Below are 115,343 nucleotides of genomic sequence, written 5' to 3' on the forward strand. Positions count from 1 at the left end.
TGGTGTCCGCACCCTCGGTGGACGAGCTCGACACCTCCGACGGCGGGTTCTTCTACACGCTGTCCTACGAGGAGCTGGACAAGCTCGAGTCGGACTTCCTCATCGCCTACACGTACACCGAGGAGGAGGCCGAGACCTTCGGTGAGGGTGAGGAGCTCCAGGCGATCCCGGCCGTGGCCGCGGGCAACGTCGTCAAGGTCGTGGGCAACGTCGCCGTGTCCTCCGTCTCCCCGCCGACGGCCCTGTCCTACGACTGGCCCGACGGCGTCCCGGCGATCGTCGACCAGCTCGCGGAGATCTACGGCTGACCCCACCGACGCACGGCGCTACGGGGTCGGGGGGGTGGCGTCGACGGCGCCTCCGTAGCGGCGGTCGCGGCGGGCGTACTCCTCCACCGCGCGCCACAGGTGCCGCCGGTCGACGTCGGGCCACGGCTCCGGCAGGAACACCAGCTCCGCGTACGCGGCCTGCCAGATCATGAAGTTGCTCGTGCGCTGCTCGCCGGACGACCGCAGGAACAGGTCGACGTCCGGCAGGTCCGGCTCGTCGAGGTACTTCTGCACCGTCCTCTCGCTGACCCGGTCCGGGTTGAGCCGGCCCGCGGCCGCCTCGCGCGCGATCGCCGCCGCCGCGTCGGCGATCTCCGCCCGGCCGCCGTAGTTGACGCACATCGTCAACGTGCAGCGGTCGTTGGCGCGCGTCATCTCCTCGGCGACCTGCAGCTCCTTGATCACCGACCCCCACAGCTTCGGCCGGCGCCCGGCCCACCGGATCCGCACTCCCCACGACGACATCTCGTCCCGCCGTCGGCGGATGACGTCGCGGTTGAAGTTCATCAGGAAGCGCACCTCGTCCGGCGACCGCTTCCAGTTCTCCGTGCTGAACGCATACGCCGAGACGTGCTTGACGCCGATCTGCACCGCGCCGGCGACGACGTCGAGCAGCGACTTCTCGCCCTGCTTGTGCCCCTCCACGCGCGGCAGGCCGCGTGCGTTGGCCCACCGCCCGTTGCCGTCCATGACCACCGCGACGTGGTTCGGCACGAACTCGGCCGGGATCGCCGGCGGCGTCGCACCGGACGGGTGGGGGTACGGCTCGGCGTACTGCTGCGGGGCGCGGGGCATCAGGCCTCTCTCTCGATCATGCGCAGCGAGCGCAGGGTGCGCTCGAGGTAGAACTGCGAGTAGGCGGCCACCAGACCGGCCGCCTCGGTGCGGTGCCGCCGATCGGCGACGTCGGCGACGTCCCAGTCGCCCGCCAGCAGGGCGGCCAGGAGCGTGAAGGTCTCGGGTGCGGGCGCCGTCGAGCCCGGCGGGCGGCAGCGGGTGCAGACCGCGCCGCCCTGGGCCACGGCGAACGCGTGGTGCGGCCCCGGCTCGCCGCACCGGGCGCAGTCGGTGAACGACGGCGCCCAGCCGGCCACGGACAGCGCCCGGAGCAGGTAGGAGTCCAGCACCAGGCCGGGTGCGTGGGCGTGGGCGGCGAGTGCGCGCAACGCGCCTGCGAGCAGCCAGTACTGCTGGACCGCGGGCTCACGCTCCGCAGACACGAGACGGTCCGCCACCTCGAGCATCGCCGCGCCCGCGGTGTACAGACCGTAGTCGGCACTGATCTGGCTGGCGTACGCCCCGACCGTCTCGACCTGTGTGACCGAGTCCAGGTTGCGACCCGTGTGCAGCTGGACGTCCACCACCATGAACGGCTCCAGGCGTGCCCCGAAGCGCGACGAGGTGCGGCGCACCCCGCGACCGACGGCGCGGACCTTGCCGTGCTCGCGCGTCAGCAACGTGATGATGCGGTCGGCCTCGCCCAGCTTGTGGGTGCGCAGAACGATCGCGTCGTCTCGGTACAGGGGCACTCGGCCATTGTCCCAGGTACACCCGACACGACGTGTCAGGGCGGGCGCGGGAGGATCCGCGCGCCCGCCCCGACGACCGACCCGCTGTCAGCGACGTTCGGCGCGGTTCACGGCCGAGACGATCGCCTCGAGCGACGCCGTGGTGATCGACGGGTCCACGCCGACCCCCCACAGAACGTCGTCGCCGACGGCGCACTCGACGTACGCAGCGGCCGAGGCGTCCCCGCCCTCCGACAGTGCGTGCTCGGCGTAGTCGAGCACGCGGACGTCCAGCCCGACGTGCGCGATGGCGTCGACGAACGCCGCGAGGGGCCCGTTCCCGGTCCCCGTCAGCGTGTGCTCCTCGCCCCGGTCGACCACGTCGACCTCGAGCTGCGTCGCCCCGTCCTCGCCCGACGACGTCCGCGTGCGCCGCAGCCGCAGCCGACCCCACGGCTCCAGCCCGGAGGACGGGTCGACCGGCAGGTACTCGTCGGAGAAGATCCGCCAGATGTCCGCGCCCGTGACCTCCTTGCCCGCCGTGTCGGTGTGTCGCTGCACAGCGGCGGAGAACTCGATCTGCAGCCGGCGCGGCAGCTCCAGGTGGTGCTCGGTCTTGAGCAGGTAGGCGACGCCACCCTTGCCGGACTGGCTGTTGACGCGGATGACCGCCTCGTAGGAGCGGCCGAGGTCCTTGGGGTCGATCGGCAGGTAGGGCACGCCCCACGTCAGGTCGTCGACCGCCTTGCCCTCGGCCTGAGCACGGGCTGCCATGTGGTCGAAGCCCTTGTTGATCGCGTCCTGGTGCGAGCCCGAGAACGCCGTGAAGACCAGGTCGCCCACGTAGGGGTGACGCTCGTGGACGGGCAGCTGGTTGCAGTACTCGACCGTCCGGCGGATGGCGTCGATGCCGCCACCCACCGTGAAGTCGATCTGCGGGTCGATTCCCTGCCCGAACAGGTTCATGCCGAGCGTGACCAGGTCGACGTTGCCCGTGCGCTCACCGTTGCCGAACAGGCAGCCCTCGATGCGGTCGGCGCCGGCCTGGTAGCCCAGCTCGGCGGCGGCGACGGCGCTGCCGCGGTCGTTGTGCGGGTGCAGGGAGAGCACGACGTTCTCGCGGTACTTCAGGTGACGGCTCATCCACTCGATCGAGTCCGCGTAGACGTTCGGAGTGGCCATCTCGACCGTGGCAGGCAGGTTCACGATGACGGGACGTTCCGCCGTCGGCTCCAGCACGTCCAGGACCTCGTTGCAGATCCGCGCCGCGAACTCGAGCTCGGTGCCCGTGTAGGACTCCGGCGAGTACTCGTAGTAGACCGTGGTCTCCGGCACGGTCTCCTCGAGCTTGCGGCAGATCTTGGCGCCCTGCAGGGCGATGTCGACGATGCCGTCCATGTCGGTGCGGAAGACGACCTCGCGCTGCAGGATCGACGTCGAGTTGTACAGGTGCACGATCGCCTGCTTCGCGCCGCGGATCGCGTCGTAGGTGCGCTCGATGAGGTGGTCGCGGCACTGGGTCAGCACCTGGATCACCACGTCGTCGGGGATCCGGCCCGACTCGATGAGCATGCGCACGAAGTCGAAGTCGGTCTGCGACGCCGAGGGGAAGCCGACCTCGATCTCCTTGTAGCCCATCTGCACGAGCAGCTCGAACATCCGCAGCTTGCGCTCGGCGTCCATCGGCTCGATGAGGGCCTGGTTGCCGTCCCGCAGGTCGACGGCGCACCAGCGGGGCGCCTTCTCGATCCGGCGGTCGGGCCACGTCCGGTCGGGCAGCTCGACGGTGATCTGCTCGTGGAACGGCACGTAGCGGTGGTACGGCATCCCGGAGGGGCGCTGCGGGTTGACGGCGGCGATCCCGGTGGGTTCAGCGGTCTGCATCAGAGGTGTCCTTCGGTGGGGGCTCATGTTTCGGCCGGCGCACCAGAATCCACCGCGGCGAGGTTCCGGCCTCTAGTAGGCCCCGCCGCGGCACGGAAGGAGGAGGCTCACCACGTGCTGCACAGTGACACCGTACACCGTGCGTGCGGTACGTCACGTGGGCGTCCGACGACGTCGGTCCGGTCACCGACGCGTGCGCAGCGCGGCGTCCACGGCCGGGTCGCCCAGGGCGCCCAGCCAGTCGAGCAGCGCCGGGTACGTCGACGGGTTCGCCGCGACGTGGGGGCGCAGGTGCGGCGCCTCCTGGACGATCTGGGCAAGGTCCGCCAGCGGCGTCGTCGGGTCGAGAGCCTGCTCCGGCGACCAGCGCGATCCCGGGACGTCCGCCACGGGCGGCAGCACCTGCGTCTGGTGCGGCTGCTGAGGGGGCGGCTGGTCGACGGCCGACGACGGCGAGGTCGCGGACCGGCCCTGGGCCGCGCGTCCCTGCGCGACCTCGACGGGGGCCATCTGCTGGGTCGCGTCGGTGCCAGCCGCCCAGGTGCCACGCCAGCGAGAGCCGGCCTCGGCGGGCGACGCGGCGACCGGCTCGTGGACGGCCGTGTCCTGGGTGGCGGCGGGCTGGTCCGACGGTGCCACCTCACCCAGGGGCGCCCCGGCCGCCGTCGGGCTACCGCCCGCCGAACCCTCGCCGTAGGACGTCGCGCTGCCGGTCGCGGCAAGGTCGTCGAGCTGCGTGTCCTGCGAGGCGACGAGGGCACGCACCGAGGGAGGGACGAGCAGCGCCCCGAGCACGATGGCGGGCAGCGCCAGCGCCAGCAGCAGCTCCTCGACGTGCGACCGGGTCCCGACGCCCGCCCGGGCCACCAGGATCACGAGTCCCAGCACGACGACCACGCAGGCGGCGCCGACGGCGGTGGCGTGCGCCGAGCGCGGGTCCCTCTGGAGCGCACGTCGTGCGAGCAGCGCGACGACCACGACCAGCACACCGACGATCAGCCGGAGCACCGGCTCGGCGCCGAGACGGACGCCCTCGACCCCTGCGCCGACGGCGGCGAGGCGCACGATCGCGACGATCGCCACGAAGGCGGCCACGACCATCATCAGCTCGAAGGCTCGCACCGCGACCCGGACCCACCGTGCAGCGCTGACCTCGGCCGCCTCTCCCTGCGACGCCGCGACCCGACCCACGACGGACGGCACGGCGAGGGCGGCGACCACGGGCAGCAGGAGCAGGCCGTAGCGGTTCGCGTGCAGCGACTCCACCCAGGAGTGCTGGGCGCCGCCGCCGAGCAGCGCGAGCTCGAGCGCGACCGCGCCCCCGATGGCGACGAGCACGATGCCCGCGGCGTCGTCCCCGTGCAGGAACGACCACACCGTCAACCACAGCACCCCGAGCACGAGGACCGCGGACAGGACGGCACCGAGGACGTCCGGCCACAGCGCCCCGTCGACCACGGACGTCAAGGGGTTGGCGACCGCCGTCACGGCCAGCACGACCGCTGCGACGAGGACGCCGCGCGTGGACGGCAGCGCCGCCGCCACCGCTGTCGCGGTCAGCCCCATCGCCAGACCTGCGCCGATCCCGCCGGCGCCCACCGCGAACACGTCGAGCACGGCGTGCAGCAGGGCCACCAGGACGAACGGTGCGAGCCCGACCAGGCGGGACCGCGGCTCGCTGACCCGCGCCCACCCTGCCGGCAGGATCCCGACACGCTGGGCGTACGGAGCGGCGACGGCCAGGATCGCCAGCACCGTGGTCAGCACGACCCACAGCAGGTCGCTGCCCCGGTGCACGGCGTCCCAGGGCAACGGGAGCGCCACGAGGAACGCGACGACGGCCACGACGTCGCGGACGACCTCGCGGGTCGGGACACCTGCGAACGGTGACCGGGGTAGAACGGCGTCGGACATGAGTGCGGACTCCCTGCATGGGTGATTGACCGAAGGACCGGTCGAGGTCGTTTCTACCCGACGCGACCCCCTCGCGTCAGGTCGTGGGCCGCGGCGCGTCAGATCCCGAGCTGGTACACGCCCCAGTAGGCCAGCGTGAGCAGCAGCGACACCGATCCGACGACGACGCACCACAGCACGACGTGCGCCGGTGCGTAGCGGACCACCCTCGCATCACCGACCGACCGACGCGCCGAGCGGACGTCGGCGACGCGCTGCAGGAGGATCGCAGCCGCGACGGCGGTGGCGACCCCCAGCAGCCGGACGGTGACCCAGCCGCCCTGGACGACCAGGTCGTTGCGCTGGTAGTCGAACGCCAGCCGCGCCACGGACAGCAGGTACACCGCCAGGGCGCCGGTCGTGGCGACGGCGCCGAACCCGAGGGCCACGAGCGCCGGCCCGACGCCCGGCGCGAAGGGTGGCACCGACCCGTCGTCACGCCGTCGGACCACCGGCCCGACGACCGCCACGGCGCCCCACGCACCGAGGGCCAGCACGACCAGACCCGTGCCGCCGAGGACGGCGGCGACGACCACGTCTCCGTTGCCCCACCAGAGCGGCTGCGGCACCGGAGCCGCCAGGAAGAGCTGCTCCGGTGTCGCACCCGCGACCTGCGGCGCCGCGTCCGCCGTCCCTGGCAAGCCCTGGACCCACGCGGCGAGGTCGCGTGCGAAGTCGGCGTGCAGCGGGTACTCGCTGCCCTCGGCAGCCTCGTCGCGCACCCGGATCCCGTGGTCGGCGTTCTCGTAGTAGCGGACGGTCACCGGGGCCGGGCCCGGTCCGACGGCCGTGTCGGCGAGGATCAGCCGCGCACCCTGCTCGATCGGCATCGAGGCGTCGGCGGTGCCGTAGACCACCAGCACGGGCGCCGTCTGCCTCTCCAGCCACGGGCGCACGTCGAAGTCGGCGTACGTGAAACCTCCCCCGGGAAGTTGCATCCCGACGGCGCGAGGGATCGCGCGGAACACCTGGTCGGGTACGCCCGTGTTCCGCAGGTAGCTGTCGACGGCGAAGGCCGCCTGCTCCCGCGGCGGCACGACCGGAGCGGACGCGAGGATCGTGAACGCGATCGAGGGGTCGTCGACCTGGAGCACCGGGGCGATCCAGGCGCCCTCCGACTCGCCGTACACCCCCACGCGGGCGGGGTCCACGCCGTCGACGTCGCGCAACAGGTCGACCGACCGCGCGTAGTCGAGCGCCATGGCCTCGTAGTCCCGCTCCCGCAGGGAGTAGGTGTCCAACCGCTTGTCGGGCACGAGCGTGACCACACCGGCGCTGGTCAGTGCCGTCGCCGTCGCGGTGAACGCCTGGGTGGAGAGCCCGGTCCCGGCGCCGTGGACGAAGACGACACCCGGCCGGCTGGTCAGCAGGCTGCCGTCGGCGTCCAGCGGGCGACGCAGCAGGCCCCCCACCGTGGTGCCGTCCAGCTCGATCGTCACCGGCTCGGTGCGCACCTCGTGATCGCCCACCGCGCCGATGTCGCCGTCGGCCACGGCGGCCGGGTCGACCCCTCCGATCGTCGTGTCGGAAGTCGCCGGGGACACGTGCTCCGTGACGGGTTGAGGGTCCCACTGCGGCCCCGCGACGGCGCCGACCACGGCCAGGCCGACCAGCAGGGCCGCACTCGTCGCGATCGTCCGGAACACCACTCGACGGATGCTACTCGCCGGAGGGGCATCGCGATCGCTCGACGGCGGATGCCGGGATCAGAATCCGAGTCGCTGGAGCTGCTTCGGGTCCCGCTGCCAGTCCTTGGCGACCTTGACGTGCAGGTCGAGAAAGACGCGCGCGCCGAGCAGCTTCTCGATCCCCTCACGCGCCACGGTGCCGACCTCGCGCAGACGAGAACCGCCGCGACCGATGATGATGCCCTTCTGGCTCTGACGCTCCACGAAGAGCGTGACGCGCACGTCGAGCAGCGCCCGCCGGCCCGTCTCCTCGTCCGCGGATCCATCACGCTCGACGATCTCCTCGACCGAGACGGCCAGCGAGTGCGGCAGCTCGTCACGCACCCCCTCCAGGGCCGCCTCACGGACGAGCTCGGCGATCATGACCTCCTCCGGCTCGTCGGTGAGTTCACCACCCGGGTAGAGGTCCGGCCCCTCCGGCAGGTGGGCCACCAGGACGTCGGTGAGCTCGGCGACCTGGAACCCGCCCTGGGCGGAGACCGGCACGATCGCCGACCAGTCGAGATCCATCGACCGGGCGAGCTGGTCGACCGCCATCAGGTGCTCGGCCAGGCGCCCACGGTCGACCAGGTCGGACTTGGTGACGACGGCGACCACCGGCACCGGCCGACGTCCCTGCATGAGGGGAGCGAGCTTGCTCGCGATGTACTTGTCGCCGGGCCCGATCTTCTGGTCCGCGGGCAGGCAGAACGCGACGACGTCGACCTCGCTGAGGGTGTCCTGGACCAGGGCGTTGAGCCGCTCGCCGAGCAGCGTGCGCGGACGGTGCAGCCCGGGGGTGTCGACCAGGACGAGCTGGGCGTCCTCGCGGTGCACGATCCCGCGGATGGTGTGACGCGTCGTCTGCGGCCGCGCCGACATGATCGCGACCTTCTCCCCGACCAGGGCGTTGGTGAGGGTCGACTTGCCGACGTTGGGGCGGCCGACCAGGCAGGCGAAGCCTGACCGGTGGGGGATCTCGTGCGTCATGCGGGGACGTCCTTCTGATCGTGCGGTACGACGGCGTCGTCCGCTGCTTCGGGTGCGCTCCTGCGCACCAGGATGCTGGCGAGCTGCTTGCGGCGCCCCTCGACGCGCTCCGCCTCGAGACGCAGCGCACCGACGTCGGCGCCTGCGCCGGGCAGCGGCACCTTGCCGAGCGCCTTGGCGAGCAGGCCCCCTGCGGTGTCGACGTCGTCGTCGTCGAGGCGCAGGCCGAACAGGTCGCCGAGCTCGTGGACGGGCAGCCTGGCCGGCACGCGCCAGACGCCGTCGCCGAGATCCTCCGGCTCGGGTTCCGGCGCGGTGTCGTGCTCGTCGGTGAGCTCGCCCACGAGCTCCTCGATGATGTCCTCCACCGTGACGAGGCCGGCCACTCCCCCGTACTCGTCGACCACGATCGCGATGTGCGAGCGCCGCGCCTGCATGTCTCGCAGCAGGTCGTCCGCCGGCTTGGACTCCGGGACGAACACCGGGCCACGGACATGATCGATCACCGGGCGGTCCTCGGCGGTCGGGTCGGCGTCGAGCAGCCGTGCCACGTCCTTGAGGTACACCACGCCGACGAGGTCGTCCACGGTCCGGCCCACCACGGGCACGCGGGAGAAGCCGGACCTCAGGAACAACCGCATCGCCTTGCGCAACGGAGTGTGCGCGGCCACCGTCACCATGTCGGTGCGCGGCACCATCACCTCCCGGGCCAGCGTGCCGCCCAGCTCGAGCGCGGAGCGGAGCAGCTCGCGCTCCTCGGCCTCGATGGACTCGTTCTCGCGGACCCGGTCGGCCATGTCACGCAGCTCGTCGGTCTCGGGAGGGGCCGCCTCTCCGGGCGTACGGCGGCGAGGGACCCACGCCACCGTACGGTGGACGACACCGAGCGGACCCGCCAGCGCGACCAGAGCACGCGCGGGGTGGTGGTGTGCCCACGTCCGTGGGCTGAACCGCAGGAGCAGCACACCGCCCACCAGGCCGGCGATGGCGACGCCGAGCAGTGCCTCCCACCACCCGTCGAACCAGTCGGCCAGCAGCAGCGTGAGGGCACCGACCGCGACGGACTCCGCGAAGACCCGGACGAGCGCCATCGACACGGGCACCGCGGGTTCGGCCGCCAGGTACTGGGCGCGTCGGATCCGGCGGATGCGGGCCGGTGAGACGGCCGAGCCGTCGTCGTCGCCGGCGAGCGCCTCGGCGAGCGCGGCCGCGAGCGACGCCTTGGTCACCCGCTGCACCGCCGTCTGGCCCGCGCTGAGCATCGCGGAGACCGCCAGCGCCACGGCGAGGATCAGCCACAGCACGACGTCGGGTGCGTCCACCGCGCTCGTCACCGCCCGGCGAGGAACGTGAGCAGGAGCCGGCGCTGCAGCGCGAACATCTCCTTCTCCTCCTCGGGCTCGGCATGGTCGTACCCGAGCAGGTGCAAGATGCCGTGGGTGGTGAGCAGCAGCAGCTCCTCGACCGTCGAGTGGCCCGCCGCCTGCGCCTGCCGCGCCGCCACGTCCGGGCACAGCACGATGTCACCGAGCGTGCCGGGCGGGGTCTCCTCGCCCTCCCGGCCCGGACGGAGCTCGTCCATCGGGAAGGAGAGCACGTCGGTGGGGCCAGGCTCGTCCATCCACTGCACGTGCAGGTCGGTCATCGTGGCCGTGTCGACGAAGAGGATCGACAGCTCGCTGGACGGGTGCACGTGCAGGCTGTCGAGGGCGAAGCGGGCGAGCGCCGCGAACTCCGCCTCGTCGACCTCGTGGCCCGACTCGTTGTTGACCTCGATGCTCACCGGCGTCCCCCTCGGTCGTGATGGCTGCCCCGACGAGGGCCGTCGCCGGCCGGCCGCGACGTGTCCCACCGCGCATAGGCGTCGATGATGTCGCTGACGAGACGGTGGCGCACCACGTCGGAGCTCGTCAGGCGGCAGAACTCGACGTCGTCGACCCCGGTGAGGATGTCCTCCACCACCCGGAGCCCGGACGTCGTGCCGCCCGGCAGGTCGACCTGCGTCGCGTCGCCGGTGATGACCATCGTCGAGCCGAACCCGAGCCGGGTGAGGAACATCTTCATCTGCTCGGCCGAGGTGTTCTGCGCCTCGTCGAGGATGATGAACGAGTCGTTCAGCGAACGGCCCCGCATGTACGCGAGCGGAGCGACCTCGATCGTCGAGGACTCGATGAGCTTGGGGATGGAGTCGGGGTCGACCATGTCGTGCAGCGCGTCGTACAGCGGACGCAGGTACGGGTCGATCTTCTCGCTGAGCGAGCCCGGCAGGTAGCCGAGCTTCTCGCCGGCCTCGACGGCGGGCCGGGTGAGGATGATCCGGTTGACCTGCTTGGCCTGCAGCGCCTGGACCGCCTTGGCCATCGCCAGGTACGTCTTCCCGGTGCCGGCCGGTCCGATGCCGAACGTGATGGTGTTCGCGTCGATGGCCTCGACGTAGTGCTTCTGCCCGACCGTCTTGGGCCGGATCGTGCGGCCCCGGCTGGACAGGATGTCGAAGGTCAGGACCTCGGCCGGGCGCTGGGCCGGTGTACCGGCGAGCATCGCCACGGACCGCGAGACGACCTCCGGGGTGAGCGGCGTCCCGGACTCCACCACCTCGACGAGCTCGTCGAGGAGGCGGGAGACGATCACGACCTCCGGGGCGGGTCCGCGCACGGAGATCTCGTTGCCTCGCGCGTGCACGTCGACGCCGGGGAACCCGTCCTCGACCGCGCGCAGCACGGAGTCCCGGCTGCCCAGCAGGGCGACCATCGGCACGTGGGCAGGGACGACGACGCGGTGCTCGGCGGTGTGCGTGCTCACGGGCTGGTCGGAGGCGGCAGAGGTCGACATGCTCAGGCTGGGCTCCATCCGAGCTGGGTACCGGCGATGACGTGCCCGTGGACGTGGAAGACGCTCTGCCCCGCCCGCGGGCCCGAGTTGAAGATGAACCGGTATTGGCCGTCGGCGAGGTCATGCGCGACGGAGTCGGCCACCTCGACCACCTCGGCCAGCAGTCCCGGGTCGGCCGCCGCGAGCACGGAGACGTCACCGTGGTGCTCCTTGGGCACGACCAGCACGTGCAGGGGCGCCTGCGGTTCGATGTCCCTGAAGGCGATCACGCGCTCGGTGGTCTCCACGACGTCGGCGGGCAGCTCCCCGGCGACGATCCGGCAGAAGAGGCAGTCGGCCTCGGCGGTGTCGTTCATGCGCTCCACGCTACCGCCACCGGCCCAGACGTTCGCTCAGGAGCGCCACGGCGACCGGTCCGGCTGTGGAGGTGCGCAGCACGTGCGGCCCGAGCCGCGCGGTGGTCGCACCCGCACCGGTGAGAGACGCGAGCTCGTCCGTCCCGATCCCGCCCTCCGGTCCCACGATCACGAGCAGCTCCGGCGCGACGCTGCCCGTCGCCGGCTCACCGGCGACGGGCAGCGTGACGTCGGCCAGCGCCGTGGTCGCCTCCTCGTGCAGGACGACGACGGCGCCCCCGGCGGCGAGGACGTCCCGCGTCCGCGCGACGAGCTGCTTGGTCGTGACGTGCTCGGACACCGCCGGCAGCCAGGCACGGCGAGCCTGCTTCACGGCGGCGCGTGCGGTCGACTCCCACCTCGCCCGGGACTTGGCCGCCCGCGGCCCCCGCCACACGACGACGGACCGCTCGGCCTGCCAGGGAACGACGGCGTCGACGCCGACCTCGACGGCAGCCTCGACCGCGAGGTGGTCGCGGTCCCCCTTGGCGAGGGCCTGCACGAGCGTGAGCACCACGGTGGGCGCGGGCTCGTCGGCACGCTCCTCGACCAGCAGGTGCACGTCGGTCCCGTCGACCGACTCCACGACGCACCGCAGCCGGGTCCCGGCGCCGTCGACGACGTCGAGGGCTTCGCCCGGTCCCCGTCGCTGCACGACGCCGGCGTGGCGGCCCTCGTCGCCACCCAGCACGTAGACCGCGCCGGGCCGCACCTGGCTCAGGTCGTCCGTGGCGAGGAAGACCGGGGCGCTCACGTCAGCGGCCGCTCAGCTTGTCCTTGAGGCGTGAGAAGACGCCCGGGTGCGCGGCGACGAGCCGCGGCTCGGGGCGTTCCTCACCACGCAACCCGGCGAGCTGTTGCAGCAGCGCGGACTGCTCGTCGTCCAGGCCGGTGGGCACCTGGACCTCGACGTGGATGTTCAGGTCGCCCCGGCCGTTGCCGTGCAGGTGCCCGACGCCGAGCCCCTTGAGCGTGATGATCTGGCCGGGCTGGGTGCCGGGGCGCAGGTCGATCTCCTCCGCACCGTCGAGCGTGTCCAGCTCGAGGACGGTGCCGAGCGCCGCCGCCGTCATGGGGACCGGGAGCGTGCAGTGCAGGTCGTCGCCGCGACGCACGAAGACGTCGTGCGCCTTCTCGCGGATCTCCACGTAGAGGTCGCCGGCGGGACCGCCGCCGGGCCCCACCTCACCCTGGGCGGACAGCTTGATGCGGGTGCCGGTGTCGACGCCCGCCGGGACGTTGACGGTCAGGCTGCGGCGCGAACGCACGCGGCCGTCGCCCGAGCACTCGGCGCACGGCTCGGGGATGACCGTGCCGAAGCCCTGACAGGCGGCGCACGGCGCCGTGGTCATGACCTGACCGAGGAACGAACGCGCGACGCGCTGCACGTTGCCGCGCCCGTGGCAGACGTCGCAGGTCCGCACGTCGGTACCGGGCCGGCAGCCCTTGCCGCCGCAGGTGCCGCAGACCACGGCGGTGTCGACCTGGAGCTCACGCTTGGCGCCGAACGTGGCCTCGACGAGGTCGATGTCCATCCGGACCAGCGCGTCCTGGCCGCGCCGGGCGCGCGGCACCGGGCCGGAGGCCTGACCGCCGCCGAAGAACGTCTCGAAGATGTCCTGGAACCCGAAGCCCTGGCCGAAGCCGCCCCCGGCGCCTCCTCCCGGCGCGCTCGGGTCGACACCCATGTCGTACTGCTCGCGCTTCTCGCGGTTCGACAGCACCTCGTAGGCGCGGGCGACGTCCTTGAACCTCTCCTCGCCGGAGGCACCGGCGACGTCCGGGTGCAGCTCACGTGCAAGCTTGCGGTAGGCCTTCTTGATCTGCTCGGCGGAGGCGTCACGCGCGACGCCCAGGATCTCGTAGTAGTCGGTCACAGTTCTCTCTTCGGTGACGTACGCAGTCTGGTCAGGGATTCCGCGCGCTCAGCTGGGCAGGACGCGGGAGAGGTAGCGGGCGACGGCGTGCACGGAGGCGATCGTGGCGGGGTAGTCCATGCGGGTCGGGCCGATCGAACCCAGGGTCGCCACGGGGTCGCCGCCCGTCCCGTAGTCCGAGACGACGACGGAGGCCTCCGTGAGCCCGTCGAGCCGGTTCTCGTGCCCGATCCGCACACCGACGCCGTCGCTGGACATCTCGGTGAGCAGCCCGAGCAGGATCACCTGCTCCTCGAGCGCCTCGAGCACCGGGCTGAGCCCCTGCTCGAAGGTGGACTCGGAGCGGGCGAGGTTCGCCGTGCCCGCGAGCACGATCCGCTCCTCGTTCTCCTGGCCGAGGGTGTCCACGACCAGGTCCGCCACCGCCCCGGCCACGCCGGCCAGCGCGGGGCCGACGGCCTCCACCACGGCGGCGAACGCCACCGGCAGGTCCACGAGGCGCTTGCCGGCCGCCGCGGCGTTGAACCGGGCGCGCAGCTCGGCGAGGGTCACCACGTCCAGTGCGCTCCCGCCGTCGGACGCCGTGGGCACCTCGCAGAAGCGCTGCTCGACACGGCCCGTGTCGGTGATGACGACGACGAGCAGGCGGTCCTCGCCCACCGGGACCATCTCGAGGTGGCGCAACCCGGACCGCCGCAGCGACGGGTACTGCACCACGGCCACCTGACCGGTGAGCTGAGCGATCAGCCGCCCGGCCCGGACCAGCACGTCATCAAGATCGACGGCCTCGGACAGGAACGTCTCGATGGCCCGCTTCTGCGGGATCGTCAGGGGCCGCACCTCGGCGAGGCGGTCGACGAACAGCCGGTAGCCGGCGTCGGTGGGCACCCGCCCGGCCGACGTGTGCGGCTGGGTGATGTAGCCCTCCTCCTCGAGCACCGCCATGTCGTTGCGGATCGTGGCGGGCGAGACCCCCAGGCGGTGCCGCTCGGTGAGCACGCGCGAGCCCACGGGCTCCCGCGTCGTGACGTAGTCCTCCACGATGGCGCGCAGCACCTCGAGCCGACGTTCCTCGCTCACTCCTGCGCCTCCCTCCGCCGAGCACCCGGCCGTAGCGCTCTCGGTCCCTGCTCGATCACTTAGCACTCTCGATCGTTGAGTGCCATCCTACGCGTCCTCGGTGACAGCACCGCGGCACGTGCCCACCACCGAGCCGTGAGGTACCTCAGGCGACCGGGCTGCCCCACGCCGCCTGCCGAACCGACCACCTGCCCGATCCGCCCGGCTACCTCAGACGCCGACAGTGGTCGTGGCGGGCCGCCCCGGCCAGCCACGACCCGCGCGGAGGCAACCATGCATCTCGACCATCTCACCGAGCACCGGGTGCGCGAGGCCGAGCTGGTCCGGCGCGTCGAACAGGCGCGCCAGGACCGTGAACGCCTCGCGGCACGCACCGACGTCGAGGCCCCGGAGCACGGCTCCCGCCGGCGCCGTCCGGCACCACGGACGTGGCTCGCTGCCCGGCACCGTCCGGCATGACCACCGTCACGCGGCCCGACCCCGTCGTGAGGGGCACCACCTGGCACGATGGCGGCATGCCTCAGGGACGCACGCCGCTCGTCGGCCGCACCGCGGAGATCGCGACGCTCCGCGCGGCGCTGGCCGGCGCGCTCCGGGGTACCGGCGAGGTCGTCGTCGTCGCGGGCGAGGCAGGCATCGGCAAGACCCGGCTGGTGACCGAGCTGCTGAGCTTCGTCCCGCCGGAGGTGCTCGTCGCCCGGGGCCAGTGCGCGGACTCCGGGTCCGGGCCGGTGCCGTACGCCGGGCTCGACGGCGTCCTGCGCGACGTCGTGGCCGCTCTGGGCCCGACCGGGACCCTCGACGCGGCCGGTCCCGCCGCCGACGCGCTGGGCGCGATCCAGCCCGGCCTGGTCGCGGTGCGTCCCGGCGTCGACGGGGGTCGCGCGCCGGAGGTGCTCGCCGACCTGCTCGCCGGTGTCGCGGACGGACGTCCCGTCGTCGTCGTCGTGGAGGATCTGCACTGGTCCGACGACGTCACGCGTACCGCGCTGGTGCGTCTCGCCCGCGCGGCACGCGCAGCCCCAGGGCGGCGCCTGCTGCTGGTGGCGACCTACCGCAGCGACGACGTCACCCGACGGCATCCGCTGCGCACCACGCTCGCCGAGATCGACCGCGCCCGCCTGGCCAGCCGCATCGACGTCCCCCGCCTGGCACGTGACGAGATCGCCGAGCTCGCGCGGGCGGTGCTGGACGACGGCGGACGCCGCCCGGCCGGGGACGGGCTGGACGATCTCGTCGAGCGCTCCGAGGGCGTGCCGTTCTACGTCGAGGAGCTCGCGAGCTGTCTCGGCACAGCCATGCCGACCACGCTGCGCGACGTGCTGCTGCTGCGCTACTCCCAGCTCTCGCCGTCCGCCCAGGAGTTCTGCCGTACGGTGGCGGCGGCCGGCCAGCGAGCCGACCACGAGGTGCTCGCCGCGGTGCTCGGCGACGCCGCCCTGGCCGCCTGCGAACCCGCCGCCCGCGAGGCCGTGGAAGCACTCGTGCTGCAGGCCGAGACCGACGGCTACCGGTTCCGGCACGCACTGATGCAGGAGGCGGTCGACGCCGAGCTCCTGCCCACCGAGCGCCGGCGGCTGCACTCGGCGTACGCCGAGGCGCTCGAGGCCGGGCCCGCGACGGTGCCCCGGCTGGCGGAGGTCGCCGACCACTGGTGGCGCGCCCGGGTGCCGGACCGCGCGCTCGCCGCGTCGGTGGCGGGCCAGGACGCCGCGGGCCACGACAAGGCCACCTCCACCTCGGTCGCCCTCGGCGAGCGTGCGCTGGAGCTGTGGGACCTCGTCCCGCACGCAGAGGAGGTCACCGGGACCACCCACCACGAGCTCCTGCTGCGGGTCGCCGACGCGCAGAAGGACGCGACACGGCTGGACCGGGCGGTGGCCCTGGCCCGGCAGGCGCACGCGGAGTGGCCGCCCGACGACGCCGGTGGCCGCGCGAGGGCACTCGGCCTCGCGGCGGTGCACACCTTGCGCACCGGAGACCCGTCAGGCCTGGACCTCCTGCACGAGGCCATCGAGACCGCACCCGACGACCCCGCCACCCGTGCGCCGCTGCTCCGCATGAAGGCCCGCACGGCGATGCTCGCCGGCCGGGACGACGAGGCGGTGCGCACGGCCGACGCCGGGATCGAGGCCGCGACAGCAGTCGGTGACCGTGCCACGCTCTCCGCCCTGGTCAACGCGCGCGCCCTGGCCAGGATCGGCGCCGGGGACCTGGGTGCCATCGACGACCTCGAGGAGTCCCGTCGCCTCGCCGGGGACGACTGGTCCGCTCTCTCGCGCTACTTCACCAACGCCTCGGACACCCGGATCAAGCTCGGGCGTTTCGGCGAGGCCCGGCGCATCGCCCAGGAGGGTGCCGACAAGGCGCGCTCGCGCGGAGCCGGACGGGTCAGCTTCGCGATGCTCGAGGGCAACGTCACCGAGGCCGACATCGGCCTCGGTCGCTGGGACGCGGCCGACGCCTGGTACGAACGGGCGACGACGCTGGTCGAACCCAGCGCCTACGCGGTCTACCTCGCCGAACGCTGGACCTGGCTGACGCTGTGGCGCGGGAAGGTCGACACCGCGCAGACGATGGCGCGCCGCCACCGTGCGGTGTGGCTGCGCCACGAACGTCTCGAGATGCAGGTGCGGTCACGGGTCCGAGGGACGCTCGCCGAGCTGGCGCTCGCCCGTGACGACCTCGACGACGCCCTGGGGCTCGTGACCCCGGCGACCGATCCTGAGCTGCTGCACGGCCCGTACGCGCTGTCCGTCCTGGCCGTCGCGGCCCGAGCGCTGGCACTGGCAGGCGCCCGCGGCAGCGCCGTGGACGTCACGCCCTACCGGGAGGCGCTCGACGCCGCGGCCTTCTGGCCCACCCACCCGGTGTGGAGCGCCGTGTTCGACGCCGAGCTCGGCGGCGGACCATGGTCCGCCGTCGCCGCCCTCGGGCACGACGACGGCGCTCCGGCCCACCTGCGGCCCTACGCCCTGTGGCGGGACGGGCAGGCACGCCTGGCGGACGGCGACAGGTCAACAGCCCGGGACCTGCTGACCTCTGCCGTGGACGCGGCACGGACGATCGGGGCCGGCTACGTCGTCGACCGTGCCGGCGCCCTGCTCGCCGACGCCGGACTGTCTGAGGGGAGAACCGCGACGCGGGCCGGAGCGCGGACCGGGGTGCCGCCGTCGGGCATGGCCAGCCTCACCGACCGCGAGCGCCAGGTCCTCGACCTGGTGGCCGGAGGACTGACCAACGGGCAGATCGCCGAGCGTCTGTTCATCTCGCGCAAGACGGCGTCCGTGCACGTCTCGGCGATCCTGCGCAAGCTCGGCGTCGCCTCGCGCACCGAGGCAGCCGTCCGCGCGCGGCCGGGGACGACGCCGGCGAGGTAGCACCGCCCGGCCGCGGCGCGTGTCGGTCACCGCCACCGACGTCGCCGCTCTCTAGGCTCTCCTGCGTGCACGACCGCTACGGATCCGACGTCCTCGCCTCCACCTCGAGCCGCGCTCCCGGCACCCCCGACGGCTCCGCCCACCACCGCCGCCGGCCCACGTCACGGCCGCAGCCGGCCGAGCCCGGGCTGGTCGTCGAAGAGGTGCAGACCGGCTGGGTGGGCGCGGTGGTCCACGTCGAGAAGTCGGGGGGCATGCACCTGGTGGTGCTCGAGGACCGGCGAGGCCGGACCCGCTCCTTCCCGCTCGGTCCAGGGTTCTGGGTCGACGGGCAGCCCGTCGAGCTCACCGCTCCGGTGACGTCGCGGGCACCGGCCCGTCCGACGCGCACGGCCTCCGGATCGGTCGCCGTGCACGGCACGCGGGCCCGGGTCGCCCGGGGGTCACGCATCTGGGTCGAGGGAAAGCACGACGCCGAGCTCGTGGAGAAGGTGTGGGGCGACGACCTGCGCGTCGAGGGCGTGGTCGTCGAGATGCTCGACGGCGTCGACAACCTCGCCGACGCGCTGGCGGAGTTCGTCCCGAGCGCCGAGCGCCGGGTCGGGGTGCTCGTCGACCACCTCGTGCCAGGTTCCAAGGAGCAACGGATCACGACGCAGGCGCTGCGCACGGTGACGGCGGGCACCGTGCTCGTGCTGGGTCACCCCTACGTCGACGTCTGGCAGGCCGTCCGGCCTGCGCGCGTCGGGCTCGAGCGCTGGCCGACGATCGACCGCGGCACCGAGTGGAAGATCGGCATCCTGCAAGAGCTCGGCTGGCCGGCGTCAGGCCCCGCGGACGTGGGCCGGGCGTGGCAGCGGATCCTCGCCTCGGTCCGGGACTTCAGAGACCTCGACCCGGCCCTGCTGGGCCGGGTCGAGGAGCTCATCGACTTCGTGACGGCGTGATCACACGATCCCGTCACGCCGGGCGTAGTGGTTGACCTTCTCGGAGATGGACACCACCGCCAGGTAGAACTCCAGCGTGATCCGGGCGATCGCGAGGTAGACCAGGGCGATGATCCAGCCGAAGAGCAGGAACCCGATGCCGGCCCAGACGCTGTTGGCGAACGCTGCGACGAGGGCGACCAGCCAGCCGAGGGCGACGAGGACCGTCACGATCACGTAGACGATCTTGACGACCTTGGGCGTCACGTAGTTCATGAACGAGTAGTCGAACAGCGCGCCGAAGAAGCCCTTGGTGTCGTTGCGCGCCACGTTCGCGGCCGATGACGCCGCGCCCGCGTAGAACGGCTGATCCCCGGCGGGCTGTTCACCGACGGGCCGCTCGCCGATGGGCTGCTCGTACGGCAGGGGCGGCTGTTGCTGGTGGGGCTGCTGCGGCGGTCCAGGGCTCGGCGGCTGCTGGCCGTACGGGTCGTCCGGCTGCCCCGGCGACCTCGGCGTGTTCTCGCTCATCGTTCCTCCTCGGTGGTGGAAGGGCCGAGACCACTGTCGGTCCGCCGGTGGCCGTGCGCCACCCGACGCCCGATTCGTCCGACAAGGCGCACCAGCCTCTGCCAAGATGGAGACATGACCCAGACCCCGACGCCTCCGGACCAGCCGTACGGGCCTCGCCCGCTGTCGCAGTCCGACGAGCGCACCTGGGCGATCTTCGCCCACATCGGCCCGCTGATCGTGGCGGCGCTCAGCGCGGGGACCCTCGGATTCCTGGCCCCGCTGATCATCTGGCTCCTGCTGCGCGACCGCAGCGCGTTCGTCGCCGACCAGGCCAAGGAGGCGCTCAACTTCCAGATCACGCTGCTCATCGGCGTCGTCATCGGGTGGGTCACCGTCGCGATCCTCATCGGTTGGCTGATCATCGCCGCCGTGTGGGTCACCGGCCTGGTCCTGGCGATCATCGCGGCCATCACCGTGAACCGCTACGAGCTCTACCGCTACCCCATCATCCTGCGCATGGTGCGGTGACCGGGTGAAATCTCCCGGCGGCCGTCAGGCCATCCACCACCCGGCCCTCCCCACCGGTAGGTTCACCCGGTGTGTGCCCGGCGACCGGGACGCACCGCCCGACGAAGGAGAGACAGCAGATGACTGACGCGACACCCGAGCCGAACACCGGTCAGCAGCCCGATCAGCCGCAGCAGCCCGCGCAGCAGCCCGGCCAGCCGCAACAGCCCTCCGGCCAGCAGACCCCGCCCCAGCAGCCCTACGGCCAGCAGCCGGCCGGGCAGTACCCGCCCGCCCCTGTCTCGCCGTCGGACGAGCGGACCTGGTCGATCCTGGCGCACGCCGGTGGCATCGTGCTGGGCTTCGTCGCACCTCTGATCGTCTGGCTGATCTACAAGGACCGCAGCCAGCGCCTCAACGACCAGGGCAAGGAAGCACTGAACTTCCAGCTCACCCTGCTGCTGGCGTACGTGGTCGGCTCCGTGCTGCTCGCGATCCTCGTCGGCGGGCTGATCATGCTCGCCGCCTGGGTCTGCGCGATCGTGTTCGGCATCCTCGGCGCCATGGCCGCCTCGCGCGACGAGTGGTACCGGTACCCGTTCAAGATCACGTTCATCAAGTGACGCGTCCCCGGCGCCGGAGAGCAGCCCGCTGCCGGCGCCGGGGTCACGCGGTCAGCTCACGCACCACGGCGTCGGCCAGGAGCCGTCCGCGACGCGTGAGCACGGCACGGCCGCGGACGGCGGCCGTGCCGTCGAGCAGACCGGAGGCCACCAGGCCCGCGACCGCGCGGCGCCCGGCCGGGTCCAGCAGCGCGAGATCAAGCCCTTCCGCCAGCCGCACCCCGAGCATGACGCGCTCCAGGTGGGCCTCGGCCGCCGTGAGCAGCTCTCGGCCTGCGCCCGGCGAGCCGCCGGCCTCGAGCTGCGCGGCGTAGCGCCGCGGATGCTTGACGTTCCACCAGCGCACACCGACGTGCTCCGCGGCCGCCGCGCCGCCGTCGAGCCCGGACCGGGCACCGACGTAGGAGTGCGCCCCCGGGCCGATGCCCCACCAGTCGTCGCCGCGCCAGTAGGCGAGGTTGTGCCGGCAGGCGTGCTCGGCACCGCGTGACCAGTTGCTCACCTCGTACCAGTCGAGCCCGGCGGCGGTGAGCAGGTCGTCCGCGATCTCGTACTTGGCGGCCTGGTCGTCCTCGTCCGGCAGCCGCACCTCGCCGCGCCGCACCTGGGCCGCCATCTTGGTGCCCGGCTCCACGACGAGCGCATACGCCGAGACATGGTCCACCCCGGTGGACAGCGCGGCCTCCACCGAGACCCGCCAGTCGTCCGCGGACTCCCCCGGGGTGCCGTAGATGAGGTCGAGCGAGACGTCGAGGCCCGCCTCCCGGGCCCAGCGCACGACGTCGGGGATCCGCGCGGGATCGTGCGTGCGCTCCAGCGTGGCCAGGACGTGCGGCACCGCGGACTGCATCCCGAAGGACACCCGGGTGAACCCGGCCTCGGCGAGCACGGACAGGGACTCGGGTGACACCGAGTCGGGGTTGGCCTCCGTGCTGACCTCGGCGTCCGGCGCCAGCCCCCAGGCGCCCCGCACGCCGGCGAGGATCCGGGCGAGGTCCGCGGCGGGCAGCATCGTGGGGGTGCCACCCCCGAAGAACACCGTCGAGACCGGTCGGTCCCCCAGACCCGCGTCGGCAAGAACCCGGGCGGCGAGATCTACCTCGCGGAGCGCCGTCGTCGCGTACGCCATCTGCGAGGCACCGCCGCCCAGCTCGGCGGCGGTGTAGGTGTTGAAGTCGCAGTAGCCGCAACGGACCGAGCAGAACGGCACGTGCACGTACACGCCGAAGCCTGGCCGGGACGCGGCGCCCTGCGCGTGACCGGGCGCGCCGACGTCGGACACGAAGCCGGGCAGCGCGCCGTCCGCCGGGACGGGATCGCCGTCGGGGAGGGCGGGCACGCTACTTCTTCTTGTCCTTGGTCTCCTTGCCACCCGCGCCCTCGGAAGACAGCGCGGCGATGAAGGCGTCCTTCGGGACCTCGACCGACCCGATGTTCTTCATGCGCTTCTTGCCCTCCTTCTGCTTCTCGAGCAGCTTGCGCTTGCGGGAGATGTCACCGCCGTAGCACTTGGCGAGCACGTCCTTGCGGATCGCACGCACCGTCTCGCGAGCGATGACACGGGCACCGACGGCCGCCTGGATGGGCACCTCGAACTGCTGGCGCGGGATGATCTCCTTGAGCTTGGCGGTCATCCGCACGCCGTACTCGTACGCCGCGTCCCGGTGCACGATGGCGCTGAAGGCGTCCACCTGGTCGCCCTGCAGCAGGATGTCCACCTTGACGAGGTCGGCTGCCTGGTCGCCGACAGGTTCGTAGTCCAGGGAGGCGTAGCCGCGCGTGCGGGACTTCAGAGCGTCGAAGAAGTCGAACACGATCTCGGCGAGCGGCAGGGTGTACCGCAGCTCGACCCGGTCCTCGGACAGGTAGTCCATGCCCTGCATGGTGCCGCGGCGGTCGGTGCACAGACCCATCACCGTGCCCACGAACTCGCTGGGCGCCAGGACCGTGGCCTTGACGACGGGCTCGCGGACCTCCTTGATCTTGCCGCCCGGGAACTCCGAGGGGTTGGTCACCTTGACCTCAGTGCCGTCCTCCATCGTCACGTCGTAGACGACGTTCGGAGCGGTCGAGATCAGGTCGAGGTCGAACTCACGCTCCAGGCGCTCGCGCACGATCTCCAGGTGCAGCAGCCCGAGGAAACCCACGCGGAACCCGAAGCCGAGGGCCACGGACGTCTCCGGCTCGTAGTTCAGTGCCGCGTCGTTGAGCTTCAGCTTGTCCAGGGCGTCGCGCAGCGTCGGGTAGTCGGAGCCGTCGACCGGGTACAGGCCGGAGAACACCATCGGCCGCGGCTCGTCATAGCCGCCGAGCGCCTCGGTGGCCGGCTTGCTCGCGGTCGTGACCGTGTCGCCCACCTTCGACTGCCGCACGTCCTTCACCCCGGTGATGAGATAGCCCACCTCACCGACGCCGAGCCCGTTGGTCTTGATCGGCTCAGGAGAGATGACGCCGATCTCGAGCAGCTCGTGCGTGGCCCGGGTCGACATCATCTGGATGCGCTCGCGCGGGTTGAGGTCGCCGTCGATCGCGCGGACGTACGTCACCACACCGCGGTAGGTGTCGTAGACGGAGTCGAAGATCATCGCGCGGGCCGGGGCGTCCGGGTCGCCCACCGGCGCCGGGACGCGCTCGACGATGCGATCCAGCAGGACCTCGACGCCCTCGCCCGTCTTGCCGGAGACCTTGAGCACGTCCGCGGGGTCACCACCGACGAGGTTGGCGAGCTCCTCGGCGTACTTCTCCGGCTGCGCGGCCGGCAGGTCGATCTTGTTCAGGACCGGGACGATCTCCAGCTCGTTCTCCATCGCCAGGTACAGGTTGGCGAGCGTCTGCGCCTCGATGCCCTGCGCGGCGTCGACCAAGAGCACCGCCCCCTCGCAGGCAGCGAGCGAGCGGGAGACCTCGTAGGTGAAGTCGACGTGCCCTGGGGTGTCGATCATGTTCAGCGCGTACGGGGTCAGCCCGCCGTCGACCGCCGCGTCGTCGGCTCCGCTGTCTTGGACCGCCCAGGGCATGCGGACGGCCTGGGACTTGATCGTGATGCCGCGCTCGCGCTCGATGTCCATCCTGTCGAGGTACTGCGCGCGTGCATCGCGGGGCTGCACCACACCGGTGAGCTGCAGCATGCGGTCCGCCAGCGTCGACTTGCCGTGGTCGATGTGCGCGATGATGCAGAAATTGCGGATCAGCTCGGGCGCTGTGGCGTTGGGCTGGATGCGCTCGCTCAGCGCGGGGGACGGGATGGGCAACGCGTCTCGCTCCGTCGGGTCGGGGCCGGTCAGGATGGGCGTCGTCATTCTCCCACGCCCCGGTGCACGGTTTGGCAGGACCTCGACGATGCCTGGCCGAGCGGGCCCTTCAGCCTCGACACGACCCCGTCTAGCGTGGCGCCATGACCGTGCCCGCGCCCTTCGTCGACCCGGCTTCCGGGGTTCGTGCCGACGGCCGCACCGACGCCGGGACGGACCTCGACCGTCTCGCCGCGCTGGTCCGGCTCCAGGCGGACTTCGTCGCCGGGATCGACGGCGCCGACCCGAACGCCCCGGTCCCTGCGTGCGGACGATGGCGGGTCCGGAACCTCGTCACACACCTCGGGCGCATCCACCACTGGGCCGCCGGCCAGGCACGCCGGCGGCAGGAGAACCCGCTCGGCCGCGGACCGTTCGACCTCGCGCCCTTCTACGCGACGCAGGCGGCCGAGATCCGCGACACGCTGGCCGCACTGGGGCCGGACGCCTCGTCGTGGACGCTGCTCGGCAACGGCCCGGCGTCGTTCTGGCGGCGCCGGCAGACGCACGAGACGCTCGTCCACCTGCACGACCTGCGCGCCGCCCGGCTCGGTTCGGGTACGGCGGTCGCCCACGAGGCGCCGATCGACGTGCCACCACAGCTCTGGGCCGACGCCGTGGACGAGGTCGTGCGGATGTTCGCGCCGCGTCAGGTCCGGCTCGGCCGCATGGAGCCGCTGACCAACGCCGTCGGCCTCGAGGCCCAGGACGTCGGATGGTCGTGGACGCTCGGCGCGCCCGACCACGGCGCGGGCCGACCCGCATCCGGCCCGACGGTCACCCTGCGAGCCCCCGCCCGCGAGCTGGCGCTGGTCCTCTGGCGGCGACTGGCGCCCGGCGAGGCCGAGGTCGAGATCGACGGGGACCGCGCCGCACTCGACGCCGCCCTGGCTGCACCGATCGTCCCCTGAGCGCCGCGGCCGCTCGCCGTGGGTCCGCGCCGCTGCTTGACTGACAGACCGACCCGGTCCGTCCGCTCAGCGAGGAGCCCCCGTGCCGCACACCGTCATCGTCGAGCGCCACGGCGCCGTCGCACTCGTCACCCTGCACCGCCCCGAGGCGCGCAACGCCCTCGACCTGGCGCTCAAGGAGGAACTCCTGGCCGCGCTCGGCAAGGTCGGCTCCGACCCCGGGGTGCGTGCTGTCGTCCTCACCGGCGCCGGACCTGCCTTCTGCGTGGGGCAGGACCTGCGCGAGCACGTCGAGTCGCTCGAGTCGGGTGCGTGGGCGACCCAGCGCACCGTGGAGCGGCACTACGGTCCCATCGCGCAGGCACTGACGACGATGCCCAAACCCGTCGTCGCGGCCGTGCACGGTGCCTGCGTCGGGGCCGGCCTGGGGATCGCTCTGGCCTGCGACCTGCGGGTGCTCGCCGACGACGCCGTGCTCGGCACGGCGTTCGGCGGCGTCGGCCTGACCTTCGACACCGGGCTGTCCGCCACCTTGACCTGGGCGGTGGGCGCGGCGCGCGCCCGCGAGCTCGTCCTCCTCGGTGACACCTTCGACGCAGCGAGCGCCGTCGCGTGGGGCATCGCGGGACGCGTGGTGCCGGCCGACGACGTGCTGCCGACGGCGCTGGAGATCGCCGCCCGGCTTGCCGCAGGCCCGCCGCTCGCTCACGCGGCATCCAAGCGGCTCGTCGCCGCCGCAACAGCCCGACCGTTGGCGGCCTCGCTGGCGGCCGAGGCCGAGGAGCAGGACCGGCTCGGCCGCACGGCCGACCACCGCGAGGCCGTCGACGCGTTCCTGGCCCACCGGCAGCCGTCGTTCGACGGACGGTGAGCCGGAGAGATCCCAGGACGCCTAGGGTGGTCCCGTGAGCACGCCCCGCTGGACAGCACTGCTGCGCGCCGCCTCGCGAGCGCTCCGATCGGCGACCCGTCACCGCCGCTTCGACACCCGAGGACCTCGGGGCGGCACCAGCGCCGACCGCTCGGCTCGCCCTCCCCGCTCGTCGGACGGCTATCCGGGTGACTTCGCCGGGCGCGTGCGCGCCACCTACTCCCCCCGGGCCGACGGCGCGCCCGACCCTGGCGAGATCGTGTGGACGTGGGTGCCGTACGAGGAGGACCACTCGCGGGGCAAAGACCGACCGGTCCTGCTGGTGGGCCGCGACGGGCCGTGGCTGCTGGGGCTGCAGCTCACCAGCCAGGACCACGACCGCGACGCGGTGCAGGAGGCCCGCCACGGCAGGTCGTGGATGGACATCGGCAGCGGCCCCTGGGACGCGCGGCGCCGACCCAGCGAGGTCCGGCTCGACCGCGTGCTCCGGGTGGACCCGGGCACCGTGCGGCGCGAGGGTGCGGTGCTCGATCGTGGCACCTTCGAGCGTGTGGCCGACGCGATGGCGCGGGGAGCACGCGACTGGTAGTCTGGTGCGCTGCGTGTCCGCCCAGGTCGGCGGACACAGCCACAGCTCCTCTCCACGGGTTCCCCACCCCAGTCCCGGAGCTGCGGCCGCCCTCTACGACCTATCCGCTCGCCGTCAGGCGAACACACCAGGAAGTACACCAGTGGCAAACATCAAGTCCCAGATCAAGCGCATCAAGACGAACGAGAAGGCTCGTCTGCGCAACAAGACCGTCAAGTCGGAGCTCAAGACGCACGTCCGCAAGGTGCGTGCCGCCGTCGACGCCGGTGACAAGGAGGCCGCCACGGCCGCCCTGCAGACCGCGACGCGCAAGCTCGACAAGGCCGTCTCGAAGGGTGTCATCCACACCAACCAGGCGGCGAACCGCAAGTCGGCCCTCGCGAAGGCCGTCGACGCGCTCTGAGCTGACAGCCGAACGCTGACGAGAGGGCGCCCTTCCCGGTCGGGAAGGGCGCCCTCTGTGTGCCCGAGCGTGCCCAGGCTCAGCGCATGTCACGAGCGCGGGCGATGGTCAGCACCGCCTTCTCGACGGCGTAGACGGGGTCGCGTCCGCCGCCCTTGACCTCCGCGTCGGCATGCGCCACCGCACTGATCGCCGCGGCCAGCCCCTCAGGCGTCCAGCGGGCGAGGTCACGGTTGGCGTTGCGCACCTGCCACTCCTGGAGCCCTTGCTCCCGCGCCGTCGTCGCGCCTCCCCGGATCGCCGCCACGCGCGCGAGGGTGCGCAGCCGCAGCGCGAGCGCCGCCACGACCGGCACCGGGTCGGCACCGGTGTCCAGGGCGTGCCGCAAGAGCGCCACCGCGGCACCGGCGTCCCCGGCGACGGCGGCGTCCGCCACCTTGAAGCCCGTCGCCTCCACGCGCCCGCCGTAGTAGCGGTCGACGGTCGCTTCCCCGATCGTGCCCGAGGTGTCGGCCACGAGCTGGGCACAGGCCGAGGCGAGCTCGCGCAGGTCGTTGCCCAACGCGTCGACCAGCGCGCGCACGGCCGCCGGTTCCGCACGGCGACGCGCGGCGCGGAGCTCACCCGAGACGAACGAGACCTTGTCGGCGTCGCGGCTGATCGCATCGCACTGCAGGACGGGCGCACCCGACGCGAGGATGGCGTCCAGCATGCGCTTGCCCCGGTTGCCGCCGCCATGGACCACGACCACCACGCCGTCGGGGTCCGGAGCGGCGACGTAGTCGACGACGTCCGCGACGAGGTCTTCCGTGCAGGCTTCCGCCCCTCGGACCACGACGACCTTGGCCTCCCCGAACAACGACGGGCTCGCGGCCACCGTGAGCTGGCCACCGACGTAGGCGGCGGCCTCGAGCTCGACCTTCTCGACCTCCGGGTCGCGCGACCGGGCCAGCTCGACGACGCCGTCGACCGCCCGTTCTGCCAGCAACCCCTCAGGACCACGCACGAGGACGACCGGTGCGAGCGTCGGGTCGTCCCAGGGCCGGGTGTTCGCCGCAGTCTTCGGACGGCGCGCGGCGCGGGGACGAGAAGGGGTCGGTGGCACGGGACCAGCCTGCCAGACCGGTCCGACATCGCGTCGGACCGGCCCGGCGGGCCAGGTCACGGGTCAGCTCGTCGCGCAGCGCACCCCGTCGAGGAAGAACGTCTCGGGCTGGCTCCCGTCGGCGCCGCTGCTGAGGAAGCCGAAGGTCGTGGACGACCGCTGCTTCCCCTTGCCCGGACCGTCCGGAGCCGCCAGCGAGGCGTTCCAGGCCAGGTTCGCGGCCGTCACCGACGAGCCCTCCTGGGTGACGTCGGCACTCCACGCCCGGGTCACCGTCTCCGTCCCCGCGAAGGTCCAGGAGAGCTCCCAGCCGTCGATCGCACCCGGTCCGAGGTTCGTGAGCCACACCTGGGTGTTGGCGCCGCCACCGGGCCACGTGCCGTGCTGGGTGTAGGACACCTCGCAGGTCGCGGTCGGCGGTACCCAACCGGGCGCACCGTCGCCCATGTCGGCCGCCCACGAGGCGTACCAGGAAAGAGCAGCGTTCCAGTTGATGGTCGTCTCGTTCGTCGACCACGAGTCCACGTGGTCGACGTAGCACGCCTGCGGCGCGCACCCCTGCAGCCGCGACTGCGCGACCGGGTCCTGGATGCCCGAGTTGGGACCGCCGGCGACCTTGCCGTCGGGGAACGGCGGCAGCCGGTCCGCCGAGGCGTACCACCGGCTGTGCATGTTCTGGGAGAAGTACGACCCGTAGCCGGTGACGTAGGAGTTGTTGATCGCGTTGCGACCGAGCACGTAGTCGATCGACTCCAGCGCCGCGTCGCGGTACCGGTCCTCCCCCGTGAGGTCGTACGCCGTGGCGATCACCACGGCGTTGTTGATCACCTGGTGCGTCGAGCCCCAGTCGTAGGCGCCCGGGTTGTAGGGGTGGCCGAACGGCTCGCCCTGCTGGACGTCGACGTACCGGTCGGCGCCCTCGAGGACGGAGGCGATGACGTCACCGCGACCCGGCAGGTTGTTCGGCACCGTGGCCAGGTCCAGCCGGCCGGCAGCCGCCGTGGAGCCCCAGTCGAATCCCGTGGGTGACCAGATGTCCTCCTGGTCGCCGCCGACGTGGTGCTCCGAGTCGAGCACCGCGTCGGCGAACCCCTCGTCACCGGTGGTGAGGAACAGCTGGACGGCCGCCCAGTACCGCTCGTCGGAGACGGTGTCGTCGTCGTACGGACCGCCGCCCGGGTTCGGGTCCAGGTCGTTGGTGTTCGGCGCGAGGATCTCCGGGTGGGCGGACGCCGCCTCCCAGGCCCGCAGGGCGGCGTCGAGAAGCTCCTGCGCGTACGCCTCGTCGTGGTCCGCGTAGAGCCGGGCGCCCTGGGCCGCGGCGGCCGCAAGGTTGAGCGTGGCCGCCGTCGAGGGCCGGTGCACGTACCGCGGCATCGGGTCCTCGTGCGGCAGCGTGTTCAGCCCGGTCCAGGCGATGTCGTGCAGCTTGTGGTGCGCCAACCCACCGGCGTCGACCACCTCACCGTCGATCGTCATCTCGGTGCCGTCGACGACCTGCATGGCCAGCATCCAGTCGAGGTTCCACCGCACCTCGTCGAGGAGGTCAGGCACACCGTTGTCCCGCTCCGGGATGATCAGCGAGGAGTCACCCAGCGCACCGTCGGCCACGACTCCGGCGTGCAGCGACCGCTCGTACGTCGAGAGGAGCTGGTAGACGGTGATGCCGGAGTTCACGACGTACTTGCCGTGGTCGCCGGCGTCGTACCAGCCGCCCGAGGCATCGATCGTGTACCCGTCGGGGCAGGCCCAACCTTCGGCACCGTAGTGGGCGTCCGCGCCGCGCTGGGGCGAACCCTGATGGTCGACCGCGCCGGTGGGCGGCAGGCACGGTACGTCGACGTCACCCTGGTTGACGTCGCCACCGCCGAAGGCGGACACGTGGCCGGCCGGGCGGACGTACTCCGTCTTCTTGAGCTCGCCGTCGACCTCGACCGGCTCGATCTCGATGCCCGAGCGTTGCGTGTAGTAGATGTTCAGGGCGTCGGTGCGGAGCCGCTCGTACAGCGACGCCGTGATCTCGAACGGGTACGACTCCTCGCCGTCGGCGGCCAGGCGGAACCCGGTCCCGCTCGCCGAGACGTCGCTGAAGTCGATGGTGTGCACGTCCAGGCCGGCGGACTCGTCGTAGCCTGCCGGCGTCGACTCACCGGAGGCGACGACGGCGTCGTCGGCGTCGAGCAGCTCCCACGCGACCGCCGTGGTCGCGTCGGTCACGAGCGTGGCGTTCTTGGGTCCGTCCGGCAGGTAGCCGAGCTGGTTGACCCGCACGCGCGGGCCCGTCTCGTGCTCGAACTCGGCGACCTCACCACCGGTCGTGAGCGACACCAGGTCCAGGCACAGCTCGAACGCCTGGGCGTTGCCGCCGAGCTGGAGCTGGACCTGCGACTCGGCGTCCGCCTCGACCTGGAAGGACTCGCTGAAGGTCTGTCCGTCGGCGCGCAGGGTGATGTCTGCGAAGTACAGGGGCGGCCATTCGGTCTCGGGATCGGGGACCAGGAGGCGGGCAGCAGCCTCAGGCTCGGCGCTCGCCGTGACCGTGACGGTGTACGTGCGCCCGGCCTCGAACGTGATGCCGCTCTGGCCGAGGATGACGTCCCACTGGTTGCCGCCGCCGGGGACGGTGCCGCACATCCGGCCCTCGGTCTGCGCCAGGGTGACCTCGCCCGCGGTCCACCACGGATCCAGCCCGTCGAAGGTGGGGTTCGTCAGCAGCTCGGTGACCGGCATGACGTAGACCGACGACACGCACAGCGTGCTGGCCGGTTGCGCTCCGGAGAGCTCGAACTGCAGCCGCTGGGCGTCGCCCGAGGCGGTGAACGACCAGGCGAGCTCCTCGGCGCCGGGCGTGACCGCGAAGTCCTCCTGCAGGTCGTAGGTGACGTCGCCCGCGGCCCCGTCGGACTGCACGCTGACCTGCAACCCGTCACTGCCCGGATCACCGTGGGCCGTGAACCCGGCCACGTAGGACTCGCCGGCGACGAGGTCGAGGTCGACGAAGTTGCCGAACCGTTCCACCTCGGGCACGTCGAGGCAGAGCTCGCCGTCGCTGACCTGGCTGTCGTCGATCCCCCACCACTGGCCTGCGACCCCCGGCTCGAAGGAGCCGTTCGCGACGAGGTTCGGAGCTCGGTCGTCGTCGGCCTGCGCCGCGGTCGGCGCGACGGCGCCCGCGAGGGCGATCACCGTCACGGCGGCGACCACGGGACGGCGTCGTTGCTGTCTGGGTCTCACGCTGACTCCTTTGTGAGAGCGCTTCCATCATTGGACGATCCCGAGCCTAGCGCGTGAGGCACGTCACGTGAACCCCTCGTCGAATGGATTCGAGGTCACCGTCCCTCCCCGACGCGACCCTCGCCCGCTAGCCTGGTCCGGTGCCCCGGACCCTCGTCGTCACCAACGACTTCCCGCCTCGCCAGGGCGGCATCGAGACGTTCGTCCACGCGATGACGTCCCGGTTCGACCCCGCCGAGGTGGTCGTCCACACGTCGTCCGCACCGGGACAGGACGCCTTCGACCGCACCCTGCCCTACCCGGTGGTGCGGGCCGACACGCGCATGCTGCTGCCCACCCCGGCCCGCACCCGCGAGGTCGTGCGGCTCGTCGAGGAGCACGGGTGCGACAGCGTGTGGTTCGGCGCCGCGGCCCCGCTGGGCCTCATGGCGACCTCGCTGCGCCGACGGACCTCGGTGCGCAGCATGGTCGCCAGCACCCACGGGCACGAGCTGTGGTGGGCCCGGGTGCCAGGAACCCGGGCGGCGCTGCAGCGCATCGGCCGGGAGGTGGACCACCTCACCTATCTCTCGGACCGCACCGTGAGCACGCTGGCAGCCGCCGTCGGACCTGAAGCGGCCGCGCGGGCCGTCCGCCTCTCCCCCGGCGTCGACCCCGAGACGTTCGCCGACGCCGACCCGGTCGGCGGCCGGCAGGTACGCGCCCGGTACGGCATCCCGCCCGACGCGCCGGTCGTGCTGTGCGCGGCCCGGCTCGTCGAGCGCAAAGGGCAGGACACGCTCGTGCGCGCACTGCCGACGGTGCTGCGCGACGTCCCCGACGCGCGACTGCTGATCGTCGGGGACGGCCCCGACGCCGACCGACTGCGGCGACTCGTCCACGACCGCGACCTGGCCGACCGCGTGGTGCTCGCCGGCGGGCACCCGCACACGGCCATGCCCGCCTTCTACGCGGCTTCCGACGTCTTCGCCATGCCGTCGCGCAGCCGGCGCGGCGGCCTGGAGGTCGAAGGGCTCGGGATCGTCTACCTCGAGGCCCAGGCGGCGGGGCTCCCGGTCCTGGTGGGCCGCTCCGGCGGCGCCCCCGACGCGGTGCGGGAGGGCGGGACGGGGTTCGTGGTCGACGGCACCGACCCGGACGACGTCGCGGGCAGGCTCGTCGAGCTCCTCGCCGACCCCGCGCTCCGCCGCCGCATGGGGGCCGACGGGCCGGACTGGGTCCGCGGGGCCTGGACCTGGGACCAGCGGTTCGACACCCTCCACGGCCTGCTCACGGGTTGAGCCACTGCGCAACCCCTTGCTGGAGAAAGCGCGCGGTCTTCGCAGCCCATCCGCCCGTCGGGCTGGCGGGCGTCGGCACAGCCGACGCCACCGGTGTCTCCCCCTCCTCGTCACCGCGTGCAGGTGAGCACCAGACCTCCCTCACGCAGCGCCAGTGCCGACGTACCGCACTCGTCCGTGCGCACGATGCGCGAGCCGATGTCCTCGTACAGCTCGAGTGCCGCGTCCGACGGGTGCCCGTAGCTGTTCTCGCCGACAGGCACGAGCGTGACTCCCGGGGCGAGCAGCCTCGCCAGGTCGGCCGACTGCGACGCCGACCCGTGGTGGGCCATCTTGAGCACCTCGACGGTGCCGCCAGGAAATCCCGCCGACTCCAGCCGGCGCAGCAGGTGCTCCTGGCCCTGGAGCTCCAGGTCACCGAGTGCGACGACGTCGATCCCGCTCTCCGTCCGCAGCGCCAGGGCCACGCTCGCGTCATTGGCTCCGCCGCCGAACGGGTGCGCGGCGAGCACCTGCCATGCCGCCGTACCAGCGACACCCTGCTGGCCGGGGCTCCCGACGACGACCGGCACGGCGGCGTCGGCCAGGGTCTGTCGTGCACGTCGCGCCGGTGCCACCGGGTCGTCGAGCGGGGAGACGATGGCGGCACGCACGGTGCGCCCGGCCAGCACGTCGTCCAGGCCACCGACGTGGTCGGTGTGGAAGTGGCTCAGGACGAGCAGGTCGATCCGGTCCACACCGAGCTGGCCCAGGCACTTCGCTGCCGCCTCGCCGGGTGGGCCGACGTCGACGACGACGGCGGCGCGATCCCCGCTGCGCACCACCAGCGCGTCCCCCTGCCCGACGTCGCAGGCCACCACCTGCCAGTCGTCCGGGACCGCCCGTGAGGACGGCGGGAGGAGCCTTGTGCCGAGCAGGCCGACCAGGGCGACCGTCGTCGCGATCGCCAGCACGCACAGCGCACCGAGCAGCCGGCCGGCAGACCGTGGTCCTCCGCGGCCGGGTCCGCGCACGGCACGGCGGAGAGCCTCGTTCAGCAGCTCGCCGGGCGCACGCCGCCATCCTCGCCCAGGCGGCCTGCGCAGCACCGCCCACAGCACCACCGCGGTGGCGGCCGCGAGGAGCACCGCCCCACCCGCACCGCCGGGCCACGGCAGGCTCGCCCCCGGCAGCCCGGCGAAGAACCGGGCGACGGCCGCGATCCACGCCGTCGCGACCCCGGCCACAGCGGCGACCAGGCCGGCCACCGCCGGTGCCCAGGGGGCGAGGAGCGTCGCCAGGAGGCCGAGCACCGTCGCCGGCACGAGCGCCGGAGCGGCCAGCAGGTTCGCGGGCACCGCGGTCGCCGGCAGAGCCGGGTCAAGGAGGATCAGCACCGGCCCGCACGCAGCCTGCGCCGCGAGCGGCACCGCCACGGCGAACGCCGCGGCCCGTCCGCACCACGGGGCCAGCCGCCGGGCGATCGGACCGGTGAACAGCACGATCCCGGCGGTCGCGGCGCAGGACAGGGCGAAGCCGAAGGACCGCGACATCCAGGGGTCGACGACGAGCAGGACCGTCGAGGCCACCACGAGCGCCGGCGGCCCGGCAGCGGGACGGCCGAGAGCCAGCGCGAGGAGTGCGACGGCGCAGGTCCATGCCGCCCGCAGCACGCTGGGTTCGGGCCGCACCAGCAGCACGAACCCGACCGCGCCGAGGGCGAGCAGGACGACGCGCACCCCGCGGGGTATCCGCAGCAGCACGCTGAGGGCGGTGAGCGCGGCGACCACGATCGCGAAGTGGCTGCCGGAGACGGCGGTGACATGGGTCAGCCCGGTGGTCTTCATGGCCTTGTCGAGATCGTCGGGCAACCGGGTGGTGTCACCGATGGTGGCGCCCGGCACGAGGCCACGTGCCTGCGGCGACAGGTCGTGGGTGACCTCCAGCAGCGCCTCGCGCAGGCGGGTGGTCGTCCGCAGGACCGCACCGGGCGCCGTGACGGTCTCCACCGACGTCGCTGTCGCCGACGCGACCGTCCCGGCACCGAAGCCGCGCGGGCCGAGGCGCGCGTCGGCGACGATCGCGGCACCGTAGCCCGGCGCCGGGCCCGGCGCGGTCACCTCGACGTGGCCGCGCGCCGTCGATCCGGTGCCGCGCGCCCACACCTCGGAGACCGAGACCACCCATCGCTCGGCGTCTCCGAAGGTCGCCGGCCTGGGCTCGGAGACGATCTTGCCGTGCAGCGTGACGACGGCCTCGTCGCGGGCCAGCTCCGGCAGTGCCGCGCGAGCGGCAGCCTGGACGTGCACCGACACCGCGAGCGAGAGCAGGCACACAGCGCCCAGCAGCAGCTGCGCGAGGAGGGCACGGTGGATCACCCGGACGGCGGCGAGGCACCCGACGGCGACGACGGCGGCGACCAGCGCGACGACCAGCACGGTGCGGTCTCCTCCGGCGTGGGCGCCGTGCTCTGCGGCACCGGTGAGCGACCAGGCTGCGACCCATCCGACGACCACCGTCGGGGCGAGCCGCAGGTCCCGGGTCACAGGGTGACGAGGTCGCGCACGTTGTCGAGCATGGCAGGACCGACCCCCGCGACCTCCGTGAGCTCCTCGATGCGCGTGAAGGGTCCGTGCTCGTCGCGCCACGCGACGATCCGCTCAGCGATCACCGGGCCCACCCCCGGCAGCGTGATCAGAGCCTCCGTGCCGGCGGTGTTCAACGGGACGGGGCCGCTTCCTCCGCCGTCCGTGGTGCCGGTGCTTCCTGGAGCCTCCGGAGCAACAGCGGGCAGCTCCTCCCCGGGCTCCGGGACGTAGACCTGCTCGCCGTCGACGACAGGCCGGGCGAGGTTGAGCGCGCCGATGTCGGCCTTCTGCGTCGCTCCTCCCGCGGCCTCGACGGCGTCGGCCACCCGTGCACCGGCCGGCAGAGTCACGAGTCCGGCGTCGGCGACCTGCCCGACGACGTGCACCACGACGTCGGCGACGATCTCCGACGAGTGCGCCGCGACGGCTTCCGACGCGTCGGAGAGCGCGACGTCCTCGACGACGACCTCGTCCAGCGGTCTGTCGTCGACCATCGTTCCCAGTCCTTCGGTCCGGCCACCGGACCAGAGGGTGATGGCGGCGACGGCCAGTGCCAGGGTCAGGAGGACCCCGCAGGCCGCGACCGCGACCGGGCCGGACAGCGCCCACCGGCTGCGTACCGCACCGTCGTCGGCCGTGGTCGGGTGACCGTGCGCGGCGCTGTAGGCGGCGGCGACGTGCCCGGCGGAGCGCCTGTCCCGCAGGCGAGCGACGAGCTCGGGGTCCGGTTCCTCGGCCCTGCTGCCGCCCGGCCGCAGCGTCGTCTCGGGTGCGGAGGGCTCCGGGTCGGCGCCGTCGAGAGCGGCACGCAGGGCCTCGAGGCGAGCGGATGCGGCGTCGGGGGCGAGAGGCGTCTCGGAGGTGGTCACGGCGCGACGCTAGGGTCCTCGCCTCCGCCCGGCCGCTGCCGGGCACCGGCCTGTGGACACCTGCCGACAGGGGTGGCCTCGAGCGCCCGTGCTACCAGGGGCCGCCCGGCTCGAGGTCGTGGACGTGGACGCCGCGATCGACGACCATCACCGCCAGGGCACCCGGACCGACGTGGGCTCCCAGGACCGCGCTGACCGGAGTGACCACCGGGCGCACGCCGATCCGGTCCACGAGCTGGGCAGCGACCTCGGCCGCCCGCTCCGGCGCCCCGAGGTGGTGCACCGCGACCGCCGGGCGGGTCGCCCGGCGTGCCCGTTCGACGGCGATCGTCACCAGGCGCGACAGTGCCGCGCTGCGGGTGCGCACCCGCAGCACGAGCTCGACGCGCCCCTTGCGCACCCCCAGGATCGGTCGGACACCGAGCGCGGTGCCGAGCGCTGCCGCCGGGGCCGAGAGCCGGCCACCACGGCGCAGGTGGTCCAGGGAGTCGACGAGGAAGACCGCCTCCGCCGAGGCGGCGACCTCGCCGGCGCGCTGCGCCACGTGCTCGGTGTCGCAGCCCGCGGCGGCGCACCGCGCTGCCTCGACGGCGGCGAAGCCGAGCGCCATCGCCGCCGTCCGCGAGTCGACGGCACGCACCGGGACCATCGCACGCAGCCCAGCACGCTCCGCCGAGGCGAAGGTGCCCGACAGCTCGCCCGACAGGTGCACGGAGACCACCGAACTGGCGCCGTCCGCGACGAGCTCGCGGTAGACCTCGGAGAACTCGGCCGTCGAGGGCTGCGACGTCGTGAGGCGCTCGCCGTCGGCGATGCGCGCGGCCACGTCCTGCGGTCTGACGTCGATGCCCTCGCGCAACGACCCGCCCTCGGTCACCACGTGCAGCGGGACCACGAGGGGGCCGTGGTCGAGGCCGTCCCACAGCGCGGCGCGCCCGGGGTCGCCGGGCATGGGCAGGCAGGCGGTCGAGTCGGTCACGACACGCACGGCGGCAGTCTCAGACATCGAGCCGAGTCTACCGAGCGGCACCCCGAGGGCCGACGCGACCCGTCGACAGGCTCCGCGCGCGAACCCTGACCGGTCGCGCTAGCGTGCTCGTCATGCCCGACGACGCCACGCACCCCGCTCGTGCCGCGGACCGGGCGCTCGTCACCGCCGGCGACATCGCCGTCCGGACGGAAGGAAGACACGCACCAGGGCGTGCCCGACACCACCGTCCGGGCCATGGGCGCCGGCACCGTCCCTGACCAGGGGGAAGGCCCGCCGTCGGGTGCCGGCACCATCGGCACCCGACGGCGACGGCCTCATGCCGGGGGCAGGGCCTCGGCGTGCCAGACACGGGACAGGTAGTCCCGCATCGAGCGGTCCGAGGAGAAGAACCCCGAGCGGGCCACGTTGAGCACGGCAGACCGGCTCCACGCGTCCGGGTCACGGTAGGCCGCCTCGACCCGGTCCTGGGCGTCCAGGTACGCCTGGAAATCGGCCAGGACCATGAAGCGGTCCTCCCCGAGCAGGTTCGACACCACGGGTTCGAACGTCGATCGGTTTCCCCCGGAGAACTCGCCGCGCGCCACGAGGTCGAGCGCCCGCCGCAGCGTCGGGTTCTCCTCGTAGTACGACGACGGGCGGTAACCCGCCTCCTGCATCGCGGCAGCCTCGGGCTCGGTGAGCCCGAACAGGAAGAAGTTGTCGTCGCCGACGAGCTGGCGGATCTCGACGTTCGCGCCGTCGTCGGTCCCGATGGTCAGCGCGCCGTTGAGGGCGAACTTCATGTTGCCGGTGCCCGACGCCTCCTTGCCCGCCAGCGATATCTGCTCGGACAGGTCGGCGGCGGGGATGAGCGTCTCGGCGACGGTGACGTTGTAGTTCGCCGGGAAGGCGACCTTCAGTACCTTCGAGACCTCGGGATGGGCGCCGACCACCGCCCCGACGTGGTTGATCAGCGCGATGATCTCCTTGGCCATGACATAGCCGGGGGCAGCCTTGGCGCCGAAGACGACGGTGCGGGGCACCAGGTCCTCGACCCGGACCTCGCCCGAGACGATCCGGTCGTAGAGCGTGATCACGTGCAGGAGCTTGAGCGTCTGGCGCTTGTACTCGTGCAGGCGCTTGACCATGACGTCGAGCATCGTGCCCGGGTCGATCTCGATCCCGTCGCGGCGGGCCAGCAGGTCCACGAGCCGGTCCTTGCTCGCGGACTTCACCTCGCGGAAGCGCCGGCGGAACTCCGCGTCGTCGGCCAGGGGCTCGAGCTCCCGCAGCCGGTCGAGATCCGTCACCCAGCCGTCCCCGATGGCCTCGGTGATCAGCCCGGACATCCCCGGGTTCGCGAGCCGGACGAACCGGCGCGGTGTCACGCCGTTGGTGACGTTGGTGAACTTCTCGGGCCACAGCCGGGCGAAGTCGGCCAGCACCTTGTCCCGCAGGAGCTGGGAGTGCAGCTCGGCCACACCGTTGACCTTCATACCCGCGACCGTGGCGAGGTGCGCCATCCGCACGCTGCGCGCCGGGTGCTCGGAGATGATCGACATGCGGCGCACGAGCAGCTCGTCGTCCCCGGAGTGCTCACGTACCTGCACCAGGAACTCGTCGTTGATGCGGTAGATGATCTCCAGGTGTCGCGGCAGCAGGCGACCGAGCAGCTCGACGGGCCACACCTCCAGCGCCTCCGGCAGCAGGGTGTGGCACGTGTAGGCGAAGCAACCCTGGGTGACCTCCCACGCCTCGTCCCAGTCGAAACCGTGCTCGTCGACGAGGATGCGCATCAGCTCGGGGACCGCGATGACCGGGTGCGTGTCGTTGAGCTGGAAGCAGATCCGCTCCGGCAGGCGGTGCAGGTCGAATCCCTCGGGCAGCAGCTGGTCGATGAAGTCCCGCAGCGAGCAGGCCACGAAGAAGTACTGCTGCTGCAGCCGCAGCTCCTTGCCCTGCGGTGTGGAGTCCTCCGGGTAGAGGACCTTCGAGATGTTCTCGGCGAACGTCTGCGAGCGCACCGCCTCGGCGTAGTCGCCGTAGTTGAAGATCTTCAGGTCGAACGCGTGCGTGGCGCGCGAGCTCCACAGCCGCAGCGTGTTGACCCGGCCGTTGCGGTAGCCAGGGACCATGTAGTTGTACGGGACACCGAGCACCTGCCAACCCGGCACCCAGCGGGTGCGCTCCCGGCCCTCCGGGTCGGTGTACTTCTCGGTGCGACCGCCGAAGCTGACCGTCACCTCGTGCTCGGGGTGCGCGAACTCCCACGGCGACCCGCCCGACAGCCAGTCGTCGGGCTCCTCGACCTGCCGGCCGTCGACGAACGTCTGACGGAAGATCCCGTACTCGTAGCGGATGCCGTAGCCGATGGCCGGCACGGACATCGTGGCCAGCGAGTCGATGAAACAGGCGGCGAGACGGCCCAGGCCGCCGTTGCCGAGCCCCGGCTCGACCTCGGCCTCACGCACGTCGGCGAGCTCGATGCCGAGCGAGGCGAGCGCCTCGGCGGCGATCTCCTCGAGGTCCGCGGCGACGAGCGCGTTGTCGAGCTGGCGGCCCAGCAGGAACTCAGCCGACAGGTACGCCACCGCCTTGGGCTGACGGCGGTAGTGCTCGGTGGTCGTGGTGATCCACCGGGCCATGAGGTAGTGCCGGACGGTACGGGCCAGCGCGAGGTAGTGGTCGTTGACGGTCGCCCGTTCCAGGATGGTGCCCTGGGCGAAGTTCAGCTCGCGCAGGTACTCGCGGACGAAGCCCTCGACGGTGTGCTCCGGCGTGGCGATGAGGGGGGTCGATTCGGTCACGGGCTCGAGACTACGGCGCGGGCCCCGTGTCCCGGTAGTGCCGCGATCAGCCTGCCAGCCCGAGGAAGACTGCCACGCCCCGCTCGACGTCGAGCATCGTCGACGTGTCGACCCGTCCGCACCGCTCTCCCAGATTCGTCCGACGTACCGTGGTGATCTTGTCGGCCATGGCGAACGACGGGCGAGAGATTCCGGTGAGGTCGTCTGCCGCGACAGGCACGCGGGTGGGCGACGACGTCAGGTCGGTGGTGAGGAAGACGACGGTGACCGAGTCCATCGCGTCGAAGAGATCGCTCTGCAGCACGAGCGCAGGGCGAGGTTTGCTCGTCAGGCGTCCTGCACCACCTGCAATCGTCCAGATCTCGCCGCGCCGGGCGGTCACCAGGTCTCCGAGTCCCAGTGCTCCTCCGCCCAGGACACGGCTTCCAGATCCGCCATCACGTCGTCGGCCGCGTCGGCTCGATTCATTCGGATGCTCGCCCGACGCGCTTCCGTCGCGAACTCCTCAGAGCGCACGTCCGGGACCCACATACGGACCTCCCGATACCCCCGGGACCGCATCCGCGCGCGGTGCGCTGCCACCCGCTCCTTCGTACTCATGCGTCAAGCGTTACACGTAACATTCGGTGAGTCAACGGGCACATACCTACGGCCTCATATGCGGCGACTGCACGCCCAGCGCGAGACGTCCACGCTCGGCGGTCGCGTGGCCGCCGAAGACGAGTCCGCGGACTGCGGCCATGAACTCGACCGGCGACAAGTACGGCGCGTAGAGCGACACTTCCGGGCCTCGGAGGATGTCGAGCACGGCATCCGCATCCCGCCTCCCCAGCAACCATTCAACCGCGGCCGATGCGAGAACGCTCATCGTCCGGAACGTGCGGCCCCGACCAGCATGCAATCCATGCCCGCGTCTCACCCGAGGCGCGGCAGGATCAGTTCACATCTCGCGCAGCCCAGGCGACAACAGCTCCAACAGCCTCTCTCTGGCTTCACGGAGGGGGAGGTACTCCTGCTCGATGCGCCGGACAGAGGTATCGCCGGGCGCAGCGATCTCGCGGTAGGCGGCGTCCTCAGGTTCCGCGAGGTCGTCCAGACGTCGTCTCGTCGGCTGCAACGGCTTCCCTTTCGGGTCGACGGCCGTGCCGCGGTCGGCATAGCGGTGCAAGGTGTCCACGTCCATGAGGATCGAGCGGACCGGCGTACCACGAGTTGCGAGCGCCGCCCGGAATGCGTGGAGGATCTCAAATCCGTAGGTGTCCAGGTCACCCCAGTAGACGACCGCCTCGGCCCCGCTGACCCACGGCACATCGCCGAGCAGGACGTTCGCCGCCCGACCCCCACCCTCCACCGCAACCGCATCGCGGACCGGGAGGAACCCGAGTCGACTGTCCCGGTTCTCGACGACCACGACGACGCGCGGACTGTACGGGAGTTCGTGCTCGTCGCCGGCGGTCCACGAGTCGTGCCGCCGCCCGCCCGCGGCGAGGTAGTCCGGGTCGAGGTAGGTCAGATGGGCGACGGCGGGTCGTCGTGCGAGCCGGTCGCGCGGGTCCCAGCCGAGCACCGCGGCGAGCGCTCCCCCGTGCCTGTCCAGCCACTTGGTGTGCGGCACGGCCGGAACCTGCCGCGCGGTGAGGTGCGAGAGATCGGCTTGGGCCGAGAACCAGCGGACCGCCTCGGCGACCACGTCGGCGTCGGCCGACGGGAGGCCGAGCACCCTCCTAAGGGCCGACGGGGTGACCGCGGCCGCGACGTTGCGGAGGGCCGCGAGCTGCTCGCTTGCCCGGGAGACGTCGACGCCGGGGACGGGCCCGCACCACCGCAGCGCGGCGTCCAGGTCGTCAACCTCAAGAGCGCGCGGCGCGGCGTAGGCCACCTTCGCGATCGTCAGGGCGGTGCGCCGCAGCCGCACACCGGCAGGCAACGACCGTTCGGCACCGTCCCAGTCGCCCAGCCACTCGGCCCACGTCTCGAGGCCCATGTCGTCGAGCACCGTCGCGCTGCCCGACACCCCCGGGCGCAGGCTCGCGACGCCGAACGACACCCGCTCGCCGCACACGGCCGTCAGCCAGTGCCTGCCGACCGATCGCGCCACCAGGGCCCTGGCCTCGTCAGGCGAGACGAGCCGCGCGCTCACGGCACTCCGGATGTCTCGTCGTCGCCCGGGGAAGCACCTCCGGTGTCGATCTCATCGGCGCCCACGACGGCCCGGGCTCGAGCCCTGCCGTCGGCGCCCTTGACGACGACGTAGGACGCGGCGACGTGCGGCTCGAGCGCCGAGACCTTGTCGAGCGGGGCACCGATGACGAGCTGGAATCCCAGTCCCCGCCAGGCGCCGACGGCTCGGCCCGTAAAACGGGCGTCGGCCTTGATGAGGGCCTCGTCGAGGAAGACGGGGGCGTAGCGGGGGCGTCCCGCGCCTGCGTCGCCGAGCTGGTAGCGCAGCGCGGCGCCGACGATGAACGCGACGAGTTCCTGCGACTCACCACCGGATTTCTCGCCGATGTGATCGTAGACGGCGACGTGGTGGCCGTCGAGGTCGACCTTCTCGGCCTCCAGGCGTACGTGCCGGCGCACGTCGACCAGATCGGCGAAGTCCGGTGAGGTGCGCCGGATCCGGTCGATGACTCGTTCCATGCGGGCGTAGCGGGCCTCGCGCTCGGCATCGGTCGCGTCCGGGGCGAGCAGCGTGCGCACGCCGCGTAGGTCCTTGCGGAACCGGGCGACCACAGCGCTCTGCGTGCGACGCGCCATGATGGATAGGCGGTGGTCGTCGTCGGCGAACGGCAACTCGGCGAGGATCTCGTTGACGGGTGCGATGCGTTCCTCGATCTCACGCACTGCGCTCGACATGGAGTTGTCGAGGTCAGTGAGGTCGGCGCCCGATAATCGCAGAAGTGACCGACGCCACTTCTCGGCGAGCTCATGGAGCCGGTCGGACTCTAGCGTCGCCAGGGTGCGGTCGAAGTCGGTGTACGACTTCTCGGGGTCGGTCCCGAGGTCAGGATTCGGCCACTGGCGGACGAAGGACTCGAAGATCGTCCGCAGCGCGTCACGGCCGGCCGCGACGGCACTGTTCGCCTGGTCACGGTCGTGATCGAGCTTGTCGGCGACACGGTCGATCGAGGCGTCGAACCGGGCCAGAGCCGCGGCCGGGTCGGAAGCTTCGCCCTCGTCGTCGGCGGGCAGGAGCGACTGCAGGTAGGCGCGGTGCGCGTCCGAGACCTGGGTGCCCGCCTCCTGGGCGGCGTCGACCGCCGCCTGCGCCCCGTCGACGGCGTCGCTCAGCGACGACCAGCGCTCCCGCAGGCGGTCGCGTTCGTCCCCGCGGAGCGTCAGCTGCTGAAACAGTCCGTCCACGTCACGATCGAGCGCTTCGGCCCGCTCCTGAAGGGCGACGACGTCGGCATTGCCAGCTCGCGCGTCGGTGGCAACCTGCGCCCAACGCGCGACCGCGTCCCGCGCGGCGGCGACGTCGATCTCGTCCCAGGTCAGCTCGACGACAACGCCGTGCGCGCGCAGCTTCTCCTCCAGCGCGTCGCGACGGGCTTCGGCACCGTACTGGGCCTCGGCAGCGAGGCGCGCGGCCTCGCGTGCCGTCACGATCTGTCGTTCCAGCTCCGCGAGCCGGCGGGAGTTGGTGAAGCCCAGCACGTTGCCGCGGCCCTGGCCGCCATGTGCGCCGCGATCCCCGTCGGACGTCTGCCCGGCGCTGGTCAGTGCGCGGCGATGTCGGCCAAGATCCGCGGCGGCGTCGACGCACACGTAGTCGTAGCTCGTCGCGAGCCGTGCGGCCAACCAGCCCGCGAACGGTCCACGCTTGAGGTCGAGCCGACCCGACATGGTGCGTTCGTCGTACCCGACGTCGACGGGCAGGCCGGTCGAAACGCCTTCGAAGCGCAGCCTCGTCCGGGACGGCACTCCGTCGATCGCCCGCCGGAAGTCGGCAAGCCGGTCCACGTCGACCAGGAGCGTGGTGGCGAACCCGCCCAGGGCCAAGTTGAATGCCTCGCGCCATGGCTCGTACTCGGCGCGAACCTCGACCAGCTCGGCGACGAACGGCAATTCCTCGGCAGTCAGGCCCGCGGCGTGCGCGAGTGCGAGCCGGGTCTGGTGCAGCGCCTCGGGCACATTGCCATGCCGGCGTCCCAGCGCCTGATGCTCCGACTCCAACTGCTCCAGCTCGCGCCGGGTGGACGACGCCCGGTCATAGGCGCCGTGCAGTTCGTTACGCAAGGTTGCTCTCGTGCCGGTTTCGCCGTCGAGGGCGGCACGAGAGGCGGCTCGGCACCGCTCGAAATCAGCGCCGGTCGAGACTGTCGTCCCCAGGACCTCGAGCGCGAGGTCGAGCCTGCCTCGCGCCTTCCCGGCGGCCGCGAGCGCCGCGTTCGCTCCCTCGAGCTCACGGGCCGCCGCGGCGATCTTGTCGCCGCCGGCGGCGTACAGGGTCTGCTTGACGCCCTCGAGCTCGGCCTTCCTGGCCTGGTGGCTCGCATCGAGGGACCGCACCTCGGCGGCCGCCGCGCGATGCGCCTGACGCACCTCGTCCTCAACGCTGCGCAGCAGGTCGAGGCGGGACTCGTAGCGCCACAGCGCCGCCGGGCCGTGGGCCGAGGAGAGGTCACCGAGCTCGTCGATGACGACGAGCCGCTCGCACGCGGTCTCTACGGCAGCACGGTGCTGACGGATCGGGCGCAGCGCCCTGACCTGCGCCTGCGCGGTGAGCATCTGGGTGCGCGTCGAGGCGAGGTCGTCGAAGTGCTCGACGACCTGATCGGCCTTGGCGAGCGTCTCCGGCTCCTCGAGCACCATCGCCTTGTACAGGGCGTCGACCGTAGTGATCTGCTGGCCCGCCTGGATACGACTCAGCAGTCCGACGGCCTTGGACCCTCCCCCGGCGGCCCCGATCCCGAGCACGGAATGCAGCCGGGCCGTGAACTCCTTGTCGGTGTCGAAGCAGGTCAGCCCGAGGGCGATCAGCCCGGGGCGTGCGAACCGCTGGGCGGCCGAGGCCTCGAGCGCTCGCACGTCGAGCTCGCCGTCCAGCGTCGCGCGCACGGCGACGAGCTCGTCCATACCGCGGGCAGTGCGTGGTACGTACCAGGCGCGCAGCGCGGTGAACGCCGTTCCGGTCTGGTCGGTCCAAGTCATGGAGATCGCCGACCAGGTGTCCTGGCCGTCGCCGCGCAGCACCCGTTCACGCGTACCGCCCTCGGTGCGCGACTCGTCGAGCTTGCCCCGCGCGTAGGAGATGACGTTGCGCTGGTCCTTTCCGCGCGGACGCCCGACCACGCCCCCGTTCGACGCACCGTTGAACGGCGTCGTGTGCGGCATGAGCAGTGCGATGTACGCGTCCAGCAGCGTCGACTTGCCCGAGCCGGAGGCGCCTGACAGCAGTGTCGCTGTCGAGGCAAACCGCACGACCTGGTGGCCGTCGTAGACGCCCCAGTTGACGAGTTGCAGGTCGCGCGCGACCCACTGCTGCCCGGTCGACGCCGCGGGGACGAGTCCGAAGAGCGTGTCGACCATGGTCATGCGTCGTCACCCTCCTCGAGGCCGGACTCCCGGTCGGGCTCCGGCGCCACTTGGGTCGCGCCACCGTCCCGCAGCCATTCGACGAGCTCGGTGACCCGCTCGACGCTCAGCACGACATCGACCAGCCCGGTGACCACATAGCGCCCCTCGGACTCCTCGACGAGGAAGCCCTCCTTCTCCAGGCGCTGGATCGCCGCGCGGATCTCGCGCTGCCGCGCCGATACGTTGTTCTCGTCCCGGTCGAGGTAGGTCAGCGCCGTCTGCTCCAGCTCCTCGCGGTCGACGCGCGCGGCCTCCTCACCGGCACCGTACACGCGCTGCGACGCGGTCCGCAGGTGGACCAACAGCACGGTCTCGGCCCTCGAGTACGACTCGTCGCGCAGCAGCACCGGCACGTCCAGCTCGCCTGAGCGCACCTGTCGCTTGTAGGCCAGCCCACGATCGTGGTCGACGACGAGGTGGATGAAAAGGTCGTGCAGCCGCGACTCGATCGCGCCCTGGTGCTCCAGCAAGGCACGCCACCGGGCCGGGTTCTTCGCCTGGGACAGGTGCCGGCGCCGCAGGAGCTGCACGAGCACGCGCCGTGCCTCCGGGTCGAGCGTCCCGGTGTCCCCCGGGAACAGCTCGGTGGGGTCCGCCTCCATCGGTACGGGCGTGATGAATCCATCGACGTCGGGCACCGGGGCCTGCGGCACCTCGTCCTCGAATGCGCTGTCGACCAACTCGTCGGTCACCCGCGCACCTCCTCAATCGTCTCGTCGTCAGGCGTGCGCACCGCTGCCCGCCCGAACGCCAGTCGTCGCCGCGACCCGTCGGGACGCACGGCGGTCACGAACGAGATCTCGTCCGGCTCAGCCTCGCCCGTGTCCTCCGCGAGCTCGAGCAGCCCAATCAGGTCGACGGGTCGCCGCAGCTCGTCGGGAGCCTGCTCGAAGGCCTGTCCGACGTCGAGGCCAGCGCCAGCCTCGAGCCGTTCGGCCAGCCGCCGAAGGTACGCCGCGAGTTCGCCATAGTGCGGCCCGCCCCAGACACGGGCGTCGTCGAGCGAACCGTGGTCGCCGTCGTCGTCCCAGTCGGCGAGCGGCTCCGGCGGGACGGCAGGGCGCAGGTCGTGCAGCGTCTCACGCAGGTTCCCCACGTGGGCGCGCGGCAGCCGCGGCGCCACCTCGACTGCCTCGCCGGGCCGCGACCCGGGCACCCACGCGCTGAGCCCGCTGATCGCCTCTCGTAGCAACTCGTCGACCTGCCGGTCACGCAGCGGGTCGTGGTGACGCACCTGCGTCGTGATGACGCGTGAGGCACGTCGCTGGGCGGTCAGGACGTCGTCGAGCCCGGTCTCGATCTGCCGGGTGATGCTGCGCAGCTCGGCGCGCTGGTGTGCCGGGAGCTGGCGCGCGAACCGGTGCCGCAGGACGACGTCGAGCTGGGCGGCGAGGTTGTCGAGCCGCTCGCGGTCGTCGATGAGCCTCAGTGCGCCGGCGAAGGCGCGTCCCTCGGCGGTCGCGCTGAGGAGTTCGTCGGCACGCTCGAGGTACTCGGCCAGCACCTCGCCGGTCGGTCGCTCGTCCTGCCGCAGTGCGGCGACGACGTCACGCTGTATCGCCTTGATCGACTCCGCCACGCGAGCGAAGTCAGCCGGCAGCTCGCGGACCAGCGCGAGGACGTTCTCCGCCTCCTCGACGAGCACCTCGTCGTCGACCTCCTCAACCGTGCCGGTCACCTCGAGGCGCTCCAGCTCGGTCTGCCGCTGGCGGATCTCCGCGTCGAGCCGCGCCATCCTCGTCAGGACGTCCGGATCAGAGTCCTGCGCCAGCCGGTCGACTGCCTCGAGCAGTGTGCGGACGCGCGACTCGGTGACACGGCCACGCGCTCCCCCGGCCCGTCCGGCGACTTCGAGCGCCCCCACCGCGTGCGCCGACAGCCGGTAGTTCTCGGCGTCGCCGTCGTCGACCTGCCGGATCAACCACCCGGCGTTGACCCAGTCCCGACACAGGTCACGGGCACCGCCGTCCGGGATACCGTCGTGTCCGGCGGAGCGGAGCTGGTCGAGCGCATCGTCGACCTCCGTGTGCGCCTCGGCGACGGGGACCACCGGGCGCGCGGAGGTGAACACAGACGACAGGACGGTGACCACCAGCGGGGCGTAGCGTTTGTGCAGCAGGGCGAGCATCGGGCTCTTGAATGCGCGCAGCGCCCCCTCGTACGCCCCGTCGACGCGTGCTCTCATGACCCGGACACCGAGACCGGCGCCCTCAGACGACAATGTTCACGAGCTTGGGCGCCCGCACGATCACCTTGCGGATCTCGGCACCGTCGATCGCGCGCTGGACGTTGGGCTCGTCCAGCGCAGCGGCCTGCAGGTCTGCCTCGGAGATGTCCGGGGCCACCTCCAGCCGGCCGCGCACCTTGCCCTTGACCTGCACCACGCACGTGACCGTCTCCGCCACGAGGTACTGCTCGTCGGCGACGGGGAACGGCTCGCGCGCCAACGACTCGTCGTGGCCGAGCCGTTCCCACAGCTCCTCGGCGATGTGCGGGGCGATCGGCGCGACCATCTGCACCAGCGGCTCGACGGCGGCACGCGGCACCGAGTCCAGGCCCGTCAGGTGGTTGTTGTACGTGATGAGCTTGGCGATCGCCGTGTTGGGCCGCATGTGCTCCATCTCGACGCGGACCTCGGCGACGGTGCGGTGCAGGGCCCGCAGCGTGGCGGTGTCCGGGTCGTCGTCGGTGACGACCAGGGCCCCGGTCTCCTCGTCCACGACATTGCGCCACAGGCGCTGCAGGAATCGCTGCGAGCCGACGACGTCACGGGTGTTCCACGGCCGCGACAGGTCCAGCGGGCCCATCGCCATCTCGTAGACACGGAACGTGTCGGCGCCGTACTCGGCGTACATGTCGTCGGGCGTGACGACGTTCTTCAGGGACTTGCCCATCTTGCCGTACTCGCGCTGGACCGGTGCGCCGTGGTACGTCCATCCGGTCTGCTCGTCGCCGGCGACCTCCGCGGCGGGCACGTAGGTGCCGCGGTCGTCGGTGAAGGCGTACGCCTGGATGTAGCCCTGGTTGAAGAGCTTGCCGAAGGGCTCGCGCGAGCTGACGTGGCCCAGGTCGTACAGGACCTTGTGCCAGAACCGGGCGTACAGCAGGTGCAGCACGGCGTGCTCCACCCCACCGACGTAGAGGTCGACGCCGCCGGCCGGGCCGGAGGTGTCGTTGTGGCGCGGGCCCATCCAGTACTGCTCGAGCGCCGGGTCGACCACGGGGACGCCGTCGGCCACGCCGCCGGAACGTTCCGCACCCCACGTCGGGTCCAGGTAGCGCAGGTAGTACCAGCACGACCCGGCCCAGTTCGGCATGGTGTTGGTGTCGCGGCGATACTGCTGCGGGCCGTCGCCCAGGTCGAGGGTGACGTTCACCCAGTCGTCGTTGCGGCCCAGCGGCGCCTCCGGCTCGGAGTCGGCGTCGTCGGGGTCGAAGGTGCGGGGCGAGTAGTCGGGCACCTCCGGCAGGTCGACGGGCAGCTGCTCGCCCGGGATGGCGACCGGGCGACCGTCCTCGTCCCACAGGATGGGGAACGGCTCGCCCCAGTAGCGCTGACGGCTGAACAGCCAGTCGTTGAGCCGGTAGGTTGTGGTCCCCTCGCCGGTGCCCTTGCCCTCCAGCCATCGAACGATCTTGGTCTTGGCGTCCGCGACACCCAGGCCGTCCAGCGAGATCTCGTCGTTGGACGAGTTCACGGTCACGCCGTCACCGGTCCACGCACCCTCGTGGCCGTCGGGCAGACCCTCGGCCGGCTCGACGGTGTGCACGACGGGCAGCTCGAAGGCCTGGGCGAACGCGAAGTCGCGGTCGTCGCCGCCGGGCACGGCCATGATCGCGCCCGTGCCGTACCCCATCAGCACGTAGTCGGCGGTGAACACCGGCACGGTCGTACCGGTGACGGGGTTGACCGCCAGGTGGCCGGTGAACACGCCGGTCTTCTTGCCGGCGTCGGCCTGCCGCTCCACCGCTGTCTTGGCCGCGGCCTCCCTGCGATAGGCGGCCACGGCCTCGACCGGGCTCGCGTGCCCGCCGGTCCAGACGTCGCGCGTGCCCTCCGGCCAGGTCGCGGGGACCTCGTCCAGCAGCGCGTGCTCCGGGGAGACCACCATGAACGTCGCCCCGAACAGGGTGTCGGGGCGCGTGGTGAAGACCTCGATCTCGCCGCCCGCACCGGCAGCGTCGACGGACGCGTCGCCGGAGCCGACCACGTGGAAACGGACGTTCGCACCGGTGGAGCGTCCGATCCAGTTGCGCTGCATCGCCTTGACCTTCTCGGGCCAGTCGATGAGGTCCAGGTCGTCGGTCAGGCGGTCCGCGTACGCGGTGATGCGCATCTTCCACTGGCGCAGGTTCTTGGTGAACACCGGCATGTTGCCGCGCTCGGAGCGGCCGTCGGCCGTGACCTCCTCGTTGGCCAGCACCGTGCCGAGGCCGGGCGCCCAGTTCACGGGCGAGGAGTCGACGTAGGCCAGGCGCTGGGCGTCCAGCACGTCGCGCTGCTCGCCCGCGGCCAGCTCGGACCACGCACGGCCACCGGGCACGGCACGGGTGCCCTCGGCGTACTCGGTCTCGAGCTCGGCGATGCGCCGCGCCTTGCCGAGTCCGCCGTCGGACCGCACGTAGTCCCGGTCGTACCAGGAGTCGAAGATCTCCAGGAAGATCCACTGCGTCCAGCGCACGTAGTCGGAGTCGATGGTGGCGAAGGAGCGGCGCGGGTCGTGGGCCAGGCCCATCCGTCGCAGCTGCCGCTTGTAGACCGTGATGTTCTGCTCGGTGACACCGCGCGGGTGCTCCCCCGTCTGCACCGCGTACTGCTCGGCGGGCAGGCCGAAGGCGTCGAAGCCCATGGCGTGCAGCACGTTGTCGCCGCACATCATGCGGAACCGTCCCACCACGTCGGTGGCGATGAAGCCGAGCGGGTGCCCTACGTGCAGACCCGCGCCCGAGGGGTACGGGAACATGTCCATGATGAAGAACGGCTTGCCCTCGCCGGCGTGCTCGCCGTCGCCGCCGGTGAGCTCGCCCGAGGGGTTCGCGGCGTAGAACGTGCCGCGCTCGTCCCAGCGGTCCTGCCAGCGCTCCTCGATCTCCTGCGCGAGGGCAGGGGTGTACCGGTGGGCGGGCTCGGAGGGGCGGTGCTGCGTGTCGGTCTCTGGCGTGCTCACGCCGGCGAGTCTACCGGCCTGACACCGGGCGCCCGGCAGCGATTTCGCCCCTCAGAACGACGCGATCAGAGCCGGTCCGACGGCGAGAAGCAGCCAGGCGACGGCCACGACGTACCCGATGGCGAGGATCACCCAGCGGCTGCCCACCACGACGCGGCGCAGGCTCTCACCGGCAGGGAGGTCGCCGGTCTGCACGGCGCGCACGACCTGCACCCACAGCAGGGGCCACATCACCGTCCACACGACCATGCAGGCCGGGCAGAGCGCGACCAGCGAGTAGAAGCTGGTCCACATGAGGAAGACGATGAGCACCTGACCGAGCACGGTGCCGACCAGCAGGCTGAGCATGTACCAGCGCGGCAGCCGCGCGCCCACGAGCAGCACGACACCGGTGGTGATCACCACCGGGAAGGCCGCCACCCCGATGAACGGGTTGGGAAAGCCGAGCAGGGCGCCCTGCCACGACCCCATGGCGACGCCGCAGTCGAGGAACACGTTGATGCTGCACGAGCCGACACGGTCCGGGTCCTGGAGCTTGAGGATCTTCTCGATCGCCAGCCACATCGAGCCGCCGAACCCGATCGCACCGAGCACGACCAGCAGCGTGCCGAAGGCGCGGGTGGACAGGCGGCGCAGCCCCGGCCCGTTCTCCGCGAGGTCCAGGTCGTCCGGGCTCCCGGGGGAACCAGCAGTGCTCACCGTCGTGTCGGTCACGCGGTGACGGTACCGCACCGACCTGGGGTGCCTCTGGAAGGCCGGCGATCAGGTCGGTCACGTGCGGCCGCTTCGGCACGCCTGCGTACCGATCCGGCCGCACATGACCGAAGCGATCGGCGGCCAGAGGGTGCCGTCAAGTTGAGACCGGCACCGGTGCCCGCCGCGACCGTACCGACGCGAGCACGATGAGCAGGCCCACCACCGTGAGCACCAGCCCTGTCCAGGCCGGGGCCACGTACCCGTAGCCGGCGGCGATGACGAGCCCGCCGAAGAACGCGCCGCCCGCGTTGGCCAGGTTGAGCGCCGAGTGGCACAGGGCGGCGCCCAGGGACTCGGCCCGGGGTGAGAGGTCCATGAGCCGGGTCTGCATCGCCAGGCCGAGCACCTGCGAGGTGACGCCGAGCAGGAACAGACCGGCCACGGCGCCCACCGGTGAGGTGGCGGTCAGCGCGAACAGCACGAGCGCTGCCGCGGTGGTCAGGAACCCGCCGACGACGGTGCCGAGCACGGAACGGTCGGCGAGCCGACCGCCCACGAGGGTGCCGACGGTCATCCCGACGCCCATCGCCGCGAGCACCCACGGCACGGCACCCTCGCGCATCCCGGTGACCTGCACGACCGTCGGGGCCACATACGTGTAGACGGCGAACAGCCCACCGAACCCGATGGCACCGGCGCCGAACGCCACCCACAGCGGCCCGTTGGCCAGCGACCCGAGCTCGTGGCGCACGCTCGAATCGACCGGCCCGCGATCCGGCACGAACCGCCACAGGCCGAGCAGCGCGACACCACCGAGGAGGCCGATCAGCACGAAGGCCTGGCGCCACCCGAACACCTGCCCGACGGCGGTGGACAGGGGCACACCCACCACGGTGGCCACCGCCAGCCCGGTCATCATCACGGCCACCGCGTGCCCACGGCGCCCCGGCCCGGCGACCGAAGCCCCTACCGCTGCTCCGACGCCGAAGAAGGCGCCGTGCGGCAGACCGGCGAGGAACCGGCCGGCCACCAACCACTCGATGCTCGGTGCGGCGGCGGAGACCACGTTGGCCACCGTGTAGGAGCCCATGAGCCACAGCAGCAGCCGACGGCGGGACGTCCGCGCGGCGGCGACGGTCAGCAGCGGTGCTCCCACCACGACGCCGACGGCGTAGGCGGTCACGGCGTGCCCGGCCGTCGGGTCGTTGACACCCAGGTCGGCACCGAACTGCGGAAGCATGCCCATGGTGGCGAACTCGGTGGTGCCGATCGTGAACCCGCCGAGCGCGAGGGCGAAGAGCGCCCAGGAGGCGGGACTGAGCCGCGGGCGCCGCAGGTCAGGGCGGGAGGGAGCCAGGGTCACGGGGGTCCTCGTGGTCGAAACGATTCGACGGCGTGACGCGAGCATCGCGCGCACACCGTCGGGGAGGGGCCCAGACTACGCGCGGACCACGCGGATGCGCGACGCCGCCAGGTGCCCGAGGTCGACGGCGACCGCCCCCTGAGCCCCCGACCAGGTGACCGACAGCGTGCCGGCGTAGTCCCGGCGCCGGACGACCGTCACCTCGATGTCCAGCTCCAGGCCGAGCCCGGCGAGGTAGCGCAGCGCCTCGGGATCGGCGTCGGAGATCCGCGCCACGACGCCCCGCTCCCCCTCGGCGAGGTCGGCCAGCAGGATCGCGTCGGGACGCACCACGCGGCCGTCCGCCGTCGGGATCGGGTCCCCGTGCGGGTCGCGGTCGGGGTGACCGAGGCGCGCGTCGATCCGTTCGACCAGGCGGTCGGAGACAGCATGCTCGAGCACCTCGGCCTCGTCGTGCACCTCGTCCCAGCCGTAGCCGAGCTCGCGCACCAGCCAGGTCTCGATCAGCCGGTGCCGACGGACCATCGTCAGCGCGTGCCGCCGCCCGAGTTCGGTCAGCCACACCCCGCTGTACGGTTCGTGCCCGAGCAGACCCTGCGCGGTCAACCGCCGGACCGTCTCCGAGACGGTCGAGGGCCCCACTCCGAGCCGGTCGGCGAGCAGCCCCGTGGTGACCTTGTCATCGCTCCACTCCTGCGCCGACCAGACGGTCTTCAGGTAGTCCTGCGCCACGGGGGTGAGGTCGGCCGGCTGCGAGATGTCGGTGTCGGTCACACCTGAGAGCCTACGCGGGGCCCGGCTGGATCACGGAGCGATCGGGCCCTCGACCCCCGGTGACACGGAGGGCGAGGTCAGCTCGTCCGGTTCGTCGAGATCATCGAGGTCGTCCAGGTCGTCCGACGGCGGCGGCGAGCCCGACGGTGCCGCGTCGTCCAGCTCCCCGACCGGGGGAACGATCGAGGGCATCGGCTCGCGGTCGTAGACGGTCGCCTCGCCCGACGGCGTCACCGCGATCACCTGGACGTCCAGCCACTCACGGGCCTGCACGTCGAACCGCAGCAGCGTCATCTCGGCCGTGCCACGCAGCGGGCCCACGGTGGGCTGGCCGGACGCCGCGCCCGCGGTGCTGGCCGAGATGTACCTGATCCCCCGGCCCACCTGCAGCGGCCCCGAACGCTGGTGGGTGTGCCCGGATACCTGCAGGGGCACGCAGCCGGACTCGAGGGCCGGCAGCCCGACCACAGGAGTGTGGACGAGCAGCAGGTCGGGGTCGTCCTCGCACGCGGTGGAGGCCAGGGCCACGGCCTGCTCCTCCGGCGTCTGCTCGCGCGCCGCCTGCGTCCCCTCCCCGACCCGGGTCTCGAGGGCGTCCCGGTCACCCAGGATGCGCACCCCGGCGACCTCGACGACGTCGCCGTCGAGCACGATCTGGCCGTGCAACGCCTCTTGCTGCGACGTCAGGACGGAGTCGTGGTTCCCGTCGGCGACGACCATCGGGACGCCGGCCGGCACCGCCGACGCGAACGCATCCACGCACACCTTCTCGACAGCGGTGCCGTTCATCGTGGTGTCGCCCGCGTTGAGCACCACGTCGGCGCCCGACCGCACGACGGCCTCCTCGATCACCGTCGACATGCCGGTGTTGCAGTGCAGGTCGGCCACGACGAGCATCGACACCACGTCGTCGTCGTCGGGCGGCTCGTAGGCGAGGTTCGTCCGGACCGCGTGCCGGATCTCCCACGCGTTCCAGGCGCTGCCGAGCTCGTCGCGGGCCGCCTCGTAGAAGGCCTCGTTCTCGTCGTACAGCTCCACGAGCTGGCCGCCGTAGGTGTCGATGACCCCCGCGAGGCGGCCGGTGATGCGCGCCCCCTCCAGGGCCGTGCCCTCGAAGACGGCCGAGGCCTGCCTCCCGGAACGCGGCGCGCCGGCGTCGGCCGAGACGAGCATCGTACCGATGAGCGCCACCACGACCACCCCGGCGGTGATCTGCCACGTCCGCGGTGCGAGCGCAGCGGCGAGCTGACGCCGGCGCGGACGGCCGAGCAGCGCCCGCATCCCCCAGCCGACCAGGCCGACGAGGACGAGCGCGAGCAGAGTTCTTCGGGCCGCGTCGGTCAACAGGCCCGCGGTGACGGCATCGATGGTGACCTGAGGGCTGTCGTAGAACTGCAGGTAGCTGTCGAGGTCTCCCACGAGGCGGTCCAGCGTGGACGACGCACCCACGGCGGACAGGTCGGCGGGGATCTCCTTGACCGTGATGTCCACGCCGAGCCCCAGCGGCAGCGGCGACTCGATCTCGAGGGTGCCGAGCGGCCCGAGGTCCACGACGACGAGCCCGTCGGTGTCCATCGCGTAGTCGGCCTCGTGCGGCCCCAGGCTCAGCGTGGTGGATGCGGTCGTCACGCCGAAACCGACGCAGACGACGACCGCGGCGAGGACGGCGAGCGTCCAGCGCAGCCAGCGGGGAGGTACGGGTCGATCGCGCATGGTGGACCCACGATCACCGACAAGACCCCTCGAGGACAAACCGACGCGCTCAGTGGCGCGGGTCGCGCAACGTGAACAACGCGACAAAGGCTGCGGCGACCATCAGCACCACACCGATCGTCGCCGTGGCCCCGACACCGCCGGCGAACGCCTGCTGGGCGGACTCCATCAGCGCCTCGGCCGTGGCGCCCGGCAGTCCGGAAGCCACCTCGGCCGCCCCGCCGAGAGTCTCCGCGGCGGCCGACGCGTCGGACGCCGGCACCTCGGAGGGCACGACGACGGAAGCCGTGTACGACGCCGTCAGGATGCTGCCCAGCACCGCCGTCCCCAGCACCGCACCGAGCTCGTAGGCCGTCTCCGAGATCGCCGAGGCCGCGCCCGCCTTGGCGGCCGGGACGCTCGAGACGATGAGGTCGTTGCTCACGGTCTCTGCGGCGCCGATCCCCAGCGAGAGCACCACGAAGGCGACCACCAGCGGAGCGAGCGCGCCGGAGCCTCCGAAGAGGGCGACCAGCAGGTACCCGAGGGACGACATCAGCAGGGCCGTCGCCACGACACGCTGGGACGGCAGCCGTCGCACGATGCGCACCACGGCCAGGCCGGCGATCACCATGGTGATCGTGCCGGGCAGCAGCGCCAGGCCCGCCTGCACGGGCGCGAGCCCGTGCACCAGCTGCAGGTCCTGGGAGACGAAGAAGAGGAACCCGACCAGCGAGAACACGCTGAGCAGGTTCACCACCACGCCACCGGTGAACGCCGGCACCCGGAACAGCCGGACGTCGAGCATCGGCACCGGCCGCCGCAGCTGACGACGCACGAAGCCGATGCCGCTCGCGACGCCGACCGCTGCCGCGACGAGCGCCGGTGCCGTGACGCCGTCGGCGGTGATCTCCTTGACCGACCAGACCAGCGGGGTCATGGTGACCATGGCGAGGGCCACCGAGAGCACGTCGAGCGGGCCGGGCTGCGGGTCCTTCGACTCCGGCAGGACGGCGGGCGCGAGCACGAGGAAGATCACGAGCACCGGTACCGCCAGGAGGAAGACCGAGCCCCACCAGAAGCGCTGGAGCAGCAGTCCGCCGACGATCGGGCCCAGGGCGCTGCCGGCCGCCCACCCCGTCGCCCAGATCGCGATCGCCAGCCGTCGCTCCTCGCGGTCCACGAACACGTTGCGCAGCAGCGACAGCGTCGAGGGCATGAGCATCGCGCCGAAGAACCCGAGCGCGGCGCGGGAGGCGACGAGCGTGCCCGCGCTCGGCGCGAACGCCGCGGCGGCGGAGACGACGGCGAAGCCCACCGAGCCGAGGAGCAGCAGCCGACGGCGGCCTACACGGTCGGCCAACGAGCCCATCGGCACGAGCAGTCCAGCGAGCACCAGCGGGTAGACGTCGACGATCCACAGCAGCTGGGTGCCGGTGGGCCGCAGGTCCGCCGAGATCTGGGGCAGGGCAAAGCTCAGGACGGTGTTGTCCACGGACACGAGCAGCACCGGAAGCATGAGTGCGACGAGGGCGACCCAGCGCCGGGGGTAGGGGGCGGGGGCCTGGAGCTGCGGTGTCGTCACCGAGATGGTGGTCACGACGTTCCTCTCACGACGATCGACGGCCAGGGCAGCGCTGCGCGCCGAACTTCTGTACCGTCCAGACGGTACAGTAACGCGCCGAGCGATAGTCTGGCAACCATGCCTCCCGCCCCTGTCGCCCGAGCCAAGGTGCTGCACGCCTTCGCCGAGATCCTCGTCACCTCCGGGGAACGATCCGCCACCCTGGACGCCGTCGCCCAGAACGCCGGCGTCTCCAAGGGCGGCCTGCTCTACCACTTCCCCACCCGGGATGCGCTGGTCGACGGACTCGTCCAGCAGCTCCACGAGCTGATCGCCGCCGACGTCGCCACCATGAAGTCCGCACCCGACGGCCCCGTGGCCTACCTGCTGCGCAGCTCGCTGGACGTGGGCGGGGAGCTCGACCTCGCCTTCCGTGCGGTCTCCCAGCTGGCCCAGGGGTCGGCGCCGCACGCCCGCAGCGCGCTGGACACCGCCCACGACACGTGGACCGAAGCCATCGCCGTCGAGGTCGAGGACCCTGCGACCGCCCACGCGATCATGCTGATCAGCGACGGCCTCTACCACCGCAGCTCGATCGGGGCCCAGTCCCCCGACCTCGACGAGCTGCTGCTGATCGTCGAGCGTCTCGTGTCCTTCCGCAGCACGACGACGGGCTGACCCGCCGCGGGCACGGCGCGCACCGGAGCGGGCGGCGAGACCTCAGGGGTTCAGCTGCCGGACACCGGCGGCCTCCCACGGAACCATCGCCCGGCGCCTCACCCGCTCCGAGGTGATGCCCACCACCTGCACCGCCACCTCCGCGCAGCAGGCCACCGCCGCCGCGAGCGCCTCGGTCAGCTCCCGGCGCAGCTGCTGCGCCTCGGCGTGCCGGCCGTCCGCACCGACGGTCGGCACGCCGTCACTGATGACCAGGATCCTACGGTGCGCGGGATCCTCCGCCTCCAGGATGGCCATCGCCTGCCGGACGCCGTCGGCCAGGGGCGTCCCGCCGCCGACCGGCACCTGTTGGACCGCTCGACCGATCCGCGCGGTGCTCGTGCTGCCCGTGACCAGCACCCGTGCCCTGGGCCCGGCAGCCACCACCACCGAGGCACGACCCCGGCCGGAGGTCGCGTCCCGCACCAGCCGGTCGGCGGCGCCGGCGGCGTCACCGAGACCACGCCGGCCCAGGGACGAGGAGCCGTCGACCACGAGCACCGTGTGGCTCCCGCCGCGGCGACAGCGCAGCACGCCGCGCAGGTCCTCGTCACGGACCTGGAATTCCCCGTTGTCGACAGTCGTCGCATGACGGCGCAGGGCACGGCGCAGCGAGGCGGGCACGGAGACCACCCCGCGGGCCCGGGAGAGCTCGACGTCGCGGATCGCGACGCCCCGCTCGGCGGACAGGCTGCGGCTGGAACGCCGGCCGCCGAGATGATGTCCCGCCTGCTGCGCCCGCCCCGGCCGCTGATCGTGCCACGGCCGGTCCGACGGGGCCGCGTGGCCGAGGCTGAGCTCCTGCCCGCCTCCCGGGTCCTGGCTCACGATGCTCAGGGTGCCCGTCTCGTCCGTCACCGACGTCTCGGCGGGTTCGCCGGACGGCTGCGTCGCACCCGCTGACGGCGTGCCCGTCGCCCCACCGTTCGTCGCCCCGGCCCGCGGCTCGCCGCCCTCGTGAGCTCCCGCCGCACCGTCGTCCAGATCCGCGTCGCCGAGGTCCGCCGTCTCGTCGGCCTCGGAGCCGTCGACCCCGGAGCCGCTCACCTCGGCCCCGCCCTTGGCACCAGCGAGGTCGGAGCCGGGGTCCGCCTCGCCCGGGGTGTCGCCCGTCGCGGCGTCGCCCTCGGGACCGGCGGAGTCACCGCCCTCGCCCGCCGGCGCGTCGACCGGCGGTGCGTCGTCCGGCAGATCGGGGGCCGGTGGCGCCTCCGGGTCAGGTTCCGGCCCGGAAGCACGCGGACCCTGCCGGGGCCCGACGACCACGAGGTCGACGATCTGCGTGGCCCGGCGGGGCCCGACGTCGGCCGCCAGCCCGTGCCACAGCCGAGCGGCCGCGATGTCCAGGCCGTGGTCCGCGCACCCTGCCGCGGCCAGGTCACGCACCAGCGCATCGATTCCCCCGGTCGGCGACGTCGTCCGGGGCGGGGAGCGGTGCGAACCAGGCGCGGCGTCGCCGAGGGTGAGCACGGCGGTGCAGCGACGAGCCAGCGCCTCGGGGATGTCGGCGAACGCGGGGGCGAGGACCACGACGCGATCGTCCTCCAGCGCCGCCAGGTCCTCCGGCTCGCAGGCGGAGGGGTTGCCGACGGCGGCCTGCGACCCCGGGGTCAGGGTGCGGAAGAGCTTCTCGGCCAGCAGGGGGTCGCCGACGCACGCCACCCCGAACCGGTCGCCGGCTCGCCACCGACGCAGCACCTCCGCGACCTCCGGAGCCGTCGAGGGCGGCGCGTCCGCCAGCAACGCGACCAGGTGCGCGGTGCGGCGGGACCTGGCCGCCGCCGAGGTCATGCTGCCTGGAGTCCGAGCACTCGGCGGGCTGCCAGCTTCACCTGGGCGGCCGGTGTACCACCGCTCGCCCGCGCGTCCCCGCTCCGCAGGGCCGCCGCTGCGTTCGGGTCACGGCCGGTGCGATGCTGCAGCGCCGGGACCGCCGCGGTGACGACGTCGGCACGGGTGACCTCGTCGCGTCCGGACACCGCCGCCAGTGCGCGGGCCGTGCGCGCCAGCACCAGGTCGGCCCGGTGCCCCACGGCGCCGCACTCCACGCACACGTCGACCAGGAGCTGCAGGACGTCGTCGGGCAGGCCCACAGCGTCCAGCCGCTCGCGACCCTCGACGATCCGCTGCGCCAGCCGCTCCTGGGCCTGAGACCACCGGCCGGCGAAAACCTCGGGGTCGGCGTCGTGCTCGAGACGACGGCGCACGATCTCGCTGCGCACCCGCGGGTCGGTGAGGGTGCGCACCTGGGTCGCCAGCCCGAACCGGTCCTCCAGCTGCGGGCGCAGCTCACCCTCCTCCGGGTTGCCGCTGCCCACCAGCACGAAGCGCGCCTCGTGGACGTGGCTGAGCCCGTCACGCTCCACCCTGTTGACGCCGGAGGCGGCGACGTCCAGCAGGACGTCGACCAGGAAGTCGTCCAGCAGGTTCACCTCGTCGATGTAGAGGAACCCGCCGTGCGCCTGGCTGAGGATGCCCGGCGCGAACGCCACCTCCCCCGCCATCGCCCGCCCGACGTCGAGCGTCCCCAGCACGCGGTCCTCGCTGGCGCCCAGCGGCAGCTCGGTGACCGGCATGTCGATCCCGTGGTCGGCCAGCAGCGCTCCCAGCGCGCGCACGGTGGTGGTCTTGGCGGTCCCGCGGTCACCCAGGGCCAGCACGCCGGAGATGCGCGGGTCGACGGCGCTGAGGACGAGGCAGTTCTTCAGTTCGTCCTGGCCGATCACGGCAGCGAAGGGGAACACAGGGACGGACTGTAGTGCGAGTGATTCTCATTCGCAACAACTCCTGCCGCGACGTCAGCCCGTCCTCTTGGCCCCCTCGACGCTGCGGCGCAGCGCGTCCATGAGGTCGATGACCTCGCCGCCCTCACCCTCGTCCTTCTCGCCGAACGTCTCGGCCGGGTCGAGGGTGTCGCCCTTCTCGATCTTGGCGTCGATGAGCTGACGCAGCTGAATCTGGTACTCGTCGGTGTAGTCCTCGGGAGTGAAGTCGGACTCGTAGCTCGCCACGAGCTGGGCGGACATCGCCAGCTCCTTGTCCGAGACGGAGGTCGAGGCGTCCAGGGAGGGGAACTCCGCCTCCCGGATCTCGTCGGCCCACAGCAGCGTCTGCAGCGTGAGCACCTCCTCGCGGACCCGCAGCGCCGCCAGGCGGGTCCGCTGCCGCAGCGCGAACTTCACGATCGCGGTGCGCTCGGTCTCCTCGAGCGTGCGCCGCAGCAGCACGTACGCCTTGGGGCTCTTCGAGTCCGGCTCGAGATAGTAGGTCCGGTCCAGCAGGATCGGGTCGACCTGGTCGCTCGGCACGAACTCGACGACCTCGATCTCACGGTTGGACTCGGCCGGCAGCGCGGCGAGATCGGACTTGGTCAGCACCACGACCTGCTCACCGTCCTCGTAGGCCCGGTCGATGTGCTCGTACGGCACGGTCTCGCCGTCGAGCTCGCAGACCCGCCGGTAGCGGATCCTGCCGCCGTCCGCGTCGTGCACCTGGTGCAGCGGCACGTCATGGTCGGACGTGGCGCTGTACAGCTTCACCGGGACGTTGACGAGGCCGAACGTCACGGCACCCTTCCAGATGGCCCTCATGCCTCCATGGTCACGCGCAACGCGCCTGCGCGCAGGGCGATCCGCGCCGTCAGCCGACCAGGCCGAGCACACCGACCACGCCGACGAGCGCGGCAAGGAGGACCGAGACGCCGACGAGCACCGCGTGCACGGTGTAGAAGCGGGTCGGGCGACCGGCGTCGTCGCGGGCGCGTGGGTCCTTGGTCACGCGCCGCCAGAACTGCGGCCACACCACCAGGTTCCACGCGGCGGCGACGATCAGCACGAGGGACCACACCAGGGGTATCTGCACGCGCCCGAGTATCCCACCCGAGGAGACAACGCTTTCCCTCGGCACCCGACGCGCGGTACCTTCATCGATGTAGGGGCGGCGATGGGGCCGCCCCGTCGATGCAAAGGAGCACGACGTGCGAACGATCGCTTTCCCGAGCACCACCACATGGCAATCGACGAGGCGACTCGTCGCATCGCTGGTCGTCCTGCTGATCGCCGCGGCCACGCTGACCGTCGCCGGCGCGCCCGCCGCCCGGGCCGCCACCATCAACACCTCCGCCGAGTATGTCCTCGTCAACCGGCACAGCGGCCTCGCCGCCGACGTGCTGAACGCCTCGACCCAGAACGGCGCCGAGATCATCCAGTGGCACCGCACCGACGCAGCCTGGCAGCGCTGGCGGTTCGTCGACGCGGGGTCCGGCTACTACCGCATCGTCTCCGCGCACTCCGGCAAGGCCATCGACGTCTGGGAGAGGTCGACCGCCAACGGCGCCGAGATCCGCCAGTACACCGACACCGGCAGCGCCAACCAGCAGTGGCGGCCCGTCGACACCAACGGCGGCGTCCAGCTCGTCAACCGGCACAGCGGCAAGTCGCTCGAGGTCTGGGAGAGGTCGACCGCCCCGGCCGCCCGGCTCAGCCAGTACACGTCCTCAGGCGGCGCCAACCAGGTGTGGGACCTCGTGCCGGTCGGCGACAGCCAGGGCTCGGCCGAGTGCGGCACCGGCACCTACACCACCGAGGCCGTGCAGTCCGGTTCGACCTGGACCGCGCGCCGCGGCGGGACGACCCTCTACTCCGGCTCCGACATGGTCGCGGCCGTCCGTGCCGCCGTCGGCGGCCTGACCGCGGGCCGCACGTCGCAGGAGCGCGTCGTGGTGCGCGGGTCGGGCTCGATGCCTGCCTCCACCTCGATCGACCTGCCCAGCCACACCTCGCTCGAGGTGTGCGGGACGATCGACGTGACCGGCTCCGCGACCGCCAGCAACGCACCGATCCGGATCCGGCACGCCCGCAACGTGTCCGTCCCCCACCTGAACCTGACCGGCGCGCCGTACTTCGGTATCTGGGTGCGCACGTCGTCCGACGTCCACCTGGGCCAGATCGACCTGCGCCTGTCCGGTGGGCTCGGCATCCGCGTCGACTCCCGGGACAACGACGCCGTGCGCGAGGCGCGCAACATCCGCATCGACGACGTCTACGTCTCCGGCTCGGGCGCCCACGGCGTCGAGACCTACGGCGTCGACGGCCTGACGATCGGTACGGTCACCGCCCGCAACACCGGCTACTCCGGTCTCCTGCTCAACGACACCGTCAACGCCACGGTCGGCAGGGTCGACGGCAACGGTGCGGGCACCGGTACCGGCTACGCGGCGTTCCGCATGGCGAACCGCAACGGGTCGGTCGCCGGTTCCTACCCGACGAACATCCGCGTCGGCGAGGTCGTCGCTCGTGGCGGCGGGCGCGGCATCTTCTGCGTCTCCCAGTCGGGCGGCGTCGTGATCGATCGGGTCGACATCGCGAACACCGGTGGCGACTCGATCCTCATCGAGAACTGCTACAACGTCACGATCGCCTCGCAGGGCGGGACGGTCTCGGGGCCCGGCGGGATCCGCATCGCGGCACGCTCGGAGTTCGCGAACACCCGCGACGTCACGTTCTCGAACCTCACGCTCAACAGCGTCACCCTGCGCGAGTCCCCCTGCGCGGTCAACACCCGGCTGAGCAGCATCACCTGGAACAACAGCAGCAACCAGACCTGCTGAGCGACCGAAAGCGTTGTGGGCGGAGAATCTGGGCTCGACAGCCAGACATATCTGGCATATCGGGCCAGATTCTCCGCCCACAGCACGGAGTTGTGGTTCAGCCGAGCAGGCCGTGGTGGAGGGCGCGCAGCACCGCCTTGGTGCGGTCGGTGGTGTCCAGCTTGAGCAGCACGGCCGAGACGTGGTTCTTCACGGTGCCGGGCGCCAGGTGCAGCACACCGGCGATCTCCCGGTTCGTGCAGCCCTCGGCCATCAGCCTCAGCACCTCGGTCTCCCGCTCCGTCAGCGGCTGGACGAACGCCTCCTGCCCGTCTCCGTTCCCGCCGGGCACGGCCCCTGAGCCGACAGCGCGGATCAGCCGTGCCGTCACCGAGGGCTGGACGTGGGTGCCACCCGCGGCCAGGGTGCGCACCGCCCCCGCGAGCTGTTCGACGGTCACGTCCTTGAGCAGGTATCCCTGGGCGCCCGCGCGCAGCGCTCCCAGCACCAGCTCGTCGTCGTCGAACGTCGTCAGGACCAGGACGGGCACATCGAGCCGACGACGGCGCAGCTCGCCGAGCGCCCACAGCCCGTCGGTCCCGGGCATGCGCAGATCGAGGAGCACCACGTCAGGCGCGTGCTCGGTGGCCGCCGCCACCCCGGTCTCGCCGTCGTCCGCCTCCGCGACGACCTGCACTCCCCCGGCGATCTCCAACAGGCTCCGGATGCCCTGGCGCACGAGCGTCTGATCGTCCACGAGCACCACCCGCAGGTCGCGCGGCCCACCGGCCGTGCCACTCATGAGAGCACCCGCTGCGGCAACGCGACCTCGATCCGGAAGCCTCGCCCGCCGTCGAACCGCACGGCGCCGCCCAGCGCCTCGGTGCGCTCCACGATCCCGCGCAACCCGTTGCCCGGCGTCACCGTCCCGACGGCGTAGCCGTCGTCCTGCGCGACGAGCGTCAGCAGGCCGCCGGCCACCGCGACGTCGATCCGCAGCACCGATGCCTCCTGAGCGTGCCGCACGGCATTCGTCGCCACCTCCTGAGCCACCCGGACCAGCGCAGCGGTCTGCTCCTCGTCAGCGCCGACGTCGTCGGCCACGGACACCTCGACCCTCGGGTGCGGCACGGCGGTGGCGACCGCACCGAGGGCCTCGCGCAGGTCGGGCGCCCGGCGACGCAGCTCTCCCACCGTGGCCCGGACGTCGCCCAGGAGCTCGCGCGCCACCGTCCGTGCACGTTCGACGTGCTCGGCCTGCGCGGCACCGGTCCGGTGCGTCGCCGACTCCAGCTCCAGGCTCAGCACGGCGAGCTGGTGCCCGAGGAGATCGTGCAGCTCGCGAGCGATCCGCAGGCGTTCCGTGGACCTGCTGACCTCGTCGCGCAGCACCGTGGCCGCTGCCAGCTCCGTGTGCGCGACGGAGAGCTCGGTACGCATGCGCTGCTCACGCTGCAGGGCAGCGCTGACGAGCGACGACGCGACCTGGAGCAGGAGATACAGCCCGGCACCGACGAGGATCTCGACCATCGCCACGTCCGTGCCGCGCTGCTGCGCGCCCAGCGCCGTCCCGACGACCAGGACGACGGTGTTGGCGGCGATGACCAGCGCGGTGCCCCGCCACGACACCAGGTAGGTGCTCATCGCGGCGCCGAACACGAGCAGGATCGGCAGCCACCCGGCGCCGGGGACACCGATGACGAGGACACCGACGAGCGCCGTCTGCGCCGCCACGCCGGCCCTCGCACCGCGGCCGCCCTTCGGCTGAGCCATGACCCAGATCGTCACGGCCAGGTAGGCGGTGGCGGCAACCCACCAGGCCCACGGGGGCACCAGGAACGCCGGGCCCTCAACGATCAGCGGCACGATCACCAGCACGCACACGCACACGCCCAGCACCGTCAGCCCAGCCACCGTCTCTGTCCCTGGTCGTCGCACCGTTCCACGCTACGGCAGGTCAGCGCCGTGCGGGCGTGCCACAAGTCATGGGTACAGGTCATGACCCGTGGCACGCGCCTCCGGCTCCCCGCGGTCCCTAGCGTCGGGGCCATGACAGCGATACGAGCGACGAACCTGCGCAAGGAGTTCCGCCGTCGGGGGCGGACCACCGTGGCCGTGGACGACGTCAGCCTGCACGTCGAGGTCGGCGAGATCGTCGGGCTGCTCGGCCGCAACGGGGCCGGCAAGTCGACCACCGTCGACCTCGTCAGCGGGCTCCGCGCCCCCGAAGCAGGCACCGTCCGCGTGCTGGGCCACGACCCTCGCGCCGACCGGGCCAAGGTCCGCGGCGTCCTCGGAGTCCAGCTCCAGCAGCCCCGCCTGCACGACGCCCTGACGGTCCGCGAGGTGGTGCGGCTGCACCGCTCCTTCTACCCGACAGGCCGCGAACCCGACGAGCTCATCGAGGCCATGGGGCTCACCGACAGCCGCAGCACGCCGTTCGCCGACCTCTCCGGCGGGCAGATGCAGCGTACGTCGATCGCCGTGGCCCTGGTCGGCAACCCTCGCGTGGTGATCCTCGACGAGCTCACCACCGGACTCGACCCCGAGGCCCGGCGCGGCATGCTCGACCTGGTGCGCGGTCTGCGCGAGGACGGCACCACCGTGCTGCTGGTGAGCCACCACATGGACGAGGTCGAGAAGCTGTGCGACCGCGCCGTCGTCCTCGACGCGGGACGAGTCGTGGCCGAGAACACCCCGGCGGGCCTCGCCGTCGACGCCGGTCTGGCACCGGACGCAGGGCTCGAAGAGGCCTACCTGACGCTGACAGGAGCGACACGATGACCGACACCCTGATCCCTCCGCTGCCCGAGGTCCGCCCCGGCGCCCGGGCGTGGTTCGCCCTGATGGGTGCCGAGGCGAAGATGGTCGCCCGCGACACCGCCGGGCTGATCGTCCCCTTGGGCATGCCGATCCTCATCCTCGTGATGAACGGCATCGGGTTCGACACCGACGTCGTGATCCCGGGTACCGATGGGCGGACCGCCTTCGACATCTTCGTGCTGCCCATCACGCTGACCTTCATCGTCGCCATGGTCGGGGTGGTGAACATGCCGAGCTTTCTGGCCACCTACCGCCGCACCGGGATCCTGCGCCGGCTCGGCGTGACCCCGGCGTCGCCGGTGATGGTCCTGGTCGCCCAGGCCGTGGTCGGGATCGCGCAGATCCTGGTGGGCCTGGTGCTCGCCGTCGGGGTCGCACACCTCGCGTTCGGGGCCAACCCGCCGGTGGACGTCTGGACGGCGGTCGGGATGCTCGCCTTCACGGTGGCGGCCATGTACAGCGTCGGCATGCTGGTCGCCGCGGTCGCCCCCACCCCGCAGTCGTCGGTGGCCATCGGCCTGGTCGCCTTCTTCGCGATGGCCGCCCTCGGTGGCCTGTTCGGTCCCCGGGAGAACCTGCCGGAGCCCCTGGCCGAGATCGGCGGTGTGCTGCCCTTCGGCGCGGCGGTCGACGCCCTCGGGGCGGCCTGGGCGGGCGACGTCGTCCCGGTGGCGGCGCTCGTCGGGCTCGCGGTGACGACCGTGGTCAGCAGCGCGGTGGCGGCGCTGATGTTCCGGTGGGAGTGAACCGGACCTGCGGGTCGCCCCCTCCGGGGGCAGCATGGGCCCATGCCAGCAGCCGACGCCCCCCGGGCCGGACCACAGACGGTCTCGGTCGAGGGGCGCCGGCTGCAGCTGACCAACCTCGACAAGGTGCTGTACCCGGCGACGGGCACCACCAAGGGTGAGGTGCTGCACTACTTCTCCCAGGTAGCACCCGCGCTCGTGGCGCACGCCGCGCACCGGCCGGCCACCCGCAAGCGCTGGCCCGACGGGACGGCGGGCCAGTCGTTCTTCCAGAAGAACCTCGATGCCTCCACGCCGTCGTGGGTCCCCCGGCGCACCGTCCAGCACACGTCCTCCAGCAACGACTACGTGCTGGTCGACGACCTCGCCACGTTGACCTGGTTGGGGCAGACGGCCACGCTCGAGATCCACACGCCGCAGTGGCAGTTCGGCCGCACGGGTGCCCCGCTGGCCCCGGACCGGCTCGTCCTGGACCTCGACCCGGGCCCGGGTGCCGGCCTGGCCGAGTGCGCTGCCGTCGCCCGGCTGGCCGGGGAGATCCTGACCGGCATGCACCTCGACCCGCTGCCGGTGACCAGCGGGTCGAAGGGCATCCATCTGTACGCGGCTCTGGGCGTCGGCCACGGCGAGCTGTCCTCCGACGGCGTCTCGGCCGTCGCCAAGGAGCTGGCCCGACACCTCGCGACAGAGCATCCCGACCTCGTCGTGGCCGACATGAAGAGGTCGCTGCGCACCGGCAAGGTGCTGGTCGACTGGTCGCAGAACAACGGGTCGAAGACGACGATCACGCCGTACTCCCTGCGCGGCCGTGACGAGCCCACCGTCGCCGCCCCGCGCACGTGGGACGAGCTGGACGACCCCGGGTTGCGGCACCTGACCTTCACCGAGGTGCTGGACCGCCTGGAACGCGACGGCGACCTGCTCGCCCCACTGCTGACAGGGCACCTGTCACGTCTCGAGCCGACGCCGCAGCGGCTCGCCTCTTTCCAGCGGCTGGAGACGTACCGCACCAAGCGCGACCCGGCCAGGACACCGGAACCGTTCGGGCCGGAGTCAGGACGGCGGGAGGCCCGAGCGGGCGCGGACGTCGGCGCGGGCACCGCGCAGGCCGGGCCGTCGTTCGTCATCCAGGAGCACCACGCACGCCGGCTGCACTGGGACTTCCGCCTGGAGCACGAGGGTGTCCTGGTGAGCTGGGCACTGCCCAAGGGGGAGCCGACGGACCCGGCACAGAACCACCTCGCGGTGCAGACCGAGGACCACCCCCTGGAGTACGGCGCCTTCGAGGGCACGATCCCGGCCGGTGAGTACGGCGCCGGCGAGGTGACGATCTGGGACGCCGGCACCTACGAGCGGGAGAAGTGGCGCGACGGCAAGGAGGTCATCGTCACGCTGCACAGCGAGCGCCGTGGGACGCGGCGTCTCGCTCTGATCCACACCGGCGGACGCGACGGCAGCGAGAGCTCCTGGCTGATCCACCGCACGAAGGTTCAGCCCGACGGCGCAGCGGGGACGTCGGGCATCCCCGACGGCGACACCGGCGGTGACGGTGCCGGAGACGGTGGCGCCGAGAACGGGGAGGCGGTGGGGCGCCACCAGCCTCCGCCCCGCCCCATGCTCGCCACGACCGCCTCGCCCGCACAGCTGGTGCGGATGGAGTCCGCCGAGTGGGCGTTCGAGGCCAAGTGGGACGGCTTCCGCGCCATCGTCGAGGTGCTTGCCGATGACCGCGACGACAGCGAGGCCGACGGTGCTGCCGCCCAGCGGGTGCGCCTCACCTCGCGCTCGGGACGAGACCTCACCCCCACGTTCCCCGAGCTCCAGCAGCTGGGCGGGATGGTCTCTCCCGCCGAGCTGCCGCTGGTGCTCGACGGCGAGGTGGTCGCCCTGGACGCCCAGGGACGGCCGAGCTTCCGGCGCCTGCAGCAGCGGGCCAACCTGGTCAGGCCGCGCGACGTCGAGCGGGCACGTCGCGGCGTCGGGGTCGACCTGGTGCTCTTCGACGTGCTGCGCGTGGCCGGCGTCGACGTCACCGACCACTCCTACGACGAGCGCCGCGCGATGCTGGCGCAGGTCGTCACGCCCCGCCGGCCGGTGCACGTGCCGGACGTCCTGCCCGGTACCGCGCGGGAGGCGCTGGCGGAGTCGCAGCGCCTCGGGCTGGAAGGTGTCCTCGCCAAGCGACGCAGCGCCGGGTACCTCCCGGGCCGTCGCTCGCGCGACTGGCTCCGGGCGAAGCACGTCGCCATGCAGGAGGTCGTCGTGGTGGGCTGGCGGCCGCTGCGCAGCGGGACGCCGACCGAGGACCCGCGGTCGATCGGCGGGCTGCTGCTCGCCGTGCCCGACGGCGAGGGTGGGCTCCGGTACGTCGGCCGCGTCGGCACCGGCTTCAGCGACGCCGAACGGCGTCGGCTCACCGAGCTCCTCGGTCCGCTCACGCGCACCACACCACCGGTCCCCGAGGTCCCCGCCGTGGACGCCGCCGGCGCGACCTGGGTGGACCCGAGCCAGGTGGTCGAGGTGTCGCACGCCGGCTGGACCGGCGGCGCACCAGGGTCGGGCAGCCTCCGTCACGCCGTCTGGCGTGGTCGACGACCGGACAAGCGGCCGCAGGACGTCCGGGTCGAGTGAGCGCCCGTGGACGGTCAGCTCTGGGCCGGTCGCCCGTGCCGCCAGTAGCCGACGAAGTCGATGTGCGCCTTGGGGACACCACGGTCGTTCACGAGGTGGCGGCGCACCCCGGTGGCCAGGCTCGACTCCCCCACCACGAAGGCGTACACGCTGCTCCTCGGGAGCTGGGTCCCCTGCACCACGGCCAGCGCGGCCTGTCCCGGCACGTCGTTGGCATCGGCCCGGTCCCGCTCGACCCAGAGCAGGTCGATGCCGTCCGGGACGCGGAGGTCCTGCTTGTCGTCCGCCGTCGGCACCTCGATGATCGCGAGCCCGCGGGCGTCGCCGGGCAGCGACTCGCAGACCCCGGCGACGGCGGGCAGCCCGGACTCGTCGGCGACGAGCAGCGTCCAGTCGTGCTCATGGCGCGGGTTGTACCCGATGCCCTGGTCGAGGATCCCGACGGTGTCCCCGGTCTGCGCGGTCTCGGCGAAGGTCGTGCCCGGGCCGTGCGGTTCGTCGGCACCGCCGTGGACGACGAAGTCGACGTCGATCTCGTGCAGGTCGGGTCGGGCGGCCCGGATCGTGTAGCTGCGCACCCACGGCCGGCGCGCCTTCGGTGTGGCGAGGTACTGGGCGTACCAGCCCAGGCTGGACGTACGGGTGGGCAGCCGCATCGCGTCCTGGCCGGGACGCGGGAGGAAGAGCCGGAACCACTGGTCGTACCCGCCGAGGGTGAGGTGTCCGAGCCCATCGCCGCCGAGGGTCACCCGGACCAGGTTCGGCGACACGCGCTTGGTCCTCACGACCTCGGCGAGCAGCACGTGCGGTTCGACGGGCTTTCGACCCCGGTAGGCACTCATGGAAGAGAGGTTAGGCGAACCTCACTCAATTGCCCAGACAGTGCTCACCGTGCGGACACCGGCGGTACCCCAGACTGGTGGCATGCCCACCCGCCGTGGCCCGCTGCGCGTCGTCCGCCTCCTCCCGCTCCTGCTGGTCTGCGGGCTGGCCGGCTGCCTGCCCGACGTCGGCCCGCCGGCCGGTGAGCCGAGCGGCGCTGCGTCCGCCCCCGCCCCGACGTTCTCGGCGCCGCCCTCACCCGCACTGACCCAAGAGGTGGGCTCCACCGTGACGGTCCGCTCGGGCGACGTCGAGCTCGTCGTGTCGTCATCGCGGCCGCCGGGCGTCGACACCGACGACGCGAGCACGACGACGGTCCTCGACGTCGGCCCGGACGCCCCGGCGACGCTGACGGTGGGGGGCGACCGGACGCTCGCGGTGAACGCGGACGGGACGGCGAGCGTCCTGGACGACGGCGGCACCCCGGTCGGCGGGCTGACGGCCCCGTCCGGCGGCGCGCGCCTCGTGCCGGTCGACGACGCGAGCGTGCAGATCGTCTCGGACCTCACCGGTACGGCCACCACGGCGCTGGGGTCGCGGGCCGTGGCCGCTACCGACTGGGGCGACCGCGAGGGCGGCCGGTCGCTGGCCGTGACCCCCACCGACTGGGCACGGTCCGCCGGCCTCGCGGGCGAGGGGCTCGTCTGGGCCGAGCTGGTCGCCGCAGAACCGGAGGTCGACACGGCCTCGATGCGCGACCAGCTCACCTGCCACGCCGTCGGCGCACCGGACAAGCCCACCTGGAACCTCGAACCCTGGCGTCCTGACGTGGGCCTCGCTGCCGTGCTCGCCGCGCGGTGCAACCCCACCGGCTGACCCGCCCGGCCCTCAGACCAGACGCAGCACCTCGGCCTCCTCGTCGCCGGTGAGACCCGTCACGGGCGCCTCCGGGTGGGCGCGGAGCCAGGCGAGCACGTCGCGTGCCGTCTCCTGCACCGGGCGCGGCGACAGGCCCGCGACGAGCGCCGGCCCGGCGTCGTGCGCGGCCAAGCCGTCGTACTCCGGCCGGGGCAGCCACAGCGGCACCGACCGGTCTCCGGACCACGGCCGGACGTCGAGCTCGCCCAGGCGTGCGGCGTCGACCCAGCGCCAGCGTGGTTCGACGCCGCAGCCCCGCGCGACCGCGGCGAGCACCTCGCGGATCGGCGTGGCCGGTCCCACGGCGTCGAAGACCCCTGCGACGCGCCGTTCCGCGAGGTCGACCACCCAGGCGGCGAGGTCACGCACGTCGATCGCCTGGACAAGATCGTCCGGAGCACCCGGAGCGAGGACCTCCGCACCGGCGGCACCTCGCCCGGTACCGTCGGCCAGCCTGCGCATCCGCGCCGGCCAGTACGCGAAGCGGCCCGACGGGTCGTCCGGGCCCACGATCAACCCGGGCCGGACGACGGCGAAGCTCCCCACGCCGTCGCGCACCGTCTGCTCGCACGCGACCTTCATGGCGCCGTACGCCTCGGAGCCGGACGCCGGGTCGACGTCGGCCGACTCCGGTTCGCGCAGCCGCCCGGCACCTGGTCCCGCGGGGTCGGCGTCGTCGGCGTAGACGTTGATCGTGGAGACGAACACCCAGTGCGCGTCCGGCCAGGCGGCGACGGCCCGGCGCACGTGCGACGGCGTCCGGGAGACGTCGACGACGGCGTCGAACCGCTCCTCGGTCAACGCCGTCGGCAGCTCGAGGTCGCGGTCGACGACGACGTGGCGCGCACCGTCGGGCACGACGCCGGAGCGGCCGCGACTGGCTGCCACGACGTCGTGACCGCGCGCGAGGGCCACCTCCACGACCGCCCGCGAGAGAAAGACCGTCCCACCCAGCACCAAAAGCCTCATGCGCCCACGATGTCGCCTCCGCGGCCGGTCGGGCAACGCGGTCTGCCACGAGCAGAAGAACGGACGCGGTCGGTCCTGGTGACAGCGCGCCTTACCGCCGGGAGGTCGTCACCCGGCTTGACGCTCGGCCGTCGAGCGCAGGACGCAGAACTCGTTGCCCGCGGGATCCGCGAGCACCTGCCAGCCCGTCCCCGGACCGGCGATGCCACGGTGGTCGGCGACCAGGGACGCACCGCGGCTCAGGAGGGACTCGACCTCCTCGTCGCGCCGGCCTGCGCGGGGCTGCAGGTCGAGGTGCAGGCGATTCTTGGCGGACTTCCCCTCGGGCACCTCGATGAAGAGCAGCACCGGGCCGTCACCGTCCGGGTCGACGATCGCGACCTCCTCGTCGCCCGGCCCGCCCGGGCCGTCCGGATCATCGAGGTCGTCGGCGTAACCGAGCGTCTGCTTCCACCACTGCGCCAGCTCGTAGGCGTTGCCGCGGAGTGGTGACCACCCGCCCGACGCTACGACCGCCAGGTGACACCGGCCATCCGTGCCCGCCGGACCACCGCGCTAGCGTGTTCCCGTGACCCTCACCATCCGCCGCTCGGCCTTCGCTGACGTCCGTGCCGCTCGACGCCTCGGCGACGAGGCGTTCGGCATCCCCGCCGAACGAGCACCGGACCCGCAGCCCGACAGCTGGCCGTCGGCGAACACGCGTCCGTGGTCGGCCTGGGACGGCGACGACCTGGTCGCCACCCTGGGGGTGCGGCACTTCACGTCCTGGTTCCACGGTGCCGCCGTGCCGACCGCCGGGTTCGCGGGGGTGACGGTGGCCGCGGAGCGCCGCGGCGAGGGCGTGCTGCGGCCCCTGTTCGACGCCGCCCTCACCGAGGCTCGCGAGCACGGCGAGGTCGTCTCGACCTTGTACCCGAGCGCGTCCGGGATCTACCGCGGGCTCGGCTACGAGGTGATCGGCTCGTACGACGAGGCGCGCCTACCGATGTCGGCGCTCGCTGCGGTCCGGGCGCCGTCGGGCGGGGTGCGCACCCGGCGCGCGACCGCGAGCGATGCGGCGGCGATCCACACCGTGTACCGCACGTGGGCGACCGGCCAGAACGGTCCGCTCACTCGCGAGGAGAAGCCGTTCGCCGTGGACCACGACGAGATGTTCGGCCCGGGATCGCCGTACACGGGGGTCAGCCTCGCCGTGGGGCCCGACGGCGAGGCCCTCGGGTTCGCGAGCTGGACCCGGAGGTCCGGGCACGACGGGGCGGGCGCCATCGAGGTCGACGATCTCGTCGCGCTCGCGCCGGACGCGGCGCGGGCGCTGTGGCGCGTCATCGGGTCGTTCGCCACAGTGGCCGGCTCGGTGCGGGTCTCGACGTCGGGCGGGTGGACGGGGGCAGACTCGAGCCGTCTCGTCTTGCCCGACCACACCGCCACCACCACGAGCCGCCCGTACATGCTGCGCCTGCTGGACGTCGTCGGTGCCCTCGGGTCCGCGCACGTGCCGCCGCTGGACACGCGCGTACCGTTCGCCGTCGTCGACCCCCGGACCCCGGACATCGAGGGCGCGTGGACGCTCGTGGTGGACGACGGCGCGGTGGACGTCCGGCCGGATGCTCGGCTCGCACCGAGCGCGGGGCGAGGACCCGACCGACCGACGTTCACCTCACACGGGCTCGCCCTCAGCTACGCCGGCGCCGCGTCGACCGCGAACCTGCGTCTGGCCGGCCACCTCTCCGGACCGTCGACCCACGACCCGGTGTGGGACGCCCTGTGGCACGGCCGGGACGTGCACGTGCGCGACTACTTCTGAACGGCGCTCAGCAAGAGGCCGCGACGTCGGTGCGGTAGCTCAGTGCCCAGCAGAGGACGCTGACGTCCTGGCGCACTCCGTCGACGGCGTCGCGCAGCCCGGCGACGTCCCGGCGCAGTGTGTCCAGGTCGGAGGTGCTGGCAGCATCCTGACCGTCCCGCAGGTCGTCGCGCACGGTCGCGAGATCGTTCTGGACCGTGCCGAGCCCGTCCTGGAGGTTCGTCTCCAGGCTGTCGATCCCGTGCGACACCTCGAGCAGACGCGTCTGCAGGTCGTCCATCCCCGCGGCGCCCTCCGCGGGGAATCCCGTCCAGGCCTCGACGCTCTCCACCCGACCGGCCAGCGCATCGACCGTCTCGACGTCCGGTGCCTCCTCGAGGGCCGCACGGAGGCGGGCGGCCTCGTCCTGCGCGACCTCGACCTGGGCGACCGCAGTCTCCACCTCGCCCGCCAGCTTCCGGTTCGCCGACCAGAGCACGGCCACACCGACCGTGGCGACGAGCGCGAGGACCAGCGCGGCCGCGAGGACGGCGGTCTGGGCGCGGGCCGTGCCGAGCAGGTCTCGGCCCGGCCTCGCTGTCGGCGGCGGTTCCGGAGGGAACAGGGAAGCGACGGTCGCCGTCTGCCCGGTGCCCGGCCGCCGGGCGATCCGGCCGCCGCCTGTCCCGGTCCGGGCCGACGTACCTGGCTCGTGCAGCATCTCGCTCCTCCGCGCCCGTGGGTGTTGTCGGTGACATCCTTGCGTCCGCCGTGTCCCGCCACAAGCAGTTCGCCGGTGTCCTCCGTACCCCGAGGTGGGCATGATGGAAGCATGCCCATCACCAGCTTCCGCGAGCGCCTGCGCGCTCTGCCCGTGCTCCCTGACGGCTTGCCCGCCTGGGAGGTCGAGGAACTTGCCGACCTCCCAGTGAGGCCGCACCAGCTCTTCGAGCAGTGGTTTGACGAGACGGTCGCCGCCGGCGCGACGGGCCCCCACGCGATGACCCTGTCGACGTCGGACGGGCACGGCGCGGTGCGCGCCCGCACGGTGATCCTCAAGGACCTCACCGCCGGCGGCTGGTGGTTCGCGGGTCATGCGAGCAGCCCCAAGGGCCTCGACCTGGCGGCCGACCCGCGCGCCGCGCTGACGTTCCTGTGGCGCGAGACGGGCCGCCAGGTGCGCGTCGCCGGCACGGTGACGTCGCATCCCGACGACGGCGCTGCGGACTTCCGCGCCCGCCCGGACGTCTCGCGCGCCGCCGGTCTGGTGGACCGGCAGAGTCAGGTGCTGGGCAGCCTGGGCGAGCACCGCGCGGCGTGGGCCGAGGCCCTGGACCGCGTCCGCGCCGACCCCGACCTCGTCGCACCCACCTGGACGGCCTGGCGTCTCGACCCGATCGAGGTGGAGTTCTGGCAGTCCGGCACCGGCACCGGGCAGACCCGCGTGCGGTACCGCGCTGACGAACCCACTCACGACGCGACCCGCACCACGTGGACCAAGGAGCTGTTGTGGCCGTGACCGTGTGACCCACATCACTGCAGGTCAGCGCCCTTGTGACCTTGATCTCATTCTTTGTGACACTTTTCACCAGCGTCGTAGCATGGCCCGGTGACTACGCGCGCAACGGCCTCCAGCAACGGCTCCTCCGACGCCGTCGACGTCGTCCTCATCGGCGGCGGCATCATGAGCGCCACCCTCGGGACGCTGATCCAGCAGCTCGAACCGACGTGGTCGATCCGCATCATCGAACGCCTCGACGAGGTGGCGCTCGAGTCGTCCAGCCCCTGGAACAACGCCGGGACCGGGCACGCGGCGCTCTGCGAGCTGAACTACACGCCGGAGCGGCCGGACGGCACGATCGACATCTCCAAGGCCGTGGCGATCAACGAACAGTTCCAGACGTCGCGCGAGCTCTGGCACCACCTGCTCGCGACCGGCCGGCTCGCGGACTCCTCGTTCGTCAGCCGCACCCCGCACATGACGTTCGTGCGCGGGTCGAAGAACGTGGACTACCTGCGCCGCCGGCACAGCACGCTGAGCGCGCACCCGCTGTTCCGTGACCTGGAGTTCTCCACGGATCGCGCCGAGATCGGTCGCTGGGCGCCGCTGCTCACCACCGAGCGGGACACCGACGAGCCCATCGCCGCGACGCGGTCCGTCGCCGGCACCGACGTCGACTTCGGCAACCTCACACGCCAGCTCATCGACGGTCTCGTGGCCCATGGTGCCGAGCTCCAGCTCCAGCGCGAGGTCCGCTCCCTCAAGCGCACCCGAGACGGCGGATGGCGCCTGCGCGTCAAGGACCGCTCGTGGAACGCGCCGCAGCGGATGTCCACGGTCAAGGCCCGCTTCGTGTTCGTCGGAGCGGGCGGCGGTGCCCTGCCGCTGCTCCAGTCCGCAGGCATCCCCGAGATCAAGGGCTTCGGCGGTTTCCCGATCTCCGGCGAGTTCCTGCGTACCGACAACCCGGAGATCGTCGCGCAGCACCAGGCCAAGGTCTACGGCAAGGCCGACGTCGGCGCCCCGCCCATGTCCGTCCCGCACCTGGACACCCGTGTGGTGGACGGCAAGAGCTACCTGATGTTCGGCCCCTACGCCGGGTTCAGCCCCAAGTACCTCAAGAAGGGCAAGTACCTCGGTCTCGTGACCTCGCTGCGCGCCCACAACCTCACCTCGATGCTGGGCGCCGGTCTCAAGAACCTGGACCTCACCCAGTACCTGGTAGGACAGGTCGTCGCCGCGCCCGAGACGAAGTTCCACGCCCTGCAGCAGTTCATGCCGACCGCGCACCCGAAGGACTGGGAGACGATCACCGCCGGCCAGCGCGTCCAGGTCATCAAGCGTGACGCGGACGGCAAGGGCGTCCTGCAGTTCGGCACGGAGATCGTGTCCGCCGCGGACGGCTCCATCGCCGGTCTGCTCGGTGCGTCGCCGGGCGCCTCGACCGCCGTCTCCGCGATGGTGGACCTGCTCGAGGGGTGCTTCCCCTCCGAGTTCGCGTCCTGGCGACCCGTGCTCGCCTCGATGATGCCCAGCCTCGACGGCGTCCCCGCCGACGCCCGCGAGATCGACACCACGACGGACGCAGCCGCCGAGCTCTCCGCCAGCGAGCTGGTCGCGCGCAACGGCGGCGTCGTGCCCGCCAGCGTCTACGAGTCGCGGGCCGACTCACGCTCCTGAACGCTCGGGCTGCGGCGGTCAGCCGATCTGGCCCCGGAGCTGCGCGACGACGCGCGTGATCGTCGGGGTCGGCACCGATCGTGCTTCTCCGCGGCGCGCCACCGCCCCACCGATCGCGTCGAGCTCACCGACGTTCCCGGCCGCCAGGTCCGCCTGCAGCGAGGAGCGCATCGTCGACGGGAAGCCGCCCAGGATGGCCCGCAGGTCGCCCTGCGTCGTCGGGACACCCTCGGCGGACGCCACCGCGGCCACCTCGCCGAGCACGCCGTCGGTGAGCACCGGGTCCGCGTCCAACGCCTCGCCCACACCGGTCCGGTGCACCGACGTCAACAGGGCCAGCGGCGCGAGGAAGCGCAGCTTGGACCAGAGCACCTCGGCCTCGCTGCCGGCGATCACGACCTCGATGTCGGTGTCGTGCAACGCCTGGACCACCTCGAGGTCGGCGGCCGCGGCGGGCACGGTGATCCGGAGCAGCTCGCCGCGGTGCCGCACCGTCATCGCCGTGTCGGGGCTGGACCCGGTGCGCAACGTCTCCCCCGCGTACGACGCACCTACCACGACCGGCCCGGCGGCCGGCCCACCCTCGCGGCCCCGGAAGGCTGCACGCAGGGTCGTCATGTGCTCGACGCCGTTGAGCAGCGAGACCACCTCCGGCGGGGAGGCGGCCGCGATCGGACCCGCCACGTCCGCCAGCCCGTCGGCCTTGACGGCAACCAGCACACGGGCCCCGCGGGGCACCGATGTCGTGGCGCGCAGCGGGGCGTGCCACGCTCCGAACCGATCCGTCACGACCTCGAACCCGTGCTCGGACACCCGCCGAGCCGTACCGGGGCGACCGACCAGGACGACGTCGTGCCGCGCCTTCTGCAGGAAGGCGGCGACGAGGCCTCCCACCGCGCCAGGCCCGACGACGGCGATCAGGGACCGATGGGGATCATTCGCGCTGGTCATCGCTCGATCGTAGCGCTCAGAGCGCTTGGATGATCTTCTCCACCTGCTCCTTCGCGTCGCCGAAGACCATCGCCGTGTTCTCGCGGAAGAACAGCGGGTTCTGCACGCCGGCGTAGCCGGTCGCCATGGAGCGCTTGAACACGACGACGTCGCGCGCCTGCCACACCTCCAGGACGGGCATCCCGGCGATCGGTGACCCCGGGTCCTCCTGGGCGGCCGGGTTGACGGTGTCGTTGGCCCCGATGACCAGCACGACGTCCGTCGCGCCGAAGTCCCCGTTGATCTCGTCCATGCCGAGCACGACGTCGTAGGGCACCTTGGCCTCGGCCAGCAGCACGTTCATGTGGCCCGGGAGTCGGCCGGCCACGGGATGCACGCCGAAGCGGACGTTCACGCCGCGCGCCCGGAGCTTCTCGGTGAGGTCGGCGACGGGGTACTGCGCCTTCGCCACCGCCATGCCGTAGCCCGGCACGATGATCACCGACGACGCGACCTTGAGCTGCTCCGCGACGTCCGCGGCGAAGGTCTCCCGGTGCTCGCCGGCCTCGCCGGTCGCCGCGGTACCCGGCTCCGTGCCGAAGCCACCGAGGATCACCGAGACGAACGATCGGTTCATCGCCCGGCACATGATGTACGACAGGATCGCGCCCGAGGAACCGACCAGGGCGCCGGTGATGATGAGCAGGTCGTTGCCCAGCATGAAGCCGGCGGAGGCGGCGGCCCAGCCCGAGTACGAGTTGAGCATCGACACCACGACCGGCATGTCGCCGCCGCCGATGGAGGCGATGAGATGCCAGCCGAGCGCGAGCGCCACGAGCGCCACGAGGACCAGCGCAACGAGCGCAGCGCCGTCCGCCCCGGCGTTCGACGCGGTGAGGAACCAGGCGAACAGTCCTGCCGACGCGAGGACCAGACCCAGGTTGATCGCGTTGCGTCCCGGCAGGTTCAACGGCGCGGACCGCATCTTGGCGGCCAGCTTGAGGTTGGCGACGATCGAGCCCGTGAACGTCACCGCGCCGATGAGGATCCCGAGGAAGACCTCGACGAGGTGCACGGTGTCCGAGTCGGGTTCGGTGAGGAACGAACCGAACCCGACCAGCACGGCGGCCAGACCCACGAACGAGTGCAGGAGCGCGATCAGCTCGGGCATCTGCGTCATCTCGACCCGGCGCACCCGCCACGTGCCGATCGTGGCACCGACCACGAGAACCACCAGGATCAGGGCCGCCGTCACCTGCCACGGCCGCTCGGACTGCACCAGCGCGAGGGCCACCGTGGCGACGAGCGCCAGGGTCATGCCGATGATGCCCAGCACGTTTCCCCGTCGGGCGGACTCCTGCCTGGACAGCCCGGCGAGGGACCCGATGAACAGGACACCGGCGATCACGTAGGTGGCCTGGACGGCCGACAGCACCGTCATCGGGCCACCCCCGGCGTCATGGCAGCGCCGGACGGCGTCCCCTTGCGGAACATGCGGATCATGCGGTTCGCGACGAGGAATCCCCCGAACACGTTGATCGACGCCACCGTGGCGGCGGCGACGGCCAGGGTGGTGACCACCCAGTCGTCCACACCGATCTGCAGCAGCGCGCCGACGAGGATGATGCCGCTGATCGCGTTCGTCTGAGCCATCAACGGGGTGTGCAGGGCGTGCGTGACGGCGGAGATCACATAGAACCCCACCACCACCGCCAGCGCGAACACGGTGAAGTGGCCGACGGCGTCCGGGGGTGACGCGGCGACGGCCAGGCCGGCGAGCACGGCGGCGACCGCGGCGAGCACGCCGTTTCGACGGGACCGGGACCGGTGTGCGGCGGCCTGCTCGGCGGGGGTCGGCCCGCTGAGCGGCGGTTCCGGTGCGGGGCCCGCCGCCGGTGCGGCGGAGACCTGCACCGGCGGAGGCGGCCAGAGCACCTCACCGTCGCGCGTGAGCGTCATGCCACGCACCACGACGTCCTCGAGGTCGACCGTGAGGTTGCCGTCCTTGGCGGGCGTCAACAGCGTCAACAGGTTGACCACGTTCGTCCCGAGCAGCTGCGAGGTGTGCTGCGGCATGCGGCCGGGCAGGTCCGTGTACCCGAGCACGACGACGTCGTTGTCGCTCACGACGCGCTCGCCCGGGACGGTCAGCTCGCAGTTCCCGCCACCCGTGGCGGCGAGATCGACGATCACCGACCCGGGCCGCATCGCGGCGACCATCTCGGCCGTGATCGTCGTCGGAGCGGTACCTCGGACGAGCGCGGTGGTGATCACCACGTCCGCCCCGGAGGACTCGACGGCGTAGGTCCGCTGCGTGGCCGCCTCCTGGTCGTCCGTCAGCGCCCGGGCATAGCCGTCGGCGCTGACCTCCTGCGAGGCCCCCTCGGCCTGGACGTACGTGGCACCGAGGGACTCGATCTGCTCGGCCACCTCCGGGCGGACGTCGAAGGCGCGGACCTTGGCTCCCAGTGACGAGGCCGTGCCGATGGCAGCGAGTCCCGCGACACCGGCGCCGATGACGAACACGGTGGCCGGCGGTGTGGTCCCGGCCGCCGTGACCTGCCCGGTGAACATGCCGCCGAACTCCTCCGCGGCCTCGACCACGGCGCGGTATCCCGCGACGTTGGACTGCGCGGAGAGCACGTCGAGCGCCTGGGCACGCGAGATCCGCGGCACGGCGTCGAGCGCGAGGGCCGTCACCCGCCGTTCGGCCAGCGCGTCCATCAGCTCCGGCCGCGTGGCGGGCGCGAGCTGCGAGACCAGCGTGCTGCCCGGGCTCAGCAGGTCCAGCTCCGCGCCGGTGGGGGCGTTGACACTGGTGACGACGTCGCACGACCACACGTCAGCCCGTTCACCGATGCGCGCACCGGCCTCGACGTAGGCCTTGTTCGGCAGGCTCGCCCGCTCCCCTGCGCCGGTCTCGACGACGACGTCGTAGCCGAGCGCGACGAGCTTGCGCACCGTGGCGGGCGTGGCGGCGACGAGCCGCTCGCCCGCGCGCGACTCGCGCGGGATTCCGATCAGCACGGGCCCCGGACCTCCTTCGGTCGAAACCCCTGCAACCTACCCGGTACCTCCGACGGACGACGAGTCCAAACCGCTTCGCGAGACGTAGTCTCGGCGGAATCCCCGACCAGGTGACCGGCCTCGTCAGCCGCGACGCGGGCCGACCCAGACCTGCTGGGCGTTGACGAACTCCCGGATTCCGTGGGGACCGAGCTCACGACCGTAGCCGGAACCCTTGATCCCACCGCTGGGCAGGCGCGGGTCGGTCTTGACGATGCCGTTCACCGCTACCTGACCTGCCGCGATACGCCCGGCCATCGCCTCGCCCCGCTCCGCCGTCGACCAGACGCTGGCCGCCAGCCCGTAGTCGGTCCGGTTGGCCAGGGCGAGCGCCTCCTCCGCGTCGGTCGCCTCCATCACCACCATCACCGGTCCGAAGGTCTCCTCCCGGCAGGCGGTCATGCCTTCGGTGACGTCGCAGAGCAGCGTGACCGGGTAGAAGTAGCCGTCACCCACCGGCATCTCGCCGCCCAGCAGCAGCCGGGCGCCGGCGTCGACGGTCTCGGACACCTGGCGGTGCAGGCCGTCACGCAGGTCCGCGCGGGCGATCGGTCCGACGTCGGTCCCCTCGGACCGGGGATCACCCACGGTCAGCTTCTCCAGCCGCACCCGCAGACGCTCGACCATGTCCGCGTACACCGCGGACTCGACGATGATGCGCTTGGCAGCGATGCACGACTGGCCCGCGTTGATGATGCGGGACAACGTGATGGTGTCGGCCGCGGCGTCCAGGTCGGCGTCCGCCAGCACCAGGCACGGGTCCGACCCGCCGAGCTCCAGGACCGTGGGCTTGATCTCCCCGGCGGCCAGGCTCGCGACGGCGGCACCGCCCTTCGCGGACCCTGTGAAGGACACCGCGTCCACGCGACGGTCGCGGATGACGTCGGCCACGGCGGGCGTCTCCACCGGCAGGTCGCCGAACACCCCCGCGGGCGCTCCCGCGGCCTCGAGCTCGGCCGAGACCACGTCGGCGATCGCCCGCGCGCAGCCCGGTACGTGCGGGTCGTGCTTCATCAGGCAGGTGTTCCCGGCCATCAGTGCCGGAGCGGCGAACCGCGCCGCGAGCCAGAACGGGGCGTTCCAGGGCAGCACGCCCAGCACGGTCCCGAGGGGCAGGTGCTGCACGTAGCTGTGGGTGGCGTCGGAGTCGATCGACTCGGGTGCCAGGTACGCGGCCCCATGATCGGCGTAGTGCTCGAAGCACCAGGCCGCCTTCTCCACCTCCCCGCGTGCCTCCTTGATCGGCTTGCCCATCTCCTCGGTCATCACAGGAGCCAGCTCCTCGACCTGCGCTCGCAGCCGAGCAGCCACCCCACGCAGCACCCGGCCCCGCCCCTCGAGCCCCAGCTCCACCCAGGCGGCCCGGGCCGCCTCCGCGGCGGCGAGCAGTGCCTCCACCTCCGTGGGTCCGGCCGGCGGGACCTCTCGCACGACCTGTCCGGTGCTGGGGTCGATGGCAGTCAGCATGGTGCTCCTCTCAGGCGACTTCGGGTCGGATGGGCGTGGCGCCCTCGTGGGAGACGACGCCGCCCGCCGTGTGGTCCGGCTTGACGGTGAAGTCCTTGTCGAGCGTGAAGAAGGACGCGCAGCCGTCGGCCGTGACGTGGATGGTGTCGGAGATCCCGACGGTCTTGTCACCGTCGACGCCCCACATCCACGGCAGGATGTGGAACGTCATCCCCTCGCGCAGGATCGCCGGGTTGCCCTGGTTCAGGCTGACGATGTACCCCTCGTCCCAGCTCGGGGGAAAGGCGATACCGATCGAGTACCCCGACCGCGTGATCAGCCGGGCCCCCACCCGGTTGTCGCTGATGATGCTGCGCACGATGTTGTCGGCGTCGGAGACGGTCAGGCCCGGGCGGATGGCTGCCTCGACCTCGGCGAGCGCCAGCTTCATCCTGTCCTGCGCCTCGAGCATCGAGTCCGAGAGGTCGTCGAGCACGGCGGTCCGCATCATCGCCGTGTGGTAGCGGCGGAAGCACCCGCCGACCTCGAGGAACACGTGCTCCCCGGGCTGCACCGTCCGCCCCTCCCACGTCGCGTGGCCGATCATGCTGCGCGGCCCGGACGTCACGTACGGCATGACGGCGGGGAACTCGCCGCCGGCTCGGAACATGGCCGAGCTGATCTCCGCCGCGATGTCGTTCTCCGTCACCCCGGGTGCGCAGGCCTCGAGGCCCGCCTTCATCCCCGCCTCCGTGGCCTGCGCGGCCTTGCGCATGACGTCGATCTCCACGGCTGACTTGCAGACGCGGCCCTCCTCGACGATGCCGAAGCAGTCGAGCAGGCGGCCCTGGGTGAACGTCGCGTGGATGTAGTCCTGGTGGTACGCCGGGAAGTAGTAGCTGTTGCGCTCGTAGCCGACCTCCTTCGTGTGGAGACCGAACTCGCGCATCGCCTGGACGAGGCCCTGGATCGCGTCCCCGGTGTCGGGGTAGGGCCGGGTCTTCTCGACCCACGTGCGGGCATGGACGTTCGACTCCTCCAGGGCACGCGTGATCATGAACGGTTCGTCGTCCAGCGGGACCACCAGTGCCTGGAAGAAGGAGTATCCCGTCGTCTGGTAGTCCGTGAGGTACATCAGGTTCTCCGGGTCGGTGATCACCACCGCGTCCAGCAACCTGTCGGCCATGCGTCGGCGCAGCTCGCCCACGCGCCTCTCGTACTCCGCGAACGGGAACGTCATGTCGTCGCGTGGGTTCATCCCGGGCTCCTCTCAGTCGGGTCAGACAGCTCGCCGCACAGCCTTGTCGAGGATCTGCAGCCCCTCGACGAGGTCCTCGTCGGGGATCGTCAAGGGCGGGATCAGCTTCAGCACGCGCCCGCCGCTGCCGCACGCACCGATGAGCATCCCGGAGGCGAAGCAGTCGGCGACGACGGCCTTGGCCACCGCACCGTCACCGACGTCGAGGCCCTGGACCATGCCCCGGCCCCGGACGTCGAACCCGGCGTCGACGTCGTCGGCGAGGGAACGCAGCGCGCTCGCCATCGTCTCGCCCTTGACGCGAACCTCGTCCATCAGCACGTCGTCGTCGAAGTAGGTCAGCGCCTCCCGGCCGGCGACGAAGGACAGGCCCTGGCCCCGGAACGTCCCGGTGTGCTCGCCGGGCGACCAGTGCGCGTCGTGCTCGGGCTTGTTCAGGTTCATCGCGAGCGGAGTACCGAAGCCGCCGATGCCCTTGGCGAGGCAGACGATGTCGGGGTCGAGGCCCATCCCGTCGAAGCTGAAGTAGCTCCCGGTCCGGCCGCAGCCCACCTGGATGTCGTCGATGATGAACAGGGCGCCGACGTCGTGCGCCAGCTCCTGGACCGCGCGCAGCCACTCGGCCCCGGCGACGTTCACCCCACCCTCGGCCTGGATCGTCTCGACGAGGAACGCCGCGGGCGGCACGAACCCGCTGGAGGCGTCGGTGACCAGCGCGCGGAAGTCCTCGAGCGCCTGCAGTCCTCCCCCGGGCGCCGTCTCGAACGGCAGCCGCACCACGTTGTCCAGGGGGACACCGGCCGCGTTGCGGAAGTAGTCGTTCGCCGTCGCGGCCAGCGCCCCGAGCGTCATGCCGTGGAACCCGTGCGTGAAGGCCACCACGTCCCGCCGGCCGGTCACCCGCCGCGCGAGCTTCAGGGCCGCCTCGACGGCGTTGGTCCCCGTCGGTCCCATGAACTGCATCTTCATGGTCATGTCGCGCGGAGCCAGGACCGTCCCGGCGAACTTCTCGATGAAGTCCCGCTTGGCGGTGGTCGCCGTGTCCAGACTGTGCGACACGCCGTCGGCCTCGAGGAACTCGATCATCGCGCGCTTCATGCGTGCGTTGTTGTGACCGAAGTTCAGGACTCCCGCGCCTGCGAAGAAGTCCACATAACTGCGCCCGGCCTCATCGACCTGCCGGGCATTCGATGCCGACGCGAAGACCGTCGGGTACGTGCGGCTGTAGCCGCGGATCTCGGATTCCCACTTCTCGAACGCCTCCATTGACCACTTCTACGTGCCGCCTACCAGGCTGTCAAGAGATGCAGAAGGGGGTTCACCGCGGCGTCACACCGGGGTGACCAGCACGCTGTCTCGGCCGGCCCCGGAGGAGGTCATCACCGATGGTCGGTCAGGTGAGCTGCAGGGTGGTGAGGCAGGTTGGATCGTCCTCGTTCACCGTGGAGACCGGCGCGGTTCCCGTCTGGCCGTCGTGCTCGACCGTCAGGGTGGCCTCGACGCCACGGGGCACCCAGAGGCCGACGAAGCCGTTGTCGAACGTCTGCCGCACCTCGTCGACCAGCACCTCACCGTCATCGCTGGTGAGCGTGACCCTGACCTCGGCATGGTCGAGCTCACCGAGACAGGTGGTCAGGCTGTGGAAGTAGCAGTCGTGCGTCTGCTCCCGGTAGGGCGCCACCGAGACGTAGACCTCGTGAGAGGGCATCGGCAGCAGGGTCTCGCGCTCCTGGTCGTCGGTGAGGACGAGAGCGTCGGGCCGCACGGAGGCGAACAGGTCGGCCGGCCGCTCGGCGACGGGCATCGTGTCCAGCCTCTCGATGACCTGCACGACGTCCAGGCCGGTCAGGTCGTGCGCGGCCAGGAACGCGCTGTCCGCGCTCTGGTCACCCGCCGAGGGTGATGCGGACTCGGAGGCAGAACAGCCCGTCAGGGCGAGCCCGACGGCGAGTACCGCGGCGGCGACGAGGAGGTTCCGCCGTCGGGGCTCGATGGAGTGAGGCATGGTGTGGTCCTTCGCCAGGTGTGAGGTCGGTGCCGCAGCTCGAGTGCTCCGGCACCGACCTCGTGGGCAGGTCAGAGGGTGGCCGAGAGGTCTTCCATCTGCTGGATCTCGGTGGTCTGCGCGTCGATGATCGTCTGTGCGAGCTCCACCGCTCCGGGGTTCCTCCCCTCGTCGACCTCGGCCTGTGCCATCACGATCGCGCCCTCGTGATGGCGGATCATCTGCTCCAGGAAGAGCCGCGACGCCTCCGCGCCGCCGGCCGCTTCGAGAGCGGCCAGATCGTTCTCGCTCATCATCCCGTCGCCGTGGTCCATCCCGTGCATCGCATGCTGGTCAGGGTCGATTCCCCAGTCGTGCAGCCAGCCCCGGAGCAGCTCGATCTCCGGACCCTGGGCCGCCTTGATGGCCTCGGCCAGCTCGACGACCTCCGGGTGGACGCCGTCCTGGGCGAGGACGATGTCGCTCATCTCGATGGCCTGCTCGTGGTGGGGGATCATCATCGACGCGAAGGCGACGTCCGTTCGGTTGACGTCTGCCGCCTGCTCGGACGAACCCTGTTCCGTGCCTGGCGTCGGATCATCCTCGGCGGAGCAGCCAGCCAGTACCAGGGCAGCGGAAAGCGAGAGTGCGGCGATCGCCGCTGTACGGAAGTTCATGCGTGTTCTCCAATGTCGACAGTCGCTTCGGTAGCGCCATGCCATGGCCGGCACGACGCGAGTGAGGGAGGGAACCGCGGGCGCGAGGACGCGACCGGGGTTCACCTGTCCATCACGTGCGACTGATGCAGAGAACGTGCAACGACGGTGCCCTGGAGGACACCCGGTCGGTGAGGTGCCGGAATGACCCTGCTCGGGACGGGGAGTGGAACCATCCGGGTACCAGCCGAGGCGGTATGAGGATGAGGAGGGCGAGGAGCAACGCGAGCACGCACGCCATCGCCATCCCCAGATGGTCACCAGCACCACAGTCCGCGCACGTCCCGCCGTGTCCCGCGGGCGTACCACCGGGCACCTGCTGGTGCGTGGCGGCGTCATGGCCGTGCGCGGCGTCCGGGACGAGGATCGAGACAGCAGCGGACGCGTGTGCTGCCGGGGTGCCGTGCACGTTCAGCGTGTGCATGGCCACCAGACCGACGATGATCGCGACGGCCAGCAGACCGCCCAGCAGCACGCATCGGAAGAAGCCCTGGAGGCCCTTCCCGGATCGCGTCGCCGCCGCGGACACCATGTGGCTCAGTGTAGGGCCGCCACCCCGAGGATCTCCGCGGTCGCCTCGGAGATCCGGAGCTCCGGAGTCAGGCGAGCGTCGAACTCGCCCCACCCCTGGCCCGTCTGGCGACTTGTCATCGGAGTATCCGGCAGCGAGGCGGGACGCTTATTGCCGGTCGGCTTCGCTGGTCGTCGCGGTGAATGCGGGCAAGAGGATCGCCTCGATGAACCACGGTGCGTCGTCGGGGTCGAGCCGGCCGGTGCGCACTTCCTCGGCCGCCCCGTTCATGACGACGTGGGTCGTGGCGAGCAGCCAGGTCACTGGCAGGTCGTGACGAAACGCGCCCTCCCGCTGGCCACGCAACAGCAGACCCCGCATGCGGGCCTCAGCCTTCTCGTGCATCTCACGGATGCGAGCCGCGGGGAGCTCCTTCTGCGCTGCCGCCAGCAGCGCACGGGACTGGTCGACGAGCAGCCAGCTGGAGGCGACCAGTCGCCGGAATGCTGCGCTGGCATCGCCGTCCAGGGGAACCTCCCTGAGGACTTCTTCGCCGCGTTCGATGCTCTCCACGAGGGCGGCGTCGATCAGCTCGGCTCGATTCTGGAAGTGGCCGTACAGAGTCATCCGGCCCACGCCGGCCTCGGCAGCGATGTCGGCGACTGAGGCATCGGGGTTCTTGCGGATCGCGGTCACTGTCGCGGCCAGCATCTTCGCTCGGTTCCGCTGGGCGTCGGCGCGCTGATTCGTCGCGGGCGCGCGCCGCAGGTTGCCAGTCGCAGCGTCCTTCTTCGTCGGCATGCTCCACCTCGTAACTCGTACAGGAATGTATGAGATAGTCTAGCCGTTGCATCCCGTACACCGATGATTGAGTTAGGAGTCGAGATGACTACTCACGCCCCGTCCGGGGAGGTCGTGAGCGCCCACCCACGACGATGGCTGGCGCTGGCACTGTTGGGCACCGCGCAGTTCATGCTGATCCTGGACGTGACGGTCGTGGCCGTCGCGCTGCCGCAGATGACCACCGACCTGGACCTGTCGCGCGAGGCGGTGACCTGGGTGGTCGCCGCCTACGCCCTGACCTTTGGTGGCCTGATGTTGCTGGGCGGGCGGAGTGCGGACCTGTTCGGGTCCAAGCCGATCATCTATATCGGACTGCTCGTCTTCACCGCGGCCTCGCTGCTGGCGGGCCTGGCTGAGAACGGCACCATCTTGCTGGCCGGCCGGGTCGCCCAGGGGCTCGGGGCAGCCATGCTTTCCCCGGCAGCCCTGTCGGTGGTGGTGCGCCTGTTCACCGGTGATGAGCGCAACCGGGCCCTGGGAATCTGGTCCGCGCTGGGCGGCGGCGGCGCCGCTGTCGGCGTGCTGCTCGGAGGACTGATCACCGCCGGTCCGGGGTGGCCATGGGTGTTCTTCATCAACATCCCCGTCGGCCTGGTCGTGGTCTTCGGACTGCTGCGGGTCCTGCCTCCTCTGCCGCCTGCGGCCGGAGAGGGAACCTCGCTCGACGTGCTCGGCGCCCTGCTGGTCACCGCGGCGACCGGCTCGGCGATCTACGCGCTGACCGTCGCCGGCGAAGACGGATGGACCAGCGCGCACACGCTCATGGGAGCCAGCGCCGCCGTCGTGCTGTACCTGCTGTTCGCATGGCGACAGAAAACCGCATCCGCACCCTTGATGAACCTCAGCCTGCTGGTGCGGCGACCTGTAGGAGCCGGAGTGTTCGTGATCATGATCGCTACGGCCCTGATGGTCGCTGTGTTCTTCCTCGGCACCTTCTACTTCCAGCAGTACGCCGGCCACGGCCCCCTGGCAACCGGCCTCCTGTTCCTGCCGATCGCGGCGGCCACCATGACCGGCGCGAACCTCGCGGGCCGCCTCATCGGCACGCTCGGGGCGCGCGTGCTCGGAGTCTCGGGGATGGCAATCGCCTCCGCCGGGTTGCTCGTGCCCGCCGTGTGGCCCACCACCCTGGCGACCACCATCGGGGTCAGCTTCGGCGCCTTCGGCATCGGCGCGCTGTTCGTTGTCGCCTCGGCTACCGCGCTGGGCCGGATCGGCCCAGAGGAGGCCGGCATCGCCTCTGGGCTGCTGAGCACCTTCCATGAGTTCGGCGCCTCCATCGGCGTCGCAACCGTCTCGAGCCTCGCCGCGGTCAGCCTGGTCGCGGGAGGTGGCGACGCCGGGTTCCAGCAAGCGTTCGGCTTCGCGGCCACGGCCGCCATCGTTGCCGCGGCCATCTCGCTCGTCGCGATCCCGCCACGCCCCATGGTCGCCTCACCGAGCTCGGCCTGACCCCGGTGCTCCTGACCGGCGACAACCAGACCGTGGCCGAGCAGGTCGCCGCCGAGGTCGGCATCGACCAGGTCGTCGCCGAGGTCCTGCCTCAGGACAAGGTCGACCTCCTCGCCCGCCGGCCGTGCACCCGTGAACGCCTGACCCATCACGTGTCACCACCCCACCAGAGAGGACGCACCCGATGACTGCACACCACCACACCGGTACCTCGACCAGCTCCCCCGGTGCCGGTTGCAGCGGCCACGGCCCCAGCGCCGAGGCCCTCGCCCAGACCCCGGCCGCGGAGATGGCCGAGTGCCCAGTCATGGTCGGCACCCGGGTCGTCAAGGCCGATGCGGAAGCTGCCGGCCTGGTCCGCGACCACAACGGGCAGCGGTACTGGCTGTGCTGCGCTTCCTGTGGCCCCCGGTTCGACACCGACCCGGACCGCTATGCCCATGCCGCTTGAAACCGGGTCATGAGCAGGCGCACAACCGGTGTCGGGGAACGATCGCCGGCGCCGGGATGCTGAGCGTGGAGGTTGCACCCGCTCCCTGAACCCATCGGCACGAGGCAGTGGCGCTCTCCGACCGAGAAACCAGCCTGCACGAACCAGGTGGCGTGTCCCGCGTTCGATGGGGTCGGATTGCTGGATTCTCGTGGAACCGACCGAACCGGGTCCGGACACAGAAGTGCCCCGTCAACAGACGGGGCACTTCTCGTTCTTCCTCAACTATGTGGAGCTGAGGGGACTCGAACCCCTGACCCTCTGCATGCCATGCAGATGCGCTACCAGCTGCGCCACAGCCCCGCGAACCTGGCCTGGGCGCCGGATTCGGGATGATCGTGCATTTCCTCCGGGCTTGCGCCCCTCGGGAACGGAGATATCTTAGGCAGACTTCGGCTCAGGCTCCAAATCAGCGTGCGGGCCCGTCTGCCAGCGGTCCAGCGGGTATCCGGCACCCACGTTGTGCGCCACGAGACGCCATCCGGGCACGGCTCCGGGAGCGGATCGGTGCAGGTGGGACCAGTGCACGTTGTGCATGCCGGAGATCCCTCGCCACGTGGCGGCGTCGAGCCCGAGCAAACCGGTGATGGCCAACGAGATGGCCGCACCGTGCGAGACGACCACGAGACACTCGTCACCCCCGAGCCGGTCGGCGTGCTCGAGGATCGCCGGGACCATCCTCGCGGCGACGGCGGCCTTCGTCTCTGCGCCGATCCCCGTCGGTTCCCCGCCGCGTCGCCACTGATCGCGCTCAGCCGGCCAGCCCGCCGCCATCTCGTCGGGCGTCAGCCCTTCCCACTCGCCGAACGACCTCTCACGCAGGCGCACGTCCGTCTCGACCGTGGCCTCGACGAGGGCCGCGTAGGCGTTCGCCGTGTCCACGGCACGCACCAGGTCGGACGAGACGACCCGCGAGGCCCGGTGCGACGCCACGAGTGCCGCCGCGCCTTCGGCAGCCTGCCACCGCCCGACCTCGTCGAGCGGGATGTCGATCTGGCCCTGGAGCCGTATCGCGGCGTTGTACGCCGTGCGCCCGTGCCGCAGCAGCACGATGGTCCCTGCCGTCACGGCGTCACTCCCCGCCCGACAGGCGGATCGATCCGTCCGGGGACGCCTCCCCGTACTCCGCCCGCGCTGCGCCGCCGTCTCCACCCCGTGCGTCCTCGGGCAGATCGATCGCCGGGCAGTCCTTCCAGAGGCGCTCGAGGGCGTAGTAGACGCGGTCCTCGGCGTGCTGCACGTGCACGACGACGTCGCCGAAGTCGAGGAGCACCCATCGCCCCTCGGCCTTGCCCTCCCGACGGATCGCCTTCGCACCGGCCGTGAACATGGCCTCTTCCACGGCGTCGACGACGGCGATCACCTGACGCTCGTTCGTGCCGGAGGCGATGAGGAAGACGTCGGTGAGGACGAGCTGTTCGCTGACGTCGAGGGCGATGATCTCCTGCGCCTTGCGGTCGGAGGCCGCACGCGCCGCGATGATCGCCAGCTCGACCGCGCGGTCCGTCGCCGTCATGGGGCATCCCTCTCGTCGGACATCGCCACCGTCGCCTCCTCCGTGCCGAAGCCCTCCTCGTCGGGACCGTCCAGGAGGAGGTTCCACACCAGCAGGCCGAGGACGAACGCGACGACGACCAGCACGATGTAGTGCAGCCACGTGTACGACGCCTCGGGCTCGTCCCACTCCTCGTCCTCGTCGAGGTCGATCCGGGAGGGCTGACCCTCCCCGATCACGGCGGCGAAGGGCGAGGCCCCTGGCGCATCGTTCCGGGTGGGTGCCGGCCTCGCGGGCCGCCCCGCGGGGACCGACTCGGAGCTCGCCGTGGCCCAGGGCAGCGACGGCGCGACGGCTGTCGCGTCCGGGTCCATGGTCGAGGAGCCTGCCGGGGCCGCGGGGCTCGTCGCCGAGCCGGGCCAGGCCGGCGCCGTCCGGGACGCGGAGCCCATCGACGGCCGGGCCGCCGGCGGGGGCGCCGCGGCAGAGTACCCGCCGGCACCGGCTGTCCCGGACGATGTGCCGTACGCAGACCGCCGGCTGGGCGTACCGGTGTCGAACGGGGAGGGCGGCGCCGGTGGGCTGGCTGCGGAGGCCGTGGGCGACGGGCCGGGGCGGGCAGCCCCGGGAGGCGGTGATCCGAAGGGCGAGCGCGGCGGTTCAGCCGGGCCCGGGGCGCCGTGGGAGGTCGGACGCGCCGACGTCCGTGCCGGCGCCTGGGACGGCGTCGGCGAGCCGGTCTCCCCACCAGGACGGCGTACCGGCGTCAGGCGACCGGTCTCGTCGACGCCGCGGACACCTCCGGAGGTCGACGGCGGGCGCACCGTCGGGGTCGGGGCGGGCGACGGGCTCGCTGCAGGAGCATGCTGCTCGCGCAGCGAACGACGCGACGGAGGTGGGCCGTACCCCGAGCTCGAGGGCGCGGACGGCGCCGAGGACGCGCTCGGCGCTCCACGGCCGAAGGCCGCCGGACCCGCACCGGGGACCGGCGCAGACGGACCGGGCGGCGATGCCTGCCGGGCCGCCGCCTCGGCGGCGGCCTGCTCTCGCTCGCGGATCTCCCGACGTGTCAGCGGCCGGGACGTGTTGTCACTCATCGAGACCTCGATACAGACCGTGCTTGGCGATGTACTGAACGACGCCGTCCGGCACCAGGTACCAGACCGGCTGGCCCGCCTCCGCGCGACGACGGCAGTCCGTGGAGGAGATCGCGAGCGCCGGGACCTCGAGCGTCGTGACACCCTCCGACGGCAGACCGTCGACCGTGAGCTGGTGGCCCGGACGGGTGACGGCGACGAAGTGCGCCATCTCCCACAGCGATCCCGCATCCTTCCACGTCAGGAGCTGCTCGATCGCGTCCGCACCCGTGATGAAGTACAGGTCGGCGTCAGGCCGATCCTCCCGCAGGTCACGCAACGTGTCGACCGTGAACGTCAGACCGGGGCGGTCGATGTCCACCCGGCTCACCGTGAACCGGGGGTTGGAGGCCGTCGCGATCACCGTCATGAGGTAGCGGTGCTCGGCCGGGGAGACGCGGGCGTCCTGCTTGAAGCTGGGCTTGCCGGTCGGCACGAAGACGACCTCGTCGAGGTCGAGCAGCGCAGCCGCCTCGCTCGCGGCCACGAGGTGACCGTGGTGGATAGGGTCGAACGTGCCCCCCATCACCCCGATGCGGGGACGACGCTGCTGGCTCACCGGTAGTCGGATGCTGTCAGTGCTTGTTGCTGGCGTTGCGGAAGGCGAACGTCGCGAGCAGCGCGACGACGAATCCCCCGAAGGCCAGCACGCCGATCATGATCGGCGAGATCCCGGACGACGCGTGCGCGGCTGCCTCCTCGGCAACCTGAACGGCGGTGTGCAGCACGGGGGCTCCTCAAGAGTAGTCGGGGCAAGTCGGGGCACAGTCTCTCACGACGCACGGTCAGGGCCGTACGTGGCCGTCACCGTGCACCACCCACTTGGTCGTGGTCAGCTCGGCGAGCCCCATCGGGCCGCGCGCGTGGAGCTTCTGGGTCGAGATGCCGATCTCGGCGCCCATACCGAGCTGACCACCGTCCGTGAAGCGTGTCGAGGCGTTGACCATGACCGCCGCCGAGTCGACCTCGGCCACGAACCGTTCGGAGGCGGCGAGGTCGCGGGTGACGATCGCCTCGGTGTGCCCTGAGCTCCAGGTGCGGATGTGGTCGATGGCCTCGTCGAGCGAGGCGACCACCCGGACGGCGAGCTCGGCAGCGAGATACTCCGTCGCCCAGTCCTCGTCCGTGGCCGAGGCGATCTCGATGCTCTCCGGCGCCAGCGCCCGCGTGCCCTCGTCACCGTGCAGGACGACGCCGGCACCGGCGAGCGCTGCGAGCGCGGCAGGAAGAACTCGTGGCGCGGCGTCGGCGTGCACGAGCAGCGTCTCCGCTGCGTTGCAGACCCCCACGCGCTGGGTCTTGGCGTTCATGATGATCTCGACCGCCGTCGCCGTGTCGGCCGACGCGTCCACGTAGACGTGCACGTTGCCCGTCCCCGTCTCGATCACGGGGACCGTCGACTGCTCCACGACGGTACGGATGAGGTCCGCACCGCCGCGTGGGACGAGCAGGTCGACCAGGCCGCGCGCCTGCATGAGGGCGACCCCGCCGGGCCGGCCGAACCGGTCGATCGACTGCACGAGGTCGCCGGGAAGGCCCCGTGCCTCCAGCGCACGACGCATCACGTCCACGATCACCGTGTTGGAGGACGCCGCCGCGCTGCCGCCGCGCAGGATCACCGCGTTGCCCGACTTGAGCGCCAGACCGGCGGCGTCGACCGTCACGTTCGGGCGGGCCTCGTAGATCATGCCGACGACGCCCATCGGGACACGCAGCTGTCGAACCCGCAGGCCGTTCGGCAGGGTCTGGCCCCGCACGACCTCCCCGACCGGGTCAGGGAGCGCCGCCAGCTCGCGCAGGGCCTCGGCGATCGCGACGACGCGGTCGGCCGTGAGTGCGAGACGGTCCAGCAGGCCGTCGCTCATCCCGTTCTCCCGGCCGCGCGCGACGTCCTCGGCGTTGGCCGCCACGATCTCGCCGGACGCGGCCACGAGGGCGTCACCGAGCGCGTGCAGGGTCTCGTCCTTCTCCGCACGGGTCGCGGTGGCCAGCACGCGGGCGGCGGCCTGCGCGCGGCGTGCGACGTCCTGGACGGCCGCAGTGACCTCCGGGTCCGGCTGCGGTCGCTGCGCAGGGCCGGGCGTCGTGGTCGGCGCGTCGTCGAACGTCATGGTCATGCCCCCGAGACTACGACGCCGAGGCCGACGAGGACAGGCCGTTCCGTCCTTCGAGCACCAGGTCGTTCCGGTGCACGACCTCGCGGTCGTACCCCTCGCCGAGGTCGTCGCGCAGCTCGTAGGTGGACCTGCCGAGCAACGGGGGGAGCTCGGAGGCGTCGTAGGCGACGAGCCCGCGGGCCACGACGGCACCGTCCGGACCGATCAGCTCGACCGGGTCGCCGGCGTCGAACTGTCCCTCGACGCGGGTGATCCCGGCAGGCAGCAGGGAGGCGCGGCCCCCGAGCACGGCGCGCGTGGCGCCCCCGTCCAGGTGCAGCCGACCGGCCGCCCGGGCGGCGTGGGCGATCCAGAGCCGCCGTGCCGAGGTGCGCTTGCCCCCGGCGGCGAAGAAGGTCCCGACGTCGTCGCCCGCCAGCGCCGCCGCGACGTTCGTGGCGGAGGTGAGGACGGCGGGCACCCCGGCCTCGGTCGCGATACGCACCGACTCGAGCTTGGTGACCATCCCGCCCGTCCCGACGCTGCTCCCCCGAGCCGTCACCTCGACACCGGCGACGTCGGCGAGATCAGCCACGTACGAGATCCGCCGTGCACCGGGACGCTTCGGCGGGGCGTCGTGCAGCCCGTCGACGTCGGTGAGCAGGACCATCGCGTCGGCGCGCACCAGGTGGGAGACCAGTGCGGCGAGCCGGTCGTTGTCGCCGAACCGCAGCTCGTCGATGGTCACGGCGTCGTTCTCGTTGACGACCGGTACCACCCCGAGGGCGAGGAGCTTCTCCAGCGAGCGTTGCGCGTTCCGGTACCGCACGCGACGCACCGTGTCCTCGGCCGTGAGCAGGGCTTGGCCGACCTGGAGGCCGTGCGCGGCGAACGCCTCGCTGTAGCGAGCCACCAGCTGGCCCTGGCCGAGCATCGCGCAGGCCTGCATGGTGGCCAGGTCCCGCGGCCGCGCCGTCAGCCCCGCCGGTCCGATGCCCGCGGCGATGGCACCCGAGGTCACGAGCACGACCTCCTGACCTTGCGCACGGCGCGCGGCGAGCACGTCCACCAGGGCCCTCAGCGCCGACACGTCGAGATGCCCGTCCGGCCGCGTCAAGGAGGAGGACCCGATCTTGACGACGAGCCGACGAGCGACGGGCAGCGCGGAGCGGGACGTGGTGTTCACGAGCCCATCATCCTCGCCACCGGCGTCAGCCGTCCGAGGGGTCCGCCCAGTGGCCCGCCTCGCGCTCGGTCCACAGCTCCTCGCGCGCCGCCGTCTTGGCGTCCATGCGCTCGCTGTGCTCCTGGCGCTTGCGAGCACGGGTCGGCCGCGACTCCTCGTCGAAACGCAGGTCGGTGCCTCGCGCACCGAGCAGCTCGGCACCCGTGCTCATCGTGGGCTCCCAGTCGAAGACGACGGCGTCGCGGTCGTCGCCGATCCGCACCTCGTCCCCGGCGACCGCACCGGTCTTGAGGAGCCGGTCCTCGACGCCGAGCTTGGCCAGCCGGTCCGCGAGGAAGCCGACGGCCTCGTCGTTGTTGAAGTCGGTCTGGCGCACCCACCGGCGCGGCTTGCGTCCCTCGACGAGGAAGTACACGTGGCCCGTGGACCCGTCGGTACGCCGGGTGACGGTGAACCCGGCGTCGTCGACGGCCTTCGGCCGCAGGACCACCCGGGTGGGCTCGGGCGGGGGCGCGGCGGCCCGGGCCTGAGCGACGATGTCCCCGAGCGCGAAGGTCAGGGGTCGCAGCCCCTCGTGGGAGGCCGTCGAGATCTCGAAGACCCGCAGGCCACGAGCCTCCAGGTCCGGCCGGACGAAGTCCGCGAGCTCGCGCGCCTCGGGCACGTCGATCTTGTTCAGCACCACGAGCCGGGGGCGCTCCGTGAGCGGTACGCGCCCACCCTCGATCCCCAGGTCACCGGCGTACGCGGCGAGCTCGGCCTCGAGCAGGTCGAGGTCGCTGATCGGGTCACGCCCTGGCTCCAGCGTGGCGCAGTCGAGCACGTGGACGATGACCGCGGTGCGCTCGATGTGGCGCAGGAACTCCAGCCCGAGCCCCTTGCCCTCGCTCGCGCCCGGGATGAGCCCGGGGACGTCGGCGATCGTGTACCGGGTGTCGCCGGCCTGCACGACGCCGAGGTTCGGCACCAGCGTGGTGAACGGGTAGTCCGCGATCTTCGGCCGGGCCGCGGAGACCGCGGCGATCAACGACGACTTGCCCGCGCTCGGGAAGCCCACCAGCGCGACGTCGGCGATCGACTTGAGCTCGAGGACGACGTCGCGCTCCTCGCCCGGCTCGCCGAGGAGCGCGAAGCCGGGAGCCTTGCGCTTCGGCGAGGCGAGGGCCCGGTTGCCCAGTCCCCCGCGGCCACCCTCCGCGATCACGTACTCCGTGCCGTCGCCCACGAGGTCGGCCAGCACGTTGCCGTCGCGGTCCTTGACGACCGTGCCGTCCGGGACGCGCAGGACGAGGTCGTCGCCCTTGGCGCCGTCCCGGTCGCCGCCCATGCCCTGGCCACCCCGGGACGCCCGGCGGTGGGGCGAGTGGTGGTACTCGAGCAGGGTGGTGGTCTGCGCGTCCACGACGAGCCGGACGCTGCCGCCGTCACCGCCGTTGCCGCCGTCGGGCCCGCCGAGCGGCTTGAACTTCTCGCGGTGCACGGACGCGACGCCGTGCCCGCCGTCACCGCCGGCAGCGTGCAGCACCACTCGATCGACGAAGCTGGCCATGCGTAGATCCTCTCAGGACGGCGGGCGGGGAACAGCACGAGGGGCGCACCCGAGATGGTGCGCCCCTCGTGGGAAGTGCGTCAGCGGATCGCTGCGCTCCGGCTCAGGCCTGGACGATCAGGCCTGGGCCGCCGCGACGATGTCGACGACCTTGCGGCCACGACGCGTCGCGAAGGCGACCTCGCCGGCGGCCAGCGCGAACAGCGTGTCGTCGCCACCGCGGCCGACGTTCTCGCCCGGGTGGAAGTGGGTGCCGCGCTGGCGGACGATGATCTCGCCCGCTCCGACGACCTGGCCGCCGTAGCGCTTCACACCAAGCGACTTGGCGTTCGAGTCACGACCGTTGCGCGAGGAGCTCGCGCCCTTCTTGTGTGCCATGTCAGGCCTGCTTTCTGGGAGTACGAAGAGAGTACGAAGAGGGTGGGACCGGGCGGCCGGAGCCGCCGGACGTCACTTGATGCCGGTGACCTTCAGGCGGGTCAGCTGCTGGCGGTGACCCTGGCGCTTCTTGTAACCGGTCTTGTTCTTGTACTTCTGGATCGAGATCTTCGGGCCCTTGGCGTCCCGCACGACCTCGGCGGTGACCTTGACCTTCGCGAGCTTCTCGGCGTCGGTCGTCACCTTCTCCCCGTCCACGAGCAGGATCGCGGGCAGCTCGACGGTCTCGCCGGCCGCGCTCTGGATGCGGTCCATGACGACGATGTCGCCCACGGACACCTTTTCCTGACGGCCACCGGCCTTGACGATCGCGTACACCATGCTGATGCTCATCTCTCCTGGTCTTGGCGTGCTCGCACGACGTCGGTCACCGGCTTGATCTGGGACTCGGGCCGCCGCGGCGGTCGAGTGCGGTGCGCCGAGGGCACACGGGACTGGCGCACTGAGGGCGCACCGACGTACTACTGTACGCGACGTCACCTGCTGCCATCAACCGTGGACGAGGCAGCGGACCGTGACCTGAGGCACGTCCCGCGCCGCACTCCGGTTCGCGAGGCACCAACCGGCGGCCGATGATGGCCAGGTGAGGACCGCACCTCCGCCGCACGACGGCCGTGTCCCCGACGTCGGCCCCGACGAGCCCGACGACGCCGTCGCGGCCGCCCTGCGCGCCGTCGACCGTCGAGGGTTCCTCCCGCGCGGGCAGCGGTCCGCCGCCGCGGCCGACCACCCGCTGCCCATCGGCCACGAGCAGACCTGCTCGCAGCCGTCGACCGTGGCGGCCATGCTGCGGCTGCTGCGGGTACCACGCGGCACCGCGGTGCTCGACGTGGGTGCCGGGTCGGGATGGACGACGGCGCTGCTCGCCCACCTCGTCGGGCCCGAGGGTGAGGTGCTCGGTGTCGAACGCCTCGCCGACCTCGCCGCCTGGGGCGGTGAGAACCTGGACCGCCTGGAGATGCCGTGGGCGCGGATCGTGCCGGCCACGCCCGGCACCCTCGGCGCCCCCCGGGAGAGCGGTTGGCCCCGCATCCTGGTCTCGGCCGCGCCCGAGGAGCTGCCGAGGGAGCTCGTCGACCAGCTCGCGCCCGGCGGCCGGATGGTCATCCCTGTGCGGGGCGTGATGCTGCTCGCCGAGCGGTCCGACGACGGGACCGTGCGCACCACCGAGCACGGCGGCTACCGCTTCGTCCCGCTCGTGCAGGACTAAGTCGCTCCGCCTGCTCTTGTCCTGCGGCCCGCCGTGCAGCACGATGTGCGGTGATGGACGCCACAGCTCGGCACCGATGCCGCTGCCGCTGCCCGCGGGTGAGCTCACCGAGCGACCTGTGCGAGACCTTCACGACCAGGTCGCGACCTGACAACCTACGGTCCCGTAGGCTCCAGACATCCGCACGACCATCATCCCGGCTGGGAAGCCGGCACCGATCAACCACTGCGAGGCATGCATGACCCTCACCGCCACGTCCACCATCGACGAGACCGGTCCCCCGCAGAGCGCCGCCGCCCGCTTCACCAGCAGCTACAGCGAGCTCGCCCGCCAGGTGCGCGAGGCCGGTCTGCTGCGCCGGGCCTACGGCTACTACCTGGCGATGGGGATCGGTGTGACGCTGGCGCTGGCCGGCATCGTCACGGGGATGGTGCTCCTCGGAGACTCCTGGTTCCAGCTGCTCATGGCGGGTGCGCTCGGCATCGTGCTGACCCAGATCGCGTTCCTCACGCACGAGGCCGCGCACCGGCAGATCTTCGCGAGCGGCCCGGTCAACGACCTGGTCGGGCGATGGCTCGCCAACGCCGTCGTCGGGATCAGCTACTCGTGGTGGATGACCAAGCACACCCGGCACCACGCCAACCCCAACCAGGTGGGCAAGGACCCTGACATCGCGGCCGACACGATCCGGTTCACCCCGGAGTCCGCCGCCGAGGTCCGCGGTCCCCTGCGGCACATCACCCGCCGCCAGGGCTGGCTGTTCTTCCCGCTGCTGACCCTCGAGGGCCTCAACCTGCACGTCACCTCGATCCGCTCGCTGCTGACCGGTGACCCCAAGACGCTCAGCGCCCGTCGTCGCGAGATCATCACGATCTCCGTGCGCCTCAGCCTGTACGTCGCCGTGATCGTCTGGATGATGCCGCTGGGCCTCGCCGCCGCCTTCATCGGGGTGCAGCTCGCCGTCTTCGGCGTCTACATGGGAGCCTCCTTCGCCCCCAACCACAAGGGCATGCAGCTGGTGCCGGCCGGCGCCAAGATGGACTTCCTGTCCAAGCAGGTCCTGACCTCCCGCAACATCCGCGGTGGCTGGTTCATGAACGTCCTGATGGGTGGGCTCAACCACCAGGTCGAGCACCACCTGTTCCCGAGCATGCCGCGACCGAGCCTGGCGAAGGCGCGGCTCCTGGTCCGCGATCACTGCGAGAGCCACGGCCTGCCCTACACGGAGACGAGCCTCCTCGCGTCCTACGCGATCGTGGTCCGCTACCTCAACCAGGTGGGGCTCGCGGCCCGCGACCCGTTCGACTGCCCCCTGCGGCAGGACCTGCGCGGCTACTGAGCCCCCAGCACGCCGACCTCAGAGGTCGGCGTGCGGTGCGCCCGGCAGCGCGCCTGGTAGGAGTCCGTCCCGCCGACGTGCGCGGTGACGGCTGCGAGGGCGTCGCCCGCCGGAGCTCCGCCGTCGGGCAACCGCACGTGGTACGCAGCGTCGCGGCCGCACACGGTACAGACGGCCGTCAGCTTGGCGACGGTCTCGGCGAGCGCCATGAGCGCGGGGACGGGCTCGAACGGACGGCCGTCGAACGTCACGGTGAGCCCGGCGACGACGACGTCGAGCCCGGTGTCGAGCAGCCCGAGGACGACGTCCACGAGGTCGGCCCCGAAGAACTGCGCCTCGTCGATCGCGACCATCGTGGTCCCCGGCCCCACGAGGCCGGGGATCTCGCCGGCACCGCCGACCACCCGCGAGGCGATCTCGACCCCGGAGTGGGCGGCCACCACTCCCGCCCCGTAGCGGGTGTCGAGGACGTGCGCGACGGTCAGCACCTCGCGCCCGGCGATCTCGGCGCGGCGCACCCGGCGCACCAGCTCCTCGGTCTTGCCGGCGAACATGGGCCCGCCCACCACCGTGAGGCGACCGGGGTCTCGACCGTCGTCCATGCGGACCAGTCAAGCACCCCGGTCACCCCGGCGCTCAGGGCGTGTCGGTCAGCGCCGCAGCCTCGACATCAGCCTGCTCAGGAGCCTCTTCGGCTCCGGCTCCTTTGCTGGGTTCCGCCTCCGGACCGGACGACGGCGCCGGCTCGTCGGCAGGTGCAGCAGCCTCGGGTTCCGCGACCGGGGTCTCGACGGGCTCTGCGGCAGGTTCGGGCAGGACGATCGCGTCGACCGCTGCCTCGACCGCCGCGCCGGCCTCGGCCGCGGTCTCCTCGGTCACGGGTTCCGGCCGGTCCGCCGGAGCGGCCTGCGCATCCTCGTCACCACCATCGTGCTCGTGGTCGTGCGCGTGGGCGGCCGCTGCCGCGATCGTGGCGAGCGTCGCCTTGACCGCCTCGCGCGCCTCGGACTTGTCCTCCGGGAGCTTGGCCATGTCGATGCCGGACGGCGACTCGTCCTTCTTCGCACCGCGCTTGCGACGGGGCCTCTTGGAGCCCGAGTCGTCACCTGAGGCGGACGCCGCGGCACCGCCCCGCTCGATCGGCTCGCTGTGCACGATGAAGCCTCGGCCCTTGCAGTGCTCACAGGTGGACGAGAACGCCTCCACGAGGCCCTGACCGACGCGCTTGCGCGTCATCTGCACCAGGCCGAGGGAGGTGACCTCGGCCACCTGGTGCTTCGTCCGGTCGCGGCCGAGGCACTCCACGAGCCGGCGCAGCACCAGGTCGCGGTTCGACTCGAGCACCATGTCGACGAAGTCGATGACGATGATGCCGCCGATGTCCCGCAGCCGGAGCTGGCGGACGATCTCCTCCGCGGCCTCCAGGTTGTTGCGGGTCACCGTCTCCTCGAGCGTGCCACCCGATCCGGTGAACTTGCCGGTGTTGACGTCGACGACGGTCATCGCCTCGGTCCGGTCGATGACCAGCGAGCCGCCCGAAGGCAGCCAGACCTTGCGGTCCATGCCCTTGGCGAGCTGCTCGTCGACGCGGTGCCGGGCGAAGACGTCGCCCGGCTCGTTCCACTTCGAGACACGCTCGCGCAGGTCCGGGGCGAGCTCGGCCACGTAGGAGGAGATCTCGGACCAGGCGTGGTCTCCCTGCACGACGAGCGAGGTGAAGTCGTCGTTGAAGATGTCACGCACCACGCGGATCGCCATGTCGGGCTCGCCCTGCAGCAGGCTGGGCGCGCTCGTCGACGACTTCTCCGCCTGGGCGGAGATCGCCTGCCACTGGGACTCCAGGCGCTCGACGTCGGCACGCAGCTCGTCCTCCGAGGCACCCTCGGCGGCCGTCCGCACGATGACGCCGGCACCCTCGGGCACCACGTCGCGCAGGATCTTCTTCAGACGGCTGCGCTCGGTGTCGGGCAGCTTGCGGCTGATGCCGGTCATACCGCCGCCGGGCACGAACACGAGGTAGCGGCCGGCGAGCGTGATCTGGGACGTCAGCCGGGCACCCTTGTGCCCGATGGGGTCCTTAGTGACCTGCACCAGCACGGAGTCACCCGACTTGAGCGCCTCCTCGATGCGGCGGGGCTGGCCCTCGACGCCCGCGGCATCCCAGTTGACCTCCCCGGCGTAGAGCACGGCGTTGCGCCCCTTGCCGACGTCGACGAAGGCCGCTTCCATGGAGGGCAGCACGTTCTGCACCCGGCCGAGGTAGACGTTGCCGACCATCGAGGCCTGTTCCTGCTGGGAGACGTAGTGCTCGACGAGCACGCCGTCCTCGAGCACGGCGATCTGGGTGCGGCCGCCCTCCTCGCGCACGAACATCGACCGCTTCACGGACTCGCGGCGCGCGAGGAACTCCGCCTCGGTGATGACCTGGCGACGCCGACCGGCGTCCCGCCCGTCGCGGCGACGCTGGCGCTTCGCCTCCAGACGGGTCGACCCCTTGAGCGCCGTGACCTCGTCGTCGGCCCGTTCCTTGCGCCCGCTCTCGCGCTCGCCGCCTCGGCCGCTCCGGCGACGCCGACGACGCCGACGGCTCGAGCCTGACGACTCGGCGTCCTCCACCGGCTCGGTGTCGCGATCGCTCTCGTCCTCGGAGCCGGGCTCGGCCGGCTCCTCGCCCTGGCCCGAGCGGCGACCGGCCGGCGGCTGCGAGGAGCTCGCCTCGCCAGCCGGCACGGGCTCGTCCGCGCTGTCCTCGCCGTCCTCGTCCTGGTCGTCCTCGTCGTCCAGCTCGCGCTGATCGACCTTGCGGCCTCCGCGGCGGCCGCGGCCGCCGCGACGGCGCCGACGTCGCGGGCGGATGTCCGACTCGTCGCCGTCCTCGCGGAAGTCCTCGGGCAGGAGCTCGGGGAGCGTGATGCCCTCTGCCTGCAGCTCGGTCTCGATCAGCTCGAGCTCGGAGACGGCGGCCTCCTCGGCCTCGCTCAGTGTGATCGGCTCGGCTTCCTCCGGGGCCCCGGGACCGGCTGCGGGCTCGACGGGTGCCGACTCCTGCTCGTCCGCGGGGGCGTCGCCGATCTCGTCCGCCGCTGCCTTCGTCGACCGGCGGCCGCGACCTGCTCCGGACTTCTTCGCCGACCTCTTGCTCTTCGCGGTGGCGGCGTCCGCGGCGGGTTCCTCCACCGGCTCGGGCGCGGGGCCGGCGTCCGACTCCGTCGCGACGTCCGCGTCGTGCACCCGAGGCGGTCCTGCTGGGGCCTGGGCACGACGAGACCTGCGCGGACCCGACATCTCCGGGGCCTGGAACAGCAGCGCGGTTGTCGCGAGACGCGGCGCGCCGGTACCAGCCTCGGTGGGCGCGGTCGCCGGCTCGGGCGTCGGGGTTGCGTCGGCCGCGGGCGCCGTCGGCGCGTCGCCCTCCGGTGCGGCGGACCTCGCCGCAGCGGGCTCGGCGACGGGTGCGTCCGCCCGGCCCTCGCCGGACGCGCGAGATGCCCGACGACGCTTGGGCGCAGCGACCGTCTCGGACACCTGCTCCGCGTCGGCGGGCACGTCGGCGGTCTTCCTCGCCGTACGGGACCGCGACCTCTTCGGGGGCTCGGACTCGTCCGCCGACGTGGCGCGCGGCGACTTCTTCCCGGAGCCGGCGGCCGACGACGAGGTCGTCGACGCCGGGCCGCCCGGCAGCACGATGTCGTCGAGCGAGAGGGAAGCCGCGGCTCCCGACGTCTCCGAGGCGCGTTCGGGCAGGGTGATCTGCTCGGGGCTCGCTGCCCTGTCGTTACTGGCGGCGGCAGGTGAGGCGTCCGCCGAGGTCGCGCTGTCAGCCGTCGCGGCCGCAGCAGGACCGGCGGTACGACGTGTGGCGCGGCGCGATCGACGGGCGGGGCCGGTCGCCGGGACGTCCTCGGCAGCCGGGGTCTGCTCCGGCTGGGGGGTGGCCGGCGTCGTCGGCTGCTCCGTCGGGTCGTCGGCGGGAGCCGGGGTCTCAGGTACCACGGCAGCGGGCACCACGATCGGCGCCGGGCCTGTGGTCTGGGGGGCCGAGGTCGGCCGCGTGACTCGACGGCGGGTCGCACGCCGCGGCGGGGTGCTCCCGGCCTCGGTCGTCGCCTGGTCGCCGGTCGGGGTGTCTGACGTCACGAAATACGCTCCTGCTCCCGGATGCCGGCCCACACCTACCGGCCGCCGGGTGGTCGCCGTCGGGTGGCAGCGCTGCTCAGCGCGCCGCCCGGACGGAAGTCTCGGTCTCGGCTGCATCTCCCCCGTCTTCGCGGCCGCCGGCCGCCGGGCCCCTTCACGCCCGGCTGCGGCACCGCGTGCGGGACGCGGGAGCTGCAAGCATGTCGACCGCCCGAGGGATGTGGCCTCGGAGGTCTGCTCTCCAGTATCGCACTCCCCGACCAGAGCGCAGACCGTCACCGACCCCGGCGTGGCGCCGCTCACATCCGCTCGCGACGGCTTGACTTGTGAAAACCTTCACGAGAGCCTTCGTGAAGATCTTCACAAGGTCGCTCCGCCTCGCACCGAAGGAGTCCTCTCGTGGACGCGCTCGCTCTGGCTCGGTGGCAGTTCGCCATCACCACCGTCTACCACTTCATCTTCGTCCCGCTCACGATCGGGCTCGCACCCCTCGTCGCCGGGATGCAGACGGCCTGGGTCGTCACGCAGAAGGAGCGCTGGCTGCGGCTGACGAAGTTCTTCGGCAAGCTCCTGCTGATCAACTTCGCCCTCGGCGTCGTCACCGGCATCTGGCAGGAGTTCCAGTTCGGCATGGCCTGGAGCGAGTACTCCCGGTTCGTCGGGGACGTGTTCGGCGCGCCGCTCGCCATGGAGGCCCTGGCCGCGTTCTTCGTCGAGTCGGTCTTCCTCGGGGTCTGGATCTTCGGGTGGGACCGGGTGTCCAAGAAGATCCACCTGGCCTCCATCTGGCTCTTCGCGCTGGCCACCACCCTCTCGGCGTTCTTCATCCTCGCCGCGAACTCCTGGATGCAGCATCCCGTCGGCGCCGTCTACAACCCGGAGACCGGCCGGGCCGAGATGGAGTCGATCTGGGCGGTCCTGACGAACAGCACGCTCTGGGCGGCCTTCCCCCATGCCGTCACCGCCGCGTTCCTCACCGCCGGCACGTTCGTGGCGGGCATCGCCGCCTGGTGGATGGTGCGGCTGACCCGGAGCAGGAAGCCCGAGCACGTCGAGACGGCACGGACCGTCTATCGTCCGGCCGTCCTGGTCGGCGTGTGGACCATGATCATCGCCGGGCTCGGCGTCGCCTACACGGGGGACGTCCAGGGCAAGCTCATGTTCGAGCAGCAGCCGGGCAAGATGGCTTCCGCGGAGGCGCTCTGCGAGGGTGAGGAGGAGGCCGCCTTCTCGATCCTGTCCGTCGGCCCGCTGTACGCCGGATGCGAGGACGTGCGGCACCTGATCACGATCCCCGGCCTGGCCAGCTACCTCGGGACCGGGCACTTCAGCGGCGAGGAGTCGTACCTGCCGGGCGTCTACGACGTCCAGGAGGAGTACACCGCACGCTATGGCGACGTGACCGCTGCGGGAACGCCCGTCCAGTACACCCCTCCGCTGGCCATCACCTACTGGTCGTTCCGCCTCATGATCGGCCTCGCGGCGTTCTCCGTGGCGCTCGCCCTGGCCGCCCTGTGGCTCACCCGCAAGGGCAGGGTCAGCGACAACGTCTGGCTGGGCAGGCTCGGGATCATCGCTCTGCCCATGCCGTTCGCGGCCTCGTCGTTCGGCTGGATCTTCACCGAGGTCGGCAGACAGCCCTGGGTGGTGGCGCCCAACCCGACCGGTATCGACGAGATCCGGCTGCTGACCGAGCGCGGGGTCTCCACGGCCGTCCCAGCCGGGGTGATCCTCACGTCGATGATCGTGCTCACCGTGGTCTATGCCGTGCTGGCCGTCGTCTGGTTCCGGCTCATGCGCCGCTACGCGATCGAGGGGGTCCCCGACGTCGTCCGGGACGAGTCGCCGGAGGCGCAGGATCCCGACGACGACGACCGCACCCTGTCCTTCGCGTACTGAGCGCGCCCGAACACCCGACTGGAGACCTGACGTGGACCTCGCGATCCTCTGGTTCGTCATCATCGCCATCCTGTGGACCGGCTACCTCGTGCTCGAAGGCTTCGACTTCGGCGTGGGCATGCTGCTGTCCGTCCTCCCGCGCGGGGACGCCAAGCACCGCGAGAAGGAGCGCCGCGTACTCGTCAACACCATCGGCCCCGTCTGGGACGGCAACGAGGTGTGGCTCCTCACGGCCGGTGGCGCCACCTTCGCCGCGTTCCCCGAGTGGTACGCCACGATGTTCTCCGGCTTCTACATCCCGCTGCTCATCATCCTGCTCGGCCTGGTGGCCCGCGGTGTGGCCTTCGAGTACCGCGGCAAGATCTCTGACCCTGTCTGGGCCCGGCGCTGCGACCTCGCGATCCAGGCCGGCTCCTGGATCCCGGCGGTGATGTGGGGCGTCGCGTTCGGCAACCTCGTGCGCGGACTGCTGCTCGACGACGGCTACCAGTACGTGGGCGGCTTCTGGGCGCTGCTGAACCCGTTCGCACTGCTCGGCGGCCTGACCACGGCTTCGCTGTTCCTGCTGCACGGCGCCGTGTTCATCGCCCTGAAGACCGACGGCGACATCCGCCGTCGCGCCGCACGCCTCGCCTCCGGGCTGTCGGTCGTCGCGCTCGTGGTCGCCGGCGGCTGGGCGATCTGGGCGCAGCTCGCCTACTCGGTCTCCTGGACCTGGGGCGCCGTGGTCGTCGCGGCCGGCTGCCTCGTCGGGGTGGTCGTCGCCACCCGGGCACGTCGCGAGGGCATCGCCTTCACGCTGTCCGCGGTGACGATCGTCGCGGCCGTCGTGCTGATCTTCGGCTCGATGTTCCCCGACGTCATCCCGGCGGTGGACGGCGGGCAGGCCCTCAGCGTCGCCGAGGCCTCGTCCACGGACTACACCCTGACGATCATGAGCTGGGTGGCCCTGTTCCTCACCCCGCTGGTCATCGCCTACCAGTCCTGGACCTACTGGGTGTTCCGCCGTCGCCTGAGCACCCGGGACATCCCCGCCCCGGCCGGCCTGTCGTGGCAGAAGATCAAGGATGCGGCGTTCTGAGGTGAAGCCCCTCGACCCCCGGCTCCTGCGGCAGGTCCGCGCTGCCCGCTCCTACGTCGCCCTCACCGCCCTGCTCGGTGTCGCCTCGGCCGCCCTGGTCGTGGTGCAGGCCTTCGCCGTCGCGCACGCGCTCGCGCCGGTCGTGGTCGCCGCGAGCCCCGGCGGTGACGGTGTCGTCGACCAGACGGCGATCGTCCGCTGGCTCGTCGTCCTGGCGGGTGCCGCCGCCGGACGTGCGGCCGTCGCCTGGGCGCAGGAGCGCTACGGCCGCCGCGCTGCCACCCGCGTGGTCGCCGACCTGCGCGAGCAGGTGGTGGCGCACGCCGTGGCGCTCGGGCCGCGGCCGCCGGCCGGCACCCGCCCGGCCGAGGTCGCGACCCTGGCCACGCGCGGACTGACCGACCTGGAGCCCTACCTCGTGCGGTTCCTGCCGCAGCTGCTGCTCACGGCCGTCGTCACACCCGCCACCGTGCTGGTGGTGCTCGGCCTCGACTGGGTCTCGGCGCTGATCGCCGTGGTGACGCTGCCGCTCGTGCCGTTCTTCATGTGGCTGATCGGCACCATGACGGCAGGCACGTCCGAACGGCGCCTCGCCACGGTCGAACGGCTCGGTGCGCAGGTGCTCGACCTGGTCGCCGGGCTGCCCACCCTGCGCGCCTTCGGCCGGGAGATCGGCCCCGGCGCCCGGGTACGGGCGCTCGGCGAGGCGTCCCGACGGGCCACCATGGGCACGTTGCGCGTCGCGTTCCTCTCCGGCGCCGTGCTCGAGCTGCTGACCACCCTGTGCGTCGCGATCATCGCGGTCGGCGTGGGGTTGCGGCTGGTGCACGGCGGCATCGAGCTCGTCCCGGCGCTCGCCGTGCTCGTGCTCGCCCCGGAGATCTTCGGGCCGCTGAAGCGTGTCGGGTCGGAGTTCCACGCCTCGACCGACGGGCTGGCGGCGACCGCGCGGGCCTTCGGTGTGCTCGACACGCCTGCCCCGTCCCCGGGCGAGCGTCCCGTTCCCCGCGCCGTCGGCGGCACGCTGGTGCTCGACGACGTCACGGTCCGCGCACCCCGCCGTCACGTCGACGCCCCGGCCCGCCTGTCCGCCCGGATCTCGCTCGGCACGGGCGAGCCGGGCGGCGGGCAGGTCGTCGCGCTGCGCGGACCGAGCGGGTCGGGCAAGTCCACGCTCGTGCTGCTCCTGCTCGGTCTGCTGCGACCGGACGAGGGCCGGGTCGTGCTCGCGCAGGCCGAGCCCGCCGACCCCGTGGACCTGGCGGAGGCCGACGCCGCCGGGTGGTGGTCGCAGGTCGCCTGGGTCCCGCAGCGGCCGGCGATCGGGCCGGGCACCGTGCACGACGTCGTCACCGACGGCCGGCAGGTGCCGCAGGAGTCGCTGGACGCGGCCGCCCGCACGACAGGCCTGGACACGGTGCTCGCCGACCTGACGTCCGGGTGGCAGACGCCCGTGGGTCTCGGCGGCGTCGGTCTGAGCGTCGGGCAGCGTCAGCGCGTCGCCCTCGCCCGGGCGCTCGTCGGCGCCGCGGACCGTCCGGTCGTTGTCCTGGACGAGCCGACCGCCCATCTCGACGCCCGCGGCGAGCAGGTGGTGCTCGACACCGTGCGGGCGTGGCGCGACGCCGGCCGGACCGTCGTCGTCGTCGCCCACCGGGCGTCGCTGATGGCCCTGGCCGACCAGGTCGTCGACGTCGAGGCCCGTGAGGTGGTGGAGGTATGAACCACGACCCGCTGGTGCGACTGCTGCCGCTGCTCGAGGTGCGCTGGCCACGGGTGGCCCGCGCCGTCGCGCTCGGCACGCTCACCCTGGTGTGCGCCGTCGGGCTGGCCGCGGCCGCGGCCTGGCTCGTCGCGCGCGCCTCGCAGATGCCCCCGGTGCTCGTGCTGTCCGTGGCGGCGGTCGGCGTGCGCGCGTTCGGCACCGGCCGGGCGTTCTTCCGCTATCTCGAACGGCTCGCGTCGCACGACGTGGCGCTGCGCGGCATGGCGGCGCTGCGCGCCAACCTGTACGAGCGGGTCGCCCAGGGCGGCGGGAACGTGGTGGCGCTGCGGCGCGGCGACCTGCTCGCCCGGGTCGGGGGCGACGTCGACGACGTGGGAGACGTCGTCGTGCGGGCGCTGATCCCCGGCGCCGTGGCGGTGGTCGCAGGCCTCGGGTCGGTCGCACTGGTGGGTGTCTTCCTGCCGACGGCGGGCCTCGTGCTCCTGGCCTGCCTCCTGCTGACCGGCGTGCTGTCCCCCTGGCTGGCCTCGCGGGCGTCGGCCTCCGTGGAGCTGAGGGGTGCGGCGGCGCGGGGCGAGGTCTCCGCGCGCACGCTCGAGCTGCTGGAGGACGGCCAGCAGCTGCGCGTCTCCGGGCGGCTCGCCGACCGCCACGCCGGGTTGCGGGCGGCGGACGCCCGGCTCGCCGCCGCGACCGACGACGGTGCGCGCGTCTCCGGTGTCTCGGCGGCGATCGAGGCCGGCGCCCAGACCCTCGCGGTGCTCGGCTGCCTGCTGCTCGGCATCCCGGCGGCGCTGGCCGGGGACCTGGCCGCGACCGAGCTCGCCGTCGTGGTCCTCACCCCTTTGGCCGTGTTCGAGGTGACCACCACCCTGCCCGCCGCGGCGGTGCAGCTGCGCCGGTCCCGCGCGGCGGCCCGGCGGTTGCTGGAGCTGCTCCCCCCGTCCGGGCCGTCGGCTCCGGCGAAGGCCGCGCCGCACGCGCCGGGCGGCGTCGCCGACGAGCAGTCGGACGGGCTGTCCCTGGTGGGGGTGGCTGCCGGGTGGGACGACGTGCCGGTGGTGGCCGCGGTGGACCTCACCGTGCGGCCCGGGTCGGTGGTCGCGCTGGCAGGCCCGTCGGGCGCCGGCAAGACGACCCTGCTGCTCACGGCTGCGGGATTGTCGGCGCCGGTGGACGGCCAGGTCCGGGGCCAGGGGCTCTTCGTCGCGGAGGACGGCCACCTGTTCGGGACCACCCTGCTCGAGAACCTCCGGGTGGCCCGGGCAGACATCACCGAGGCGCAGGCCCGCGAGGCCCTGGCCGCCGTCGGGCTCACCGAGTGGCTCGCCGCGCTGCCGGACGGCCTCGGCACCCCGCTCGGCACGGGCGGCACCGACGTCTCCGGCGGCGAGCGGCGGCGCCTCCTGGTCGCGCGGGCGCTCCTCGCCCCGCACCGCACGCTGCTCGTCGACGAGCCCGCCGAGCACCTCGACGCCGCCTCCGCCGACGCGCTCGTGGAGATGCTCGTCGCCCTGGCCCACGACACCGGCCGCGCCGTCGTCGTCGCCTCCCACCGGCTCACCCCGCTCGGGGCGGCCGACGAGGTGCTGCTGCTCGGGCACGACGGCACCCCCGGCGCGCCGGCGCGGGTCGTCGCGCGGGGCACCCACGCCGACCTGCTGCACGAGGTGCCGGACTACCGCTGGGCCGTGGGCCAGGAGGCGGCGCCGGCCTGAGCAGCACGCTCCCCTGGCGCCACAGGGGCCGGACCAGGGTTCCGTTGGGGGTGTTCCCTGATGCCCGCGCCCGCGCCGGGTCCGTAGCGTGCCGAGCATGATCAGGATCGACTCGCTCACCAAGCGCTACGGAGATCTCGCCGCCGTCGACGACGTCTCGTTCACGGCGTTCCCCGGACGCGTCACCGGGTTCCTCGGCCCGAACGGCGCGGGCAAGTCCACCACCCTGCGGGTGCTCACCGGCCTGGCCACCCCGACGACGGGGCGCGCGACCGTCCTGGGTCGCCGCTACCCGGACCTGCCGAACCCTGGACTGGAGGTCGGCGTGCTGCTCGACGCCTCCGCCCAGCACGGCGGGCGGACCGGCCGCGAGACGTTGGTCCTGGCGCAGCGCACGATGGGGCTGCCACCCATCCGCGTCGACGAGATGCTCGACCTGGTCGGCCTCACGTGGGCCGAGGGCAAGCGCCGCGTGCGCGACTACTCCCTCGGCATGCGGCAGCGGCTGGGGCTCGCGACCGCCCTGATGGGTGACCCGCGGGTGCTCGTGCTCGACGAACCCGCCAACGGTCTCGACCCGGCCGGGATCCGCTGGATGCGCGACCTGCTCCGCGGGTTCGCGGACGACGGTGGCACGGTCCTGCTGTCCAGCCACCTGCTCTCCGAGATCGAGATGATCGCGGACGACATCGTCATGATCGGTCACGGGCAGATCGTCGCCTCCGGAGCCACGCACGAGCTCCTCGGAGGCGTCGGAACGCTGGTCCGGGCCGACGACGACGCCCGGCTGACGGCAGCACTGGTCTCCGCAGGCTTCCAGGCGACGCCGCGCGGCGACGGTGCGGTCGCCACCGACGCCGGCCTCGCAGCGGCCGGAGAGGTCGCCTTCTGCGCCGGACTGCCCGTGACCGAGCTGCGCACGGCCGACGGCCACGGCCTGGAGGACATGTTCCTCGAGCTCACCGCGGCCGACCAGCGCGAGGACATCTCCTCGCGACGCACGACCCTCGCCGAGGGAGTCGCCGCATGAGCGCCCCCGCCCTGGACGCCGTGGTCGAACGACGCGCCACCACGCACCGCCTGCCGATCCCCCTGTCCCGGCTGATCGACGTCGAGTCGCGCAAGCTGGTCGACACCCGGTCGAGCCGATGGCTGCTCGCGGCAGTACCTCTGCTGACGCTCATCGTCGTCACCGGTGTCACGCTGTGGGGCCGCGAGGACGAGGTGACCTTCGGCATGCACACCACCACGAACATGATGCCGCTGGAGCTGCTGCTGCCCCTGGTCGCCGTCCTTTCGGTCGCCGGCGAGTGGAGCCAGCGCGCCGCCCTGACGACGTTCGCCCTGGTGCCCCGACGGGGACGGGTCATGGTCGCCAAGGCCGCGGCCCTGCTGGTCGTCACCCTCGCGGCGACGGTCACCGTCGTCGTCCTCAGCGCGATCGGCACGGCGGTCGCCACCCGGGTCCGCGGCATCGAGGCCGTCTGGGACCTCCCCCTCGACCTGGCTCTGCGGCTGGCCGTGGCGAACGTGGTCGTCGTCGCGTTCGGGTTCGGCGTCGGTGTCGCGATCCGCAGCACGGCACCTGCCATGGTCGCCTACCTCGGTTTCATGTTCGTGGTGCCGATGCTCTCCAGCGTCGTCGCCGGGCTGTGGACCTGGTGGGCCGAGAACGGCCCCTGGTTCGACCTGAGCTGGTCGACGAGCTTCGTCACGGCACCGGAGATCTCGGGCGACCAGTGGGCACAGCTCGCCACCTCGGCGCTGCTCTGGATCGTGCTGCCGACGGTGCTCGCCGTGCGACGGCTGCTGCGGGTCGAGATCCGCTGAACCGTCGGGCGGGCCTCAGCGGGCCAGCAGCGACATCGCCGCCGACCGCCCTGGGATCCCGCTGACTCCCCCGCCGCGTCGCGCACCGGCTCCGGCCAGCAGCACCCGCGGGTGGACGGTCTCGACGCCCCACGTCCCCGTGGCGTCGAGACCGTTCGTGCTGCCGCCGGCACCGTCGCCCGGGTCCGCCCACGGCCACGACAGGTCCCGGTGGAAGATGTGCCCGCCCGGCAGCCCGACGCTCTCCTCCAGGTCCACGGGGGTGCGCGCCTCGAGGCAGGGGGTGCCGTCCGGTGCACGCCACAGCACCTCTTCGACCGGTTCCGCCAGCACCGAGTCGAGCGAGCGCAACGTCGCCGCGAGCGCCGCCTGCCGCGCCCCGTCGGGGTCGTCCCGGAACAGCCGTGCGGGCATGTGCAGCCCGAACAGCGTGAGCGTCTGCGCACCGGCCGCGCGCAGGTCCGGGCCCAGGATCGAGTCGTCGGTGAGCGAGTGGCAGTAGATCTCGCACGGCGGCACCGCAGGGATCGCGCCGGCCTCGGCCTGGCGGTAGGCGGCCTGGAGCTGGCCGTACGACTCATTGACGTGGAACGTCCCGGAGAACGCCGCCACGGGGTCGACACCGTCACGCAGGCGGGGCAGGCGACGCAGCAGCATGTTCACCTTGAGCTGGGCGCCCTCGGGCGCCTCGGCGGTCCCGCGGCCCGACGGCGCCGCCCCGGTGGCCGCGAGCAGACCGTCCAGCGCGGTGGGCGCGGCCCCGCTCAGGACCGTGCCGGCCTGCACGGCGTGCGCGGCGCCGTCGGCGTCGGTCCAGGCGACCTCGGCCTCGGCACGTACCGAGCCGGGCTCGACGGCGGTGACGTCCGCACCGGTGACGAGGGTGGCGCCGGCCGCGAGGGCCGCGTCGCGCAGGGCACCGGAGACCGCGCCCATCCCGCCCACCGGCACGTCCCAGTCCCCGGTCCCGCCACCGATCACGTGGTAGAGGAAGCAGCGGTTCTGGGCCAGTGAGGTGCCGTCGAGATCGGCGAAGGTGCCGATGAGCCCGTCGGTGGCGGCCACGCCGCGCACGACGTCGGAGGCGAACGTGGCACGCAACGTCTCACCGAGCGGCTGCTCGACGACGGCGCGCCAGGTCTCGTCGTCGTCCACCAGCGACCGCGCCTCCTCGCGGGAGACCAGCGGGGCGGTGACCGTCGGGAAGAGCCGCCGCGCCAGGCGGCCCACCCGGGCGGAGAAGTCCTGCCAGGCGGCGTGGTCCGGCCCGGCGCCGAGGGCCTCGAACGAGGCGCGCGTCGCGCTGTCGGAGCCGGTGTCGATCAGCAGACCGCCGGTGCCGGCCGGCGTGTACGACGAGAACCGCCGGCGCCGCAGAGCCAGGCGCAGACCCAGCTCGTCGACGACGTGGCGCGGCAGCAGCGAGACGAGGTAGGAGTAGCGCGAGATCCGCGCATCGACGCCACCGAACACCTGTGCCGAGACTGTTGCCCCGCCCACGTGGTCCAGGCGCTCCAGCAGCAGCACGGAGCGCCCTGCGCGGGCGAGGTAGGCAGCAGCGGTCAGCCCGTTGTGCCCCCCTCCCACGACCACGGCGTCGTAGCGGGCGGCGTAGCCGGCGGTGGCGTGCGAGGCACTCATGCGGGTCATCGTGGCACGTCTTCTCGGGTAGCGTCCGAGGCGTGAAGATCCTCGTGCCGAGCAATGTGCCGTTCGACCTGACGATCGACGTCGAGGGGGTCGAGGTCGCTCCCTACGTCATGCGCGAGGAGGTGCCGGAGGCGCACCTGGACGCCGAGGCGATCGTCACCTGGGCGAGCCCGCAGCGGGTCATGGACGACGCGGCGCGGCGCCTGTCCCGACTGCGCTGGGTGCAGACCCTCAACGCCGGCCCCGACCAGGCCCTCGCCGCCGGGTTCGCCCCGGACGTGGTGATCGCCTCCGGCCGCGGCCTGCACGACACGACCGTGGCGGAGCACACCCTCGCGCTGCTGCTCGCCTCCGTGCGCCGTCTCGACCGGACCCTCGACGCCCAGCGGCGTGGTGAGTGGGACCGCGAGCTCGGGCGCGAGCAGGCACGCGACGAGAGCTCGTTCACGCTGCGTGGCGCCCACGTGGTCATCTGGGGCTTCGGCTCGATCGCGGCGGTGCTGGCACCCCAGCTCACGGCGCTCGGAGCCCGCGTGACCGGGGTGGCGTCGTTGGACGGTGAGCGGTACGGCCGCCCCGTGGTGTCCAGCGACCGGTTGACGGAGGTGCTGCCGACGGCGGACGTGCTGGTCTCGTTGCTGCCCGCCACGCCGCAGACGCACCACGCGCTCGACGCGTCGGTGCTGGCGCTGCTGCCCGCCCACGCCCGGTTCGTCAACGTCGGGCGAGGTGCGACGGTCGACGAGCCGGCGTTGGTCGCCGCGCTCCGGTCCGGGGCGCTGGCCGGTGCCGCGCTCGACGTCACCGAGACCGAGCCGCTGCCGGCGGACTCCGCGCTGTGGGACGCCCCGCACCTGATCCTCACCCCGCACGTCGCCGGCGGACGCCCGCAGGGTGCCGCGGCGTTCGTCACCGACCAGGTGCGGCGCTGGCTCGCGGGCGGGCCTGCGGCGATCCGCAACGTCGTCGCCCGCTGATCGCCGACCGGACGCCGGCGCTGGTCAGCGGGCGGTCTGCTGCTGGCGCACGTGCCGACGTTCCTGGAGGTAGGTCGCCACGATCGTCACGACGAAGAAGAGGCCGACGCCTCGGAGCCGCTCCTCGGGCGTCGTCGTCGCCAGGACGACGCCCAGCAAGAGCAGCACGACGCCGAGGTAGAGGGCGAACCAGGAGAAGCGGCGAGGGTCGCCCTGGTCGTGCGCCGACCAGTAGCGAGTGGTGAGGAACGACGCTGCCACCGGTCCGGCGAACGTCACGGCAGAGCTGAGGTCGGCGGCGTCCAGCACGGGTTGCTCCTTCTCGGTCGGCTCGGGCTCCAGCGCCCGAGCCTAGCGGGAGGCGGGCGCACTTCGGGACCATCGCGACGGCCGTCTCCTTGCACCGTGGCGCACCACTAGCTGGCGAGCGTGAGCGCCGCTCCTGCGCCGGCGGCGAGCAGGCCGACGACGGGGGTCCAGTACCGGTCGTCGGCGCGCGCGAAGCCGGTGCCGCGCACGCGCTTGAGGACTCCGACGTACCTCGCGTCCCCGACGACGCGCACCAGCAGGACGACGAGCGCCGCGATCCCGCACCAGGTCCACCAGTCCCCCGGCGCGTCGCCGGCGAGGGCCAGGACGACGACCACGTAGGCGACGAGCGCCACCGCGACCGCGAGCGTCGGCCCGGGACCGGGGGTCCCGACCGGTTCCCGGGTGCCCTCTCGTTGCGGCAGCACGTCGGCGGCGCCCACCGTGGCACCGGCAGCCCAGGCGACGTGGAACCCAGCTGCGACCGCCGCGACGAG

General features: G+C 72.3%; 103 protein-coding genes and 1 tRNA gene (2 of these 104 running past the window's edge). 33 read left to right on the forward strand and 71 right to left on the reverse strand.

Going from position 1 to position 115,343, the window contains the following annotated elements; translation table 11 throughout:
• Nucleotides 1-308, forward strand: partial view of an ABC transporter substrate-binding protein gene (locus PZC42_RS12325; RefSeq protein ID WP_277211501.1) — the final stretch only. The gene continues 751 nt to the left of window position 1, outside the view; 308 of the gene's 1,059 nt are visible here — the last part of the coding sequence; the start codon falls outside the window, past its left edge; it ends in the stop codon at nt 306-308.
• Between the two features lie 18 nt (nt 309-326).
• Here the strand turns inward: PZC42_RS12325 and PZC42_RS12330 are convergent, their stop codons facing one another.
• The 13 genes from PZC42_RS12330 to hrcA all read right to left on the reverse strand — a co-directional run bounded on the left by PZC42_RS12330 (nt 327) and on the right by hrcA (nt 14,515).
• Nucleotides 327-1,124 (reverse strand): isoprenyl transferase, encoded by a 798-nt coding sequence (locus PZC42_RS12330; protein WP_277211503.1) that lies wholly within the window; start codon nt 1,122-1,124, stop codon nt 327-329.
• The gene (gene recO / locus PZC42_RS12335) at nt 1,124-1,858 is read right to left on the reverse strand and encodes a DNA repair protein RecO (RefSeq protein WP_277211505.1); all 735 of its coding nucleotides are present in this window, start codon (nt 1,856-1,858) and stop codon (nt 1,124-1,126) included. The genes PZC42_RS12330 and recO overlap by 1 nt, the downstream gene beginning before the upstream one ends.
• An 87-nt stretch (nt 1,859-1,945) precedes the next feature.
• Nucleotides 1,946-3,721 carry a 2-isopropylmalate synthase gene (gene leuA, locus PZC42_RS12340; RefSeq protein WP_277211507.1) on the reverse strand — a complete coding sequence of 592 codons (1,776 nt, stop codon included), beginning with the start codon at nt 3,719-3,721 and terminating at the stop codon, nt 1,946-1,948.
• 183 nt (nt 3,722-3,904) lie between these two features.
• Complete coding sequence (locus PZC42_RS12345; protein ID WP_277211509.1) at nt 3,905-5,635, reverse strand: DUF7937 domain-containing protein; 1,731 nt, start codon at nt 5,633-5,635, stop codon at nt 3,905-3,907.
• A 98-nt stretch (nt 5,636-5,733) separates the two neighbouring features.
• Nucleotides 5,734-7,323 carry an alpha/beta hydrolase family protein gene (locus PZC42_RS12350; protein WP_277211511.1) on the reverse strand — a complete coding sequence of 530 codons (1,590 nt, stop codon included), beginning with the start codon at nt 7,321-7,323 and terminating at the stop codon, nt 5,734-5,736.
• 57 nt (nt 7,324-7,380) lie between these two features.
• On the reverse strand, nt 7,381-8,331 hold the full coding sequence (era, locus tag PZC42_RS12355; RefSeq protein ID WP_277211513.1) for a GTPase Era: 951 nt from the start codon (nt 8,329-8,331) through the stop codon (nt 7,381-7,383).
• Nucleotides 8,328-9,653 (reverse strand): hemolysin family protein, encoded by a 1,326-nt coding sequence (locus PZC42_RS12360; RefSeq protein WP_277211515.1) that lies wholly within the window; start codon nt 9,651-9,653, stop codon nt 8,328-8,330. Before PZC42_RS12360 ends, era begins: the two co-directional genes overlap by 4 nt.
• An 8-nt stretch (nt 9,654-9,661) precedes the next feature.
• The gene (gene ybeY, locus PZC42_RS12365; RefSeq protein ID WP_277211516.1) at nt 9,662-10,114 is read right to left on the reverse strand and encodes an rRNA maturation RNase YbeY; all 453 of its coding nucleotides are present in this window, start codon (nt 10,112-10,114) and stop codon (nt 9,662-9,664) included.
• Nucleotides 10,111-11,163: a PhoH family protein gene (locus PZC42_RS12370; RefSeq protein WP_277211933.1), complete on the reverse strand. Its 1,053-nt coding sequence runs from the start codon at nt 11,161-11,163 to the stop codon at nt 10,111-10,113. Before PZC42_RS12370 ends, ybeY begins: the two co-directional genes overlap by 4 nt.
• 2 nt (nt 11,164-11,165) lie before the next feature.
• A complete protein-coding gene (locus PZC42_RS12375) occupies nt 11,166-11,519 on the reverse strand; it encodes an HIT domain-containing protein (protein WP_277211519.1) in 354 nt (117 codons plus the stop codon).
• Between the two features lie 10 nt (nt 11,520-11,529).
• Entirely contained in the window at nt 11,530-12,312 is a 783-nt protein-coding gene (locus PZC42_RS12380; protein ID WP_277211521.1) for a 16S rRNA (uracil(1498)-N(3))-methyltransferase, read from the reverse strand.
• Nucleotide 12,313: 1 nt separating this feature from the next.
• A complete protein-coding gene (dnaJ, locus tag PZC42_RS12385; protein WP_277211523.1) occupies nt 12,314-13,435 on the reverse strand; it encodes a molecular chaperone DnaJ in 1,122 nt (373 codons plus the stop codon).
• Nucleotides 13,436-13,483: 48 nt separating this feature from the next.
• The gene (gene hrcA / locus PZC42_RS12390) at nt 13,484-14,515 is read right to left on the reverse strand and encodes a heat-inducible transcriptional repressor HrcA (protein WP_277211525.1); all 1,032 of its coding nucleotides are present in this window, start codon (nt 14,513-14,515) and stop codon (nt 13,484-13,486) included.
• 273 nt (nt 14,516-14,788) lie between these two features.
• Between hrcA and PZC42_RS12395 the strand changes: the two genes are divergently transcribed.
• From PZC42_RS12395 to PZC42_RS12405, 3 genes are all read left to right on the forward strand, one after another.
• Nucleotides 14,789-14,974: a hypothetical protein gene (locus PZC42_RS12395; protein ID WP_277211527.1), complete on the forward strand. Its 186-nt coding sequence runs from the start codon at nt 14,789-14,791 to the stop codon at nt 14,972-14,974.
• 56 nt (nt 14,975-15,030) lie between these two features.
• The gene (locus tag PZC42_RS12400) at nt 15,031-17,895 is read left to right on the forward strand and encodes an ATP-binding protein (RefSeq protein WP_277211529.1); all 2,865 of its coding nucleotides are present in this window, start codon (nt 15,031-15,033) and stop codon (nt 17,893-17,895) included.
• Between the two features lie 65 nt (nt 17,896-17,960).
• Nucleotides 17,961-18,842, forward strand: coding sequence for a DUF3097 domain-containing protein (locus PZC42_RS12405; protein ID WP_277211531.1), 882 nt, complete (start codon nt 17,961-17,963; stop codon nt 18,840-18,842).
• Here PZC42_RS12405 and PZC42_RS12410 read toward each other — a convergent pair whose 3' ends face one another.
• Nucleotides 18,843-19,352 carry a DUF4282 domain-containing protein gene (locus PZC42_RS12410; RefSeq protein WP_277211533.1) on the reverse strand — a complete coding sequence of 170 codons (510 nt, stop codon included), beginning with the start codon at nt 19,350-19,352 and terminating at the stop codon, nt 18,843-18,845.
• 114 nt (nt 19,353-19,466) lie between these two features.
• On the opposite strand from PZC42_RS12410, the gene PZC42_RS12415 reads away from it, so the two are divergent.
• Together PZC42_RS12415 and PZC42_RS12420 are read left to right on the forward strand one after the other, a co-directional pair.
• Nucleotides 19,467-19,862, forward strand: a complete 396-nt coding sequence (locus PZC42_RS12415) for a DUF4870 domain-containing protein (RefSeq protein WP_277211535.1) — start codon at nt 19,467-19,469, stop codon at nt 19,860-19,862.
• Between the two features lie 119 nt (nt 19,863-19,981).
• On the forward strand, nt 19,982-20,464 hold the full coding sequence (locus tag PZC42_RS12420) for a DUF4870 domain-containing protein (protein ID WP_277211537.1): 483 nt from the start codon (nt 19,982-19,984) through the stop codon (nt 20,462-20,464).
• A 43-nt stretch (nt 20,465-20,507) separates the two neighbouring features.
• Here the strand turns inward: PZC42_RS12420 and hemW are convergent, their stop codons facing one another.
• Both hemW and lepA read right to left on the reverse strand, forming a co-directional pair.
• Complete coding sequence (hemW, locus tag PZC42_RS12425; protein WP_277211539.1) at nt 20,508-21,803, reverse strand: radical SAM family heme chaperone HemW; 1,296 nt, start codon at nt 21,801-21,803, stop codon at nt 20,508-20,510.
• 1 nt (nt 21,804) lies between these two features.
• Entirely contained in the window at nt 21,805-23,763 is a 1,959-nt protein-coding gene (gene lepA, locus PZC42_RS12430) for a translation elongation factor 4 (protein WP_277211542.1), read from the reverse strand.
• 95 nt (nt 23,764-23,858) lie between these two features.
• Between lepA and PZC42_RS12435 the strand changes: the two genes are divergently transcribed.
• The 4 genes from PZC42_RS12435 (at nt 23,859) to rpsT (ending at nt 26,528) form a co-directional block, all read left to right on the forward strand.
• Nucleotides 23,859-24,665, forward strand: a complete 807-nt coding sequence (locus tag PZC42_RS12435) for a maleylpyruvate isomerase N-terminal domain-containing protein (RefSeq protein WP_277211544.1) — start codon at nt 23,859-23,861, stop codon at nt 24,663-24,665.
• An 82-nt stretch (nt 24,666-24,747) separates the two neighbouring features.
• Entirely contained in the window at nt 24,748-25,536 is a 789-nt protein-coding gene (locus PZC42_RS12440) for an enoyl-CoA hydratase/isomerase family protein (RefSeq protein WP_277211546.1), read from the forward strand.
• A gap of 34 nt (nt 25,537-25,570) precedes the next feature.
• Complete coding sequence (locus tag PZC42_RS12445) at nt 25,571-26,125, forward strand: type II toxin-antitoxin system PemK/MazF family toxin (protein WP_277211548.1); 555 nt, start codon at nt 25,571-25,573, stop codon at nt 26,123-26,125.
• Between the two features lie 142 nt (nt 26,126-26,267).
• Nucleotides 26,268-26,528, forward strand: a complete 261-nt coding sequence (gene rpsT, locus PZC42_RS12450) for a 30S ribosomal protein S20 (protein ID WP_277211550.1) — start codon at nt 26,268-26,270, stop codon at nt 26,526-26,528.
• Nucleotides 26,529-26,607: 79 nt separating this feature from the next.
• On the opposite strand, the gene holA is transcribed toward rpsT, so the two are convergent.
• Nucleotides 26,608-27,633 carry a DNA polymerase III subunit delta gene (gene holA, locus PZC42_RS12455; RefSeq protein WP_277211551.1) on the reverse strand — a complete coding sequence of 342 codons (1,026 nt, stop codon included), beginning with the start codon at nt 27,631-27,633 and terminating at the stop codon, nt 26,608-26,610.
• Nucleotides 27,634-27,696: 63 nt separating this feature from the next.
• Nucleotides 27,697-30,867: a glycoside hydrolase family 9 protein gene (locus tag PZC42_RS12460; protein ID WP_277211553.1), complete on the reverse strand. Its 3,171-nt coding sequence runs from the start codon at nt 30,865-30,867 to the stop codon at nt 27,697-27,699.
• 140 nt (nt 30,868-31,007) lie between these two features.
• Between PZC42_RS12460 and PZC42_RS12465 the strand changes: the two genes are divergently transcribed.
• Entirely contained in the window at nt 31,008-32,147 is a 1,140-nt protein-coding gene (locus tag PZC42_RS12465) for a glycosyltransferase family 4 protein (protein WP_277211555.1), read from the forward strand.
• Nucleotides 32,148-32,257: 110 nt separating this feature from the next.
• Here PZC42_RS12465 and PZC42_RS12470 read toward each other — a convergent pair whose 3' ends face one another.
• From PZC42_RS12470 to PZC42_RS12480, 3 genes are all read right to left on the reverse strand, one after another.
• Nucleotides 32,258-34,672: a ComEC/Rec2 family competence protein gene (locus PZC42_RS12470; RefSeq protein ID WP_277211557.1), complete on the reverse strand. Its 2,415-nt coding sequence runs from the start codon at nt 34,670-34,672 to the stop codon at nt 32,258-32,260.
• Nucleotides 34,669-35,583: a helix-hairpin-helix domain-containing protein gene (locus tag PZC42_RS22565; protein ID WP_277211559.1), complete on the reverse strand. Its 915-nt coding sequence runs from the start codon at nt 35,581-35,583 to the stop codon at nt 34,669-34,671. Before PZC42_RS22565 ends, PZC42_RS12470 begins: the two co-directional genes overlap by 4 nt.
• 91 nt (nt 35,584-35,674) lie before the next feature.
• Complete coding sequence (locus PZC42_RS12480; protein WP_277211561.1) at nt 35,675-36,589, reverse strand: DegV family protein; 915 nt, start codon at nt 36,587-36,589, stop codon at nt 35,675-35,677.
• A 95-nt stretch (nt 36,590-36,684) separates the two neighbouring features.
• On the opposite strand from PZC42_RS12480, the gene PZC42_RS12485 reads away from it, so the two are divergent.
• Nucleotides 36,685-36,831: a hypothetical protein gene (locus tag PZC42_RS12485; protein WP_277211563.1), complete on the forward strand. Its 147-nt coding sequence runs from the start codon at nt 36,685-36,687 to the stop codon at nt 36,829-36,831.
• 57 nt (nt 36,832-36,888) lie between these two features.
• Here the strand turns inward: PZC42_RS12485 and PZC42_RS12490 are convergent, their stop codons facing one another.
• The 14 genes from PZC42_RS12490 to PZC42_RS12555 all read right to left on the reverse strand — a co-directional run bounded on the left by PZC42_RS12490 (nt 36,889) and on the right by PZC42_RS12555 (nt 56,233).
• Entirely contained in the window at nt 36,889-39,360 is a 2,472-nt protein-coding gene (locus PZC42_RS12490; RefSeq protein WP_277211565.1) for a glycogen/starch/alpha-glucan phosphorylase, read from the reverse strand.
• Nucleotides 39,361-39,406: 46 nt separating this feature from the next.
• Nucleotides 39,407-39,742, reverse strand: coding sequence for a type II toxin-antitoxin system PemK/MazF family toxin (locus PZC42_RS12495; RefSeq protein ID WP_277211567.1), 336 nt, complete (start codon nt 39,740-39,742; stop codon nt 39,407-39,409).
• The gene (locus tag PZC42_RS12500; RefSeq protein ID WP_277211569.1) at nt 39,739-39,960 is read right to left on the reverse strand and encodes an antitoxin MazE-like protein; all 222 of its coding nucleotides are present in this window, start codon (nt 39,958-39,960) and stop codon (nt 39,739-39,741) included. The genes PZC42_RS12495 and PZC42_RS12500 overlap by 4 nt, the downstream gene beginning before the upstream one ends.
• A gap of 46 nt (nt 39,961-40,006) precedes the next feature.
• Entirely contained in the window at nt 40,007-40,228 is a 222-nt protein-coding gene (locus PZC42_RS12505) for a PIN domain-containing protein (protein WP_277211570.1), read from the reverse strand.
• A gap of 72 nt (nt 40,229-40,300) precedes the next feature.
• On the reverse strand, nt 40,301-41,500 hold the full coding sequence (locus PZC42_RS12510) for a Wadjet anti-phage system protein JetD domain-containing protein (RefSeq protein WP_277211572.1): 1,200 nt from the start codon (nt 41,498-41,500) through the stop codon (nt 40,301-40,303).
• On the reverse strand, nt 41,497-44,898 hold the full coding sequence (locus tag PZC42_RS12515; RefSeq protein WP_277211574.1) for an ATP-binding protein: 3,402 nt from the start codon (nt 44,896-44,898) through the stop codon (nt 41,497-41,499). The genes PZC42_RS12510 and PZC42_RS12515 overlap by 4 nt, the downstream gene beginning before the upstream one ends.
• Nucleotides 44,895-45,632, reverse strand: a complete 738-nt coding sequence (locus PZC42_RS12520; RefSeq protein ID WP_277211576.1) for a DUF4194 domain-containing protein — start codon at nt 45,630-45,632, stop codon at nt 44,895-44,897. The genes PZC42_RS12515 and PZC42_RS12520 overlap by 4 nt, the downstream gene beginning before the upstream one ends.
• Nucleotides 45,629-47,125, reverse strand: a complete 1,497-nt coding sequence (locus PZC42_RS12525; protein ID WP_277211578.1) for a DUF3375 domain-containing protein — start codon at nt 47,123-47,125, stop codon at nt 45,629-45,631. Before PZC42_RS12525 ends, PZC42_RS12520 begins: the two co-directional genes overlap by 4 nt.
• A gap of 25 nt (nt 47,126-47,150) precedes the next feature.
• Nucleotides 47,151-50,108, reverse strand: coding sequence for a leucine--tRNA ligase (leuS, locus tag PZC42_RS12530; RefSeq protein WP_277211580.1), 2,958 nt, complete (start codon nt 50,106-50,108; stop codon nt 47,151-47,153).
• 51 nt (nt 50,109-50,159) lie between these two features.
• Complete coding sequence (locus PZC42_RS12535) at nt 50,160-50,822, reverse strand: vitamin K epoxide reductase family protein (protein ID WP_277211582.1); 663 nt, start codon at nt 50,820-50,822, stop codon at nt 50,160-50,162.
• Between the two features lie 136 nt (nt 50,823-50,958).
• Entirely contained in the window at nt 50,959-52,167 is a 1,209-nt protein-coding gene (locus tag PZC42_RS12540) for an MFS transporter (RefSeq protein ID WP_277211584.1), read from the reverse strand.
• 75 nt (nt 52,168-52,242) lie between these two features.
• Complete coding sequence (locus PZC42_RS12545; RefSeq protein WP_277211586.1) at nt 52,243-52,941, reverse strand: metal-dependent transcriptional regulator; 699 nt, start codon at nt 52,939-52,941, stop codon at nt 52,243-52,245.
• Between the two features lie 30 nt (nt 52,942-52,971).
• A complete protein-coding gene (locus tag PZC42_RS12550) occupies nt 52,972-54,654 on the reverse strand; it encodes a metallophosphoesterase family protein (RefSeq protein WP_277211588.1) in 1,683 nt (560 codons plus the stop codon).
• 49 nt (nt 54,655-54,703) lie between these two features.
• Entirely contained in the window at nt 54,704-56,233 is a 1,530-nt protein-coding gene (locus PZC42_RS12555; protein WP_277211590.1) for an MFS transporter, read from the reverse strand.
• Nucleotides 56,234-56,335: 102 nt separating this feature from the next.
• Here PZC42_RS12555 and PZC42_RS12560 point away from each other — a divergent pair, with 102 nt between their 5' ends.
• On the forward strand, nt 56,336-56,875 hold the full coding sequence (locus PZC42_RS12560) for a TetR/AcrR family transcriptional regulator (protein ID WP_277211592.1): 540 nt from the start codon (nt 56,336-56,338) through the stop codon (nt 56,873-56,875).
• 42 nt (nt 56,876-56,917) lie between these two features.
• Here PZC42_RS12560 and PZC42_RS12565 read toward each other — a convergent pair whose 3' ends face one another.
• From PZC42_RS12565 to PZC42_RS12580, 4 genes are read right to left on the reverse strand one after another with little or no spacing between them, the layout of a single operon-like run.
• Nucleotides 56,918-58,705, reverse strand: coding sequence for a vWA domain-containing protein (locus PZC42_RS12565; protein ID WP_277211594.1), 1,788 nt, complete (start codon nt 58,703-58,705; stop codon nt 56,918-56,920).
• Complete coding sequence (locus tag PZC42_RS12570) at nt 58,702-59,658, reverse strand: magnesium chelatase ATPase subunit I (RefSeq protein WP_277211596.1); 957 nt, start codon at nt 59,656-59,658, stop codon at nt 58,702-58,704. Before PZC42_RS12570 ends, PZC42_RS12565 begins: the two co-directional genes overlap by 4 nt.
• Nucleotides 59,659-59,712: 54 nt before the next feature.
• Entirely contained in the window at nt 59,713-60,504 is a 792-nt protein-coding gene (gene ku, locus PZC42_RS12575; protein ID WP_277211599.1) for a non-homologous end joining protein Ku, read from the reverse strand.
• Nucleotides 60,505-60,553: 49 nt separating this feature from the next.
• Nucleotides 60,554-60,775 carry an SCO4848 family membrane protein gene (locus PZC42_RS12580; RefSeq protein ID WP_277211601.1) on the reverse strand — a complete coding sequence of 74 codons (222 nt, stop codon included), beginning with the start codon at nt 60,773-60,775 and terminating at the stop codon, nt 60,554-60,556.
• Nucleotides 60,776-60,890: 115 nt separating this feature from the next.
• Here PZC42_RS12580 and PZC42_RS12585 point away from each other — a divergent pair, with 115 nt between their 5' ends.
• Nucleotides 60,891-62,522, forward strand: coding sequence for an RICIN domain-containing protein (locus tag PZC42_RS12585; RefSeq protein WP_277211603.1), 1,632 nt, complete (start codon nt 60,891-60,893; stop codon nt 62,520-62,522).
• A gap of 97 nt (nt 62,523-62,619) precedes the next feature.
• On the opposite strand, the gene PZC42_RS12590 is transcribed toward PZC42_RS12585, so the two are convergent.
• Together PZC42_RS12590 and PZC42_RS12595 are read right to left on the reverse strand one after the other, a co-directional pair.
• Complete coding sequence (locus PZC42_RS12590; protein WP_277211605.1) at nt 62,620-63,303, reverse strand: response regulator; 684 nt, start codon at nt 63,301-63,303, stop codon at nt 62,620-62,622.
• Complete coding sequence (locus PZC42_RS12595; protein ID WP_277211607.1) at nt 63,300-64,439, reverse strand: sensor histidine kinase; 1,140 nt, start codon at nt 64,437-64,439, stop codon at nt 63,300-63,302. Before PZC42_RS12595 ends, PZC42_RS12590 begins: the two co-directional genes overlap by 4 nt.
• 111 nt (nt 64,440-64,550) lie before the next feature.
• On the opposite strand from PZC42_RS12595, the gene PZC42_RS12600 reads away from it, so the two are divergent.
• Genes PZC42_RS12600 through PZC42_RS12610 form a run of 3 tightly spaced genes read left to right on the forward strand, consistent with a single transcriptional unit; the run spans nt 64,551 to nt 68,701 of the window.
• A complete protein-coding gene (locus PZC42_RS12600) occupies nt 64,551-65,285 on the forward strand; it encodes an ABC transporter ATP-binding protein (protein WP_277211610.1) in 735 nt (244 codons plus the stop codon).
• Nucleotides 65,282-66,070, forward strand: coding sequence for an ABC transporter permease (locus tag PZC42_RS12605; protein WP_277211612.1), 789 nt, complete (start codon nt 65,282-65,284; stop codon nt 66,068-66,070). The genes PZC42_RS12600 and PZC42_RS12605 overlap by 4 nt, the downstream gene beginning before the upstream one ends.
• A gap of 42 nt (nt 66,071-66,112) precedes the next feature.
• Nucleotides 66,113-68,701: an ATP-dependent DNA ligase gene (locus tag PZC42_RS12610; protein ID WP_277211614.1), complete on the forward strand. Its 2,589-nt coding sequence runs from the start codon at nt 66,113-66,115 to the stop codon at nt 68,699-68,701.
• Between the two features lie 14 nt (nt 68,702-68,715).
• Here the strand turns inward: PZC42_RS12610 and PZC42_RS12615 are convergent, their stop codons facing one another.
• On the reverse strand, nt 68,716-69,543 hold the full coding sequence (locus PZC42_RS12615) for a siderophore-interacting protein (RefSeq protein WP_277211616.1): 828 nt from the start codon (nt 69,541-69,543) through the stop codon (nt 68,716-68,718).
• Between the two features lie 82 nt (nt 69,544-69,625).
• On the opposite strand from PZC42_RS12615, the gene PZC42_RS12620 reads away from it, so the two are divergent.
• Entirely contained in the window at nt 69,626-70,399 is a 774-nt protein-coding gene (locus PZC42_RS12620) for a DUF2599 domain-containing protein (protein ID WP_277211618.1), read from the forward strand.
• A 12-nt stretch (nt 70,400-70,411) separates the two neighbouring features.
• Here PZC42_RS12620 and PZC42_RS12625 read toward each other — a convergent pair whose 3' ends face one another.
• On the reverse strand, nt 70,412-71,410 hold the full coding sequence (locus PZC42_RS12625; protein ID WP_277211620.1) for a Rossmann-fold NAD(P)-binding domain-containing protein: 999 nt from the start codon (nt 71,408-71,410) through the stop codon (nt 70,412-70,414).
• A 108-nt stretch (nt 71,411-71,518) separates the two neighbouring features.
• Nucleotides 71,519-71,929: a VOC family protein gene (locus PZC42_RS12630; protein ID WP_277211935.1), complete on the reverse strand. Its 411-nt coding sequence runs from the start codon at nt 71,927-71,929 to the stop codon at nt 71,519-71,521.
• Nucleotides 71,930-71,978: 49 nt separating this feature from the next.
• On the opposite strand from PZC42_RS12630, the gene PZC42_RS22570 reads away from it, so the two are divergent.
• Nucleotides 71,979-73,214 (forward strand): GNAT family N-acetyltransferase, encoded by a 1,236-nt coding sequence (locus tag PZC42_RS22570; protein WP_277211622.1) that lies wholly within the window; start codon nt 71,979-71,981, stop codon nt 73,212-73,214.
• 7 nt (nt 73,215-73,221) lie between these two features.
• Here PZC42_RS22570 and PZC42_RS12640 read toward each other — a convergent pair whose 3' ends face one another.
• A complete protein-coding gene (locus tag PZC42_RS12640; RefSeq protein WP_277211624.1) occupies nt 73,222-73,914 on the reverse strand; it encodes a hypothetical protein in 693 nt (230 codons plus the stop codon).
• 111 nt (nt 73,915-74,025) lie between these two features.
• On the opposite strand from PZC42_RS12640, the gene PZC42_RS12645 reads away from it, so the two are divergent.
• Both PZC42_RS12645 and mqo read left to right on the forward strand, forming a co-directional pair.
• A complete protein-coding gene (locus PZC42_RS12645) occupies nt 74,026-74,712 on the forward strand; it encodes a pyridoxine/pyridoxamine 5'-phosphate oxidase (protein ID WP_277211626.1) in 687 nt (228 codons plus the stop codon).
• A gap of 165 nt (nt 74,713-74,877) precedes the next feature.
• Complete coding sequence (mqo, locus tag PZC42_RS12650; RefSeq protein ID WP_438802953.1) at nt 74,878-76,374, forward strand: malate dehydrogenase (quinone); 1,497 nt, start codon at nt 74,878-74,880, stop codon at nt 76,372-76,374.
• An 18-nt stretch (nt 76,375-76,392) separates the two neighbouring features.
• On the opposite strand, the gene PZC42_RS12655 is transcribed toward mqo, so the two are convergent.
• The 10 genes from PZC42_RS12655 to PZC42_RS12700 form a co-directional block, all read right to left on the reverse strand.
• Nucleotides 76,393-77,325 carry a ketopantoate reductase family protein gene (locus tag PZC42_RS12655; RefSeq protein ID WP_277211630.1) on the reverse strand — a complete coding sequence of 311 codons (933 nt, stop codon included), beginning with the start codon at nt 77,323-77,325 and terminating at the stop codon, nt 76,393-76,395.
• Nucleotides 77,326-77,341: 16 nt separating this feature from the next.
• Nucleotides 77,342-78,745 carry a Re/Si-specific NAD(P)(+) transhydrogenase subunit beta gene (gene pntB, locus PZC42_RS12660; RefSeq protein WP_277211632.1) on the reverse strand — a complete coding sequence of 468 codons (1,404 nt, stop codon included), beginning with the start codon at nt 78,743-78,745 and terminating at the stop codon, nt 77,342-77,344.
• A complete protein-coding gene (locus PZC42_RS12665) occupies nt 78,742-80,331 on the reverse strand; it encodes a Re/Si-specific NAD(P)(+) transhydrogenase subunit alpha (RefSeq protein WP_277211634.1) in 1,590 nt (529 codons plus the stop codon). The genes pntB and PZC42_RS12665 overlap by 4 nt, the downstream gene beginning before the upstream one ends.
• 123 nt (nt 80,332-80,454) lie before the next feature.
• A complete protein-coding gene (locus PZC42_RS12670) occupies nt 80,455-81,837 on the reverse strand; it encodes an NAD-dependent succinate-semialdehyde dehydrogenase (RefSeq protein ID WP_277211636.1) in 1,383 nt (460 codons plus the stop codon).
• A 10-nt stretch (nt 81,838-81,847) separates the two neighbouring features.
• The gene (doeA, locus tag PZC42_RS12675; RefSeq protein WP_277211638.1) at nt 81,848-83,074 is read right to left on the reverse strand and encodes an ectoine hydrolase; all 1,227 of its coding nucleotides are present in this window, start codon (nt 83,072-83,074) and stop codon (nt 81,848-81,850) included.
• Nucleotides 83,075-83,095: 21 nt separating this feature from the next.
• Nucleotides 83,096-84,340 carry an aspartate aminotransferase family protein gene (locus tag PZC42_RS12680; RefSeq protein ID WP_277211640.1) on the reverse strand — a complete coding sequence of 415 codons (1,245 nt, stop codon included), beginning with the start codon at nt 84,338-84,340 and terminating at the stop codon, nt 83,096-83,098.
• A gap of 127 nt (nt 84,341-84,467) precedes the next feature.
• Nucleotides 84,468-85,079, reverse strand: coding sequence for a CueP family metal-binding protein (locus tag PZC42_RS12685; protein WP_277211642.1), 612 nt, complete (start codon nt 85,077-85,079; stop codon nt 84,468-84,470).
• 71 nt (nt 85,080-85,150) lie between these two features.
• A complete protein-coding gene (locus PZC42_RS12690) occupies nt 85,151-85,735 on the reverse strand; it encodes a DUF305 domain-containing protein (protein WP_277211644.1) in 585 nt (194 codons plus the stop codon).
• 112 nt (nt 85,736-85,847) lie between these two features.
• Complete coding sequence (locus PZC42_RS12695) at nt 85,848-86,306, reverse strand: DUF6153 family protein (RefSeq protein WP_277211646.1); 459 nt, start codon at nt 86,304-86,306, stop codon at nt 85,848-85,850.
• Between the two features lie 147 nt (nt 86,307-86,453).
• The gene (locus PZC42_RS12700; RefSeq protein WP_277211648.1) at nt 86,454-87,086 is read right to left on the reverse strand and encodes a TetR/AcrR family transcriptional regulator; all 633 of its coding nucleotides are present in this window, start codon (nt 87,084-87,086) and stop codon (nt 86,454-86,456) included.
• A 153-nt stretch (nt 87,087-87,239) separates the two neighbouring features.
• Here PZC42_RS12700 and PZC42_RS12705 point away from each other — a divergent pair, with 153 nt between their 5' ends.
• Genes PZC42_RS12705 through PZC42_RS12715 form a run of 3 tightly spaced genes read left to right on the forward strand, consistent with a single transcriptional unit; the run spans nt 87,240 to nt 89,031 of the window.
• Nucleotides 87,240-88,580, forward strand: coding sequence for an MFS transporter (locus PZC42_RS12705; protein ID WP_277211650.1), 1,341 nt, complete (start codon nt 87,240-87,242; stop codon nt 88,578-88,580).
• 5 nt (nt 88,581-88,585) lie between these two features.
• Nucleotides 88,586-88,768, forward strand: a complete 183-nt coding sequence (locus tag PZC42_RS22655) for a hypothetical protein (protein ID WP_368860271.1) — start codon at nt 88,586-88,588, stop codon at nt 88,766-88,768.
• Nucleotides 88,765-89,031, forward strand: coding sequence for a hypothetical protein (locus PZC42_RS12715; protein WP_277211652.1), 267 nt, complete (start codon nt 88,765-88,767; stop codon nt 89,029-89,031). The genes PZC42_RS22655 and PZC42_RS12715 overlap by 4 nt, the downstream gene beginning before the upstream one ends.
• 269 nt (nt 89,032-89,300) lie before the next feature.
• On the opposite strand, the gene PZC42_RS12720 is transcribed toward PZC42_RS12715, so the two are convergent.
• From PZC42_RS12720 to rplU, 11 genes are all read right to left on the reverse strand, one after another.
• Nucleotides 89,301-89,373 (reverse strand) — tRNA-Ala (locus PZC42_RS12720).
• A 78-nt stretch (nt 89,374-89,451) separates the two neighbouring features.
• Nucleotides 89,452-90,138 carry a histidine phosphatase family protein gene (locus PZC42_RS12725; protein ID WP_277211654.1) on the reverse strand — a complete coding sequence of 229 codons (687 nt, stop codon included), beginning with the start codon at nt 90,136-90,138 and terminating at the stop codon, nt 89,452-89,454.
• A gap of 4 nt (nt 90,139-90,142) precedes the next feature.
• The gene (gene rsfS / locus PZC42_RS12730) at nt 90,143-90,586 is read right to left on the reverse strand and encodes a ribosome silencing factor (RefSeq protein ID WP_277211656.1); all 444 of its coding nucleotides are present in this window, start codon (nt 90,584-90,586) and stop codon (nt 90,143-90,145) included.
• Nucleotides 90,583-91,662 carry a hypothetical protein gene (locus PZC42_RS12735; RefSeq protein ID WP_277211658.1) on the reverse strand — a complete coding sequence of 360 codons (1,080 nt, stop codon included), beginning with the start codon at nt 91,660-91,662 and terminating at the stop codon, nt 90,583-90,585. Before PZC42_RS12735 ends, rsfS begins: the two co-directional genes overlap by 4 nt.
• On the reverse strand, nt 91,655-92,272 hold the full coding sequence (nadD, locus tag PZC42_RS12740) for a nicotinate-nucleotide adenylyltransferase (protein ID WP_277211937.1): 618 nt from the start codon (nt 92,270-92,272) through the stop codon (nt 91,655-91,657). Before nadD ends, PZC42_RS12735 begins: the two co-directional genes overlap by 8 nt.
• Nucleotides 92,273-92,276: 4 nt before the next feature.
• Nucleotides 92,277-92,429 (reverse strand): hypothetical protein, encoded by a 153-nt coding sequence (locus tag PZC42_RS12745; RefSeq protein WP_277211659.1) that lies wholly within the window; start codon nt 92,427-92,429, stop codon nt 92,277-92,279.
• 57 nt (nt 92,430-92,486) lie between these two features.
• On the reverse strand, nt 92,487-93,818 hold the full coding sequence (locus tag PZC42_RS12750) for a glutamate-5-semialdehyde dehydrogenase (RefSeq protein ID WP_438802952.1): 1,332 nt from the start codon (nt 93,816-93,818) through the stop codon (nt 92,487-92,489).
• A gap of 10 nt (nt 93,819-93,828) precedes the next feature.
• A complete protein-coding gene (gene proB / locus PZC42_RS12755) occupies nt 93,829-94,983 on the reverse strand; it encodes a glutamate 5-kinase (RefSeq protein ID WP_277211661.1) in 1,155 nt (384 codons plus the stop codon).
• 25 nt (nt 94,984-95,008) lie between these two features.
• Complete coding sequence (gene obgE, locus PZC42_RS12760; RefSeq protein WP_277211662.1) at nt 95,009-96,532, reverse strand: GTPase ObgE; 1,524 nt, start codon at nt 96,530-96,532, stop codon at nt 95,009-95,011.
• A gap of 117 nt (nt 96,533-96,649) precedes the next feature.
• A complete protein-coding gene (rpmA, locus tag PZC42_RS12765; protein WP_277211664.1) occupies nt 96,650-96,910 on the reverse strand; it encodes a 50S ribosomal protein L27 in 261 nt (86 codons plus the stop codon).
• A 72-nt stretch (nt 96,911-96,982) separates the two neighbouring features.
• Nucleotides 96,983-97,291, reverse strand: a complete 309-nt coding sequence (gene rplU, locus PZC42_RS12770; protein ID WP_277211941.1) for a 50S ribosomal protein L21 — start codon at nt 97,289-97,291, stop codon at nt 96,983-96,985.
• 262 nt (nt 97,292-97,553) lie between these two features.
• Here rplU and PZC42_RS12775 point away from each other — a divergent pair, with 262 nt between their 5' ends.
• Nucleotides 97,554-98,180 (forward strand): protein-L-isoaspartate O-methyltransferase family protein, encoded by a 627-nt coding sequence (locus PZC42_RS12775; RefSeq protein WP_277211666.1) that lies wholly within the window; start codon nt 97,554-97,556, stop codon nt 98,178-98,180.
• 238 nt (nt 98,181-98,418) lie between these two features.
• The gene (locus PZC42_RS12780; RefSeq protein WP_277211668.1) at nt 98,419-99,519 is read left to right on the forward strand and encodes a fatty acid desaturase family protein; all 1,101 of its coding nucleotides are present in this window, start codon (nt 98,419-98,421) and stop codon (nt 99,517-99,519) included.
• Here PZC42_RS12780 and PZC42_RS12785 read toward each other — a convergent pair.
• Together PZC42_RS12785 and PZC42_RS12790 are read right to left on the reverse strand one after the other, a co-directional pair.
• The gene (locus PZC42_RS12785; protein ID WP_277211670.1) at nt 99,513-100,121 is read right to left on the reverse strand and encodes a thymidine kinase; all 609 of its coding nucleotides are present in this window, start codon (nt 100,119-100,121) and stop codon (nt 99,513-99,515) included. The genes PZC42_RS12780 and PZC42_RS12785 overlap by 7 nt on opposite strands.
• A 34-nt stretch (nt 100,122-100,155) precedes the next feature.
• Nucleotides 100,156-103,656, reverse strand: coding sequence for an Rne/Rng family ribonuclease (locus PZC42_RS12790; protein ID WP_277211672.1), 3,501 nt, complete (start codon nt 103,654-103,656; stop codon nt 100,156-100,158).
• Between the two features lie 399 nt (nt 103,657-104,055).
• Here PZC42_RS12790 and PZC42_RS12795 point away from each other — a divergent pair, with 399 nt between their 5' ends.
• The 6 genes from PZC42_RS12795 to PZC42_RS12820 all read left to right on the forward strand — a co-directional run bounded on the left by PZC42_RS12795 (nt 104,056) and on the right by PZC42_RS12820 (nt 111,910).
• Entirely contained in the window at nt 104,056-105,555 is a 1,500-nt protein-coding gene (locus tag PZC42_RS12795; protein ID WP_277211674.1) for a cytochrome ubiquinol oxidase subunit I, read from the forward strand.
• A 31-nt stretch (nt 105,556-105,586) separates the two neighbouring features.
• Complete coding sequence (cydB, locus tag PZC42_RS12800; RefSeq protein WP_277211676.1) at nt 105,587-106,636, forward strand: cytochrome d ubiquinol oxidase subunit II; 1,050 nt, start codon at nt 105,587-105,589, stop codon at nt 106,634-106,636.
• Nucleotides 106,623-108,359 (forward strand): thiol reductant ABC exporter subunit CydD, encoded by a 1,737-nt coding sequence (gene cydD, locus PZC42_RS12805; protein ID WP_306574893.1) that lies wholly within the window; start codon nt 106,623-106,625, stop codon nt 108,357-108,359. Before cydB ends, cydD begins: the two co-directional genes overlap by 14 nt.
• Nucleotides 108,356-110,080 carry a thiol reductant ABC exporter subunit CydC gene (gene cydC, locus PZC42_RS12810; RefSeq protein WP_277211678.1) on the forward strand — a complete coding sequence of 575 codons (1,725 nt, stop codon included), beginning with the start codon at nt 108,356-108,358 and terminating at the stop codon, nt 110,078-110,080. The genes cydD and cydC overlap by 4 nt, the downstream gene beginning before the upstream one ends.
• A gap of 97 nt (nt 110,081-110,177) precedes the next feature.
• Complete coding sequence (locus tag PZC42_RS12815; protein WP_277211680.1) at nt 110,178-111,110, forward strand: ABC transporter ATP-binding protein; 933 nt, start codon at nt 110,178-110,180, stop codon at nt 111,108-111,110.
• Nucleotides 111,107-111,910 carry a hypothetical protein gene (locus tag PZC42_RS12820; protein ID WP_277211682.1) on the forward strand — a complete coding sequence of 268 codons (804 nt, stop codon included), beginning with the start codon at nt 111,107-111,109 and terminating at the stop codon, nt 111,908-111,910. The genes PZC42_RS12815 and PZC42_RS12820 overlap by 4 nt, the downstream gene beginning before the upstream one ends.
• 15 nt (nt 111,911-111,925) lie before the next feature.
• Here PZC42_RS12820 and PZC42_RS12825 read toward each other — a convergent pair whose 3' ends face one another.
• The gene (locus tag PZC42_RS12825; RefSeq protein ID WP_277211685.1) at nt 111,926-113,551 is read right to left on the reverse strand and encodes a phytoene desaturase family protein; all 1,626 of its coding nucleotides are present in this window, start codon (nt 113,549-113,551) and stop codon (nt 111,926-111,928) included.
• A gap of 41 nt (nt 113,552-113,592) precedes the next feature.
• Here PZC42_RS12825 and PZC42_RS12830 point away from each other — a divergent pair, with 41 nt between their 5' ends.
• Entirely contained in the window at nt 113,593-114,537 is a 945-nt protein-coding gene (locus PZC42_RS12830; RefSeq protein WP_277211687.1) for an NAD(P)-dependent oxidoreductase, read from the forward strand.
• 24 nt (nt 114,538-114,561) lie between these two features.
• On the opposite strand, the gene PZC42_RS12835 is transcribed toward PZC42_RS12830, so the two are convergent.
• Both PZC42_RS12835 and PZC42_RS12840 read right to left on the reverse strand, forming a co-directional pair.
• Nucleotides 114,562-114,846, reverse strand: a complete 285-nt coding sequence (locus PZC42_RS12835; RefSeq protein ID WP_277211689.1) for a hypothetical protein — start codon at nt 114,844-114,846, stop codon at nt 114,562-114,564.
• A gap of 107 nt (nt 114,847-114,953) precedes the next feature.
• On the reverse strand, nt 114,954-115,343 hold the 3' portion of the coding sequence (locus tag PZC42_RS12840) for a DUF3995 domain-containing protein (RefSeq protein WP_277211691.1). Its footprint extends 375 nt past the window's final position; 390 of the gene's 765 nt are visible here — the last part of the coding sequence; its start codon lies off the right edge, out of view; the stop codon is at nt 114,954-114,956.

Origin of the sequence: Isoptericola croceus, from assembly GCF_029382255.1 — a bacterium.
GTDB lineage: Bacteria > Actinomycetota > Actinomycetes > Actinomycetales > Cellulomonadaceae > Isoptericola > Isoptericola croceus.

Bases quoted from the DNA above. Each gene is read 5' to 3' on its own strand.
- PZC42_RS12330 (WP_277211503.1), bottom strand. From the start codon at position 1,124: ATGCCCCGCGCCCCGCAGCAGTACGCCGAGCCGTACCCCCACCCGTCC.
- leuA (WP_277211507.1), bottom strand. From the start codon at position 3,721: ATGCAGACCGCTGAACCCACCGGGATCGCCGCCGTCAACCCGCAGCGC.
- PZC42_RS12345 (WP_277211509.1), bottom strand. From the start codon at position 5,635: ATGTCCGACGCCGTTCTACCCCGGTCACCGTTCGCAGGTGTCCCGACC.
- era (WP_277211513.1), bottom strand. From the start codon at position 8,331: ATGACGCACGAGATCCCCCACCGGTCAGGCTTCGCCTGCCTGGTCGGC.
- PZC42_RS12370 (WP_277211933.1), bottom strand. From the start codon at position 11,163: ATGTCGACCTCTGCCGCCTCCGACCAGCCCGTGAGCACGCACACCGCC.
- PZC42_RS12375 (WP_277211519.1), bottom strand. From the start codon at position 11,519: ATGAACGACACCGCCGAGGCCGACTGCCTCTTCTGCCGGATCGTCGCC.
- PZC42_RS12395 (WP_277211527.1), top strand. From the start codon at position 14,789: ATGCATCTCGACCATCTCACCGAGCACCGGGTGCGCGAGGCCGAGCTG.
- PZC42_RS12400 (WP_277211529.1), top strand. From the start codon at position 15,031: ATGCCTCAGGGACGCACGCCGCTCGTCGGCCGCACCGCGGAGATCGCG.
- PZC42_RS12410 (WP_277211533.1), bottom strand. From the start codon at position 19,352: ATGAGCGAGAACACGCCGAGGTCGCCGGGGCAGCCGGACGACCCGTAC.
- PZC42_RS12415 (WP_277211535.1), top strand. From the start codon at position 19,467: ATGACCCAGACCCCGACGCCTCCGGACCAGCCGTACGGGCCTCGCCCG.
- PZC42_RS12420 (WP_277211537.1), top strand. From the start codon at position 19,982: ATGACTGACGCGACACCCGAGCCGAACACCGGTCAGCAGCCCGATCAG.
- lepA (WP_277211542.1), bottom strand. From the start codon at position 23,763: ATGACGACGCCCATCCTGACCGGCCCCGACCCGACGGAGCGAGACGCG.
- PZC42_RS12435 (WP_277211544.1), top strand. From the start codon at position 23,859: ATGACCGTGCCCGCGCCCTTCGTCGACCCGGCTTCCGGGGTTCGTGCC.
- PZC42_RS12480 (WP_277211561.1), bottom strand. From the start codon at position 36,589: ATGTCTGAGACTGCCGCCGTGCGTGTCGTGACCGACTCGACCGCCTGC.
- PZC42_RS12485 (WP_277211563.1), top strand. From the start codon at position 36,685: ATGCCCGACGACGCCACGCACCCCGCTCGTGCCGCGGACCGGGCGCTC.
- PZC42_RS12500 (WP_277211569.1), bottom strand. From the start codon at position 39,960: ATGAGTACGAAGGAGCGGGTGGCAGCGCACCGCGCGCGGATGCGGTCC.
- PZC42_RS12505 (WP_277211570.1), bottom strand. From the start codon at position 40,228: ATGAGCGTTCTCGCATCGGCCGCGGTTGAATGGTTGCTGGGGAGGCGG.
- PZC42_RS12515 (WP_277211574.1), bottom strand. From the start codon at position 44,898: ATGACCATGGTCGACACGCTCTTCGGACTCGTCCCCGCGGCGTCGACC.
- PZC42_RS12525 (WP_277211578.1), bottom strand. From the start codon at position 47,125: ATGAGAGCACGCGTCGACGGGGCGTACGAGGGGGCGCTGCGCGCATTC.
- PZC42_RS12550 (WP_277211588.1), bottom strand. From the start codon at position 54,654: ATGCGCGATCGACCCGTACCTCCCCGCTGGCTGCGCTGGACGCTCGCC.
- PZC42_RS12560 (WP_277211592.1), top strand. From the start codon at position 56,336: ATGCCTCCCGCCCCTGTCGCCCGAGCCAAGGTGCTGCACGCCTTCGCC.
- PZC42_RS12565 (WP_277211594.1), bottom strand. From the start codon at position 58,705: ATGACCTCGGCGGCGGCCAGGTCCCGCCGCACCGCGCACCTGGTCGCG.
- ku (WP_277211599.1), bottom strand. From the start codon at position 60,504: ATGAGGGCCATCTGGAAGGGTGCCGTGACGTTCGGCCTCGTCAACGTC.
- PZC42_RS12590 (WP_277211605.1), bottom strand. From the start codon at position 63,303: ATGAGTGGCACGGCCGGTGGGCCGCGCGACCTGCGGGTGGTGCTCGTG.
- PZC42_RS12600 (WP_277211610.1), top strand. From the start codon at position 64,551: ATGACAGCGATACGAGCGACGAACCTGCGCAAGGAGTTCCGCCGTCGG.
- PZC42_RS12605 (WP_277211612.1), top strand. From the start codon at position 65,282: ATGACCGACACCCTGATCCCTCCGCTGCCCGAGGTCCGCCCCGGCGCC.
- PZC42_RS12610 (WP_277211614.1), top strand. From the start codon at position 66,113: ATGCCAGCAGCCGACGCCCCCCGGGCCGGACCACAGACGGTCTCGGTC.
- PZC42_RS12615 (WP_277211616.1), bottom strand. From the start codon at position 69,543: ATGAGTGCCTACCGGGGTCGAAAGCCCGTCGAACCGCACGTGCTGCTC.
- PZC42_RS12620 (WP_277211618.1), top strand. From the start codon at position 69,626: ATGCCCACCCGCCGTGGCCCGCTGCGCGTCGTCCGCCTCCTCCCGCTC.
- PZC42_RS12625 (WP_277211620.1), bottom strand. From the start codon at position 71,410: ATGAGGCTTTTGGTGCTGGGTGGGACGGTCTTTCTCTCGCGGGCGGTC.
- PZC42_RS12640 (WP_277211624.1), bottom strand. From the start codon at position 73,914: ATGCTGCACGAGCCAGGTACGTCGGCCCGGACCGGGACAGGCGGCGGC.
- PZC42_RS12645 (WP_277211626.1), top strand. From the start codon at position 74,026: ATGCCCATCACCAGCTTCCGCGAGCGCCTGCGCGCTCTGCCCGTGCTC.
- mqo (WP_438802953.1), top strand. From the start codon at position 74,878: ATGAGCGCCACCCTCGGGACGCTGATCCAGCAGCTCGAACCGACGTGG.
- PZC42_RS12655 (WP_277211630.1), bottom strand. From the start codon at position 77,325: ATGACCAGCGCGAATGATCCCCATCGGTCCCTGATCGCCGTCGTCGGG.
- pntB (WP_277211632.1), bottom strand. From the start codon at position 78,745: ATGACGGTGCTGTCGGCCGTCCAGGCCACCTACGTGATCGCCGGTGTC.
- PZC42_RS12670 (WP_277211636.1), bottom strand. From the start codon at position 81,837: ATGCTGACTGCCATCGACCCCAGCACCGGACAGGTCGTGCGAGAGGTC.
- doeA (WP_277211638.1), bottom strand. From the start codon at position 83,074: ATGAACCCACGCGACGACATGACGTTCCCGTTCGCGGAGTACGAGAGG.
- PZC42_RS12680 (WP_277211640.1), bottom strand. From the start codon at position 84,340: ATGGAGGCGTTCGAGAAGTGGGAATCCGAGATCCGCGGCTACAGCCGC.
- PZC42_RS12685 (WP_277211642.1), bottom strand. From the start codon at position 85,079: ATGCCTCACTCCATCGAGCCCCGACGGCGGAACCTCCTCGTCGCCGCC.
- PZC42_RS12690 (WP_277211644.1), bottom strand. From the start codon at position 85,735: ATGAACTTCCGTACAGCGGCGATCGCCGCACTCTCGCTTTCCGCTGCC.
- PZC42_RS12695 (WP_277211646.1), bottom strand. From the start codon at position 86,306: ATGGTGTCCGCGGCGGCGACGCGATCCGGGAAGGGCCTCCAGGGCTTC.
- PZC42_RS12700 (WP_277211648.1), bottom strand. From the start codon at position 87,086: ATGCCGACGAAGAAGGACGCTGCGACTGGCAACCTGCGGCGCGCGCCC.
- PZC42_RS12715 (WP_277211652.1), top strand. From the start codon at position 88,765: ATGACTGCACACCACCACACCGGTACCTCGACCAGCTCCCCCGGTGCC.
- rsfS (WP_277211656.1), bottom strand. From the start codon at position 90,586: ATGACGGCGACGGACCGCGCGGTCGAGCTGGCGATCATCGCGGCGCGT.
- PZC42_RS12735 (WP_277211658.1), bottom strand. From the start codon at position 91,662: ATGAGTGACAACACGTCCCGGCCGCTGACACGTCGGGAGATCCGCGAG.
- PZC42_RS12750 (WP_438802952.1), bottom strand. From the start codon at position 93,818: ATGACCATGACGTTCGACGACGCGCCGACCACGACGCCCGGCCCTGCG.
- obgE (WP_277211662.1), bottom strand. From the start codon at position 96,532: ATGGCCAGCTTCGTCGATCGAGTGGTGCTGCACGCTGCCGGCGGTGAC.
- rpmA (WP_277211664.1), bottom strand. From the start codon at position 96,910: ATGGCACACAAGAAGGGCGCGAGCTCCTCGCGCAACGGTCGTGACTCG.
- rplU (WP_277211941.1), bottom strand. From the start codon at position 97,291: ATGGTGTACGCGATCGTCAAGGCCGGTGGCCGTCAGGAAAAGGTGTCC.
- PZC42_RS12780 (WP_277211668.1), top strand. From the start codon at position 98,419: ATGACCCTCACCGCCACGTCCACCATCGACGAGACCGGTCCCCCGCAG.
- PZC42_RS12785 (WP_277211670.1), bottom strand. From the start codon at position 100,121: ATGGACGACGGTCGAGACCCCGGTCGCCTCACGGTGGTGGGCGGGCCC.
- cydD (WP_306574893.1), top strand. From the start codon at position 106,623: ATGCGGCGTTCTGAGGTGAAGCCCCTCGACCCCCGGCTCCTGCGGCAG.
- cydC (WP_277211678.1), top strand. From the start codon at position 108,356: ATGAACCACGACCCGCTGGTGCGACTGCTGCCGCTGCTCGAGGTGCGC.
- PZC42_RS12815 (WP_277211680.1), top strand. From the start codon at position 110,178: ATGATCAGGATCGACTCGCTCACCAAGCGCTACGGAGATCTCGCCGCC.
- PZC42_RS12820 (WP_277211682.1), top strand. From the start codon at position 111,107: ATGAGCGCCCCCGCCCTGGACGCCGTGGTCGAACGACGCGCCACCACG.
- PZC42_RS12825 (WP_277211685.1), bottom strand. From the start codon at position 113,551: ATGAGTGCCTCGCACGCCACCGCCGGCTACGCCGCCCGCTACGACGCC.